This is a genomic window from Azovibrio restrictus DSM 23866 (assembly GCF_000429665.1).
Lineage (GTDB): Bacteria > Pseudomonadota > Gammaproteobacteria > Burkholderiales > Rhodocyclaceae > Azovibrio > Azovibrio restrictus.
On record NZ_AUCH01000013.1, the window covers coordinates 1 to 114,283 of the forward strand.

97 protein-coding genes and 8 tRNA genes (1 of these 105 cut by a window edge) are annotated in these 114,283 nt (G+C 66.4%); 47 read left to right on the forward strand and 58 right to left on the reverse strand.

Features of this window, described 5'->3' with window-relative positions:
• From G474_RS23930 to G474_RS22805, 6 genes are all read left to right on the forward strand, one after another.
• The coding region (locus G474_RS23930; protein WP_211228108.1) for a hypothetical protein at positions 1-278 on the forward strand (278 nt) is incomplete at its 5' end.
• Positions 279-1,214: 936 nt separating this feature from the next.
• The gene (locus G474_RS22800) at positions 1,215-1,589 is read left to right on the forward strand and encodes a hypothetical protein (protein WP_084513720.1); all 375 of its coding nucleotides are present in this window, start codon (positions 1,215-1,217) and stop codon (positions 1,587-1,589) included.
• A gap of 594 nt (positions 1,590-2,183) precedes the next feature.
• The gene (locus G474_RS23415) at positions 2,184-2,546 is read left to right on the forward strand and encodes a hypothetical protein (RefSeq protein WP_156919245.1); all 363 of its coding nucleotides are present in this window, start codon (positions 2,184-2,186) and stop codon (positions 2,544-2,546) included.
• Between the two features lie 179 nt (positions 2,547-2,725).
• Positions 2,726-3,151 carry a hypothetical protein gene (locus G474_RS23420; RefSeq protein WP_156919246.1) on the forward strand — a complete coding sequence of 142 codons (426 nt, stop codon included), beginning with the start codon at positions 2,726-2,728 and terminating at the stop codon, positions 3,149-3,151.
• Positions 3,144-3,497 (forward strand): hypothetical protein, encoded by a 354-nt coding sequence (locus G474_RS0111230; RefSeq protein ID WP_026687060.1) that lies wholly within the window; start codon positions 3,144-3,146, stop codon positions 3,495-3,497. The genes G474_RS23420 and G474_RS0111230 overlap by 8 nt, the downstream gene beginning before the upstream one ends.
• A 673-nt stretch (positions 3,498-4,170) precedes the next feature.
• Positions 4,171-4,554: an Imm10 family immunity protein gene (locus G474_RS22805; protein WP_084513721.1), complete on the forward strand. Its 384-nt coding sequence runs from the start codon at positions 4,171-4,173 to the stop codon at positions 4,552-4,554.
• A 10-nt stretch (positions 4,555-4,564) separates the two neighbouring features.
• Here G474_RS22805 and G474_RS0111245 read toward each other — a convergent pair whose 3' ends face one another.
• The 5 genes from G474_RS0111245 to G474_RS0111265 all read right to left on the reverse strand — a co-directional run bounded on the left by G474_RS0111245 (position 4,565) and on the right by G474_RS0111265 (position 21,913).
• Positions 4,565-6,148 carry an ATP-binding cassette domain-containing protein gene (locus G474_RS0111245; RefSeq protein ID WP_026687063.1) on the reverse strand — a complete coding sequence of 528 codons (1,584 nt, stop codon included), beginning with the start codon at positions 6,146-6,148 and terminating at the stop codon, positions 4,565-4,567.
• Positions 6,145-7,794, reverse strand: coding sequence for an ATP-binding cassette domain-containing protein (locus tag G474_RS0111250; RefSeq protein ID WP_026687064.1), 1,650 nt, complete (start codon positions 7,792-7,794; stop codon positions 6,145-6,147). The genes G474_RS0111245 and G474_RS0111250 overlap by 4 nt, the downstream gene beginning before the upstream one ends.
• Before the next feature lie 10 nt (positions 7,795-7,804).
• Entirely contained in the window at positions 7,805-8,773 is a 969-nt protein-coding gene (locus tag G474_RS0111255) for a TauD/TfdA family dioxygenase (protein ID WP_026687065.1), read from the reverse strand.
• Positions 8,767-21,324, reverse strand: a complete 12,558-nt coding sequence (locus G474_RS0111260; protein ID WP_043464154.1) for a non-ribosomal peptide synthetase — start codon at positions 21,322-21,324, stop codon at positions 8,767-8,769. Before G474_RS0111260 ends, G474_RS0111255 begins: the two co-directional genes overlap by 7 nt.
• 512 nt (positions 21,325-21,836) lie before the next feature.
• Positions 21,837-21,913, reverse strand: a tRNA-Val gene (locus G474_RS0111265).
• A 101-nt stretch (positions 21,914-22,014) separates the two neighbouring features.
• On the opposite strand from G474_RS0111265, the gene gltX reads away from it, so the two are divergent.
• From gltX to G474_RS20530, 8 genes are all read left to right on the forward strand, one after another.
• A complete protein-coding gene (gltX, locus tag G474_RS0111270) occupies positions 22,015-23,406 on the forward strand; it encodes a glutamate--tRNA ligase (protein ID WP_026687067.1) in 1,392 nt (463 codons plus the stop codon).
• Positions 23,407-23,500: 94 nt separating this feature from the next.
• Positions 23,501-23,576, forward strand: a tRNA-Ala gene (locus tag G474_RS0111275).
• A 46-nt stretch (positions 23,577-23,622) separates the two neighbouring features.
• Positions 23,623-23,698, forward strand: a tRNA-Glu gene (locus tag G474_RS0111280).
• A 38-nt stretch (positions 23,699-23,736) separates the two neighbouring features.
• A tRNA-Asp gene (locus G474_RS0111285) sits at positions 23,737-23,813 on the forward strand.
• Positions 23,814-23,871: 58 nt separating this feature from the next.
• A tRNA-Ala gene (locus G474_RS0111290) sits at positions 23,872-23,947 on the forward strand.
• Between the two features lie 27 nt (positions 23,948-23,974).
• Positions 23,975-24,050 (forward strand) — tRNA-Glu (locus G474_RS0111295).
• Positions 24,051-24,089: 39 nt separating this feature from the next.
• Positions 24,090-24,166, forward strand: a tRNA-Asp gene (locus G474_RS0111300).
• A 167-nt stretch (positions 24,167-24,333) separates the two neighbouring features.
• A complete protein-coding gene (locus G474_RS20530; RefSeq protein WP_051282231.1) occupies positions 24,334-25,971 on the forward strand; it encodes a LysM peptidoglycan-binding domain-containing protein in 1,638 nt (545 codons plus the stop codon).
• Here the strand turns inward: G474_RS20530 and G474_RS0111315 are convergent.
• Genes G474_RS0111315 through G474_RS0111325 form a run of 3 tightly spaced genes read right to left on the reverse strand, consistent with a single transcriptional unit; the run spans position 25,942 to position 30,327 of the window.
• Positions 25,942-27,972: an ABC transporter ATP-binding protein gene (locus G474_RS0111315; RefSeq protein ID WP_051282232.1), complete on the reverse strand. Its 2,031-nt coding sequence runs from the start codon at positions 27,970-27,972 to the stop codon at positions 25,942-25,944. The two genes, G474_RS20530 and G474_RS0111315, sit on opposite strands and share 30 nt — an antisense overlap.
• Complete coding sequence (locus G474_RS0111320) at positions 27,947-29,350, reverse strand: ABC transporter permease (protein ID WP_026687069.1); 1,404 nt, start codon at positions 29,348-29,350, stop codon at positions 27,947-27,949. Before G474_RS0111320 ends, G474_RS0111315 begins: the two co-directional genes overlap by 26 nt.
• Complete coding sequence (locus tag G474_RS0111325; protein WP_026687070.1) at positions 29,350-30,327, reverse strand: ABC transporter permease; 978 nt, start codon at positions 30,325-30,327, stop codon at positions 29,350-29,352. Before G474_RS0111325 ends, G474_RS0111320 begins: the two co-directional genes overlap by 1 nt.
• Positions 30,328-30,425: 98 nt before the next feature.
• Here G474_RS0111325 and serB point away from each other — a divergent pair, with 98 nt between their 5' ends.
• Positions 30,426-31,271: a phosphoserine phosphatase SerB gene (serB, locus tag G474_RS0111330; protein ID WP_043464156.1), complete on the forward strand. Its 846-nt coding sequence runs from the start codon at positions 30,426-30,428 to the stop codon at positions 31,269-31,271.
• 83 nt (positions 31,272-31,354) lie between these two features.
• The gene (locus tag G474_RS0111335; protein ID WP_026687072.1) at positions 31,355-31,948 is read left to right on the forward strand and encodes a phasin family protein; all 594 of its coding nucleotides are present in this window, start codon (positions 31,355-31,357) and stop codon (positions 31,946-31,948) included.
• A 254-nt stretch (positions 31,949-32,202) separates the two neighbouring features.
• Here the strand turns inward: G474_RS0111335 and iscX are convergent, their stop codons facing one another.
• From iscX to G474_RS0111390, 11 genes are all read right to left on the reverse strand, one after another.
• Positions 32,203-32,397, reverse strand: coding sequence for a Fe-S cluster assembly protein IscX (gene iscX / locus G474_RS0111340; RefSeq protein WP_026687073.1), 195 nt, complete (start codon positions 32,395-32,397; stop codon positions 32,203-32,205).
• 11 nt (positions 32,398-32,408) lie between these two features.
• The gene (fdx, locus tag G474_RS0111345) at positions 32,409-32,750 is read right to left on the reverse strand and encodes an ISC system 2Fe-2S type ferredoxin (RefSeq protein WP_026687074.1); all 342 of its coding nucleotides are present in this window, start codon (positions 32,748-32,750) and stop codon (positions 32,409-32,411) included.
• Positions 32,747-34,636 (reverse strand): Fe-S protein assembly chaperone HscA, encoded by a 1,890-nt coding sequence (hscA, locus tag G474_RS0111350; RefSeq protein WP_026687075.1) that lies wholly within the window; start codon positions 34,634-34,636, stop codon positions 32,747-32,749. Before hscA ends, fdx begins: the two co-directional genes overlap by 4 nt.
• A gap of 1 nt (position 34,637) precedes the next feature.
• Positions 34,638-35,180, reverse strand: coding sequence for a Fe-S protein assembly co-chaperone HscB (gene hscB, locus G474_RS0111355; protein WP_026687076.1), 543 nt, complete (start codon positions 35,178-35,180; stop codon positions 34,638-34,640).
• A gap of 131 nt (positions 35,181-35,311) precedes the next feature.
• Positions 35,312-35,635 carry an iron-sulfur cluster assembly protein IscA gene (gene iscA, locus G474_RS0111360; protein WP_026687077.1) on the reverse strand — a complete coding sequence of 108 codons (324 nt, stop codon included), beginning with the start codon at positions 35,633-35,635 and terminating at the stop codon, positions 35,312-35,314.
• Between the two features lie 8 nt (positions 35,636-35,643).
• Complete coding sequence (gene iscU, locus G474_RS0111365; protein ID WP_026687078.1) at positions 35,644-36,027, reverse strand: Fe-S cluster assembly scaffold IscU; 384 nt, start codon at positions 36,025-36,027, stop codon at positions 35,644-35,646.
• A 22-nt stretch (positions 36,028-36,049) separates the two neighbouring features.
• The gene (locus G474_RS0111370; protein ID WP_026687079.1) at positions 36,050-37,261 is read right to left on the reverse strand and encodes an IscS subfamily cysteine desulfurase; all 1,212 of its coding nucleotides are present in this window, start codon (positions 37,259-37,261) and stop codon (positions 36,050-36,052) included.
• Between the two features lie 28 nt (positions 37,262-37,289).
• Positions 37,290-38,450, reverse strand: a complete 1,161-nt coding sequence (locus G474_RS0111375) for a cysteine desulfurase family protein (protein WP_026687080.1) — start codon at positions 38,448-38,450, stop codon at positions 37,290-37,292.
• A 28-nt stretch (positions 38,451-38,478) separates the two neighbouring features.
• Positions 38,479-38,979, reverse strand: a complete 501-nt coding sequence (iscR, locus tag G474_RS0111380) for a Fe-S cluster assembly transcriptional regulator IscR (protein ID WP_026687081.1) — start codon at positions 38,977-38,979, stop codon at positions 38,479-38,481.
• 56 nt (positions 38,980-39,035) lie between these two features.
• Positions 39,036-39,785, reverse strand: coding sequence for a serine O-acetyltransferase (gene cysE / locus G474_RS0111385; RefSeq protein WP_026687082.1), 750 nt, complete (start codon positions 39,783-39,785; stop codon positions 39,036-39,038).
• A gap of 84 nt (positions 39,786-39,869) precedes the next feature.
• Entirely contained in the window at positions 39,870-40,619 is a 750-nt protein-coding gene (locus G474_RS0111390) for an RNA methyltransferase (RefSeq protein WP_026687083.1), read from the reverse strand.
• Between the two features lie 77 nt (positions 40,620-40,696).
• Here G474_RS0111390 and G474_RS0111395 point away from each other — a divergent pair, with 77 nt between their 5' ends.
• Positions 40,697-41,506, forward strand: a complete 810-nt coding sequence (locus tag G474_RS0111395) for an inositol monophosphatase family protein (protein ID WP_026687084.1) — start codon at positions 40,697-40,699, stop codon at positions 41,504-41,506.
• A 3-nt stretch (positions 41,507-41,509) separates the two neighbouring features.
• Here G474_RS0111395 and G474_RS0111400 read toward each other — a convergent pair whose 3' ends face one another.
• Complete coding sequence (locus tag G474_RS0111400; protein ID WP_026687085.1) at positions 41,510-41,713, reverse strand: hypothetical protein; 204 nt, start codon at positions 41,711-41,713, stop codon at positions 41,510-41,512.
• 83 nt (positions 41,714-41,796) lie between these two features.
• Between G474_RS0111400 and G474_RS20535 the strand changes: the two genes are divergently transcribed.
• Complete coding sequence (locus G474_RS20535) at positions 41,797-43,191, forward strand: exonuclease domain-containing protein (protein ID WP_043464159.1); 1,395 nt, start codon at positions 41,797-41,799, stop codon at positions 43,189-43,191.
• Here G474_RS20535 and G474_RS0111410 read toward each other — a convergent pair.
• The 6 genes from G474_RS0111410 to G474_RS0111435 form a co-directional block, all read right to left on the reverse strand.
• A complete protein-coding gene (locus tag G474_RS0111410) occupies positions 43,148-43,528 on the reverse strand; it encodes a SirB2 family protein (RefSeq protein WP_026687086.1) in 381 nt (126 codons plus the stop codon). The two genes, G474_RS20535 and G474_RS0111410, sit on opposite strands and share 44 nt — an antisense overlap.
• 10 nt (positions 43,529-43,538) lie before the next feature.
• Positions 43,539-44,723, reverse strand: a complete 1,185-nt coding sequence (locus G474_RS0111415) for an NnrS family protein (RefSeq protein WP_026687087.1) — start codon at positions 44,721-44,723, stop codon at positions 43,539-43,541.
• 108 nt (positions 44,724-44,831) lie between these two features.
• Entirely contained in the window at positions 44,832-45,572 is a 741-nt protein-coding gene (locus G474_RS0111420) for an oxygen-binding di-iron domain-containing protein (RefSeq protein ID WP_026687088.1), read from the reverse strand.
• Positions 45,573-45,578: 6 nt separating this feature from the next.
• Positions 45,579-46,211: a chemotaxis protein gene (locus G474_RS0111425; protein WP_245589352.1), complete on the reverse strand. Its 633-nt coding sequence runs from the start codon at positions 46,209-46,211 to the stop codon at positions 45,579-45,581.
• Positions 46,208-47,389 (reverse strand): NAD(P)H-dependent flavin oxidoreductase, encoded by a 1,182-nt coding sequence (locus tag G474_RS20540; protein WP_043464162.1) that lies wholly within the window; start codon positions 47,387-47,389, stop codon positions 46,208-46,210. Before G474_RS20540 ends, G474_RS0111425 begins: the two co-directional genes overlap by 4 nt.
• 186 nt (positions 47,390-47,575) lie before the next feature.
• On the reverse strand, positions 47,576-49,267 hold the full coding sequence (locus tag G474_RS0111435; RefSeq protein WP_043464201.1) for a PHA/PHB synthase family protein: 1,692 nt from the start codon (positions 49,265-49,267) through the stop codon (positions 47,576-47,578).
• A gap of 194 nt (positions 49,268-49,461) precedes the next feature.
• On the opposite strand from G474_RS0111435, the gene G474_RS0111440 reads away from it, so the two are divergent.
• Positions 49,462-49,905 carry a universal stress protein gene (locus G474_RS0111440; protein ID WP_026687091.1) on the forward strand — a complete coding sequence of 148 codons (444 nt, stop codon included), beginning with the start codon at positions 49,462-49,464 and terminating at the stop codon, positions 49,903-49,905.
• 35 nt (positions 49,906-49,940) lie between these two features.
• Here the strand turns inward: G474_RS0111440 and G474_RS0111445 are convergent, their stop codons facing one another.
• From G474_RS0111445 to G474_RS0111485, 9 genes are all read right to left on the reverse strand, one after another.
• A complete protein-coding gene (locus G474_RS0111445; RefSeq protein WP_026687092.1) occupies positions 49,941-51,083 on the reverse strand; it encodes an ABC transporter permease in 1,143 nt (380 codons plus the stop codon).
• Between the two features lie 2 nt (positions 51,084-51,085).
• On the reverse strand, positions 51,086-53,836 hold the full coding sequence (gene rbbA, locus G474_RS0111450) for a ribosome-associated ATPase/putative transporter RbbA (protein ID WP_026687093.1): 2,751 nt from the start codon (positions 53,834-53,836) through the stop codon (positions 51,086-51,088).
• Positions 53,833-54,807: an HlyD family secretion protein gene (locus G474_RS0111455; RefSeq protein WP_026687094.1), complete on the reverse strand. Its 975-nt coding sequence runs from the start codon at positions 54,805-54,807 to the stop codon at positions 53,833-53,835. Before G474_RS0111455 ends, rbbA begins: the two co-directional genes overlap by 4 nt.
• Positions 54,808-54,842: 35 nt before the next feature.
• Positions 54,843-55,334 (reverse strand): hydrogenase maturation protease, encoded by a 492-nt coding sequence (locus G474_RS0111460; RefSeq protein ID WP_026687095.1) that lies wholly within the window; start codon positions 55,332-55,334, stop codon positions 54,843-54,845.
• A gap of 37 nt (positions 55,335-55,371) precedes the next feature.
• Positions 55,372-56,370: an OmpA family protein gene (locus G474_RS0111465; protein ID WP_156919247.1), complete on the reverse strand. Its 999-nt coding sequence runs from the start codon at positions 56,368-56,370 to the stop codon at positions 55,372-55,374.
• Positions 56,371-56,441: 71 nt separating this feature from the next.
• Positions 56,442-57,935 (reverse strand): Ni/Fe hydrogenase subunit alpha, encoded by a 1,494-nt coding sequence (locus G474_RS0111470; RefSeq protein ID WP_026687097.1) that lies wholly within the window; start codon positions 57,933-57,935, stop codon positions 56,442-56,444.
• A 10-nt stretch (positions 57,936-57,945) separates the two neighbouring features.
• Positions 57,946-58,497: an NADH-quinone oxidoreductase subunit B family protein gene (locus G474_RS0111475; protein WP_043464166.1), complete on the reverse strand. Its 552-nt coding sequence runs from the start codon at positions 58,495-58,497 to the stop codon at positions 57,946-57,948.
• A 2-nt stretch (positions 58,498-58,499) separates the two neighbouring features.
• On the reverse strand, positions 58,500-59,207 hold the full coding sequence (locus tag G474_RS0111480) for a 2Fe-2S iron-sulfur cluster-binding protein (protein WP_026687099.1): 708 nt from the start codon (positions 59,205-59,207) through the stop codon (positions 58,500-58,502).
• The gene (locus tag G474_RS0111485; RefSeq protein ID WP_026687100.1) at positions 59,204-61,075 is read right to left on the reverse strand and encodes an NAD(P)H-dependent oxidoreductase subunit E; all 1,872 of its coding nucleotides are present in this window, start codon (positions 61,073-61,075) and stop codon (positions 59,204-59,206) included. Before G474_RS0111485 ends, G474_RS0111480 begins: the two co-directional genes overlap by 4 nt.
• Positions 61,076-61,308: 233 nt before the next feature.
• Here G474_RS0111485 and fabI point away from each other — a divergent pair, with 233 nt between their 5' ends.
• The 4 genes from fabI (at position 61,309) to G474_RS0111505 (ending at position 65,397) form a co-directional block, all read left to right on the forward strand.
• Positions 61,309-62,073, forward strand: a complete 765-nt coding sequence (fabI, locus tag G474_RS0111490; protein ID WP_026687101.1) for an enoyl-ACP reductase FabI — start codon at positions 61,309-61,311, stop codon at positions 62,071-62,073.
• Positions 62,074-62,097: 24 nt separating this feature from the next.
• The gene (locus G474_RS0111495; RefSeq protein WP_026687102.1) at positions 62,098-63,513 is read left to right on the forward strand and encodes a bifunctional enoyl-CoA hydratase/phosphate acetyltransferase; all 1,416 of its coding nucleotides are present in this window, start codon (positions 62,098-62,100) and stop codon (positions 63,511-63,513) included.
• 3 nt (positions 63,514-63,516) lie between these two features.
• Positions 63,517-64,701 carry an acetate/propionate family kinase gene (locus G474_RS0111500; protein ID WP_026687103.1) on the forward strand — a complete coding sequence of 395 codons (1,185 nt, stop codon included), beginning with the start codon at positions 63,517-63,519 and terminating at the stop codon, positions 64,699-64,701.
• Positions 64,702-64,803: 102 nt separating this feature from the next.
• Positions 64,804-65,397, forward strand: coding sequence for a mechanosensitive ion channel family protein (locus G474_RS0111505; protein ID WP_026687104.1), 594 nt, complete (start codon positions 64,804-64,806; stop codon positions 65,395-65,397).
• On the opposite strand, the gene G474_RS0111510 is transcribed toward G474_RS0111505, so the two are convergent.
• The 8 genes from G474_RS0111510 to G474_RS0111545 form a co-directional block, all read right to left on the reverse strand.
• On the reverse strand, positions 65,385-66,704 hold the full coding sequence (locus G474_RS0111510) for a hypothetical protein (RefSeq protein ID WP_026687105.1): 1,320 nt from the start codon (positions 66,702-66,704) through the stop codon (positions 65,385-65,387). The two genes, G474_RS0111505 and G474_RS0111510, sit on opposite strands and share 13 nt — an antisense overlap.
• A gap of 3 nt (positions 66,705-66,707) precedes the next feature.
• The gene (locus tag G474_RS0111515) at positions 66,708-68,051 is read right to left on the reverse strand and encodes a diguanylate cyclase (protein WP_026687106.1); all 1,344 of its coding nucleotides are present in this window, start codon (positions 68,049-68,051) and stop codon (positions 66,708-66,710) included.
• A gap of 288 nt (positions 68,052-68,339) precedes the next feature.
• The gene (locus tag G474_RS0111520) at positions 68,340-69,977 is read right to left on the reverse strand and encodes an electron transfer flavoprotein-ubiquinone oxidoreductase (protein ID WP_026687107.1); all 1,638 of its coding nucleotides are present in this window, start codon (positions 69,975-69,977) and stop codon (positions 68,340-68,342) included.
• Positions 69,978-69,986: 9 nt separating this feature from the next.
• Complete coding sequence (locus tag G474_RS0111525) at positions 69,987-71,792, reverse strand: acyl-CoA dehydrogenase (protein ID WP_026687108.1); 1,806 nt, start codon at positions 71,790-71,792, stop codon at positions 69,987-69,989.
• Between the two features lie 75 nt (positions 71,793-71,867).
• Positions 71,868-72,797, reverse strand: a complete 930-nt coding sequence (locus G474_RS0111530) for an electron transfer flavoprotein subunit alpha/FixB family protein (protein WP_026687109.1) — start codon at positions 72,795-72,797, stop codon at positions 71,868-71,870.
• Complete coding sequence (locus tag G474_RS0111535; protein WP_026687110.1) at positions 72,797-73,549, reverse strand: electron transfer flavoprotein subunit beta/FixA family protein; 753 nt, start codon at positions 73,547-73,549, stop codon at positions 72,797-72,799. Before G474_RS0111535 ends, G474_RS0111530 begins: the two co-directional genes overlap by 1 nt.
• 25 nt (positions 73,550-73,574) lie before the next feature.
• Positions 73,575-75,218, reverse strand: a complete 1,644-nt coding sequence (locus tag G474_RS0111540; protein WP_026687111.1) for an acyl-CoA synthetase — start codon at positions 75,216-75,218, stop codon at positions 73,575-73,577.
• Positions 75,219-75,685: 467 nt separating this feature from the next.
• Entirely contained in the window at positions 75,686-76,318 is a 633-nt protein-coding gene (locus G474_RS0111545) for a DUF2971 domain-containing protein (RefSeq protein WP_026687112.1), read from the reverse strand.
• Positions 76,319-76,606: 288 nt separating this feature from the next.
• Between G474_RS0111545 and G474_RS20545 the strand changes: the two genes are divergently transcribed.
• From G474_RS20545 to G474_RS0111560, 3 genes are read left to right on the forward strand one after another with little or no spacing between them, the layout of a single operon-like run.
• Positions 76,607-78,232: a hybrid sensor histidine kinase/response regulator gene (locus G474_RS20545; protein WP_084513726.1), complete on the forward strand. Its 1,626-nt coding sequence runs from the start codon at positions 76,607-76,609 to the stop codon at positions 78,230-78,232.
• A gap of 1 nt (position 78,233) precedes the next feature.
• Positions 78,234-78,989: a response regulator transcription factor gene (locus G474_RS20550; protein ID WP_051282234.1), complete on the forward strand. Its 756-nt coding sequence runs from the start codon at positions 78,234-78,236 to the stop codon at positions 78,987-78,989.
• On the forward strand, positions 78,986-79,399 hold the full coding sequence (locus G474_RS0111560) for a secondary thiamine-phosphate synthase enzyme YjbQ (RefSeq protein WP_026687113.1): 414 nt from the start codon (positions 78,986-78,988) through the stop codon (positions 79,397-79,399). The genes G474_RS20550 and G474_RS0111560 overlap by 4 nt, the downstream gene beginning before the upstream one ends.
• An 88-nt stretch (positions 79,400-79,487) precedes the next feature.
• Here the strand turns inward: G474_RS0111560 and G474_RS0111565 are convergent, their stop codons facing one another.
• On the reverse strand, positions 79,488-80,867 hold the full coding sequence (locus G474_RS0111565) for a sigma-54 interaction domain-containing protein (protein ID WP_051282235.1): 1,380 nt from the start codon (positions 80,865-80,867) through the stop codon (positions 79,488-79,490).
• A gap of 381 nt (positions 80,868-81,248) precedes the next feature.
• On the opposite strand from G474_RS0111565, the gene G474_RS20555 reads away from it, so the two are divergent.
• The 8 genes from G474_RS20555 to G474_RS0111605 all read left to right on the forward strand — a co-directional run bounded on the left by G474_RS20555 (position 81,249) and on the right by G474_RS0111605 (position 87,911).
• Complete coding sequence (locus G474_RS20555; RefSeq protein WP_051282236.1) at positions 81,249-82,871, forward strand: cytochrome ubiquinol oxidase subunit I; 1,623 nt, start codon at positions 81,249-81,251, stop codon at positions 82,869-82,871.
• Between the two features lie 20 nt (positions 82,872-82,891).
• Entirely contained in the window at positions 82,892-84,028 is a 1,137-nt protein-coding gene (gene cydB / locus G474_RS0111575) for a cytochrome d ubiquinol oxidase subunit II (protein ID WP_026687115.1), read from the forward strand.
• Between the two features lie 20 nt (positions 84,029-84,048).
• A complete protein-coding gene (gene petA, locus G474_RS0111580) occupies positions 84,049-84,654 on the forward strand; it encodes a ubiquinol-cytochrome c reductase iron-sulfur subunit (protein WP_425386877.1) in 606 nt (201 codons plus the stop codon).
• A 29-nt stretch (positions 84,655-84,683) separates the two neighbouring features.
• Positions 84,684-85,145 carry a NifB/NifX family molybdenum-iron cluster-binding protein gene (locus G474_RS20560; RefSeq protein WP_051282237.1) on the forward strand — a complete coding sequence of 154 codons (462 nt, stop codon included), beginning with the start codon at positions 84,684-84,686 and terminating at the stop codon, positions 85,143-85,145.
• A 25-nt stretch (positions 85,146-85,170) separates the two neighbouring features.
• Positions 85,171-85,269 carry a cytochrome bd-I oxidase subunit CydX gene (gene cydX / locus G474_RS22810; RefSeq protein ID WP_084513728.1) on the forward strand — a complete coding sequence of 33 codons (99 nt, stop codon included), beginning with the start codon at positions 85,171-85,173 and terminating at the stop codon, positions 85,267-85,269.
• 1 nt (position 85,270) lies between these two features.
• Positions 85,271-85,573: a cyd operon YbgE family protein gene (locus G474_RS0111595; protein ID WP_043464177.1), complete on the forward strand. Its 303-nt coding sequence runs from the start codon at positions 85,271-85,273 to the stop codon at positions 85,571-85,573.
• A 65-nt stretch (positions 85,574-85,638) separates the two neighbouring features.
• Positions 85,639-87,315, forward strand: a complete 1,677-nt coding sequence (locus G474_RS20565) for a tetrathionate reductase family octaheme c-type cytochrome (protein WP_051282238.1) — start codon at positions 85,639-85,641, stop codon at positions 87,313-87,315.
• The gene (locus tag G474_RS0111605) at positions 87,312-87,911 is read left to right on the forward strand and encodes a cytochrome b/b6 domain-containing protein (protein WP_026687118.1); all 600 of its coding nucleotides are present in this window, start codon (positions 87,312-87,314) and stop codon (positions 87,909-87,911) included. The genes G474_RS20565 and G474_RS0111605 overlap by 4 nt, the downstream gene beginning before the upstream one ends.
• Positions 87,912-87,969: 58 nt before the next feature.
• Here the strand turns inward: G474_RS0111605 and G474_RS0111610 are convergent, their stop codons facing one another.
• Positions 87,970-88,155 carry a hypothetical protein gene (locus G474_RS0111610; RefSeq protein ID WP_026687119.1) on the reverse strand — a complete coding sequence of 62 codons (186 nt, stop codon included), beginning with the start codon at positions 88,153-88,155 and terminating at the stop codon, positions 87,970-87,972.
• A gap of 201 nt (positions 88,156-88,356) precedes the next feature.
• Between G474_RS0111610 and G474_RS0111615 the strand changes: the two genes are divergently transcribed.
• The 11 genes from G474_RS0111615 to G474_RS0111665 all read left to right on the forward strand — a co-directional run bounded on the left by G474_RS0111615 (position 88,357) and on the right by G474_RS0111665 (position 97,590).
• Positions 88,357-89,397 (forward strand): quinone-dependent dihydroorotate dehydrogenase, encoded by a 1,041-nt coding sequence (locus G474_RS0111615; protein WP_026687120.1) that lies wholly within the window; start codon positions 88,357-88,359, stop codon positions 89,395-89,397.
• A gap of 100 nt (positions 89,398-89,497) precedes the next feature.
• On the forward strand, positions 89,498-90,079 hold the full coding sequence (gene rsxA / locus G474_RS0111620; RefSeq protein ID WP_026687121.1) for an electron transport complex subunit RsxA: 582 nt from the start codon (positions 89,498-89,500) through the stop codon (positions 90,077-90,079).
• Complete coding sequence (gene rsxB, locus G474_RS0111625; protein ID WP_043464180.1) at positions 90,079-90,651, forward strand: electron transport complex subunit RsxB; 573 nt, start codon at positions 90,079-90,081, stop codon at positions 90,649-90,651. Before rsxA ends, rsxB begins: the two co-directional genes overlap by 1 nt.
• Before the next feature lie 5 nt (positions 90,652-90,656).
• Entirely contained in the window at positions 90,657-92,375 is a 1,719-nt protein-coding gene (rsxC, locus tag G474_RS0111630) for an electron transport complex subunit RsxC (protein WP_026687123.1), read from the forward strand.
• A gap of 9 nt (positions 92,376-92,384) precedes the next feature.
• Entirely contained in the window at positions 92,385-93,401 is a 1,017-nt protein-coding gene (locus G474_RS0111635) for an RnfABCDGE type electron transport complex subunit D (RefSeq protein ID WP_026687124.1), read from the forward strand.
• On the forward strand, positions 93,398-94,060 hold the full coding sequence (gene rsxG / locus G474_RS0111640) for an electron transport complex subunit RsxG (protein WP_026687125.1): 663 nt from the start codon (positions 93,398-93,400) through the stop codon (positions 94,058-94,060). Before G474_RS0111635 ends, rsxG begins: the two co-directional genes overlap by 4 nt.
• Complete coding sequence (locus G474_RS0111645; protein ID WP_026687126.1) at positions 94,060-94,773, forward strand: electron transport complex subunit E; 714 nt, start codon at positions 94,060-94,062, stop codon at positions 94,771-94,773. Before rsxG ends, G474_RS0111645 begins: the two co-directional genes overlap by 1 nt.
• Before the next feature lie 13 nt (positions 94,774-94,786).
• On the forward strand, positions 94,787-95,419 hold the full coding sequence (gene nth, locus G474_RS0111650; RefSeq protein WP_026687127.1) for an endonuclease III: 633 nt from the start codon (positions 94,787-94,789) through the stop codon (positions 95,417-95,419).
• Positions 95,398-96,435: an FIST C-terminal domain-containing protein gene (locus G474_RS0111655; RefSeq protein ID WP_026687128.1), complete on the forward strand. Its 1,038-nt coding sequence runs from the start codon at positions 95,398-95,400 to the stop codon at positions 96,433-96,435. Before nth ends, G474_RS0111655 begins: the two co-directional genes overlap by 22 nt.
• A 14-nt stretch (positions 96,436-96,449) precedes the next feature.
• The gene (locus G474_RS0111660; protein WP_026687129.1) at positions 96,450-96,875 is read left to right on the forward strand and encodes a DUF1841 family protein; all 426 of its coding nucleotides are present in this window, start codon (positions 96,450-96,452) and stop codon (positions 96,873-96,875) included.
• Between the two features lie 19 nt (positions 96,876-96,894).
• Positions 96,895-97,590, forward strand: coding sequence for a FecR family protein (locus G474_RS0111665; RefSeq protein WP_156919248.1), 696 nt, complete (start codon positions 96,895-96,897; stop codon positions 97,588-97,590).
• A 65-nt stretch (positions 97,591-97,655) separates the two neighbouring features.
• Here G474_RS0111665 and G474_RS0111670 read toward each other — a convergent pair whose 3' ends face one another.
• From G474_RS0111670 to G474_RS0111680, 3 genes are all read right to left on the reverse strand, one after another.
• Positions 97,656-98,438: an oxygen-binding di-iron domain-containing protein gene (locus G474_RS0111670; RefSeq protein ID WP_026687131.1), complete on the reverse strand. Its 783-nt coding sequence runs from the start codon at positions 98,436-98,438 to the stop codon at positions 97,656-97,658.
• A gap of 62 nt (positions 98,439-98,500) precedes the next feature.
• Positions 98,501-100,288 (reverse strand): type IV pilus assembly ATPase TfpB, encoded by a 1,788-nt coding sequence (gene tfpB / locus G474_RS0111675; RefSeq protein ID WP_026687132.1) that lies wholly within the window; start codon positions 100,286-100,288, stop codon positions 98,501-98,503.
• Positions 100,289-100,448: 160 nt separating this feature from the next.
• Positions 100,449-100,961, reverse strand: coding sequence for a DNA-deoxyinosine glycosylase (locus G474_RS0111680; protein WP_084513729.1), 513 nt, complete (start codon positions 100,959-100,961; stop codon positions 100,449-100,451).
• Positions 100,962-101,306: 345 nt separating this feature from the next.
• Between G474_RS0111680 and G474_RS0111685 the strand changes: the two genes are divergently transcribed.
• Together G474_RS0111685 and G474_RS20570 are read left to right on the forward strand one after the other, a co-directional pair.
• The gene (locus tag G474_RS0111685; protein ID WP_026687134.1) at positions 101,307-101,927 is read left to right on the forward strand and encodes a hypothetical protein; all 621 of its coding nucleotides are present in this window, start codon (positions 101,307-101,309) and stop codon (positions 101,925-101,927) included.
• A gap of 51 nt (positions 101,928-101,978) precedes the next feature.
• Complete coding sequence (locus G474_RS20570) at positions 101,979-102,449, forward strand: Fur family transcriptional regulator (RefSeq protein ID WP_051282239.1); 471 nt, start codon at positions 101,979-101,981, stop codon at positions 102,447-102,449.
• A 53-nt stretch (positions 102,450-102,502) separates the two neighbouring features.
• Here G474_RS20570 and G474_RS0111695 read toward each other — a convergent pair whose 3' ends face one another.
• From G474_RS0111695 to G474_RS0111740, 10 genes are all read right to left on the reverse strand, one after another.
• Positions 102,503-103,048, reverse strand: coding sequence for a hypothetical protein (locus G474_RS0111695; protein ID WP_026687135.1), 546 nt, complete (start codon positions 103,046-103,048; stop codon positions 102,503-102,505).
• A gap of 247 nt (positions 103,049-103,295) precedes the next feature.
• Positions 103,296-103,372 (reverse strand) — tRNA-Pro (locus tag G474_RS0111700).
• Positions 103,373-103,449: 77 nt separating this feature from the next.
• Positions 103,450-103,713, reverse strand: coding sequence for a DUF4212 domain-containing protein (locus tag G474_RS0111705; protein WP_026687136.1), 264 nt, complete (start codon positions 103,711-103,713; stop codon positions 103,450-103,452).
• A 5-nt stretch (positions 103,714-103,718) separates the two neighbouring features.
• Complete coding sequence (locus G474_RS0111710; protein ID WP_026687137.1) at positions 103,719-105,749, reverse strand: VC_2705 family sodium/solute symporter; 2,031 nt, start codon at positions 105,747-105,749, stop codon at positions 103,719-103,721.
• Positions 105,750-106,358, reverse strand: a complete 609-nt coding sequence (locus G474_RS0111715) for a PolC-type DNA polymerase III domain-containing protein (protein ID WP_026687138.1) — start codon at positions 106,356-106,358, stop codon at positions 105,750-105,752.
• Positions 106,359-106,361: 3 nt separating this feature from the next.
• On the reverse strand, positions 106,362-108,245 hold the full coding sequence (locus tag G474_RS0111720) for a DUF294 nucleotidyltransferase-like domain-containing protein (RefSeq protein WP_026687139.1): 1,884 nt from the start codon (positions 108,243-108,245) through the stop codon (positions 106,362-106,364).
• Positions 108,246-108,314: 69 nt separating this feature from the next.
• On the reverse strand, positions 108,315-109,370 hold the full coding sequence (locus G474_RS20575) for a DUF294 nucleotidyltransferase-like domain-containing protein (RefSeq protein WP_051282240.1): 1,056 nt from the start codon (positions 109,368-109,370) through the stop codon (positions 108,315-108,317).
• Between the two features lie 3 nt (positions 109,371-109,373).
• Positions 109,374-111,545: a 3'-5' exonuclease gene (locus G474_RS0111730; protein WP_026687140.1), complete on the reverse strand. Its 2,172-nt coding sequence runs from the start codon at positions 111,543-111,545 to the stop codon at positions 109,374-109,376.
• 3 nt (positions 111,546-111,548) lie between these two features.
• Complete coding sequence (locus G474_RS0111735; protein WP_026687141.1) at positions 111,549-111,920, reverse strand: response regulator transcription factor; 372 nt, start codon at positions 111,918-111,920, stop codon at positions 111,549-111,551.
• A 25-nt stretch (positions 111,921-111,945) separates the two neighbouring features.
• Positions 111,946-114,283 carry the 3' portion of a sensor histidine kinase gene (locus G474_RS0111740; RefSeq protein WP_026687142.1) on the reverse strand. 356 nt of this gene lie beyond the right edge of the window, so only the last 2,338 of its 2,694 coding nucleotides appear in the window; its start codon lies off the right edge, out of view; its stop codon occupies positions 111,946-111,948.

A 114,283-nucleotide genomic window follows, 5' to 3' on the forward strand; every position in this document is an offset into this window, starting at 1 on the left:
ACGATCCAACTAGGGCTCAAGCCAAGTTCCTTGTCTTTGCAGTTTCACTGATTGAGGCAGAGGGTGCCGATGATGTCTTCCCTGACAGTTACCGGTACTCGCGCAGAGTAACTTGTGTGCGTTTGGCCGACGATTTGAGCTTTACGTCCGAATCTGAACGAATCTGCTTCACCTTGAACGAGCCAATGAGTGTCGCCCAACCCAAAGAGTGTCACATCGAAATTCTTGGATCTGCTCGCCTTCCCATCTTCTGGGAAGGCGGTTCCCAATATGAGTAGTGAATCCGTGTGGCCTAATCGGGTAGCCAGGGTTTTCTCTCCCCCGGCCCCCACACCAGCCCTCACGAGCTTGCCCTTGCCTTCAGCTAGTGGTTATTCTTATCGCATGCAACAAAATCGGTACTCCCACAGGGGACTTACACCCCATTACATCGCGCCCATGCTGGGCGCACGCCCGGCATGCAACGGACTCGCTGCGCTCGCCGCTGATGCCAAACGCTAGGCATCTCCCCTGTGCCGAATTGCGATTTCTACGCGACACTCGAAGATCATAAGCAGCTATTGCACTGGCTGTTTGATGAAGGCACGTGCAGGGTCTTTGAACTCTCGTCTGACTTCGAACAGCCACTAAAGGAATTTCGCATCGTGAGCGATGTGCTTTCCCAATTTGACCGCTCCTATAGCACCGGCGAGAAGTGGCATTCCGTGCATCTGCAACTATACGTTTTGGGAGCTAGTCCGCCATTTGTTCCTCGGCGCGTCCAATTGGACCCAAAGGCATGCGATGGTGCTACGTTCAGATACGTAGCGGAGGGCTGGGGGCTAGTACAACTCTATCTTGGAGCTTCAACGAGTCGAGGCCTCAACGACTCGCATACTAATCACAACAGCCAAAAGCGAGCGGAGGCGTGGGCTCCCACAATATCCAACGCACAAGACGTTGGACTTTGGGACTTCAAGAAAATCACTAGCTTCTCTTCGCGCCTCGGTCGGCAAATCAAAAAGATGAGTGTCGCAAAGATCGGTAGCCGCCCGATACTGCCCGGCGCACTGGAACTATGGCAAGAGGGGGTGTCGCTGCTTCCTTTTCAGCACGGCAATGCTTCTGTTCAATTGCGCTCAGATGCCTAATCCTACGGTCGAGGCGCGGCTTCGCCGCTGGGACGCCGTGCCGGGGCCGGCCCGTCGCCCCTCACCTTCACGTTGAGCTGCAAGATGAATTACGGCGACAAGTTACTGAACGATATTGGCGGTTTTATTCGGCTATTTTCGCCATATTGCCGCGACAGTGAAACGCTCGATCAACTGCATCGAATGCTTGGAAATCGTGGAAAATGGGCAAAAGCGCATGATTTGTTCGACCATATTCGCAACAAAACGTTAAAGGCGGAAAGAGCAAAAAATCATGTTCTAATTTGCCAGTATTTGTTTGAAGAGATTTGCGCTAAAACTCTTTACAACCTATCCGGGAAGTCAGCACCATTCGATGCTGACTCGCCGTATTGGATTATTCCAAATGCAATCTCTTTTGCTCGCGCAGTAGGAGTAACTGATGCCGAAATCGTCAACATTGTTGCGGCCAACGATTAAGGTTGACTTGCTCCGTGTCATTGGCACCGCGTGCAGGTCGCCGGCGCCATTCTCTTGGCTCGCGCACAATGAAGCCGATGCCACCCCATTCCACCGGACCTTGCGCATAAAACCGCGCAAGGTCCGGTGAATTCAAGAGTTGGGCATCAGAATGAAGCGTGCTCTACACCTCCTGAGCTTCACGAGCTGGGGACTTTTCGTCACCTGGTTGTCTTTGTTCGTGATTGCACGAATTGACTGGAGCCGATTTGTTGTGCCACGGCCTGCTGGTCGTTGCTGGGAAATTGATCACTGTGATGTACCGTGGTTCATCGAGTTATGGTTTTTCGTTGCCCTTTTCCTACCGACTGCTGTGCACACATTTGCGGGGTGGCGCCTCGGAAAAAATAGTATCGCGCCGCGCAAAATTATTGCATCTCTGGTCGCGCTATCAGCAGCAACGCTAGCCTTCTATGTCTCAGCGAGAATTGTCATTGGCTCTTAAAGCAATCTATCGCTTTGTCGCCTACTACTCGTGCCTCCATGTCGGGGCCACAACTGACGCCCAACGATTAAGCACTGAACATACAAGGTTTAGAATTCAAGGAAAAACATATGCGTGGCACATTGTTCGTACTGTTTATTGCTGTATCTGCCGTAATTGCATTTTCAATAGCGCGAGGTATTAGCAAAGGCTCAAACATTGATGAACGCCAAAAGTATTGGGCACAGCAAATTTCTGGGGCTTTGAACTCAGGAGCAACGGTAGAAGAACTTAAAACCTTCACAAAAAGCCGCGGGCTGAGCCTGAATTGCTATCAAAATCACAACAAAGAGGATCTATTTGATTTTGATGACAATCAAAGCTTTGGAGGGACATCCAACATGCCTATGAGACTGGCTGTTATTTTTTCAATAAAAGACAACAAAATTGCGACACATCAATTCACAACTTCACCCGCAAATCAACCGAGGTAGCGGCTTGATATGCCGAACCCGGCTTCCCCATTTTCCGCAAGCGGCGTTCCCTCATTCGTTAGGCATCGCACAAGATGTTTCGGGGTGACGGATCAGTCGTGGAGTATGGGTGGCTAGTTTCAGATGGGCGCATTTTTGACCATCTGCCACTTATCGTTCGCCACTTTGAGTCAAAGTTCGTGTTGATCGCTTGCTTCGACTCTGGACGTATTGTGCCGACTGAAGAAGAAACACTATTGGGTTGGCGAGAAATTGAGGGGGGCTTACTAAGCCCGCCGGTGAAGGGCGACCTGGATCTGCCCGCAGACAATTTTGATGAATGGTGGATATTTGAAGACCGCACTGCGGCTGAACGTCTTCCTCGGTACGACTACTTTGTTAACCAAACGATATGGACTTTACGCAGCCCGGCAGAGATGGAAAGCCACTTCGATCCAGCTTGGGAGCCTGGCAGTTTTGAATCACTCATTCCCCTCCAGGAAAGGTTCTTGGGAATGGTGAGCAAATATCGTCCTCTAGCGGTCATTTCAGATGGTGATCGCCTTGTGATCGCCTCACGTGATTTCGTTTTCCTGAACACCATGGCGGAACACAGCGATGCGTAACCATCGCTTCAAGGGGACCACCTGCGCCACATCACTCCGAAATATGGACAAGAAAACAAGCAACCGCAGAAAGCAGCGGCTCCAAGAGAAACGGTTGGCCTCTGTCCTTCTCTTCATGGCCGTCGCAGTTCTCTTCTACTGGTTGTCTTTCCGAATCTTCACTGGCACAGATTGCGAATTCTTTGGCTCAAAGATCGCGCTGGTGATTGTTCCTGCATGTGCGGCCTTTGGAAATCAAGGAGCCGCTACGTTCCCGTTTCTCATTGCCTCTACGTCACTTTTCATGGGCATTGTGTCGCTGAGGGCATACAGTAATATAACCCATCGCACCAAGGAACGCCCCTGAGCTAGCAGGTCAAGGCTGTAGAAAAACCTATTTTGTTGAAAAATGACCGCGGTCCATAAAAATCCAACTTTCACAATCGCTCCAGAATCGACGATCGTCGCCCTCGGATACATAAATCCCATCCAAAAATCACCCCTCAATTTTCTGAGAGGGTTTTTTCTACAGCGTCGTTAGGCCGCCTATGTTTCGTATTCCTCCTCCGAAGAAGCCAGAGATGACGAACATACGCAGCATTAATGACTACGAGGGCTACATGGACGAGCTTGCCGCCTACGAGAAGCAGCTGCGCGCCTACAAGAAAGCCGTGGAGCAAAAGCCCAAGCTACTCTGGTGGGCGTTTATATCGACATGCATTATTATTGTATTGATATATATAGTGGCTACCGCGCTACGTGGCTAGTTCAAACTTTATTAGTGGGTTTTCATTATTCGATCTAGTTTTTATAGGCGGCCTGATTTGTTATAAAAGCTACGCCTTAAAGATTTGTATGGAATTCCCCTGAACAATCCTCGTCGCGCCCTGTGGCTGCCGCACTTTTCTTCCTCGCCATGCTTTGGCTACGGCATTGACCTCAAAGCAGAATTTAATTAATGAGCAAAATCCAGCGTTGATTGAAAACTCAGACCCGATGGACTTCAAAATTGCCTCCATCAATTTCTACACAAATTACTCATGATTTTTTCATTTTCAGCCGCAAAAGTTTCGTTTGTACCCATTGATGAAATATTGACAGTGGGTTTTTCGGAAACACCTTCAGGCGATGGTCGTTACCTGCTCTTCCAAAGGGAGGAATACGAGTCTGAACAAGACATAGAGCTGGGCCTGGTCGGGGAATACCTGGAGATCAACGACCAGACTCACGGAGCATACCGAGGAGTGGAATCGGTAAAACTTCACCGCACCAGGATTGAAGTCCTCGTCGCTGACGCAGCAAGAACTCAAATCCAGGAGGCAGAGATTCACATTGCCTTCAGCCTCTCCGACGCAGATTTCCAATCACTTCGCACTGCCCTTCAGCAGATTCTCGGCATCTCCCGGGTGCATCTTGCACCCTAGCCCGCAGCACTCAGGCCAGCAGCCGGCCGGCCTCCAGGTGCAGCACCTGGTCGGCCTGGGGCTGGGCGGTTTCGTCCCGGCTGGCGTAGATGATGATCTTGCCCCTGGCCTTCAGCTCGGGCAGCAGGGTGGTCAGGAAGTACTGCTGGAAGGCGGGGTCCTGGCTGGCGGCCCAGTCGTCGAACAGCATGACCGGCCGGTCCTCGATCCAGGCCAGCAGCAGGGCCAACCGTCCCCGTTCGCTGTCGGACAGGCCCCGGGTTCCCAGCCTGTCCCCGTCCGGGAACACCCGGCCGGATAGTTCGAAGCGAGCCAGCAGGGCCTGCAGTTCCGGGCCGGGCGGCAGGCTCAGCCCGTACAGCCGGTCAAACAGCCGGGGCTGGGCGGAAAGGAGCGCCACCCGGTCCCGGTAGTCCTGCTGCCGGGCGGCTTCCAGCACCTTGCCATCCACCAGTAGGGCTCCCGATTCCAGCCCTTGCAGGGTCGCGAGCAGGGCCATCAGGGTGCTCTTTCCTGCCCCTTCGGGCCCGCTGATGCAGGTGATGCTGCCAGCCTGGCAGCGCAGTTCCAGGGGGCCCAGGGTGAAGCCGCCCCGCCGCCCCACGGCTGCTTCCAGGGCGATGCTGCGCGGAGCCTCCGGCAGCGCCGCGCCCTCTCCGGCGGCGGCGGCCCGCAGCCGGGCTTCCATGGCTTCGATGTTGCTGAGGGCCAGGTCCGCATGGGTGAACATGGGGGTCACGAAGGACACCGTCCCCACGGGGCCGGCGATGAACAGGGCGGCGGTCATGGCCGGCACCACCACCTGGTGGTAGCCGGTGACGAACAGGGGCACCACGAACACCATCAGGCCGATCAGGCAGTAGAACATGGCCTCCACCACCGCATAGTTGCGGCCCCACTGGGATTTCAGGCTGGCGTTGCTGCGCCGGGCCCGGGCGGAGGCCTCGGCCAGGGTTTCCAGCACGCCCTCGGCCCGGGGAGTGCTCATGCGCACTTCCTTGAAGCCGTGCAGCAGATCCGTGAGGCCGCCGAACACCTCCTCCTCGGCGGCCTGGGCTTCCTGCATCAGGAGGCGCAGGGCCTTGACCCGGCGGAAGCGGACGGTGACCACCGCCCCGGCCATGGCGAACACCAGGACGCAGGCCAGGGGCGACAGCCAGGCCAGGTAGAGGGCCAGGAACAGCAGCATCAGGGCCTGCTGGAAGCCTATGGCCAGGAGCGGCAGGGTCTGGGCCAGGGTCTGGGCGTCCTGGATCAGCACCCGCTGCAGGCTGCCGTGGCCGATGCGCTCCACGGTGATCAGGTCAGCCTGGCGCACCAGGTCGAACATGCGGATGCGGAACTTGTGGATGAGCCGCTCCGCATCCCTGGAGACGGTGCCCAGGGTGTAGAAATGGCTGATGCCGAAGGCGGTCACGGTGACCAGGAACAGCAGCAGGGAACGGCTGCTGAACTGGCCCTTGGCCGCGTCCTCGGTGGCGCTGGAGACCAGCCAGATCAGGGCCGTGGTGGCCAGGGCCGAGAGGGCGTTCATCCAGAACAGGGGGCGCAGGTTCTCGGGAATCTCCCGCAGGATGGCGGCAAAGACCCTCATGGGGCGCTCCCTGCGGCCTGGGGCCACTCGGTCAAGCGGCCCTCCTCCAGGTGCCAGCGCCGGTCGGCCGCGTCGAAGTAGCGGTCGTCATGGGTGACGGCAATGATGGTCAGGCCGCGCCGCTTCAGCTCGGGCACGATCTCCCGGTAGAACTTGGCGCGGAAATGGGGGTCCTGGTCGGCGGCCCACTCGTCCAGGATCAGCACCGGTTTCGCTTCCAGGATCGCCGCCACCAGGGCCAGGCGCTTGCGCTGGCCGGTGGACAGGCGGATCTTGGCGAACCGGTCGGCCTCGACGCGGGTGACCTTTTCCATCTCCATCCACAGCATCAGGCTGTCGGCCATTTCCTGCTCGAAACCGCTGATGCCGTAAAGCCGGGCAAACAGGTGGAAATCGTAGAAGATGGGCGCCATCAGGGCCCGGTAGCTCATCAGCTGGGCCGTGGACACCACCATGCGATCCACCAGCAGCTGGCCCCGGTCGGGGCGGTACAGGCCGGTGAGAAGCTTGATGAAGGTGGATTTGCCGGCCCCGTTGCCGCCCGTGACGAAGATCACCTCGCCCCGCCGGATGCTCACGTCGAAGGGCCCCACGGCAAAGCCCCGCTCCCCTTCCGGGGCGGGAAAGGTGTATTCCACCCCGGCCATGCGGATTTCCTTGAAGGGGCTGGGCAGGGGCAGGCCTGGAGTACGGCTGCCCGGCTCGGCCAGGGCTTCCAGCTCTCCTTCCAGGTCCATCATCCGGCCCGCCGCCCCCTCGGCCATGCGCATGATGGCCAGGGACTGCATCAGCCCGAAGATGGGGGCGGACATGAACAGCACCGCCCCGGAAATCTTCAGCAACTCCCCGGACACGTCGGGGGCGTAGCGGGGCACCACGAAGACCACGATCCCGAGCATCAGGTTGAAGGCCATCTCGCCGAACACGAACTGCTTCCAGCTCAGGCCATGGACCTCGCTGCGCAGGTCGGCGGTGGTCCGGGAGAGGCCGATGAACCCGGTATTCAGGTCGGCGCTACGCTGGCGGTTGAGGCGCTGCTCCTTGAAGCCGTCCAGAAGGTCGGAAATGCTCTCGAACAGCCGGGTTTCCTGCTGCATCAGCGCCTGCTGGCGCTCATCCAGGACCCGGTTCTGGCGGTAGTAGATCAGGGCGGCGATGCCCAGGAAGCCCCCCAGCAGGGTGAAGGCCATGAGCGAGATGGTGGCGATGTAGATCATGATCGCCGCGGTCAACACCACGGAACAGGCGGCCTGGGCCAGGTACTGGGAATTGGAGGAAATGGCCTGGCAGTTCTGCACGATGGTCTCGTACAGCCGGCTCTGGCCGAAACACTCGAGCCGCCACAGGTCCGCGTGGCGGATATGGCCGATCAGGCGCATGCGCAGCCGGTCTATGGCCTCCTCCATGTCCGCCGAGAGGCGCCCCACCATCCAGCTTTCCGACCACATGTAGAACAGGATGCTGGCCACGAAGGCGAGCAGCAGAGGGCCGTCTACGAAATCGGCCTGCTCCCGGGCGATTTCCTCGGCGGCCTGGTTGACCACCCCCAGGACGATGGTGGTGCCCAGGGACGAAGCCGCTGCCCCCAGGAACAGGCTGCGCATGGAGCCGGAGCCCCCCTGCCGCAACAGACGCAGAAGATTCACCGGGACGACCTCAGGCGCATGGGAGCTCGGCCACCCGGATGCGCAACAGATGCCGGCGGTGGTCCTGGAAATCGCTGCGGCCGTGCAGGGCCTCGTGGTTGTTCACGATGAAGAAATCGTCCGCCTCCAGCCGGGTTTCCAGGCGCAGGTCGGGGGCATCGATTTCCGCCTGGAAGACCCCCAGGGCCCGGCGCAGTTCCGGCCCGTCCTGCTCGGGAAAGACATTCAGGCCCGCTTCCAGGGTGTCGCGCCGGTAGCGCAGGCGGGGCCGCTCGCCAAAGATGGGGGCGCAGGTCACCTCCTGGCAGTCAGCCCGGCCGGTGCTGGTGAAAGTGGCGGGAATGCGAAACGGCAAGGCCCGGTCCTGGAGGTAGGCCACCGCCTCCCGGCCCGCCTCGCTCCTGGACAGCTGCTCCAGGATGCAGTCCAGGTCCCGGAAGGTGGAACGGCCGCCGCCGCAGGCGGCCGGCTGGATGCAGTACAGGGACAGGTAACGCTCGGGGTCGGGGAAATACTGGGTGTCCGTGTGAAAGTCGGCCTCGTAGGGGTGTTCGGAAAAGGTGCTGACGCTGCCCTCCCGGAGCTTGTCGGCCCGCACCTTGATGTCCCAGACGATGCGCCGGTCCAGCTTGTCCGTGGGGGTCGGGCGGCCGATGCACTGGGCCAGGGCGAAGAGCACGAAACTGCGGCTGGCCGGGTCCAGGTGGCTGAGCCCGAGACGGCGGATCAGCACCCCCGTGTGGGAGGAATCCAGCCGCTGCCGCAGGGCCTGGCCCAGCTCCGCCAGACTGGGCGCCGCTGCCTGGAGGGCCGCCCGCAGGGGCGCCTCATCGGCCAGGGGCACCAGGGCCGCCACCTGCCGGCCGGGTCCGTAGAATTCATCCAGAACGGCCAGCACCCGGGCGACTTCCGGTTCCGGCAGGGGAGCGGCGGCAAACAGGCCGGCGCGAAAACCAAGATCCTGCAGATGTTTCAACATGGCATTCTGGTTCTTTCTTGAGGAAAACCGGCCAGCCCGGCAGCACGGCAGGCCGCCTCCAGGAGGGCCTGCCGGCCCGCCGAGGGAAGCGCCGGCCAGGACACGCCCAGGCGTTCCAGCAGCGCCTGGGTACGGTCGCAGGCAATGACGGCGGATTCTAAACGAGCCCCCTGGTCGTGCCTAGCAAGGAGGCCGAAGTTCTCCAGGGTTTCGCCCAGCAGCCCGGCCTGGGCCGGGTCGCCCGCCGCCAGCAATTCCTCCAGCAGGCCGTGCAGGGGCCCCAGCCGCAGGCGGCCGGCCAGGGGCGCCACCAGATCGGCCAGGGTCTCGGGGCGCGAGGTCTCCACATGGTGGTTGCAGTGCTCCAGGGCGGCAGCCCCCGCCAGGGCGACGATGGCGCCGGCCACCCGGTCCACGTGGCAGAGGGCCGCCCGCACGTCATCGGGCACCGCCCCCAGCTGCAGGAAAGTCACCAACTGACGGAAGAAGGCATTGTTCTCTATGCCCCGCTGCAGGCGCCCGCCCCGGCTGGCAAAGGCGATGTTGCCGACCCGGTGGATGCAGGCATTGGGCAGCCACTGGCGCGCCTCGATCACCAGAGCCTCGGCCTCCTGCTTGCTGCGCACGTAGTAGTTCGCCTCGCCGCTGCCGGGCGGATCGTCCTCGCTGAAGTGGCGCGGCGGCCCTGGCCGGGCCCGGCCCGCCACCGAGAGGGTGGACACGCAGTGGAATTCCGCCTGGGCGCGCCGGGCCAGCTGCAGCAGATGCGCGGTGGCCAGCACGTTGGCCGCGTGGAAATCCTCGTAATGGCCCACGTGGCTCACCAGGGCGGCGCAGTGGAAGATGCCGTCCAGGGTCCGCGCCAGGGCATCCCCCTGCCCGGCTCCCAGCCCCAGGTCGGGCTGGCTCAGGTCTCCGGCCAGGACCCGGAGGCCCGCCTCGGGCCCCGGCAGGGGCGCGGCGAAATAGTGCCGCCACAGGGCGTCCAGACGTGCCCGGGCGGCCGCCTCGTCCGGGGCCCGCACCAGGGCGCTGACCTGGAGACCGGGCTGGCCCAAGAGCTCCCGCAGCAGGTAGATGCCCAGGTAGCCGCTGGCGCCGCTCAGGAGCACGTGGCCCCAGGCCCGCCGGGGCCCCAGGTCCAGGGCTGCCCAGGCCTGGTTGCGTTCGGCGTAGGCGGCCCGCCGGGGCGCCAGGGCCTGTTCCCGTGCGGCGGCCAGCCGCGCGGGATCATCCCCCTGCAGCCGGGTGGACAGGAGGCTGTGCAGCTGCCCGGCCCGGGGCCGGCAGCGGCGGGCGAAATCCGCCAGCAGCGGCTGCTCGTAGAGGTCATTGACCTGGCAGACGTAGTCCTGGCGCAGCTGGTTGATGACGGCGATGGCCCGCAGGCTGTCGCCCCCCAGGGCGAAGAAATCGTCCTCCCGGGCCACGGCCCGGCCCTCGAACAGGGCCGACCAGAGAGCCGCCACCCGGGTTTCCACCGGTCCCTGAGGCGGCGTGCGGCCCCCGGCCTCCAGCCCCGGGGCCAGGGGGCGCCGCTCCTGGGCCAGCAGGGCTTTCCGGTCTATCTTGCCGGCCGGGGTCAGGGGCATCCGTTCCACCCGGAACACCGCCGCCGGCAGCATCCAGGCCGGCAGGCCGGCGCCCAGATGGGCGGCCCAGCGGGATGGCTCCGGTTCCGGGCTGCCCGCTTCCAGGGTCACGAAGGCCCACAGGGTGGCGCTGCCGTCCGGCTGACGCTCCGCCACCGCCACGGCCTGGGATACCCCGGGCCAGGCCCCCAGGCGATGCTCGATCTCGCCCAGCTCCACCCGCTGACCACGCAGCTTGACCTGGGTGTCGGCCCGGCCCAGAACCAGCAGTTCCCCGTCGGGCGTCCAGCGGCCCAGGTCCCCGGTCCGGTATTGCCGCCCGGCGGGGGTGTCGATGAAGCTGGCGGCATTGAGCTCCGGCCGCTTCAGGTAACCCCGGGCCAGCCCGGCCCCGGCCAGCCGGATTTCTCCGGTGCAGCCCGGGGGCAGCCATGCCCCGTCGGAATCGGTGACCAGCACCTGGGTATTGGCCAGGGGCCGGCCGGTGCTGAATTCCTCCGTCCCCGGCGCCAGAAAGCCCAGGGTCACCCCCACGGTGTTCTCGGTGGGCCCGTAGCCATTCACGTAGCGCAGACGGGCCCCGTAGTGGCGCACGTCCTCGGCCCAGGGGGCCTCGCCCGCCGTCATCAGCAGACGCACTCCGGGCAGTTCGGCCTGCCCCAGGAGGCGCAGGTAGGAAGGCGGCATGGCGGCGACGCTGACCCCCAGGCGGGTGAATTTATCCAGCAGTCCGGGAATGTCGTCCATTTCCTCGCGCCGGAAGGGCACCAGCGCCGCGCCCGCCGCCCAGGCGAAGGCCAGATCGCCGATCCAGCCGTCGAAGGAGGGGGAAAACAGCTGGGTGGCCCGGTCCGCCGCCACCAGGCCCAGGGTTTCAGCCCCAGCCAGGCCCAGGTTGAGGAGGCCGGCGTGGAGCAGCTCCACCCCCTTGGGCTCCCCGGTGGAGCCGGAGGTGTAGATGATGTAGGCCGGGTCTTCCGGGCGGCTCTGCTCCACCCGGGCCTGGGCCGGCAGGTCCAGGAGTTCCGGCCGCAGCACGGTAGCCAGGGCCGCCAGCTCGGCGGGCGGGGACAGGCCATCCAGGGCCAACAGCAGGCGGATGCCCGCGTCCCGGGCCATGAAGGCCAGCCGCCCGGCGGGCAGCTCAGCCGCCAGGGGCAGATAGCAGCCGCCGGCCTTCCAGATGGCCAGCACCACTTCCGGCAGCAGCGGCGAACGCCGGGTGAACACGCCCACCGGTTCGCCCCGGGCTAAACCCTGGTCCAGGAGCACCTGGGCCAGGGCGCTGGCCGCCCTATCCACCTGGGCGTAGCTGCGCTCCCCGGCATCGCCGACGATGGCCGGCGCTTCGGGCTGCTGCCGGGCCAGGCCCGCAAAACGGGCCGCCAGGGTGGCTTCCGGCCAGCTGCGCCGGGGCCCCTGCTGGCAGGCGGCGAGCCAGCGCCGCTCTTCTGGCAGCAGCGCCGGGGGCGGTTCATCCAGGGGCACCCCGGGCGTCGCCAGGAAGGCCGCCCAGGCCCGCAGCCCGTCGAACCAGGCACGGGCGTGGTTGCGGCTCAGGAGGGCGGCGCTGACATGCCAGGAGAGGCGCAGCCCCCCGTCGGGCCTGGCCTCGTGGATCAGCAGCATGTCCTGGGCCGGCCCCCCGTGCCGCAGGCTGTAGTCGGACTGCTCCAGGGGAGCGCCGGATTGGGCAACCTCCGGCGCCTGGAGGGGCTGGAAGCCGAAGCGGCCGGCCTGAGCCGGGGCCACGGGGGGATTTTCCGTGACCCCCATGTCGAACAGGGGGTAGCGGCTCCCCTGGGCCCCGGCCCCGGCGCCCCGGGCCCGGCGGAAATCCGCATAGATCCGGGCAAAGGGATAGCGGCCATGGCCCAGGCCCCGGGCCAGGGATTCCTGCATGGCGGCCAGGACCTGGGCCAGAGTGGCGGCAGGCGCCGGCATCCGGGCCAGGGGCAGCATGTTCACGAAATAGCCGATGCTGCCGGCCTGAGCCGCCCCATGGCGGCTGGAGGCGGCCGTGCCGAGCAGGAAGCCCTGCCGCCCGGTGCGCCGCCGGACCTCGATCCCGAGCAGGGCCAGCATCAGGGCGTGCAGGCTGATCCCTTGCTGCCGGGCCAGGGCGCCCAGGGCGGCGGCCGTGGCAGCATCCAGGTCGACCTGCCAGCAATGGCTGCCCGCCTCGGCGAGAGCCTGGCGCGAAGCTGGCCGGGGCCGGTCCAGGGGCCACTCGTCCAGGGCCTGGGGCGCCTGTTCCAGCAGCTGGTTCAGGCTTTCCGCCCAGTAGGCGGCATCCGCCTGGGCGGCGGGGCTCGCCAGATAGGCCTGCTCCCGGGCCGCGGCCCGTCCCGGGGTCTCCCCAGGCGGGGGCAGCGCCCGCTCCTGGAGCAGCTCGGCCAGCTCCCCGGTCAGGATGGCCAGGGACAGACCGTCACCCACCGCGTGGTGCAGCACCAGCCAGAACAGGGGGGCGCTACCGTCGGCCGGGCGCGCCAGGCCGGCGCGCCAGAGACAGGGGGAAGCCATGGAAAGGGGCGCCTCCTGGGCGGCGCGGATCAGCGCCAGGGCCCCGGAACGGTGTTCCGGGCGGCCCATCTCCAGGGCCGGGACCGTCCCGGTCAGCCGCCGCACCAGGCGGCCCCGGGCATCTTCCCCGAAGCCGGTGCGCAGGGCTTCATGACGGGCCACCAGGGCGGCCCAGGCCCGCTGCCAGGTCTCATCCCCGGGGCAGTCGCCGGGCACGGCCAGGGTCAGCTTGAGATGGAAGCTGCCGGTGGGAAAGCCCGCCTGCTCGGCGGTCCAGAACTCGCCCTGGCCCTCGGTGGCCAGCTCCGACTCGGCCAGCAACGGAGCTTCCGGCTCCAGCTCCTCCAGGCGGGCGGCGAAATCCGCCAGGACCGGCGCGGCAAACAGCTCCCGGGCCGCCACCGGCTGGCCCAGCTGCCGTTCCAGGCGATGGGCCACGGCGATGGCCAGCAGGCTGTGGCCGCCCAGGGAAAAGAAGTTGTCCTCCCGGAACACGGACTCCCGCCCGAGCAGTTCCGCCCAGATGGCGGCCAGCGCCTGTTCCAGACCATCCCGGGGCGGAGTCCGGCGCGACGGCCCGGAAGCAGGTCGCCCGGCGGCCAGGCGCTGCCCCAGGGCAGCCCGGTCCACCTTGCCGGACAGGGTCAGGGGCAGGGCCGGCAGGGCCAGGAGCCCGGCGGGCATCATCCAGGGCGGCAGGCGCGAGGCCAGGAAGGCGCGCCATTCGGCCTCCTCCGGCAGGACCCCGGGCGCGGCCGGGCAGACCCAGGCCCACAGGGCTTCGGCGCCCCCCGGCTGGGTATCGAGCAGCACCACGGCCTGGCGGATGGCCGGGTGGGCTTCCAGGGCCGCCTCGATCTCCCCCGGCTCGATGCGGATGCCGTTCAGCTTCACCTGCCCATCCAGGCGCCCGGCGATCTCGATCTCCCCGTTGCCGCGCCAGCGCCCCAGGTCGCCGCTCCGGTAATGGCGCCCCGCCGGGCTGGAGACGAAAGCCTGGGCCTCCTCCCGGGGCCGCCGCAGGTAGCCCCGGGCCAGGCCGACGCCGCCCAGCCACAATTCCCCCAGGGCTCCGGGGGGCAGCAGCCGGCCATCGGCAGCCCGGACCTGCACCGTGGTGTTGGGCAGGGGCCGCCCCGCCGTCAGGCTGCCGCTTTCTGCGTCGCTGCCGACTCCACTGCCATGGAGGCGGCCCATGGTGCTGGTGATGCAGTTCTCGGTGGGACCGTAGGCGTTGTAGTAGGCCAGCCGCGGCCCCAGGCGGGCCACGTCGGCGGGCAGCGGCGGCTCGCCGCCGGTGACGATGATGCGCAGGGTCAGGGGGAGCTGCTCGGCGGCAAACAGGCGCAGGTAGGTGGGAGTGATGTCCGCCAGGGTGATGCGCAGCCGTGCCAGGAAATCCAGGAAGCGCCCCGGGGCAGCGATGATCTCCTCGGAGGCGGGACAGAGGGCCGCGCCGCAGGCGAGGGGCACCCCCAGGTCCGAAAGGGACACATCGAAGGAGGGGGAGGCGAACATCAGGCAGCGGTCCTCCACCCCCAGGCCCAGCTGCTCCACCACCCCGAGCACAGTATTCACGTAGCTGGCGTGGGTCACCAGGGTGCCCTTGGGCTGGCCCGTGGAACCCGAGGTATACAGGATGTAGGCCAGCTCCGCCCCGGCCGTGGCCAGACCCGGAGCGCCCCCATGGCGCTGCAGGAACCCGGCCGGCAGGGCCTCGGGGCGCAGCACCGCCCCTTCCTCCAGGCACTGGGCCAGGGCACCGGGCAGGGGCAGGCCATCGAGCAGCAGCAGCCGGGTCAGGGCCGCATCCCGGGCCATGAAGGCCTGACGCTCCGGAGGCAGGTCCGCCGCCAGAGGCAGGTACACCCCGCCCGCCTTCCAGATGCCGAGCACGGCGGCCGGCAGCCGGGGCGAACGGCCGCTCAGCACCCCCACCACCTGGCCCCGCTCCAGCCCCCCCTGCAGCAGGGCATGGGCGATGGCGTTGGCCGCTGCCTCCAGTTCCTGGTAGGACTGGCTCCCGGCCAGGGTCAGTACGGCCGGCCGCTCCCCCTGGCCCGGACGCGCCAGCAGGGCCTCGAACAACTGGTGGAAGCCCAGGTCCGGCCGGGGCCGCAGGGCCCCCCGGGACCAGGCCGCCAGCCGTTCGGCCTCCTCGGGCCAGAGCTCGGGCAGGGGCTGGGCCGCCCGCGCCGGAACGGCCCCCAGCCAGCGCAGACTCGCCAGCAGGGAGGTGAACCAGAAGGCAGCCGTGTCCCGGGCGTACAGGGCGGCATTCACATGCCAAGCTAGGAGCAAGCTGCCATCGGGCAGCAGTTCGTGAATCAGCACCATGTCCTGCCCCGGGGAATGGTCGTTGCGCTCGTAGGCGAGCTCCCCCTCCCCCAGGGGCGGCAGGGTGAAGCGGCAGTCGGCCCGACCCGGGCGGGCCGGATTCTCGGTGACGGCCAGGTCGAACAGGGGATAGCGCAGGGGGTCCCGCAGCTCCGGCCGCTGGGCCCAGAACTCCCGGTAGATGCGGGCAAAGGGATAGGCCCCGTGGGCCAGGGCGGCCGCCAGCACCGCCTGGGTGTGGCGCAGGCGGCTGCCGAAATCCTCACCGTCCAGGACCAGCCCCAGGGGCAGCATGTTCACCCCGTAGCCGGGAATGCGCCCTTCCTCCGCCGTCTCGCTCAGGGCCGCGGTGGTGCCCAGCAGCAGTTCGCCGCGCCCGCTGCGCCGGCCCGCCTCCAGCCCCAGGGCAGTGAGCAGCAGGGCATGCAGGCTGGCCTCGTGCTCCCGGGCCAGGGTCAGCAGGCCGGCGCTGAGGCGGCCATCCAGGCGGACCTGGAAGCGGTGGCTGCCGGGCCGGGCCTGGGCGCTGCGGGGAAAATCCAGGGCCCACTCGGCGCCGCAAGCGGGGCTCAGCCGGGCCAGCTGCCCGCGCCAGTAAGTCTCGTCCCGGGCCCGCTGGGGGCTGGCCAGGTAACGCTGCTCGCGCCGGGACAGGGCGGCGTAATCCCCGGCCCCGGCCGGGAGCGGCTGGCCCGCCAGCAGGGTTTCCAGTTCCCCCAGCAGGACGCCCAGAGAGCGGCCGTCGCCGATGGCGTGGTGCATGGCCAGCCAGAAATGGGCCCGCCCCCCCTCCTCTTCCACCACCCCGGCCCGCCACAGGGGCGCCTGCCCCATGTCCAGGGCCTCGCCCTGGCGGGCCAGGACATGGGCCCGGGCCGCCCCGGCATCGGCCACCCGAGCCCATTCCAGGGGAGCCTCCAGCTGCACCAGGGTGCGGCGCCGCAGCTGCCCGGACTCATCCTCGGCAAAGCAGCTGCGCAGGGCCCCGTGCCGGGCCACCAGGGCCGCCCAGGCCGCCTGCCAGCGGACCGGCGCCAGCTGCTCCCCAAGCCAGAGCTGGTGTATCGGCATGATGAAGGCGCGGGTATCCAGCCCCGCCTGTTCCGCCACCCAGAATTCCCCCTCGCCTTCGGTGGCCAGGTCGGGCGCCAGAGCAATCCCGGGGCTGCTCTCCTCCTGCAGGGCCAGGACCCGGGCCGCGAAGGCCCCCAGGGTCGGGGCCGCAAACAGGGTCCGGGCCGGCACCGGCTGCCCCAGGACCGCCGCCAGCCGGTGGGCCAGGAGGACGGCGCGCAGGCTGTCGCCCCCCAGGGCAAAGAAGTTGTCCTGCCGCCCCACGGGCTGTCCGAGAATCTCCTGCCAGACCCCGGCGACCCGGGCCTCGAAGGGGTCCAGGGGTGTCTGGAGGGGGCGCAGGCGGACGCGCTCCGCCGCCGCCAGGCGCAGCAGGGCGGCTCCATCGGCCTTGCCGTTGGGCCCCAGGGGGATGGCGGCCACGGGGGTAACGGAAGCGGGCAGCATGTGGGCCGGCAGCTGTTCCGCCAGCCAGGCGAGACAGGCCTCCGGCGTCCAGGGGGCGTCCTGTGCGGGCACCACGAAAGCCCGCAGGGCCTGCCCGGCCCCCTCCCCCGGCCCGCCCGGATCGGGCAGCACCAGGGCCGTGACCACGCCCGGAAAGTCGGCCAGCAACCGTTCCACCTCGCCCGGCTCGACCCGCTGCCCGTTGATCTTGATCTGCTGGTCCACCCGGCCGTGGATTTCCAGCGCTCCCCCGGGAGTCCAGCAGCCATAGTCGCCGGAACGGTAGAAGCGCCCTTCCCCGGTGTCCACGAAACTCTCCCGGCTCTGTTCCGGGCGGTTCAGATAGCCCCGGGCGAGTCCCTCCCCGGCCAGCCACAGCTCGCCGACACAGCCGGGAGGCACCGGCCGGCCATCGGCATGGCGCAGGGAGATGCGGGTATTGGGCAGGGGCCGGCCTATGCTCAGGGGCCGCTCGTGAGGCGCGTCGCCGCACACCTGCCCCATGGCCACCAGGATCGTCGCCTCCGTGGGGCCATAGCAGTTCCACAGGTCCAGCTGGCCCTGCAGCTGACGGGCGTCCGCGTGGCTGGGGGCCTCGCCCCCGGTGAGCAGCACGCGCAGGCCGGTGAAGGGCTGCTGCTGGCTGATGCGCAGGTAGGAGGGGGTGTGGAAGGCCAGGGTGACGCCCTGACGCCGGTAGTAATCCTTGAGGGCCCAGGGGTCCTCGCGCAGCTCCTGGCTCACGGGCACCAGGGGCATGCCCCCCAGGAGCCCCAGCCCCAGCTCCCAGAGGGAGGCATCGAAGGTGGGGACGGCCGCCAGGGAGATCCGGTCCCCGGGGGCCTGGCCGATCCGCTCCAGGGTGCCGGCCAGGGCATTGATGTAACTGCGGTGGCTCACCGGCACCCCCTTGGGCTGACCGGTGGTGCCCGAGGTGTAGATGATGTAGGCGTCGTCCATGGCGGCAGCCGGGCCGAGGGGCAGCGGCGGCATGGCGCCGCTGGCCGGGCAGTCGGCCGCCTGGAGTTGCAGGGGGCAGACCTGGGCCAGGGCTTCGGGCACCGGCCCCGGGCCGGTGATAAGCAGATGCCGGGCCCCGGCATCCCGGGCCATCAGCGCCAGGCGGGCCGGCGGCAGGGTTTGCGCCAGGGGCAGGTAGCAGGCCCCGGCTTTCCAGATGCCGAGCACGGCCGCCGGCAGCCCGGCCGGGTCATCGGCCAGCACCGCCACCACCGTGCCCCGCCCGGCCCCTTGCTCCAGCAGGGCCCGGGCGATGCCGTTGGCCCGGGCATCCAGCCCGGCCCGGTCCACCTCGCCGCCCGCCAGGAGCGCCAGGGCCCGGGGCTCCGCTGCCACCCGTGCGGCCCACAGGCGGTCCAGGGTGGGCCCCGGCCGGGGCCGGGTCTCGCCCCATTCCCAGGCGGCCAGGCAACGGGCTTCAGCCGGCAGCAGGGCCGGGGCCGGCTGGTCGGCATAGGCGGGCTCTGCCGCCAGCCAGCGGGCCCAGTCGGCCAGGGCGGCGAGCCAGGCAGCCGCGCTCCGGGAACTGCAGCTTTCCGGGTTCCAGCGCAGGCTGAGGCGCAAGCCTCCGTCCGGCAGCAGCTCATGGCTGAAGGAGAGATCCAGGCCGGCCGCCGGAGGCAGGGGCTCCCCAGGAAAGGCCAGGGGCTCCAGGCTCAGGCCGGCGGTTTCGCCGCCGCTGGCCTGCACCGCGGTCAGGGCGAGCTGGAACAGGGACTGGCGGGAAGGCGCCAGGGCCAGGGGATGGCGCTGGCGGAACTCCCGCAGGATCTGGCTGGCCGGGTAGCCGGCATGGGTGACGGTGCCGGTCAGGGCCCGCTGGGTGTGCTGCAGCAGGGCCCCCAGCTCGGCCTCCGGGTCCCACTCCAGGCACACCGGCAGGACGTGGACGAAATGCCCGATGCAGTCTTCCGCCCCCGCCGGCCGCATGGAAATGCCGCTGCCCAGCAGCAGCTCCCGGTGGCCGCTGCGGCGCCCCAGCTCCAGGCCCAGCAGGCCGAGCAGCAGGGCATGCAGGCCGATGCCCCGGGCCTGGGCCAGCTCCCGGAGGGCCGCCACCTCCCCGGGCTTGAGGCATTCCCCGCCGATCTCTTCTGCAGCAGACGTTTCCGGCCCTGGCCGCTCCAGTGCCTGTCCGGCAAAGGCGGCACCGCCCTCCTGCACCAGGCTGTCCAGACGCTGGCCCCAGAAGGCCCGGTCCAGCTCGGCCTGGGCCGACTCCCGGTAGGTCCGGGCCGCCTGGCTGGCCAGCTGGATGCCGTGGGCGGCCGGCGGCAGGGACTGCCCGGCCAGCAGGGCAAGCAGCTCGCTTTCCAGGCGCCGGGCCGAAACCCCATCCACCACGCTGTGGTGCAGGACATACCAGAACAGGCAGCGGCCCTCCTCTTCCCCGGCCTCGGGCTGTAATTCCAGGAGCCCGGCCCGGACCAGGGGCGGCGCCTGCAGATCGAAGGCAGTGCCGGCCTGACGGGCCAGATAATCCCTGGCGGCTGCCGCCGGGAGATGCTCACGCTGCAGACGGGCACTGGCCGGCAAAGCCCCGGCCTCCAGGGTGTACCACTGCAACTCCCCTCCCGGGGCGCGCCGGAACCCCGTGCGCAGGGCGCCGTGCCGCGCCAGCAGGGCCTGCCAGGCAAAATCCAGGGGCTCGCCCCTGGAGGCCAGGGGAACCCCCAGAGTGAACACCTGGACGATATGGGCGGCCCCAGGAGGCAGCCCCAGTTGGGCCGCCACCCAGAAATCCTCCTGCTCCGGGGTGGCCGGTCCGGCGCTGACCTCGGCACTGGCAGCGGCAGGCAGCAGGGGCTGCATCCGGGCCGCCAGGGCTTCCACGGTCAGAGCCGCCAGGACATCCTGCACCGCCACCCCGTAACCCGCCGCCTGGAGCTGCTGGCTCACGGCAATGGCGAGCAGGCTGGTGCCGCCTACGGCAAAGAAATTGTCCCCGGCCATGATGGGCGCAAAACCCAACAGCGCCTCCCAGGTCCGGGCCACCAGTTGTTCCCGCTCACCCCGGGGAGGACGCCCCTGGGGTGCGGCCGCCCCAGGCAGCTGCAACTGCATCAGGGCCTGGCGGTCGATCTTGCCGGCCGAGTTGATGGGCATGCGCTCCAGCACCAGGACCCGGGCCGGCAGCATGTAGGGGGGCAGGCTCAGGGCCAGGTAAGCACGCCAGTCCTCGGCCTCGGCCGCTGCCCGCCGGGGGCTTTCCACATAGGCCAGGAGCCGCCCGTCCTCAGCCCGGGCGGCCGCCCGGCTGACCAGGGGATGGCGCATCAGGGCGGCCTCGATCTCCCCCAGGGAAACGGACTGGCCGGATACCTTGACCATGTCGTCGGCCCGTCCCAGGGTCTCGAGGCAGCCTTCGGCATTCCAGCGGCCCAGGTCATGGGTGCGGTAGGCCCGGCCGTAGGGGGTGTCGGTGAAATACCTGGCCGTCAGCTCCGGCTGGCCCAGATAACCGGGGGAAACCCCGGTGCCCACGACGCAGATTTCCCCCGTGGCCCCCGGCGCCACCTCCTGCCCGTCCTCGTCCAGCAGGTACACGGCGGTGTTGGTGAACGGCCGGCCGCTGGGCAGGGGCCCGCTTCCTGCCGGATCCACCTGGAGCATGCAGATGGTGCCGCAGACCTCGGTGGCCCCATGCATGTTCCAGTACGCCAGATGCCGGGCGTAATGGCGGGCATCGTCCGCATTGGGCCGCTCCCCGGCCGTCAGGATGCAGCGCAGCCCGGTGGGCACGGCGCCGCCCAGAAGGCGCAGGTAGGAAGGGGTGAATAGGGCGATGGAAACCCGCTCCCGGGACATCAGCTCCAGGAGCCGGGCCGGCGCATCCAGGAGCTCCCGGCTGACCGGCACGAAGGCGGCCCCGGCCAGGAGGGGCATGCACAACTCCCGAAAACCCAGGATGAACCCTGGGGAAGTGGCCAGCAACACCCGGTCCGCCGGGGTGATGGCATGGGCCTCCACATGGCCGAGGGCCATGTTCACGACGGCCTGATGGCGGATCATCACCCCCTTGGGCTGGCCCGTGGAGCCGGAAGTAAACAGGATGGCGGCCAGATCCTCCGGGCCCACGGCACAGGGCTGGAAGTCCGCTGCATCCGGATCGGCAGCCAGGGCCCCGGGCCGTATCAGCGCCTCGTTGCCCAGCAGCTGCCCCAGGGCCTCGGGTGCTTCCAGGTCATCCAGGAGCAGGAGCTGCCGGATGCCCGCCTGCTGCACCATGCTCGACAGCCGCTGCTCGGGCAGATCAGCCACCAGCGGCACATACACGCCGCCCGCCTTGAGAATGGCCAGAAACGCCAGGGGCAGCTGGCCGGAGCGCTGCACCAGCACCCCCACCGCCTCTCCCCGCACCAGCCCCCGCGCCTGCAGCTGCCAGGCCAGGCGGCTGGAACGCCACTCCAGCTCGGCATAGCTGCAGGCCCAGGACCCGGCAGCCAGGATCGCCGGCGCATCGGGCTGACTGGCGGCCAGGGCGGCAAAGCCCTGGTGCAGGCTGACGAGGGACCAGTTCCGGACCGGTCCCAGGGAGGGAGGTGACCCATTCATCAAGCTGATCTTCGCATGTTCGTTATGCACTTCCATGAAAGCCGGACAGCGGGCCCCGCTCACACGACAGGCCCAGGCCAGCCATGATAGGGGCATCGCGCCGGCCAGACCAGCCCGGCGTGCAAGCATGGAGGCGGCGCCAGACCAAGGATCAGGGATTGCCGGTGCAAGAGAGGGGCTCACGGCAGCGCCGCAACCCGAAGCAAGGCCGGCAGAAAGAGCATGCCTTCAGGGAAGGGAGAGGGCCCGCCAGGAAGGCCGCGGGGACGAGGCCGCGCTGCCAGCCACCCGGATCATGGTTTTGCCGACCACACCCCGGCGCGCCCCGGCCACTTGCGCCCCTAACCAGGCAGGATATGGCGGAAAAACGGAAAAATCAGTGATTTAGCGCCGAAACGTCAAGAAACCAGCCACCGGTAAAACTCGGGCAAAGCCCGGGGAAAACCCGCTGGAAATGCCGCAGGCACAAAGGAAAAACCCCGCGCAGCCAGTCGCTGCGCGGGGTTTTGAATTGGTGGGTGGTACTGGACTCGAACCAGTGACCCCTGCCGTGTGAAGGCAGTGCTCATACCAACTGAGCTAACCACCCGATGTCTCGGAAGGCCCGCATTAAACCACAGCCAAACCTGCCCGTCAAACTTTTTTGCTCATATACAATAGGGACTTTTCGCCCCCCAGAATTTACAAATCATGGTCCGTACCCGTTTTGCCCCCAGCCCCACCGGTTATCTGCATATTGGCGGCGCCCGCACCGCCCTCTTCTCCTGGGCCTATGCCCGCCGCCATGGCGGCCAGTTCATCCTGCGCATCGAGGACACCGATGTGGCCCGCTCCACCCCCGAAGCGGTGCAGGCCATCCTGGACGGCATGGCCTGGCTGGACCTGCAGCATGACGAGGGTCCCTATTACCAGATGCAGCGCATGGACCGTTACAAGGAAGTGATCCAGCAGATGCTGGCCGCCGGTACCGCCTATTACTGCTACACCTCCCGGGAAGAGCTGGATGCCCTGCGCGCTGAACAGGAAGCCCGCAAGGAGAAGCCCCGTTACGACGGCCGCTGGCGGCCCGCGCCCGGCAAGGTGCTGCCGGCCCCGCCGGCCGGCGTGGAACCCGTGGTGCGTTTTTGCAACCCCACCGACGGGGTGGTGGGCTGGGACGACCTGGTGAAGGGTCGCATCGAGATTGCCAACGCCGAACTGGACGACTTCATCATTGCCCGGGCCGACGGCACCCCCACCTACAACTTCTGCGTGGTGGTGGACGACTGGGACATGGGCATCACCCAGGTGATCCGGGGCGACGACCATGTGAACAACACCCCGCGCCAGATCAACGTGCTCAAGGCCCTGGGCGCCCAGGTGCCCCAGTACGCCCACCTCTCCATGATCCTCGGTGATGACGGCACCAAGCTTTCCAAGCGCCACGGCGCCGTCTCGGTGATGCAGTACGACGAAGACGGTTTCCTGCCCGAAGCGGTGATCAACTACCTGGCTCGCCTGGGCTGGTCTCACGGGGATGACGAGATCTTCTCCCGGGAGCAGTTCGTCCAGTGGTTCGATCTGGACCACATCACCCCGTCCGCCGCCCAGTTCAATACCGAAAAGCTGCTCTGGCTGAACCAGCACTACATGAAGCAGGCGGGAGCCGCCGCCCTGGTGCCGCAGATCGCGGCCCGGCTCCAGCGCCGGGGCGTGGACACCGGCAAGGGGCCCGACCTGGCCCAGGCCATCGGCCTCTACCTGGACCGCTGCAACACCCTGAACCTCCTGGCCGACGCCCTGGAAGTTTTCTACGTGGACATCCACCCCGCCCCCGAGCTGCTCGCCCAGCACCTGAGCGAGGAAGCACGCCCGGCCCTGGCCGACTTCGCTGCCGGCCTGGAACAGGTGGCCTGGGAAGTACCGGCCATCGCCGCCCTGATCAAGGAGACCGTGACCCGGCACGGCCTGAAGATGCCCAAACTGGCCATGCCTCTGCGGGTCATCCTCACCGGCCAGGCCCAGACCCCGTCGGTGGATGCGGTGGTGGCCCTGGTGGGTCGGGACACGGCGCTGGCCCGTCTGGCCCCCCACCGGAGCTGAGCGCGGCAGGAAATTTGCAGAAAAGGGAGAAAAAACTCAAAAAAGGGTTTACAACCCCAAAAGTGCTCCCTATAATGCGGCCTTCTTTCGCGGCGGGGGTATAGCTCAGCTGGGAGAGCGCTTGCATGGCATGCAAGAGGTCAGCGGTTCGATCCCGCTTACCTCCACCAAAAGTGCGAAAGAAAAGTCAGGAACTTGCCAGCCTGAACAGTCCGGGTCCCCATCGTCTAGAGGCCTAGGACACTACCCTTTCACGGTAGGTACCGGGGTTCGAATCCCCGTGGGGACGCCAAGTTTTACGGTGCGCTGATTCGTCAGTGTTCCATGCGCGGAGTGGTAGTTCAGTCGGTTAGAATACCGGCCTGTCACGCCGGGGGTCGCGGGTTCGAGTCCCGTCCACTCCGCCAAAAATATTCGGTTTTCAGCCACGGCTGGAAGCGAAGGTAGTAACTGGTCTTTCGCGGCGGGGGTATAGCTCAGCTGGGAGAGCGCTTGCATGGCATGCAAGAGGTCAGCGGTTCGATCCCGCTTACCTCCACCATACCGAGAGACCAAACGGAGATTCTGGGTCCCCATCGTCTAGAGGCCTAGGACACTACCCTTTCACGGTAGGTACCGGGGTTCGAATCCCCGTGGGGACGCCAAGGTTTTACGGTGCGCTGATTCGTCAGTGTTCCATGCGCGGAGTGGTAGTTCAGTCGGTTAGAATACCGGCCTGTCACGCCGGGGGTCGCGGGTTCGAGTCCCGTCCACTCCGCCAAAAATATTCAGGAAAAGCCGACCCCAGGGTCGGCTTTTTCATTTTTGCGTCCGCCCCATGAAACAAATATGAATCTGCGGATTCTGGGGCGACAGCCGGCAGTCTATAATCCCTCCATTCAGCAGGGTGTCCCCGGGGCACCCTGGCACCAACCGAAAGGACTCCTGATGAAGACGCCGCCGCGTAGCCGCCTTCCTTCCCTGCGCCCCGCCTGCCTTCCAGCCCTTCTCCTCTGTCTAGCCTCCCTGCTCACCAGCCCCACCGCATCCGCCGACGAACCCTTCCAGCCCCTGGAACGGGAAGAAATCCAGCAGCAGCCCCAGACCTTCCAGCCCCTGGACCTGACGGCCCCCACCCAGGATCTCTGGGTGCGCCTGCGCAATGGCTTCACCATGCCCAACCTCAACGACGATCTGGTCCTGCGGCATCAGCAGTATTACCAATCCCGGCCCGAGTACCTGCGCCGCATGGTGGAACGCAGCCGGCCCTATCTGCACCACATCGTCGATGAACTGGAAAAGCGCGGCATGCCCACGGAGCTGGCCCTGCTGCCCATGGTGGAGAGCGCCTACAACCCCATGGCCTATTCCCCCGCCCATGCCTCGGGACTATGGCAGTTCATCCCCTCCACGGGCCGGAATTTCCGGCTGGAGCAGAACTGGTGGCAGGACCAGCGCCGGGACATCGTTGCTTCCACCAGCGCCGCCCTGGATTATCTGCAGTACATCTATGAGATGCACGGGGACTGGCACCTGGCCCTGGCTTCCTACAATTGGGGTGAAGGCGCCGTGGGCCGGGCCATCGCCAAGAACGAGGCCCGGGGCCTGCCCACCGACTATGCCAATCTCACCATGCCCAACGAGACCCGGCACTATGTCCCCAAGCTGCAGGCCCTGAAGAACATCTTCAGCAACCCCCGCCTGGTGGCTGAACTGCAACTGCCCCAGGTCCCCAACCAGCCCTATTTCCGTACCGTGGTCACGGAAGCCCCCATCGACATCACCCTGGCCGCACAGTTTGCCGGCCTCAGCACCGAGGCGTTCGTAGCCCTCAATCCGGCCCACAACCGGCCCGTGATCCAGGCGGACAGCACCCTGGTGATTCCCGCCGACCGGGTGGAAAGCTTCAAGGCCGGCCTGGCCGCCCACGATGAGCCCCTGAGCAACTGGAAGACCTATGCCCTGCAGCCCGGGGAAAAGCTGGAACAGGTGGCCCCCCGCTTCGGCATCACCCTGGCGGACCTGAAACGGGTGAACGGCCTCCACGGCCGCATCAAGGCCACCCCGGGCCAGACCCTGCTGGTGCCCAGCCAGGCGACGGAAGGGGAACTGGATACCCAGGCCTTCCTGGCTCCCGAGCCGCCCCAGGCCAAGGTGCAGGTACAGGTCCGCACCCAGCCCCGTTACCACACGGTCCGGCGGGGTGACACCCTGCAGGCCATCGCCCGCAAATACGACGTGGACCTGGCCGACCTGAGGCAGTACAACAAGCTCAAGGGTAACGCCCTCCGGGTCGGCAGCCGCCTTACCGTCAGCCCGGGCAGCACCACGGTGGCCCGCCAGGAACAGACCGCCCCGTCCCGCCAGCAGGCAGAACACCAAGACCGGCACAAAGTGGCCAGCGCTGCTGGTGGCAAATCCAAGAGCAGTCCCAAGGTTACCCGCCACAAGGTCAAAAAGGGCGACACCCTGTTCTCCATCGCCAAGCGCTACAACGTGGAGCTCGATGATCTGCGGCGCTGGAACCGGCTGGCCGGAAACAACCTCAAGGTGGGCTCAACCCTCACCATCCAGCTGGACAGCTGAAGCAGCGGGCAGGTGGCAGGCCACCTGCCGCCCATCCGCCAGGGGCAGCAAGTCGGGGTAGCGCTCCCGGCACAGAGCCACGGCCCGGGGACAGCGGGGATGAAAATGACAGCCGGCCGGCGGCGCCGCCGGGGAAGGCGTCTCCCCGGCCAGGGCGATGGGCCGGCCCCGCCCGTCCAGGCGCGGCACCGCTGAGAGCAGCACCTCCGTGTAAGGATGGGCCGGCGCCGCCAGGACTCGGGCAGTACTGCCCCGCTCCACCACCCGCCCCAGATACATGACGGCCACCTCGTGAGCCAGGTATTCCACCACGGCAAAATTGTGGGTGATGAACAGGTAGGCCATCTGCAGGCGCTCCTGGAGATCCTTCAAGAGGTTGAGGATCTGGGCCTGGACTGACACATCCAGAGCCGAAGTGGGCTCATCGCAGATCAACACCTGGGGCGACACGGCCAGGGCCCGGGCGATGGCGATGCGCTGGCGCTGCCCCCCCGAGAATTCATGGGGATACCGGTCCAGGCTGTCGCCCTGAAGTCCCACCTGTTCCAGGAGGGCCGCACTGGCAGCTCGGCCTGCCGCCGCATCCGTCACCACCCCCAGGGCCTGCATCCCTTCCAGCAGGATGTCCCCCACGGTCATGCGCGGATTGAGGGAGGCAAAGGGATCCTGGAACACCATCTGCATGCGTCGCCGCCAGCTCCGGTCCTTGCCCCCCTGCCCAGCCAGGGCCTGCCCCTGCCAGCGCACACTGCCTGCCGTGAGCGGCAGCAACTGCATCAGGGCCTTGCCCACGGTGGTCTTGCCGCAACCCGACTCCCCGACCAGGGCCAGGGTACGGCCCGGGGCCAGTTCCAGGCTGACGCCATCCACCGCCCGCACCTGCCCCCTGACCCGCTGCAGGATGCCTTTGCGAATGGGGAAATGCACCTGCAGTCCGCTGACTTCCAGCAGGGCCGGCCCGAAAGTCGGACTGCCCGCCCCGGGACCGGCCGCGGCGGCGAGAAAGCTGCCGCTCCCGGGGAAATGGCAGCGCACCTGATTTTCGGGATTCCCGGCCAGCGGGGTCAGGAGGGGCGCCTGCTCCCGGCACAGGGACTGGACCCGGTCGCAGCGCTCGGCAAAGCGGCAGGCCTTGGGCATGGCCGCGAAAGCCGGCACCTGGCCCGCCAGGGCCTGGAGCCGGGCGCCCCGGGGCACCGCCTCGGGGAGAGCAGCAAACAGGGCCCGGCTGTAGGGATGCCGGGCTTCCTGGAAGAAGGCATCCCGGCTCGCCAGCTCTACCAGCTGACCGGCATACATGACCCCGACCCGATGGGCCATGCGGGCCACCACGCCCAGATCGTGGGTGATCAGCAGCAGGGCCATGCCGCGCCGGGCCTGGAGCTCCTGCAGCAGGTCGAGGATCTGGGACTGCACGGTCACATCCAGGGCCGTGCTGGGTTCATCGGCGATCAGCAGGCTGGGCTCCCCGGCCAGGGCCATGGCGATCATCACCCGCTGCTTCATGCCGCCGGAGAGCTGGAACGGATACTCGTCCAGGCGCCGGGCCGGATCAGCAATCCCCACCTGCTGCAGCAGCGCTTCGGCCCGTTCCCGCACCGCCCGGCCCTGGAGCCCCAGGTGCCGCACCAGCACTTCGCCGATCTGCTGCCCCACGGTGAGCACGGGGTTGAGGCTGGTGGCCGGCTCCTGAAAGATCATCCCCATGCCCCGGCCCCGCAGCTCGCGCATGGCGGCTTCCGGCAGGTTCAGCAGCTCGCGCCCCTGGAAGCGGACCTGGCCGGCAGTGACGCGGATGGCTGGGGGCAACAGCCGCATCAGGGCCTGGGCCGTGAGGGACTTGCCGCAGCCGGATTCGCCCACCAGGGCCAGGGTCTCCCCGGCCCTCAGGGAAAAGTCCAGGCCGGCAACCGCCGGCGTGTGCGCCCGGCCCCGGCGAATGGCCAGGGACAGGCCCTGCACCGTCAGCAAGGCATCATTCGTATCGGGGATCGAAGGCATCGCGCACCGCGTCGGCAAAGAGGTTGGCCGCCAGGACCAGGGCGAACATGAAGATGAAGGCAGCCGCCAGGGACCACCACACCACCGGCTCCCGCCCCAGTTCCATGCGGGCATTGTTGATCATGGTGCCGAAACTGGTCATGGTGGGGTCCACGCCGATGCCCACGTAGGAGAGCACCGCCTCGGTCAGGACCAGGCTGGAGAAATCCATCACCAGGGCGATCACCACGATGTGCATCAGGTTGGGCAGGATGTGGCGGGCGATGATGCGGGGTGGGGCAATACCGAAGGCCCGGGCCGCCTGGATGTATTCCAGCTCCCTGAGCTTCAGGGTTTCCCCCCGCAGCAGCCGGGCCAGACCGGTCCAGCTGGTCATGCCGAGGATGGCGCACAGGGCCAGGAGCCGCAGGTCGGCCCGTTCCGCCGCCGTGGCGAACCACTGGGGATGGGTGTCGATGAGCATCTGCATCATCAGCACTGCCGCCGCGATCAGGAGCACGCCGGGAATGGAATTGAGCACCGTGTAGACATACTGGATCAGGTCATCCACCCAGCCCCGGAAATAGCCGGCCACAATGCCCAGCACCACCGCCAGGGGCAGCATCACCAGGGTGGTGACGAGCCCGATCACCAGGGCCGTGCGGATGCTCTTCAACACCTGGTAGAGCACGTCCTGACCCACCTTGTCGGTGCCGAACACGTGGTAATCCCCGGCCAGAAAGAAGATGGGCAGCGCCACCAGCAACAGCCCCCCCAGGGCAGGCAGCACACCACGCCAGGCCAGGGCCGTCTCGCCCTGCCAGATGGCCCGCCAGGCCTCACGGTGGGAGCAGCCCTGACGCCAGGCCAGGTGCGCCACCAAGCCACCGGCCAGGGCCAGCCAGATGAGGAAGGCCAGAACCAGGCCGGCAAAGCCCCGCTGCAGCACATCCCGATCACGCCCGGCCTCGTCTTCGCCCAGGTGCGCCCCCCCATGTTTGAGGCGGGGATATTCCCGCACCACCCCGGCCGGGGTATCCCGGCTCTCCTTGGCATACAGGCGGGTGGCCAGGGGGGCGGAATAGGTCTTCTCGTTGCGCTCCCGGAGCCCGCTCAAGAGACCGTCCAGCAGCGACAACACTTCCACCCCGTACATGGCCTGGGTCTGGCCCGGCGCCGGGGGCAGGCGCAGACGGTAATGCAGGGAATCCAGGAGCCCCACCAGCAGAAAGGCCGACAGCAGGGTGGCCGCCCCCATGGCAACGGCGCCACGCCCCAGCCGCCTCCAGGCCTGACGGAGATGGGCCGCCCGGGCCGACAGGAAGCCCAGCCCCAGGGCGCCGGCCAGCAGCAGCCAGAGAAGCAGGTCGGACCAGAGGAGTACGGGCTGGATGGGCATCATTCGAAGCGGATGCGGGGATCCACCAGGGTGTAGGAAATGTCGGTGAGGATCAGCCCGGCGATGTAGAGCACCGAACCGATGAACACCATGGAGCGGACCACGGCGAAATCCTGGGCGTTGATGGCGTCTATGGTGTAGCTGCCGAGGCCGGGAATGCCGAAGAAGGACTCGGTGAGCAACGAGCCCATGAACAGCAGGGGAATGACCACCACCACCCCGGTGAGGATGGGGATCATGGCGTTCTTGAGGATGTGCCGGAAGAACACCAGGGTTTCCGGCAAGCCCTTGGCCCGGGCCGTGCGCACATAATCCTTGCCCACCTCCTCCAGGAAGATGGTGCGGTACCAGCGGGTGGAGGAACCGATGCCGCCGACTACCCCGATCAACACCGGCAGCACCAGGAAGCGCCAGGCGTCGAGCCCCTCGCCAAAACCGGAAATGGGCACCAGCTGCCAGACCTTGGCCACCAGGTACTGACCGCCGATGATGTAGAACAGGCTGGAGATGGACATCAGCCCGACACAGGCCACCACCCCCCAGAAATCCAGGGCCGTGGCCCGGAAAAAAGCCAGGATAAGCGCCAGGCTGATGGTGACGAACAGGCCCAGCACGAAGGTGGGCAGGGCAATGGCCAGGGAAGGCCCCATGCGGGAGGTAATCTCCCGGGCGATGTCGCGGCCATCCTCGGCCTGGCCAAAATCCCCCACGAACATGCGCGCCGACTTGTCGAAGAAGATGGTATCGCTGAGCTGCTGCAGCCCCCCGGCGGCCGGATTCCAGAACAGGGGACGGTCGTAACCCCGCTCCGCCTTCCACTTCTGGATGGCCTCCGGCGTCACATGCTTGACCCCCAGCTGCAGACGCGCCATGTCGTCGGGAGTATTGACCACGAAGAACAGGGCGAAGGTGAGCAGATTCACCCCGATCAGGATGGGCAGGGCATAGAGAAGGCGGCGCAGGATATAGGCAAGCATCGGTGGCGTTTATAAACCATCCGGAAGCCGAGGGACAGACCCCGAGGCGTTAAAATGTCGCCTGGAGAAAAACACGCCCATCGGAAGGGCCCCACGCCATGACCACCCAACTCATCCTCCAGGGCAACGCCCTGCCCACCTTCCTGCTGGAAAAACTGCTGGCCGCCACCGGGGCCGCCGCTGTCGAGCCCCGCCCCCCCCAGGTCACCTGCCTGCCCGGGGCCCGGCGCACCCCGGCTTTCGATGCCCTGATCCCCCTGATCGAAGCGGAACGCCTGGACTGGGCCTTCATGCCCACGGGCCGGCGCCTGCAGGACTACGGCCTGATCGCCTTCGACATGGACTCCACCCTGATCACCATCGAGTGTATCGATGAGCTGGCCGACTTCGCCGGCAAGAAGCAGGAGGTCTCCCAGGTCACCGAGGCCGCCATGCGCGGCGAGATCGACTACCGGGAAAGCCTGCGCCGCCGCCTGGCCCTGCTGGCCGGCCTGGACGCCCGGGTGCTGGCGCGGGTGTATGCCGAACGGCTGCTGCTCTCCCCCGGCGCCCGGGAACTGCTGGCGGCCGCCCAGGAGGCCGGGCTCAGGACGGCCATCCTCTCCGGCGGCTTCACCTATTTCACCGAACGGCTGCGCATCGAACTGGGCTTTGACTTCGCCACCTCCAACGAACTGGAAATCTCCGGCGGCAAGCTGACCGGCCGGGTAGTAGGCGACATCGTCGATGCCGCCGCCAAGGCCCGGCACCTGGCCCGGCTCAGAAACGAACTGGGCCTGGAACAGGAACAGGTGATCGCAGTGGGAGACGGCGCCAACGACCTGCTGATGATGGCCGAAGCCGGACTCTCCGTGGCCTACCGGGCCAAACCGGCCACCCGGGCCAGGGCCAGCGTCGCCCTCAATTTTGCGGGCCTGGACGGGCTGTTGAATTTGCTGCAATAGACAACTGTGGTTGACACGTATTCTTCATGCAGATTTGTTATCATTGAATCGCAGACACGCCCAACATCGAGAGAGGAGTCTTCATGAACACGACCAAATCCGAACAGATCGCAGCAGCCCAGAAAGCCAACGCCGAGGCCATGCTGGCCCTGATGCGCAGCACCTTGGATAACATCGAGAAGCTGGCCAACCTCAATCTCAGCGCCATGCGTGAGAGCCTGCAGGCAGGCGCCGAAAATGCCGCCACCCTGCTGGAAGCCAAGGATCCCAAGCAGGCCCTGGCCGTCCAGTCCGGCATGGCCGAGCCTGGCCTGGAACGCACCCGCGCTTACTATCACAACCTGTATGAGCTGGTGCTGACCATGCAGAAGGACATCACCAACGTGATGGAATCCCATTACAAGTCCCTCTCCGAGAACGCCGAGTCCGCCATCGAAGAGACCAAGAGCAAGATGCCGGCCGGCGGCGATGTCTTCGCCACCGCCATGAAGTCCATGCTCCAGGCCAGCTCCCAGGCCTTTGACCGGATGAACTTCATGGCCCAGCAGATGGCCCAGATCACCGACAGCAACATCAAGGCCTTCTCCAATATCGGCGCCACCAGCGCTGCCGCCCCCAAGGCCAGCAGCGGCAGTGCCACCCGCAAGGCAGCTGCCAAGGCCCAGCCCCAAGGCTGAGCCGGTTTCCTGCCCGCAAAAAAGGCGACCTTCCGGGTCGCCTTTTTCATGCCCTGAATTTACCTGCCTGGGGCCCTATCGGGCCAGGGCCTGGTGCTTCAACCCCAAACCCTCACCACAGAGGCACCGAGACACGGAGGAAGGCGGGAGTTCAAGACTTTATCCATATTCCTTGCCCCCTGGAAACTGTTGCAACTGGGCCACAAGAGCGCTCTTCCTCAGTGTTCTCTGTGGTTCAGATGCGGTTTTAAGGTTCAATCCATTTCCTCGATCCAGGCCTGCTGGATGGCTTCGAGGATCTTTTCACCACAATGCTTGGGGTCATCGCTGAATTCGGGCAGGGCCAGGACCCAGTTGCGCAGATCCACGAAATTGATCCGCCGGGGATCCTGTTCCGGATGGACTTCGGACAATTCGATGGCGATGTCGTGAATATCGGTCCATTTCATGATCGTGCTCCTCAGTGTTTGCCTTCCCGGGCCATGTTGATGCTGTAGCGGGGAATCTCCACCACCAGCGGCGTGTCCCTGACGATGGCCTGGCAGGACAGGCGGGAGCGGGGCTCCAGGCCCCAGGCCTTGTCGAGCAGGTCCTCTTCCTCTTCTTCGGCCGGGGCCAGGGAGTTGAACCCTTCACGTACCACCACATGGCAGGTGGTGCAGGCACAGGACATTTCACAAGAATGCTCGATGTCAATGCCATTGGCAAGCAAGGCCTCGCAGATGGACTGGCCCTGCTCGGCTTCGATCACGGCCCCGTCGGGGCAGACTTCCACATGGGGCAACACGATGATCTGGGTCATGACTGGCTCCCCTCCTCCGCTGTATTCAAATCATCCACCTTGCGCCCGGCCAGGGCCCGCTTGACGCTCTGGTCCATGCGCCGATGGGCGAACTCCTGGGTTTCATAGCCCAAGTCATCCATCGCCAAGTTGATGTGCCGCCGGTTATCTCCCAGCATCAGGGTCTGGAGCTTGGCAATGCTGGCCTCGATGCGGGCAATTTCCTCGGCGCTCAACAGGTGGGCATCCTCCTTCAGGGCCGCCTGGGTGGCTTCAATCAGGCGCTGGGCCTCCACCTGGGCCTCCTTCAGGGCCCGGCGCTGGGCGTCGTCCTTGGCGTGGGACATGGAGTCCTTGAGCATGGCGGCAATTTCGTCATCCGAGAGGCCGTAGGAGGGCTTCACCGTGATGCTGGATTCCACCCCCGTGGTCTGCTCCCGGGCCGAGACGGCCAGGAGGCCGTCCGCGTCCACCTGGAAGGTGACCCGGATGCGCGCCGCCCCGGCCACCATGGGGGGAATGCCGCGCAGTTCGAAGCGGGCCAGGCTGCGGCAGTCGGACACCAGTTCCCGCTCCCCCTGGACCACGTGGATGGCCATGGCGGTCTGGCCGTCCTTGAAGGTGGTGAAATCCTGGGCCCGGGCCGCGGGAATGGTGGAGTTGCGCGGGATCACCTTCTCCACCAGGCCGCCCATGGTTTCCAGCCCCAGGGAGAGGGGAATCACGTCGAGCAGCAGCCAGTCGTCACCGCCGGTCTTGTTGCCCACCAGCAGGTTGGCCTGGGTGGCGGCGCCCAGGGCAACCACCTTGTCCGGGTCCAGGTTGTTCAGGGGCTCCTGGCCGAAGAACTCCGCCACGGCCCGTTGCACCTGGGGCACCCGGGTGGAGCCGCCCACCATCACCACGCCCTTCACCTCCTCGGGCCGCAGGCCAGCGTCGCGCAGGGCCTTGCGCACGGCCTGCAGGGTCTTGGTCACCAGGTTCCGGGTGATTTCGGCGAAGGTGGCCACATCCAGGGTGAGATCAATGGTGGGGCCACTGGAGAGCTTCACGGTGATCGGGGCTTCCGCGTGGCTGGTGAGGAATTCCTTGGCCTCCCGGGCCCGGGTCATGATCAGCCGGGCATCCTCGTGGGACAGGGGCGGCAGCTTGGCCTGCTCCAGGACCCAGCAGAAGATGCGCTGGTCGAAGTCATCGCCGCCCAGGGCCGAGTCGCCGCCGGTGGCCAGCACCTCGAACACGCCCTTGGAGAGCTTGAGGATGGAGATGTCGAAGGTGCCGCCGCCCAGGTCATAGACGGCATAGATGCCCTCGGCGGCATTGTCCAGCCCGTAGGCGATGGCCGCGGCCGTGGGTTCGTTCAGGAGCCGCAGCACGTTGATCCCGGCCAGCCGGGCGGCATCCTTGGTGGCCTGGCGCTGGGCGTCGTCAAAGTAGGCGGGCACGGTGATCACCGCGCCCACCAGCTCACCGCCCAGGTGGGCTTCGGCCCTGGCCTTGGCGACCTTGAGGATTTCGGCGGATACCTCCACCGGGCTCTTCACCCCGGCACAGGTCTTCACCCGCACCATGCCCGGCTCGTCTACGAAGTCGTAGGGCAGGGATTCCACGTGGGCGATATCCTTTCTGCCCCGGCCCATGAAACGTTTCACGGACACCACGGTGTTCTTCGGGTCCCGGGCCTGCCAGGACTGGGCCCCATAGCCCACTTCCACCTGCCCGTCAGGCAGGTAGCGCACGATGGAAGGCAAGAGGGGGCGACCCTGTTCGTCGTTCAACACCACGGCCATGCCGCTCCTGACGGTGGCCACCAGGGAATTGGTGGTGCCCAGGTCTATGCCTACCGCCAGCTTGTGCTGGTGGGGGGCGGCGGATTCGCCGGGTTCGGCGATATGAAAGAGAGCCATGTCAGTTATCCATCTCCCCGTCTTCCAGGGAAGCCAGGGCGTCATCAATTTCCAGCAACAGTTTTTCCAGGAACATCAGCCGGCGCACCTGCTCGGTGGCAGCCTCCGGGTCCCGCTTATCATCCAGCAGGGCGGCCAATTCTTCGTAGCGCCCCTGCAGGTCCTGGCGCAGACGGTGGTGCAGATGCTCCAGCTCGTGGTGATCACCGCCACTCCGGGCTTCCATCACCGCCTCCCGCCACTCCATCTGCTCCATGAGGAACTCGGGCGCCATGGCGGTGTTGCTCTCGGCCTGCAGGTCGTGCCCCGCCAGATGCAGCAGGTACTTGGCCCGCTCCAGGGGCTTTTTCAGGGTCAGATAGCCCTCATTGGCCCGGGTGGCCCACTGCATGGAAAGCCGGCGCACCCCCTCCCCCGCATGGGCATAGCGGTCCGGATGCACCTGGGCCTGGATTTCCCGGTAGCGGGCATCCAGTTCCCCCAGATCGATCCGGAACGCCCGGGGCAGCTGGAACAGGGAAAAGAAATCGGTGGTCAGGTCCACGGGGTCACCTCTGATCAGACGGGTGCCCCTGGAGCAGGAACATCCGCCAAGGCGCAGCCGGAACTAGGCGGGAGCGCGCAGACAGTGCTGTAGCACGGCAAGCGCGAGCAACGACGTTCCGGCAAGCGGGTTTAGACGTTAAAGCTTTCGCCGCAGCCGCATTGATCTTTTATGTTGGGATTGTTGAACTTGAACCCCTCGTTCAACCCTTCCCGGGTGTAGTCCAGCTCGGTGCCGTCGATGTAGGGCAGGCTGCGGGCATCCACGAACACCTTGATGCCGTGGCTCTCGTATACCTCGTCCTCGCCATCCACCTCATCGACAAACTCCAGCTTGTAGGCCATGCCGGAACAGCCGCTGGTACGCACGCCCAGGCGCAAGCCGACACCCTTGCCGCGCTTCTGCAGGAAGTTGGAAACGTGCTGGGCTGCCTTTTCGGTCAAGGTCACTGCCATGATTCACCTCACTCGGAATGCTTTTTCTTGTAGTCGGCCACGGCTGCCTTGATGGCGTCCTCGGCCAGGATGGAACAGTGGATTTTAACCGGCGGCAGGGCCAGTTCTTCGGCGATCTGGGTATTCTTGATTTCCAGGGCCTGTTCCACGGTCTTGCCCTTGACCCACTCGGTCACCAGGCTGGAGGAGGCGATGGCGGAACCGCAGCCGTAGGTCTTGAACTTGGCGTCTTCGATCACCCCGTCCTGGCCCACCTTGATCTGCAGTTTCATCACGTCGCCGCAGGCCGGTGCCCCCACCATGCCGGTGCCGACGCCCTCTTCGTCCTTGTCGAAGCCCCCCACGTTGCGGGGGTTTTCGTAGTGGTCGATCACTTTCACGCTGTAGCTCATCTCGTTCTCCTTGAATTCTGGTTTAGTGGGCGGCCCACTGGACGGTGCTCAGGTCTATCCCTTCCTGGACCATTTCCCACAGGGGGGACATCTCCCGCAGCTTGCCTATCTTCTGGTGCAGCAGCTTCACGGCATAGTCGATCTCTGCCTCGGTATTGAAGCGGCCGATGGTGAAGCGGATGGAGCTGTGGGCCAGCTCGTCATCCCGCCCCAGGGCGCGCAGCACGTAGGAAGGCTCCAGGCTGGCGGAGGTGCAGGCAGAACCGGAGGACACGGCTAGGTCCTTGATGGCCATGAGCAGGGACTCACCTTCCACATAGGCAAAGCTGATGTTGAGATTGTGGGGCACCCGCTGCTCCAGGTCGCCGTTCACATAGACGCAGTCGATATCCGACAGCCCCTTCAGGAGCCGGTCGCGCAGCTTGCCGATGCGGGCGTTCTCCTCGGCCATTTCTTCCCGGGCGATGCGGAAGGCTTCGCCCATGCCGACGATCTGGTGGGTGGCCAGGGTGCCGGAGCGGAAGCCCCGCTCATGGCCGCCGCCGTGCATCTGGGCTTCCAGGCGTACCCGGGGCTTGCGGCGCACGTAAAGGGCGCCGATGCCCTTGGGGCCGTAGGTCTTGTGGGCAGAAAAGCTCATCAGGTCCACCTTGAGCTTGTCCAGATCGATGGCGACCTTGCCGGTGGCCTGGGCTGCATCCACGTGGAAGAGAACGCCTTTCTCACGACAGATCTCGCCGATCTCGGCGATGGGCTGGACAACACCGATCTCGTTATTCACGAACATCACCGAAACCAGGCAGGTGTCGGGACGCAGGGCCGCCTTGAATACCTCCAGATCGATCAGGCCGTTTTCCTGCACGTCCAGATAGGTGACCTGAAAACCCTGGCGCTCCATTTCCCGCATGGTGTCGAGGACCGCCTTGTGCTCGGTCTTCACCGTGATCAGGTGCTTGCCCTTGGTGGCGCCATAGAAATTGGCAGCCCCCTTGATGGCCAGGTTGTTGGATTCGGTGGCGCCGGAAGTCCAGACGATTTCCTTGGCATCGGCGTTCACCAGGGCCGCCACCTGTTCCCGGGCCTCTTCCACGGCGGCTTCCGCCTCCCAGCCGAAGCTGTGGGAACGGGAAGCGGGGTTACCGAATTTCTCGGTCAGGTAGGGGATCATCTTCTCCGCCACGCGGGGATCCACCGGGGTGGTGGCCGAATAATCCAGGTAGATGGGCAATTTCATGCTGTCGCTCCGTTAGTGCAGACGGTCTTTATCGACTCAGTGCCGTCAGGTTCTTGAGGCTGGACACCGTGGTTTCCAAAGCCCCGAGGAATTGATCAATATTCTCTTCCGAAGTTTCCGCCCCCAGGCTGACGCGCACGGCGCCCCGGGACAACTGCTCCGGCACCCCCATGGCTTGCAGCACATGGGAAGGCTCCGGGTTGGCGCTGGAACAGGCCGCACCGCTAGCCACGGCAAAACCGGCCCGGTCCAGCTTGCCCACCAGGGTTTCCCCATCCAGGTCGGCAAAGGCGAAATAACTGGTGTTGGGCAGGCGCATGCCATCGGCGGCAAAAATCCGCGCCCCCAGGCGCTGCAAGCCCGCCTCCAGACGGGTGCGCAGGGCAAAGAGCCGGACCGACAGCCCTTCCAGCCGGGCCAGCGCCAGTTCGCAGGCCACCCCGAAACCGACGATGGCCGCCACATTCTCGGTACCGGAGCGCAAACCCCGCTCCTGGCCACCACCGGCAATCAGGGGCGTCAGCTCTACCCGCTTGTCCAGGATCAGGGCCCCGGCCCCCTTGGGGCCATGAATCTTGTGGGCCGAAACTGTCAGGGCATGAACCCCGGCCTGGTTCAGCAGGCGGAAATCCACGGCCATCTTGCCCAGGGCCTGGACCGCATCGGTATGAAACCAGCCCCGTCCGGCCCGGACCTGCTCGGCCATGGCCGCCACATTCTGGATCAGGCCGGTTTCATTATTGGCCAGCATCACGGACCAGAGCCTGGCCCCGGCCGACAGGGCCTTGACCAGGCCGGCAGGCTCCAGCCTGCCGTTGCCATCCACCGGCAGTTCCAGGAGCTGCCAGCCCTGGCGCTCCAGTTGCCGTGCCGTATTGCGCACACAGGGATGCTCGATGGCGCTCACGGCCAGGACCCCGGGGTGCCGGAAACCAGCAGCAGCCCCCTTGAGGAACAGGTTATTGGCTTCGCTGCCGCCGCTGGTGAAGATCACTTCAGTGGGATGGCAGCCCACGGCCGCCGCTACCTGCTGCCGGGCCATATCCACCGCCCGCCGCGCCGCCCGGCCATACTCATGGCGGCTGGAAGGATTGCCGTACTGCCCCTGCAGGAAAGGCAGCATGGCCTCCAGTACCGGAGCCGCCATGGGCGTGGTGGCGTTGTGATCCAGGTAGACCGGGGCAAACATGGTATTCGTGCCTGTCGCTGTCTGTGGCTCAGGCTGTCAGGGACAGCCGCTCCTTGGCGACCGCCCGGGCGGAACGGCGCGGCGGCTCCCGGTGATCCTCGAGAACCACCAGCCCCCCCTGCTTGGCGAGCTGCTGTTCCACCAGATCCCCCAGGGAAACGGAAGCCAGGTACTCGTACATCTTGCGGTTCAGGGTGGTCCACAGCTCGTGGGTCATGCAGCGGTGCTCCTCGTGGCAGTTCTCGCTGCCGCCGCACTGGGTTGCGTCGAGCCGCTCATCCACGGCACGGATGATGTCGGCCACGGTCACCTGGTCCATGGGCCGGGCCAGGCGATAACCGCCCCCCGGACCCCGCACGCTCTCCACCAGCTTGTGGCGCCGCAGCTTGCCGAACAACTGCTCCAGATAGGAAAGGGAAATGGCCTGGCGCTCGCTGATACCGGCCAGGGCAACCGGCGATTCCTTTTCCCGCAGCGCCAGATCCATCATGGCGGTGACAGCGAAACGTCCTTTTGTGGTCAAGCGCATGGGGCTCTCCTTGAATACCTAAGTGTTACGGTCAACTATATCGGCACCACCCGACATTAGTCAACTATTTTACTCAGGTATTGCGGATCGAAATGGTCCCGCTTTTCGCCCACGTCCTCCACCTGCACCCCGGCCGCCTGGAGATGCTCCAGCAACAGGGCCAGACGCCGGTCGGTTTCCGCCGCATGATCCAGCAATCCATGGATGGCCCGGGCCAGGGGATCATCCTGATCCTGGCCCACCGCATAGGCGGAAAAGCCCAGCCGGGCCGCCTGAGCTTCCCGTTCCCGCTGCTCCGCATCAAGGATGCGGGCCGGAATGCCCACGGCCGTGGCCCCGGCAGGCACATCCCGGGTCACAACCGCATTGGAACCCACCTTGGCCCCCTCACCCACCGTGATCGGCCCCAGCACCTTGGCGCCAGCCCCCACCACCACCCGATCTCCCAGGGTGGGGTGGCGCTTGCCCTTGTTCCAGGAAGTCCCCCCCAGGGTGACGCCATGGTAGAGGGTCACGTCGTCACCGATCACCGCCGTCTCGCCGATCACCACCCCCATCCCGTGGTCGATGAAGAAACGCCGGCCTATGGTAGCCCCCGGATGAATCTCTATCCCGGTGAACCAGCGGGAAAAATGGGCCGTGAACCGGGCCAGCCAGCGCAGCTGGCGGCCCCACAGCCAGTGGGCCAGACGGTGCAGGATCAGGGCATGAATGCCCGGATAGCAGGTCAGCACCTCCCAGAACGAGCGCGCCGCGGGATCCCGGTCAAATACCGAACGTATGTCTTCGCGCAGGTGCTGCAGCATGAACGTGGTCACTCCTGGTTTCTGGGGGCTGGAATTGTAAAATACCCGACTAATTCAATCAAGAATAATGCCGCCAGTACGCACTTACCGACGCCAGTCTTCCACGGCACTGAGGATGCCCCTCAGGATGCTGACCTCGTCCTTTTCCAGGCGCGCCCGGCCAAAGAGGCGGCGCAACTTGGGCAGCAGCCGCCGGGGTTGGGCTGGATCGAGAAAACCCGAAGCCACCATGACCCGCTCCAGGTGTTCGTAGAAACCCTCCTGCTCCCCGTGGGTGGCGGGCTGGGAAGAAAATGGCGTGGTCCGCCCGGGAGCAGGCGGCAAGCCCTGGAAGGCCGCCGTGCGCAACTCGTAGGCCAGCACCTGCACGGCAGCCGCCAGATTGAGGGAGCTGTAATCGGGATTGGCCGCGATCATCACCGCCCCACGGCAACGCTGCACCTCATCATTGGACAGCCCCGAAGTTTCGTTGCCGAACACCAGGGCCACCTCACCGGCGGACTGCAGCGCCTGGGCGTAGAGATCCTGGGCCCCGGCCCGGGCCAGCATGGGCGGCGGCCCCAGGTCCCGGGCCCGGGCCGACACGGCAAGACTGTAGGAACAACCGGCCAGGGCCTCGTCCAGGGTATCCACCACCCGGGCCTGCTCAAGAATATCCGTCGCCCCGGAAGCCAGGGTCACCGCTTCGGGATCGGGAAAAAACCGGGGCGCCACCAGCACCAGCCGCGTCAGCCCCATGGTTTTCATGGCCCGGGCGGCCGAGCCGATATTGCCCGGATGACTGGTACGGGAAAGTACGATGCTGATACGGGCAAGCGCGTCGGTCGGGTTCATATTAAAATGGCGGTTTCGTTGAAAACAACATGGGCAGCGAGCCATCCAAGGCGCCGCTGCCCCAAGGTTCTTTAAGCATGCATCCAGCCCTGAATATCGCCATCAAGGCGGCGCGTCGCGCCAGCCAGATCATCAACCGCGCCTCCCTGGACCTGGGATTGATCAAGGTCCACAGCAAGCAGCCCAATGATTTCGTCACGGAAGTGGACAGGGCTGCCGAGGCCGCCATCATCGAGGTTCTCAAGGATGCCTACCCCAGCTACGGGATTCTAGCAGAGGAGTCGGGCCAGACCCCCGCCCAGGGCCGGGAAAGCGAGTACCAGTGGATCATCGATCCCCTGGACGGCACCACCAACTTCATCCACGGTTTTCCCCAGTACGCCATCTCCATCGCCCTGGCCAAGGGCGACCAGGTGGAACAGGCCGTGGTCTACGACCCCAACCGCAATGAACTGTTCACCGCCAGCAAGGGCGGCGGGGCCTTCCTCAACGAGCGGCGCATCCGGGTCTCCAAGCGCCTCAAGCTGCAGGAAGCCCTGATCGGCACGGGCTTCCCCTACCGGGTGTTCGACCACGTGGATGCCTATCTGGCCATCTTCAAGGAACTCACCCAAAAAACCGCCGGCCTGCGCCGCCCCGGAGCCGCCTCCCTGGACCTGGCCTATGTGGCCGCTGGCCGCCTGGATGGCTTCTGGGAGTTCGGCCTCTCCCCCTGGGACCTGGCCGCCGGCAGCCTGCTGATCACCGAAGCGGGCGGCTTGGTGAGCGACCTGTCCGGGGAAACCGACTACCTCAACACCGGCAACGTGGTGGCCGGGACGCCCAAGGTCTTCATTCCCCTGCTGCAGACCGTCCAGGCCCACCGCAGCACCACCCTCAAGGCCTGAGCCTCAGTGCCGGACAACCGCCTGGACATGGAGTTCAGGCGGAATCGCCTCCACCAGGCCGGAGATTTCGGCAAAGCAGCCATCCAGGGGGCACTGCCGCCCCGGCGGACACTCATGCTCGTGGGCGCATTCACACTGGGTCTGGTCCGTAATCACCATCTCACCCACCGCCGCGCAGGGCGCGAAATGTACGTCAAAGCCGCTCATGATCTGCTCCTTTCACTCCAGCAAGTACCTGATTTCACTATAGCCCGGCCCCTGCCTTTCCGCCCCGACTTTTACCCATCGTCATGCAGATACCCTCCCGACTGGCCTTCGTAGACCTGGAAACCACCGGCGCCAACCCGGTCACCGACCGGATCACCGAAATCGGGCTGGTCCTGCAGGACGAGGATGGCCAGGTCCAGGAGTGGAGCAGCCTGGTCAACCCGGGCGTGGCCATCTCCCCCTTCATCGAGGAACTGACCGGCATCAGCAATGCCATGGTGGCCTCAGCCCCCGCCTTTGCCCAGGTCATGCAGGAGGTGCTGCGGCGGCTGGAAGGACGGCTGTTCATCGCCCACAACGCCCGTTTCGATTATGGTTTTCTGAAGGCGGAATTCGACCGGGCCGGACTGCGCTTCCGGGCCCCCACCCTGTGCACCGTGAAGCTGTCCCGCAAGCTGTTTCCCGAACATCACAAGCACAACCTGGATGCCCTCATGGCCCGGCACGGCCTGGAAGCGGAGTCCCGGCACCGGGCCCTGAGCGATGCCCGGCTGATCCACCAGTTCTGGCAGCACATCCAGCGCCAGCCGGGGCCCGAGGCGGTCCTGGCCGCCGTGGGCAACCAGCTCAGCCAGCCCCGCCTGCCGCCGCAGCTGGACCCCCACGCCACCGAGGACCTGCCCGACACCCCGGGGGTATACAGCTTTTTCGACACCACCGGGCAAGCCCTCCTGGTCGGCCGGGCCAAAGATCTGAGAAAACGCATCCTGAGCCATTTCGCCAGCCCCAAGGATGTGCGGCTGAACCAGGAAATCCAGCGGCTGGAATGGCAGGAATGCGATGGCGAGCTGGGGGCCCAGCTCCTCGAAGCGGCCCTGATCAAGCGCCTGCAGCCTACCCACAACCGGCATCTGAAACCCCAGCCGGAGCTATGCACCTGGCAGCTGGACGACCGCGGCGAAGGCTGGCTGCAACCCCGGCTGGAACTGGCCCAGGACCTGGATTTCAGCCTCCAGGCCCCCTGCTACGGACTGTACCGGAACCGCCGCGAAGCCCTGGAAGCCCTGCGCGCCCTGGCCACCGAACTACGCCTGTGCGACACCCTGCTCGGACTGGGGAGCATCCCCCTGGGTCAGGCCTGCGCCGGCCTGGCCGGCAAACGCTGCAAGGGCGCCTGCGTCGGCAAGGAAGCACCGGCCCAGCACAGCATGCGCCTGATGACCGGGCTCACCCGCCTGAAACTGCAGCCCTGGCCTTTCGCCGGCCCCGCCCTGTTGCAGGAAGGCCGCAGCGCCCATGTGGTGGATGCCTGGCGCTACCTGGGCAGCATCCGCAACGAATCGGAGATTCCCCCGCTGCTGGAAACCCGCCGCCCCCTCTTCGACAAGGACATCTACCGCATCCTGGTCCGCCACACGGGGCGCTTCCAGCCCCTCAGGCAAGCCAGGGCATGGGCTGCCGGGTCAGGGCCACGCTGACGATATAGGCCAGGGTCAGCAGGGCCAGAAAGAAACACAGCAGTTGCCCCCCCAGGGTCGTGGCCCGCTTCAGGGCCAGACTGCCCAGAACGATGTAGGCCAGGAGTGCGAGCACCTTGGCCGTGAGCCAGGGCAACACGAACGGATACTGGCCGCTGATCCAGGCCAGGGCCAGGGCGGACCCGAGCAGCAGGGTATCCACCAGATGCGGCGCCCGCCGCACCCAGGGGCGGGCCAGGGCCTCCGGCCGCCGGAATTTCCAGTAGCCGCGCAGGACAAAACCCAGTCCGCTCAGCACCACGCAGCTCACATGCAGATGTTTCAGCAACAGGTACAAGGCGGCCTCCTCAACCGGGCTGACCGTCGGGCCTGGCCCGGTAGTACATGGGACCATGAATGGCCGCCCAGAGCAGGAAGGCCGTAGAAGCCACCAGCACGGCCAGGAAGTTCACCAGCCCCCCCAGGGGCAGGAATTCCCCCAGCAGGCGCAACACCACGGCCCCCTGCAGCACCAGGAAGCAGCGCCAGCCCCAGGCATCCTCGGCAATGGGGCGGCCGGAATGCCCGCGGGTGACCCGGGTTCCCATCCCCATCAGGACGGACAGGAAGAATCCCAGTCCCAGGGCATGCAGGGGCGCCAAACCGCCCCAGGACATGCCGCCCAACTGCAGCAGGGACTGCATGGCCTGCAGGCCCAGGGCGAGACAGGCCCAGGCCCAGCCCCAGTGCAACATGGCCAGCATGGGCACCCCCAGGCTGCGACGGAAACCCCAGCGCACCAGGCAGACGCAGGCCACCAGGAAGGCCGGCAGATCGGCGGCAGCCGTATTCCAGCCCGCCAATTGCAGCAGGCCGTGCCCCAGCAGACAGGCCAGCATCAGGTACAGCAGGGCCAGGGGACGCCAGGCCTGGGTCCCTGGCAGGGTGGAGGCCACAAAGAAAGGCAGCATCCGGTGCAGGACGATGAAGAACAGGGGCAGCAGGAAGCACCACACCCCCAGCACCACCGCCGCCGCCTGCAGGCGGACATCCAGTCCCTGCACGGCCAGACCGTGCAGCACCAGACCGATGGCCCCGGCCACCAGAGTCACGAGCACCAGGAGCGCGTGTTCCCGCCCTCCCTCGCCCCTCAGGGTCACCCGCAGCAGGACGCCGGCCGCCAGCAGTAGCCCCAGGGCCGACAGGAGGGTTCCCGGCAGGATCAGGCGCGGCCACAGTAAACCCAGATCCCAGACCAGGGCTCCCAGGGCCAACAGCAGGAAGGGCGGCAGGTATTCCGCCTGTACCAGGGGACCGTGATTCATCCACTTGGGCAGGGCCGTGGTCAGGAAGCCCAAAATGAACCAGGTGAAGAGGCCGTACAGCATCATGCCCCCATGCAGCCAGGTGGCAGGCAGGGACCAGGGCAGGCTGGCGCCGCCCAGACGCACTGCCAGCTCCAGGCACCAGAACCCCAGGGCCAGCAGCACCTGGATCAGGCCGCCAGCGAAAAATACCCGATGGGGAGCGGAAAAGAAGACGTGGGACCACATGACAACAACTCCGAGGACACGGGCAGGCATTGTCCTCAAGCCCGGAAGCCGGGGTCATTGATAGCCATCAAAAAACGGGCCCGGCCCCCGGGGCCAGGCCGGCCATCCTCAGCCAGCGGCAATCCCCACCCGGAGGCCGTCGAACCAGTTGATGAAGCGCTCCACGTCCGCCCCCTGATAGATGGCCCCGTGCTGGGGGCAGAGCATGTCGATGGAGAGGCGGGAGACCCGCTCGCACCAGGCCCGCTTGGCTTCGTTGGAACCCATCCAGCGGCGATGGAAGGCCTCCGCGTGCCGGATATGGGCATCGAAGTTTTCCACGAACAGCGGGTCCGACTTGGGCGGCAGCAGGGCCGCGCCCACGTCGCCGGAGAAGAAGACCCGGGCCTTGGCATCGTAAAGATGGAAGTTGCCGGAGGAGTGCAGATAATGGGCCGGCACCGCCTGCAGGGTCAGCCCGTTGAGATTGATCTCCATGCCCTCGTCGGGGATGGCCACGAAGGTTTCGGCACTGCCGCCGAAATGGGGAATGAAGGAAGCCCACAGCCAGCTCACGTAGCAGGGCAGGCGGGGGTTGAATTCCAGCCACAGGGCCAGGGAAGAGATGATGTCCGGGTCCTGGTGGGAGGCGAACAGCCCGGCCAGGGCGCCCGGATCGAACTCCGCCGACAGGGCGGAAAAAACGGCCGGAAACACCTCGGCACCGCCCGGATCCATAAGCAGGCCCGCCCCGTTATGCACCACCAGGTACTCGTTGGTATCGATCAGGCACTCGGGCCTGGCCGGGTCCCGCACGATGGCGACCCATTTGTGCTCGCCATCCTGGTAGAAACAGTGGGTTGCCTTCATCGATGCCTACCTCCGGGCAAAAAACTCGGACTTGTTCAGATTACCCAGGGACCGGCGGATTTCCTCCACCACCCCGTCAAATTCGCCGGACACCTGGCCCAGGGAAGCGGAAAACCCCTGGCCATAGGCAGCCTCGATCTTGGCCGACTTGGCCAGGACGCCCCCCAGCTCCACCAGCTGCGCCACGTTGTCCAGCACCTGGCGCAACTGGCGGCGCTGGGTCGCCAGGCTGAGCTGGTGCCGCTCCATCTTCTCCAGGCGCAGGCGCAAAGCCTCCCGGACCCGGGCATGGCCGCCGCTCTGGGCTTCGGCCTGCTGCAGGAGACGCAGGGTGCGCTGGTCCTGGAGCAGCACCGAAACCTCGGTCACCGCCTTGTGGATCACGCCGCTCAGCCCCCCCATGGCCGTCTTCAGGTCCTGGGAAAAAACCCGCAGTTCGTTGGAGAGCACCCCGAACCCCAGGGCCGTGGTCCCCGCCCGCTTGGCCAGAAAAATGGCATTCAAGGCCATGATGTTGATCTTGAATGCCACGGCAACGATGGACTTGATTTCCTCGTTGATGCTGACGATGCGGGCCAGGTCCCGTCCCGCCGAGGGAACGGGCATGGCCGGGTCCGCGGAGCGCTGGAGTGCTGTCATGCGAGCAAGGGTTTTTCCCCGGTCAGGAGGTAGTGGATCAGCTCATGGACCGGACGGATGGCCGAGCCGAAGGGCAGGCTGCTCTTGCCCCGGAAGAACAGCCCCTTCTGCACGTCGCCACGCACGGCAGCCGCCAGCTGGTGATCGATGCAGAACTGGCCATGCTTGGGATTGGCGTCCCGGAGACCGCAGGACACCAGGCAGTCCCAGGCCAGGGTGCACTGGTGGTCCTTGGTTTCCGCCGCCTTCATCAGGTGCTCTTCCCGGGCCAAGTATTTCTCCAGCCAGGGGGTGCGCACGGCCCGGGCCGGCAGACCGGCACAGCTCATGAATTCCACCACGTCCTCGCGCTTGGCACCGGCGAGGATCTTCTTGAATTCGATGTGGGCATCCCCCTCCTCCGCCACCGCGAAGGCCGTGCCCAGTTGCACGGCGGAGGCCCCGAGCTTGAACATCTCCACCACCTTCTCGTGGCTGTTGATGCCGCCGGCGGGAATCAGGGGAATGTTCTCGGATTCGATGCCCAGCTCCTTGAAGGCCTCCAGGACACCGGGCAGCACCACTTCGAAGTCGAAGCGCTCATGCTGCAGCTCTTCCTTCTTGGCCGCTCCCAGGTGGCCGCCGGCATAGGCCGGATGTTCGATCACGATGGCGTCGGGGAGCTTGCCCTTGCGCATCCATTTCTTCAGGGTCAGGACCACACCGCGCACATCGGAAAGGATGGGGAACAGGGCCACATGGGGAAAGTCGGCGGTCAGTTCGGGCAGGTCCAGGGGCAGACCGGCCCCCATCACGATGGCGTCGGCCCCGGATTCGCAGGACTGGCGCACATACTCCTGATACTGGGACACGGCGCGCATCACGTTGACCGCGATCAGGCCCCGGCCCTGGGCGATTTCCTGGGCTCCCCGGATTTCCCGGTCCAGGGCGATGCAGTTGGCCTTCCAGATGGCTTCCTTGTTGGCATCCCGGTCCTTGATCCGGGAGGTCATTTCCATCAGGTCCGGATGGTGCCGGCGCAGGTCCACGCTGGCCACGGTGCCCACGGCATTCTCGGCCGCCACCGCCCCCACCAGCTTGCGGGCCGAAATGCCGACCCCCATACCCCCCTGCACGATGGGCAGCAGAGCCTTGTTCTTGACTTTAAGAAGGGGGAAGGGGGAAGGCGAAGCTGACATCGAATTAAAACCAGATTAAAAAGGCGAGCAAGGGTAGCAGAAAATCCGGTGCATCGTTTGACCTAAGTCGACTTTGCCCGGAAAGCCGGAAAAAAGCGTTGGAAACAGGCCGAAAGCCCCTGGCCGGAGGCCTGGAAAACGGCTTGGGGCGGTGCCCCAGGCCGGCACCGCCCGAGCTGGAAAGCACTACTTTTCCAGTACGTAGGTGCCCGGGGCGTCCGCCAGGGCCGGATACTTGCGGGTTGAGACCGGCAAGGCGTCGATAAGTTCGTCCCCCCGGGATCTGAGCCAGCGGGTCCAGTCCTCCCACCAGGTGCCGGGCTGCTGCCGGCTGCGCCGTTGCCAGTCCTCGTAGTGCTCGTTGGGCAGCGGCTCTCCGGCCCAGTAGGCCCGCTTGGGCGGATGGACCGGAGGATTGACGATCCCCAGGATGTGCCCGGAAGTAGACAGCACGAAGCGCACGGGAGCTTCCACGTTCAGGTACTTGCGGATCCGGTAACACTGGTTCCAGGGGGCGATGTGGTCATCTTCCGCCGTCACCGCGTACAGAGGCTGGGTGATGCGGCGCAGGTCTATGGGCTCACCGGCCACAGTGAGCTTGTCCCGCTTGATCAGGTTATTGTTCAGGTACATCTCGCGCAGGTAGTAGCTGTGCATCGCATAGGGCATGCGCGTGGTATCCATGTTCCAGAACAGCACGTCGAAGGGCGGCAGGGACTCCCCGTAGAGGTAGCTGTGCACCCAGTAGTGCCAGACCAGGCTGTTGGAGCGCAGCATGCGGAAGGCCGAGGCCATCTCGCTGCCATCCAGGTAGCCCTTCTTGGCCATGGATTCTTCCAGGGCGCGGATGCTGGCCTCGTCGATGAAGACGTCGATATCCCCGGGGTGGGAGAAATCCGTGAGGGTGGTAAACAGGGTCCAGTCGGCCACCGGCACCTTGTCGGCACCGAAATGGCGGTTGGCCCAGGCCATGTAGGTAGACACCATGGTACCGCCGATGCAGTAACCGGCCAGATGTATCCGGGGTACCTGACAGAAGTCCCGCACCGCTTCCACCGCCTCATGGACCCCTTCGCGCAGATAATCGTCGAAGGTGATGCTGGACATGTCCGCCGTGGGATTTTTCCAGCTGGTGATGAACACTGAAAAACCCTGATCCACCAGGTACTTGACCATGCTCTTCTTGGGGTTCAGGTCGAGGATGTAGAACTTGTTGATCCAGGGCGTGACGATCAGCAGCGGGGTCCCGTGCACCTTTTCCGTCGTCGGCGTGTAATGGATGATTTCCAGCAGACGGTTGCGGAAGATCACCTTCCCCGGCGTGGTGGCCAGGTCCTGGCCCACCTGGAAGGCCTGCTCCTCCACCATCAGGATGTTGCGCGCCTGGGCGTCCCGGAGAAAATTGCGAAAACCGTTGGCCAGGCTCTCCCCGTGGCTTTCCACATACTTTTTCAGGGCGACCGGATTGGCCCAGAAGAAATTGGTGGGGGCCACCGCGTTCAGCCACTTGCGCAGCCAGAAGGCAGCCCGGCGCCGCTCCTTGTCGGACAGGCCGGGGGTCTCGAAATACATGTCCTGGAGCCGGTGGGTGAAGGCCAGGTACCACTCCTTGATGATGTCCCAGGTGGGAGAGTGCTCCCAGACCGGATCGGCAAAACGGGCATCGTCGGCGTGGGGCTCGATCACATCCGTGGAGGGCAGGCCGAAGGCCCGGCGCATCACGTGGGCCTGCAGGGCCACCAGGTCGCCGGACAGGGAGGACATGGCCCGCACCATTTCCTGGGGATGCATGAGCCAGGCCATCTGGGCATTGAGCATGGAAGTGGTGACCCCGAACGGGTCCAGATGCTTGCTCAGGTTATCGCTCAACATTTCCATGGGGCTGGCCGCTGCCAGGTCGAAACCCTTGTGATCTTTGGAAGAAGGGGCGTTGGCTGTCATCTGAAAAACTCCTGAGTTGAAGCGGTTTTATACCACAGGCGCCGAGACCGCATCCGGCTTGATTTCCTGCCCGTCTGGGGTAGGATGAACCCGTCGAATTTCACTACAACAGGATCATAGGAGTAGCAGTCATGTTCAAGCACATTCTGGTCCCCACGGATGGTTCCCAGCTCTCCCAGGACACCGTCAGCCGCGCCGTAATCTTCGCCAAGGAAGCCGGCGCCCGGATCACCGCCTTCTTCGCCAAGCCCGAATACCCGGTCACCTATTTCGGCGAGGGCGCCCTGATCGACCCCACCACCCCCGAAAAATTCGCCGACATGGCCGACCAGCAAGCCAAGGAAGTCCTGGCCTTCGTCCAGGAAGCCTGCGCCGCCGCTGGCGTCGAATGCCAGACCGTGAGCGCCACCAGCGACATTCCTTACGAAGCCATCATCGAAGCTGCCGAAAAGGCCGGCTGCGACCTGATCTTCATGGCCTCCCACGGTCGCAAGGGCATCAGCGGCCTGCTCCTGGGCAGCGAGACCAACAAGGTCCTGACCCACTCCAAGATTCCCGTCCTGGTCTATCGCTGACCTGCCCCGCCGGGCAGCCCCGCTGCCCGGTCGCACTACCCCTGGGTCTGGGCCACCGCGCGGCGGAAACGGTACAGGGCCAGGGCAAAGAACACCGCCCCCACCCCTCCCATGGCAAGAAAATCCCCCCACACCTGGAGCGCCCCGGCGCCCCGGTAAAGGATTGCCTGGGCCAGGCGCACGAAATAGGTGGTGGGCGTCAGCAGCATCAGCTGCTGCACCAGCTCCGGCATGCTCTCCCGGGGCGTCACCCCGCCGGAAAGCATCTGCAGGGGGATGATGGTGAGGATGATCAGCAGCCCCAGCTGAGGCATGGAGCGGGCCACCGTCCCCAGGAAAATGCCGATGGAGGCCGCCGCGAACAGGTAAACCGCCGCCGCCCCCAGAAACAAGGGCACGGAGCCGGCGATGGGCACCTTGAGCAGGTACTGGATCACCACCGTCAGAGCGAAGCCCGCCCCCAGCAGCACCGCCACCCCGTTGGCCCAGATCTTGGCCAACATGATCTCCAGGGGTTTCAGGGGCATCACCAGCAGATGCTCCAGGGTGCCGTGCTCCCGCTCCCGGATGAAGGCCGCCCCCACCAGGATGATGGTGAGCATGGTCAGGTTGTTGATCACCTCCATCACCCCGCCAAACCAGAACCCCTTGAGATTGGGATTGAAGCGCACCCGGGTCACCAGCTGCACCGGGCTCTCGGCCGTTCCCTCCCGGTGCCCGGTGAGGAAGGCGTTGATTTCCCCCTGGACGATCTGGCTGATGTAGCTGCTGCCGATGAAGGCCTGGCTCATGACTGTGGCGTCCACATTGAGCTGCAGTTCCGGCTGCCGTCCCGAGGCCAGGTCCCGCTGGAACCCGGCGGGAATGATCAGCACGAAGGAGTAGCGCCCCTTGTCCATGCCCGGGTCCACCTGGGCCAGGCTGATGAACTCGGGCTGCTGGAAGTAAGGCGGATAGAGGGCCTGGGCAAAGCTTCGGGAAAGGGGGGAATCGTCCTCGTCCACAATCGCCACCGCCGCATTGTTGAGCTCCTGGGAAACCCCGGTAGCCGCCTCGTAGATGGCGCCGGAGAAGGCCCAGAGCATCAGGGCCAGGAGCACCTTGTCCGCCGCCAGGGAGCGCAGCTCCTTCAGACCCAGCCGGTAGATGTTGATGAGGGAACCGCGCCAGCCATCCATGTTCAGTCCTCCTGCTTCTTCAGGAGCGCCGCGCACAGGCCCCAGAGCACCGGGGTGAACAGGGCCAGGGCCAGCAGCTGGCCGGCCAGGTCCCGGAACTCCAGGGCCTTGGTGAATACGCCCCGGCTGATGACCAGGAAATAGCTGGCCGGATAGAACTGCCCGACCCAGTAACCGAAGCCCTCCAGGGCACTCACCGGCGTGGTCAGGCCGGAAAATTGCACGGTGGGCAGCATGGTCAGGATGGCGGTGCCGAACAGGGCGGCGATCTGGGTGCGGGTGAAGGTGGACATCAAAAGGCCCAGGCCGGTGGTGGCCAGCACGTACAGGAGGGCCCCCAGGGCCAGGGTGGGGAAACTGCCCTTCAGGGGTACGCCGAACACCCACACCACCTGCAGCACCAGCAGGAAGAAGCTGGCCAGGGACAGGAGCACATAGGGCAGCTGCTTGCCCAGCAGGAATTCCAGGCGGGTCACCGGGGTCACGTAGAGATTGGTGATGGAGCCCAGCTCCTTCTCCCGCACCACGCCCAGGGCGGTGAGGATGGCGGGGATGAACACCAGCAGCAGGGGAATCACCGCCGGCACCATGGCGTAGATGCTCTTGAAATCCTGGTTGTAGCGGTAACGGGATTCCAGGGTGGCCGCTCCGGCCGGAAGCTCGCCGGTCCGCATCAGGCTCAGGTCCTCCAGATACTGCTGGTGCATACCCTGGACGTAGCCCCGGATGGTCTCACCCCGATAAGGCATGGCGCCATCGACCCAGACGCCCACCTCGGGCCGGCGCCCGGAGCGCAGGTCCCGGCCAAAGCCCGGGGGAATCTCCAGGGCCAGGGACAGCTCCCCCTTCTTCATGCGCCGGTCCATCTCCGCCGTGCTCGCCAGGGGCGGCCGTTCGATGAAGTAGCGGGAGCCGGAAATGTTCTGCACATAGGCCCGGCTTTCGGGGCTGTCGTCCCGGTCCAGCACCGCAAAACGCAGGCCCTCCACGTCCATGGAAATGCCGTAGCCCAGCACGAACATCAGCACCACCGAGCCCAGCAGGGCGAAGGCCAAACGGATCGGGTCCCGGTACAGCTCCAGCCCCTCCCGGTAGGCGTAGCCCAGCAGCCGCCCCAGAGAAAACCCCCGGGTGCCAGGACCGGGGGTTGCCCTGGAAGCTGGCTGCTGCTGGGCGGACGGAGCCGCCTCCCCCGCCGGGACCGGGCTGCCGCTCTGGGCCAGGGCTTCTTCCAGGTAGGCAATGAAGGCGGTTTCCAGGTCGCCGCCGCCCCGGGCCTCGGCCAGGGCCCGGGGCTTGTCGCTGGCCAGCACCCGCCCGGCGTGCATCAGGGAAATCCGGTCGCAGCGCAGGGCTTCGTTCATGAAGTGGGTGGAAATGAAGATGGTCACCCCCTGCTCCCGGGAAAGCTGTACCAGCAGGGCCCAGAACTGGTCCCGGGCCACCGGGTCCACCCCGGAAGTGGGTTCATCCAGGATCAGCAGCCGGGGCTCATGCACCACGGCCACGGCCAGGGAAAGGCGCTGGCGGATGCCCAGGGGCAGGCGTTCCGCTGCCACATTCTGGTATTCCTCCAGGCCGAACTGCTGCATCAGCCGGGCAATGCGGGCCTGGCGCCGAGCCTCGGGCAGGTGGAACAGGCGGGCGTGCAGGTCCAGGTTCTGCAGCACGCTCAACTCCCCGTACAGGGAAAAGGACTGGGACATGTAGCCCACCTGGCGCCGGGTTTCCAGGTCCCGGGCATCCACGACCCGGCCGAACAGGCGGGCCTGCCCGGCGCTGGGGGGCAGCAGGCCCGTGAGCATCTTCATGGTGGTGGTCTTGCCGCAGCCGTTGGAGCCCAGGAAACCGAAGATTTCCCCCCGGCCGATGCGGAAGCTGACCTGATCCACGGCGGTGAAATCCCCGAAGCGCTGGGTCAGGCCCTCGGCCACGATGGCCCAGTCCCCGTCGCCATCGGGAGCCAGGGGCGGGATCACCAGGGGCGCGTGGCCGTCCCGGCGGGCATCCGGCAACAGGCGGATGAAAGCCTCCTCCAGGCTGGCCGCCCCGGTGCGGGCCCGCAGGTCTGCAGGAGTACCGGTGCCCAGCACCTTGCCGGCATCCATGGCCACCAGCCAGTCGAAGGCATCCGCCTCCTCCATGTAGGCGGTGGCGACCAGAACGCTCATGCCCGGCCGGCGCTGGCGCAGGTCATTGACCAGGGCCCAGAACTGGCGCCGGGAAAGGGGATCGACCCCGGTGGTGGGCTCATCCAGGATGAGCAGGTCGGGATCGTGGATCAGGGCACAGCAGAGGCCCAGCTTCTGCTTCATGCCGCCGGAGAGCTTGGCGGCGGGACGGTCCCGGAAGGGGGACAGGCCGGTGCCCAGGAGCAGTTCATCGATGCGCTGCAGCCGTTCCCGCCGCCCCAGACCAAACAGGCGGCCGAAGAAATCCACGTTCTCGAACACCGACAGGGTGGGATAGAGATTGCGCCCCAGACCCTGGGGCATGTAGGCGATGCGGGGCTGCAGCCCGGCCCGCTGGCCGGGATCGGCCATGTCGCCCCCCAGTACTTCCACCCTGCCCTGCTGCAGCCGCCGGGCGCCGGACACCAGGGCCAGGAGAGAGGATTTCCCCACGCCGTCCGGCCCCACCAGGCCCACCATGCAGCCGCCGGGCAGGTCCAGGCTCACCCCGTCCAGGGCGGCCACCGGGCCGTAGCACTGACGGACCTCCTGCAGACGGGCCACCGGCAGGGCGGTGTTCATGGGCTCTGGTGCAGCTGCAGGAACTCAGGCCAGGGCTGTTGCGGCTCCAGGCTCACATAGGCCATCCCGGGCACACCACTGTTGAGGCGGGCCTGGTTAGCCGCCAGCCAGTCCCCATCGACCCGCAGCTTGACCCGGAACATCAGTTTCTCCCGCTCGCTGCGGGTCTCCACCTCCCGGGGGGTGAACTGGGCCCGGGGCGCCACGAAACTGACCTGGGCCGGGATCACCTCGTCCGGCCAGGCATCCAGCAGGATGCGCGCCGGCGCCCCGGGGGCGATGCGCCCCGCCTCGGCCGTGGGCAGGAAAACGGTCATGTAGAAATCGCTGGTATCGAGCAGGGTCAGGGCCTTGCCCCCCGCCCCCAGGACCTCCCCGGGCTCCGCCAGCCGGTAGAGCACCCGGCCGTCAATGGGGGACTTGAGGGTGCTGTCCAGCAAGGTGGCGCGCAGGCTTTCCACCTGGGCCTCGGCGGCGGCAACGCTGGCTTCCGCCTCGGCCACCCGGGTGCGGGCCGCGGCCAGGCCGGCCTCGGCGCTTTGCACACTGGCCCGGTCCTGGTCCAGACGCTGACTGGAGATGAAGCCCTTGTCCACCAGTTGCCGGGTCCGGGCCAGAACCTTGGCGGCCAGACCCGCATCGGCAGCCGCCTGCCGGACCCCGGCCTGGGCCTCCCGGGCCCCTTCCCGGGCCTGGCGCACCTGGGCTTCCAGGGCCTTGAGGCGGGCTGCCAGGTCTTCTGCATCCAGGATGGCCACCACCTGCCCCGCCGTCACCCGGTCCCCTTCCCTCGGAGTCAGGGTCAGAAGGCGCCCGGTGCTCTTGCTGGAGACATCAACCTCCGTGGCTTCCAGGCGGCCATTGCCATAGGTGATCCAGGCCGGCAGGGGCTGGGGCCGCAGGGTCCACCAGGCCGCCACCGCTGCCAGGGCTGCCACCAGGGCCCCGCCCAGGATGATTCGCTTTTGCATGACAGGCTCCAGGAAACTACTGACCCAAAAGTCAGTTAGATGCCTGAATTATACGCCCAGGCCTCCGGACAAGCGTCCCGGCACAAGGACTGGAGCCGTTCCCAAGCCTGCTCCAGGTGTTCCAGAGCGGCCGGGCTCAAGGGTTCGCCCAGCTCGAAGGCCTCACCCCGGACGCAGAGCACGAAGGCCGGCGGCGGAGCTGCTCCCTGCAGCTTGCCCTGGACGTGCAGCACCGTGGCGGGCTCCAGGGCATGGGAGGTGTGGGTGAAATCCCCGGCCGCCCGGACCGGGGTGAAACTGTAGGGGGCCGGAGTACCGCTGCCGGCATCGATGAACAGGGCCAGGGATTTGCCTTCCAGGTCCAGGGCATGTTCCACCTGCAGCTGGAAGTCCTCCACCAGCTCGAAACGGGCCCCCTCGGGCTGCAGGGGCAGCCAGTCCCGCAGGCGCTCCATGAGCAGCGGCCCCAGGGCGTCATCACCCCGGCTGGGGTTGCCAATGGCGAAAATCACCACGTCAGGACTCATCTTCCTCCCTCAGGCTCGTGCAAAGCGGTGCAGGCATTTACTGGGGTACCAGTTCCACCCGGCGGTTCTTGGCCCGCCCCTCCTCGGCGCCATTGCTGGCCACGGGGGCCAGATAGCCCACCCCATTGGCCGTCAGACGGCTGGCGGCGATTCCGAAGCTGCCCACCAGGGCCGCCTGCACCGCCTCGGCCCGCCGCCGGGAAAGCCCCATGTTGGATTCCAGCCCACCCACGTTGTCCGTATGGCCCACGATGTGGAGGCGCAGCCCGGGTTCCCCCTTCAGCAGCTTGGCGATTTCTTCCAGGGCCGGCCGGGATTCGGGCTTGATCTCGGCCTTGTTGGTATCGAAGTAGATGCCGTACAAGGCCACCTTGCCATGGGTGGCCATGGCCTTGGACATTTCGTCCGCCTTCACCAGCACCATGTTCTGGGTCATGGCCTTGGGTTCGATGATCTCCACCGCGATGTAGGCCCCCCGCTTGGCCTTGAAGGTGCTGTCGTCCTTGTTCCACTCCACCGCCGTCAGGGCCACGTAAATGCTGCCCTCGGGCTTGTCCAGCCTGGCCGTGGACACCCTCACCCCGCGGCTGTCCGCGGCGTACATCACATAGCGGCTGCGGCTGGTCTTGTATTCCACCGCCCCGAAGGGGGTCAGGTAATTATTCCAGCGGGTGGCGGCAGGGTCCTTGGTGGAGTCGTAGAGAATCTTGAAGCCCCTGGCCTGCAACTCGTTCTGGTAGTTGCGCAGCAGTTCCGTGGCACTGGTGTCCCCGGGGGATTCATACCAGATGGTGGTGCGCGCCCCTTCCAGATGCAGGGGAGGACTGGCGTACTCCCGCTGCTTGGTCTCCAGGTTGTACTGCTGGAATGTGGAGGTCTGGAGATCGAAGGCATCGAAGCGCTTGTAGTCATAGGTCACGATCTCCGACCCGGCAAAACGCTTGATGGCCGGATGGTCCTTGGACCCCGCCAGATCAGCCCCCTGGGCCGCCAGCGAGAGCAGCAGCATGCCCAGGCACAAGCAACGACGCATCATTCATTTACTCCCTTGCAAGAAACTTCATCTGCCAGCCGGTATGGCCAACACCAACATGCTCACCGGCGGGCTCACCCCAGGCTGGCGCACAAGGCCCCGTCCCCCTGTTTGGCGAGCCGGTCCAGCAGCCCGCCCCCGGCATCGAGTAGCTCCACCTCCAGGGGCATCTTGCCCAGGGCGTGGGTGGCGCAGGAGAGGCAGGGATCGAAAGCCCTGATCGCCACTTCGATGTGGTTCAACAGCCCTTCGGTCACTTCCCGCCCGTGCAGGTAACGCCGGGCCACCTGGCGCACCGCCTCGTTCATGGCCTGGTTGTTGTTGGTGGTGGAAACGATCAGGTTGCACATGGTGATGAGATCGTTCTCGTCCACCTGGTAATGGTGGAACAGGGTGCCCCGGGGTGCCTCGATCACCCCCACCCCTTCCTGCTGGCGCTGTCCTTCGGCCATCAGCTCGGTGCCCATGATGTCGTCGTCGTGGAGCAGGTCCTTGATCACCTCGGCCGCATGCAGCACCTCGATCATGCGGGTCCAGTGGTAGGCCAGGGGCGCATGCATGGGCGTGCCGCCGGCATAGTCCACGAATTCCCGGCGCTCGGCCTCGGCCAGCGGGGTGGGAATCTGGTTACAGTTCTGCACCCGGGCCAGGGGGCCCACCTTGTACCAGCCCTGCTCCTTGCCCAGGGACTTGATGAAGGGGAACTTCATGTAGCTCCAGGACTTGACCTCCTCTTCCAGGATGCTGTCGTAGCCCTGGTAGTCGGCGCCGTCGAGAATCAGGCCACCGTTTTCGTCCTTGGCGCGCAGGGTGCCGTGGTAGAAGTCCAGGTCGCCGTTGTGGCCGACGATGGAGAGCATGTTGGAACGGAAGGTGCCGAAGCTGTTGTACAGGGCCGGATCGCTGGTGTGCAGGTCCCGGGCCAGGTGCACCGCGTCCCGGCTCCAGGCCACGATCTGATAGATGTCCTTCAGGAGCTCGTCCCGCTCCGCCCGGCTCAGGGACTTGTTCACCCCGCCGGGCACGGCCCCGGTGCCATGCACCCGCTTGCCGGCGGTGAGACGGATCACCTCCTGACCGAACTTCCGCAGCAGCACGCCCTTCCTGGCCGTGTCCGGATGCTTCTCGGCAACGCCGACGATGTTGCGCTTGGAGACCTCGGAATCGAAACCGAACAGCAGGTCAGGGGAGGACAGGTGGAAGAAATGCAGGGCATGGGACTGGAGCATCTGGCCGTAGTGCATCAGGCGGCGCATCTTCTCCGCCGTGGGGGTCAGCTGCCGCACGCCCAGGACCCGGTCCAGGGCCTTGGCCGCGGCCAGGTGGTGGGAGACCGGGCAGATGCCGCACAGGCGCTGCACCATCACCGGCACCTCCCAGTAGGGCCGCCCCTGGATGAAGCGTTCAAAGCCCCGGAACTCGACGATGTGCAGGCGCACTTGGTGCACCTTGTTCTGCTCGTCCAGGAGGATGGTCACCTTGCCGTGGCCCTCCACCCGGGACACGGGATCAATGGCCACCCGGCGCAGCTTTTCCGGATTCTCGGCGGTTTCTAGCGGAAAACTCATGCTCACCCTCTCAATCGTAGTGAATCAGGCCGTGGCCCAGGCTGGGATTACGGCCGGACAGCAGGTCGGTCAGCACCTTCCAGATGGCGTCGCCGGAAGGGGGGCAGCCGGGGATGAAGATATCCACCTTGACCACCTCGTGGATCGGATGCACCTGGTTCAGGGGCAGGGGCAGCTCCGGATCATTGGGAATCATGCCATTGCCCAGCCCCGGACTGGACAGGTACACCTCCGAGAGGATGTCCGTGAGCGGCAGGTGATTGCGCTGGGCCGGCAGGCCCCCATTCACGGCGCAGGCCCCCAGGGCAATCAGAATCTTGCACTGGCGGCGGAATTCCAGCAGCACATGGACATTCTCCGCGTTGCACAACCCCCCTTCGATGATGCCGATGTCGCACTCCCCGACTTCCTTGATGTCGGTCAGGGGGGAACGGTCGAATTCCACCAGCTGCACCAGATCGAAAAGGCGCTCATCGATGTCCAGGAAGGACATGTGGCAGCCGAAGCAGCCGGCCAGGGAAGTGGTGGCCACCTTCAGTTTCTTCTTTTCCAGGACTTCCATCTTCAGCACTCCTCGGCCAGGGGCAGGTGCCCGGAAATGGGCGCCTCGTCATAGGTCCGCTGGCCGATGGGCACGGCAAACCCCTTGCGCTTCCTCAGGATCACCCCCACCGGACAGACCTGCACGGCCTTGTCTTCCAGGGCCACGTTGGTATCGGCCAGCCGCCCCGAGGCAGCATTGACGATCAGGTGGGAGTCGATGCCCCGCTCGGCCAGGGCGAACACGCTCTTGCCATCCACATCGCGGCTGGCCCGGACGCAGAGGGAACAGAGGATGCAGCGGTTGAAATCCAGCAGCAGTTCCGGATGGGAGGCATCCACGGGCCGGTCCGGAAAGAAGTGATCGAAATGGGGCGACATCATGCCCAGCTCGTAGGCCGTGGCCTGGAGCTGGCAGTCGCCGCTCTTCTCGCAGGAAGGGCAGAAATGGTTGCCTTCCACGAACAGCATCTGCACCAGGGTGCGCCGCTCCCCGTTCAACTCCTCCGTATTGCTCTGCACCTCCAGGCCAGGGGCTGCCTTGTAGGTGCACGAGGCCGTATGCCGGCCATTGACCTTGACGGTGCACAGCTTGCAGGAGCCGTGGGGCTTGAACTCCGGGTGGTAGCACAGGTGGGGGATGAAGACGCCGGCCGCCAGGGCGGCCTGGATGATGGTCTGGCCCGGCTCGAAGGGAATCTCGCGACCGTCCAGGATGAAAGTCTGGGTCATTGCTTGTCTCCGTGTTCAGCGCCGAAATGGGCCAGTTCGTCATCCCGCCCGGTCATCTGCCGGGCCTGGGACAGGGCCTGGTCCAGATCGAAGGCCGGGGTGAATTGCTGATGCAGCAGCCGGCTGTCGTAGGCCGGCCGGAACTTCTCTATGGTGTCCAGCACCGGGTTGCAGGCCGAGTGGCCCAGACCGCAGTGGCTCATGGCCTGGAGGATGTGGTTCAGCTTCTCGATCTCCTCGAAATCGTAGGGCGAGCCCTGGCCGTTGTGGAGCTTGTCCATCAGGTTCCGGAGCAGCGAGGTGCCGACCCGGCAGGGGGTACAGAAACCACAGCTCTCATGGGCGAAGAAATGCACGAAGTTGCGCGCCACCTGGAACATGTCCCGGGTCTTGTCGAACACCATGAAGGCCCCGGCCGTGGGGATGTCCTCGAAACAGATCTTGCGGTCGAACTCGTGGGCGGCAATGGTGAAGCCCGAGGGCCCGCTCACCTGCACCGCCTGGGTATCCTTGGCGCCGCAGGCCTCCAGCACCTCGGCGACGCTGACCCCGAAGGGAAATTCGTAGAGGCCGGGCCGTTCGCAGTCGCCGGAAACGGAAAGGATCTTGCTGCCCGCCGAGTGGGAGGTGCCGATGTTCTTGTACCACTCGCCCCCGTTCAGGGCGATCAGGGCGGCCGCGGCAAAGGTCTCCACGTTGTTGACGATGGTGGGCTGGTCCAGGTAGCCATGGGTGACCGGGAAAGGCGGCCGGTTGCGGGGGGTGCCCCGCTTGCCTTCCAGGGATTCGATCAGGGCCGACTCCTCGCCGCAGACGTAGGCGCCGAAACCCACATGGATCTTGATGTCGAAATCAGCCCCGGGAATGCCGATGATGCTGTGCCCCAGGAGGTTGTCGCGCCGGCGCCGGGCCAGCACTCCTTCCAGATGCTCCAGCAGGTAGCGGTACTCGCCGCGCAGGTAGAGGAAACCCCGGCGGGCGCCCACGGCGTAGGCCGCCAGGGTCATGCCCTCGAACACCATGTCGGCATGGGAGGTGAGCAGCACCCGGTCCTTGAAGGTGCCGGGCTCCCCTTCGTCGGCATTGCAGACCACGATGCGGTCCTGGCCGTCGGCCAGGGGGGCGTTGCGGCAGGCTTCCCACTTCAGCCCCGTGGTGAACCCGGCGCCGCCCCGGCCGCGCAGGTTGGCGTGCTTGATCTCGTCGAGCATGGTGGCCGGTCCCACCAGCCCCCGGGGCAGGCCTTCCCGCCAGGAGCGGGTGTTGGAAGCCTGAATCCCGTCGGTTTCCACCCGGGCATGCAGGGCCCGCAGGCCGGAACCCGGCTCGAAATCGCTGCCCAGGAGGATGTCGCGCCTATGCACGTTGTCCTCCACCTGGAACCACTCCCCGGGCCATTCCGCCAGAGGCACCTGGGCCCGCACCCGCTCGGCGATGGCGTCGATGCGCGCCTCATCCACCCGGGTGATGGCCCGGCCATTGACCAGCAGGGCCGGACCCTGGTCGCACATGCCGGTGCAGGAAGTGGTGGTGACGCTCACCAGCCCATCTTCGGAGAGCTTGCCCGGCTCCACCCAGAGCAGGTTGCAGAGCCGTTCCATCAGGGCCTGGCTGCCGCCCATCCGGTCGATGATGTTGTCGGAGAACAGGATCCGGTAGCGCCCCACCGGCTGCAGGTGCAGGAAGGAATAGAAACTGGCCGCCCCCTCGATCTTGGCCCGGGGCACGGCCAGGGCCGTCTCCAGGGCGGCCACCGTGGCCGGGGTGATCCAGCCCTCCTCTTCCTGAACCTCGCGCAGAATCTGCAGCAGATTATGGGGACTGCCATCGTACTTGCACAGTATGCTCTCCAGCGAACCTGAACTCATCGTGTCTCCTTCCCTCAAGCCGGGTTGATGAGGCAAGCATAGCCATGTTCCATGCCATTTTCCTGACCTGGATCAAACCCTTCCGGGTCATAATTCATTCATATGCATACGCAAAAAGTCCTATAAGCTAGCAAGCAAGCGGGAGCAGCACCCGTAGCAGAGAACATTTTGCTGCAGCGCAAAAAAATCTATACTGTCACTCAATTCATTCAAAACAAGGGAGTCACTCCATCATGTTCAATCTGCACGGTAAAAAAGGCCTGGTCGTCGGCGTCGCCAACAATCACAGCATCGCCTACGGCTGCGCCAAGGCCTTCGACCTCTGTGGCGCCGATCTGGCCATCACCTACATGAACGCCAAGTCCGAAACCTACGTGCGTCCCCTGGCAGAAATCCTCGGTGCCGACATCATCGCCCCCCTGGATGTGGAACAGCCCGAGCAGCTCGAAGCCCTGTTCAAGCTGATCGAGGAAAAATGGGGCAAGCTGGACTTCCTGGTGCACTCCATTGCCTTCGCCCCCAAGGATGACCTGCACGGCCGGGTCACCGACTCCAGCCGCGAAGGCTTCATGCGCGCCATGGACATCTCCTGCCACTCCTTCGTGCGCATGGCTAAGCTGGCCGAACCCCTGATGAAGGACGGCGGCTGCCTGCTGACCATGAGCTACATGGGCGCCGACGAAGTGATCGAGAACTACGGCATAATGGGCCCGGTCAAGGCGGCGCTCCAGTCCGTATCCCGCTACCTGGCCGCGGAACTGGGCCCCAAGGGCATCCGGGTGCATGCCATTTCCCCGGGCCCCCTGCAGACCCGGGCCGCTTCCGGCATCAAGGAATTCGACAAGCTGATGGAAAACGCCATCGAGCGTGCTCCCCTGCACACCCTGGTCTCCATCGAGGACATCGGCGCCCTGTCCGCCTACCTGGTCAGTGACGTGGCCAAGAGCCTCACCGGCGGCACCATCCACATCGACGGTGGCTACCACATCGTCGGTTAATCCAGACTTTCAGGGAGAGTTTCCATGCATATAGCCCAACAAGAACGCATGATCGTCAATCGCACCTTTGACGAGATCCAGGTTGGCGACAGTTCCTCGCTGACCCGCACCCTCCAGGCCGAGGACATCAAGCTGTTCGCCATCATGAGCGGCGACGTGAACCCGGCCGTGGTGGACCCGGAATTCGCCCACAGCGGCATCTTCCGGGAAGTGGTGGCCCACGGCATGTGGAGCGGCTCCCTGATTTCCACGGTGCTGGGCACCCAGTTCCCCGGCCCCGGCACCATCCTGATCGACCAGTCCCTGCACTTCGCCCGCCCGGTGCGGGTGGGCGACACCATCACCATCACGGTGACAGCCAAGCAGAAGTTCGACCACAACAAGCACCTGATCCTGGACTGCACCTGCGTGAACCAGGACAACCTGCCGGTGGTGCATGGCACCGCCGAGGTGCTGGCCCCCACCGAAAAGGTGGAACGCCGGGCCATGCACATGCCCGACGTGACCCTGGACACCAAGGAAGAACGCTACAAGCGCCTGATCGGCCGGGCCAAGGGCCTGGAGCCGATTCCCGTGGCCGTGGCCCACCCCTGCGACAAGGAATCCCTGAAGGGCCCCGTGATGGCGGCCCAGGAAGGGCTGATCGAGCCCATCCTGGTGGGTCCCGAGTCCAAGATCCGCTCCGTGGCCGAGGAGTTCGGCATCGACTTGCACGGCATCCGCATCGTCGATACCAAGCACAGCCACGAATCCGCCGCCCTGGCCGTGACCCTGGTGCGCACCGGCGACGCGGAAGCCCTGATGAAGGGCAGCCTGCACACGGACGAACTGATGGGCGAAGTGGTGTCCCGCGCCAACGGCCTGCGCACAGCCCGGCGCATCAGCCACGTGTTCCTGATGGACGTGCCCACCTACCACCGGCCCCTGCTGATCACCGACGCGGCGATCAACATCGCGCCGACCCTGGAAGAGAAGGTGGACATCATCCAGAACGCCATCGACCTGGCCCACGTGATGGGTATTCCCGAACCCAAGGTGGCCATTCTCTCCGCCGTGGAAACCGTCAATCCCAAGATCGAATCCACCCTCCATGCCGCCGCCCTGTGCAAGATGGCGGACCGGGGTCAGATCAAGGGTGGCGTCCTGGACGGCCCCCTGGCCTTCGACAACGCCGTCTCCATCGAGGCCGCCATCACCAAGGGCATCCGCTCCTCGGTGGCCGGCCATGCGGAAATCCTGGTGGTGCCCGACCTGGAGTCCGGCAACATGGTGGCCAAGCAGCTCGAATACCTGGCCAACGCCCTGACCGCCGGGGTGGTGCTGGGTGCCAAGGTGCCCATCATCCTCACCTCCCGGGCCGATACTGCCGAAACCCGCACCGCCTCCTGCGCCGTGGCCGCCCTGATCGCCCACGCCAACCGCAAGAAAGGCGGGGCCTGAACCATGAACAACCAGGCCATCCTGACCATCAACGCGGGCTCGTCCTCGATCAAGTTCGCCATCTTCTCCCTCACTCACCCCCTCTCGGACACGGCCCTGGTGTCGGGCCAGATCGACGGCATCGGCACCGCCGAAGCCAAGCTGGTGGCCAAGGACCATGCCCAGATCAAGGTGGCCGATGACCGCCTGCCCCTGGATAACCCCAACCACCAGCAGGCCTTCGACTACCTGTTCAAGTGGTATGCGGACCACAGCGCCGGCCGGGAAATCATCGCCGTGGGCCACCGGGTGGTGCACGGCGGGCAACGCTACGCCAAGCCCATCCGCCTGGACCAGGGCACCCAGGAACAGCTGGCGGCCCTGACCCCCCTGGCCCCCCTGCACCAGCCCCACAACCTGGCCGGCGTGCACGCCATCCAGACCCTGATGCCGGAAGTGCCCCAGGTGGCCTGCTTCGACACCGCCTTCCACCGGCACCAGCCGGACGTGGCCCAGGTCTTCGGCCTACCCCGTCACATCACCGCCGAAGGGGTGCGCCGCTATGGCTTCCACGGCCTCTCCTACGAGTACATCGCCCGGGTCCTGCCCCAGCATTCACCCCGGGCCGAAGGCCGGGTGGTGATCTGCCACCTAGGCAACGGCTCGAGCATGGCCGCCATGGTGAACAGGAAGGGCGTCGCCTCCACCATGGGCTTCACCGCCGTGGATGGCCTGATGATGGGCACCCGTACCGGCAACCTGGACCCGGGCGTGATCCTCTACCTGATGGAAAACAAGGGCATGGGGGTGAAGGAGCTGACCAAGCTGCTCTACAAGGAATCGGGCCTGCTGGGCGTCTCCGGCATCAGCCAGGACATGCGCACCCTGCTCGCTTCCGACAAGCCCGAGGCCAACGAGGCGGTGGATCTCTACTGCTACCGCATCGCCCGGGAACTGGGTTCCCTGTCTGCCGCTGCTGGCGGGCTGGATGCCCTGGTGTTTACCGGCGGCATCGGCGAACACGCCGCCGAAGTACGGCGCCGGGTAGCCCTCCAGGCCGGCTGGCTGGGCGTCAAGCTGTCGCCGGAGGCCAATGCCCGCCACGACATCCGCATCAGCGCCCCGGACAGCACCGTGGACGTGCTGGTGATCCCCACCAACGAGGAATGGATGATCGCCCACCACACCCAGACCCTGCTCAACCTCTGAGCCCCGGGCTTCCGGCCCCCGGAAGCCCGCCCCGGTCCGCCCTGCCCCCAGTGGCAGACGGCTCCGGGGTGGCTCGGCCCCTCCTCGACGACCGGACACCCCATGCGCGAATTTCTGCCTGACTGGGCCCATCCCTGGCTGGACCTGATCACCCTGGGCCTGCAGACCGTCCTCATCCTGCTCGCGGCCACCCTGCTGCGCACCCTGGTGCATCGCTTCATCCGCAGCCTCTGCCAGCGCCACGGCCTGCCCCTGGAGCTCCTGGTGGGCGGCTGCCGCACCAGCACCTTCCTGATTTTCGGCGGCGCCCTGCTGCTGATCCTGGACCGGGCCGGGGTTTCGGGCACCGTGCTGTGGACCGCCTTCACCAGCTTCGCCACGGTGGCCGCGGTGGCCTTTTTCGCCGCCTGGAGCGTGCTCTCCAACATCTTCTGTTCGGTGCTGATCTACACCGTCCGGCCCTTCCGCCTCCATGACCGGGTGGAAATCCTGGAAAGCGGCGACAAGCCCGGCCTGGGCGGCCAGGTGGTGGACATCAACCTGATCTACACCACCTTGCAGGAAGACCACGGGGAAAAAGGCAGCAGCCAGCTGCAGGTGCCCAACAGCCTGTTCTTCCAGCGCAGCGTGCGGCGCTGGCAGGAAGCGCCGGCCGCCCCGGGCGGCAACGACGAGGCTGCGGCTCAGAAATCGTAGCGTAGGGACAGGGCGGCGAACTCGTTGTCGTAGCGGGATTTTCCCGAGTTCCGGGCCTCCAGCTGCAGCCGGGCGCTCAGCTCCGGCGTCAGACGGGCCCGCCAGAGCAGGCCATGGACGCGGATGGCCCCGCCCGGAAGCAGGGCCGCATCGGGATCGATGCGGGAGAAGCTCCACAGCAGGCTGTGCCCCTGCAGGCCGTAGGGCCCCAGGTCCAGCCCCAGGGTCAGGCGGGAAAGACGGCTGCGGGCGATGGGCGTGGCCTTGTCCTGCTCCGCGTACAGATAGGGCATGGACACGAATTCCGGGTAGCCGCCCCAGTTGCCGTAGGCCGTCACCGTGCGGCCGTCGCCGCCAAAGCGGTTGTGGGCCAGGCTGAGGCGCAGGCCCCAGGGCTGGTGCTCATAGCTCCCCTTGAGCCCCCAGAGCCCGTAATCGGCACTGAGCCCCAGGCGCGCCAGATAATCCCGGAAGCCCCCCACCGCCCGCACCTGGTAGGCCTGGGCCTCCAGCACCAGGGCAGCGCCCCCCTCCAGGCCGTGACGCAGACGGCCATCCCCATAGAGCGTATTCAAGGTATCGCGCCCAAAACTGTTCCAGAGCTGCAGCCGGTAATCCCCCCGCTCATGGACCAGGCCCGCCAGCCAGGCGCCCCGGTGCCCCACCACCCGGGACAGGTCCAGGGTTTCCCCGTGGCTGCCGTCCACCCGCCCGGCCCCATCCAGCATCAGGGAGGTGTAGGCCTGCTGGGACATGCTGCGGAACTCGGAAAAGCTCACCAGGCCGTCCAGGCCCGACATGCGCGTCAGGTAGGCCAGGGTCAGGCGGGTGTCGGCCCCGGCCGGCAGGCTCAGGGTGGCCGCCTCGAACAGGTTGGGGATGATGCGGTAGTCGTAGCTGTTGACCAGGGGGGAGAGGATCTCCTGGCGCCCCAGGACCAGCCGCGCCTCCCCCTGGCGATAGATCAGCTGGGCCTCGCCCCAGAGCTGGTAGGGCCGCTTGTCCAGGTCGAACATATAGGCATCGGTGCGGCGCGGATCGTGGCTGCGCAGCCCCAGGTCGGAGGTGGCATACCAGGCCCCCAGGAGGCTGAAGCCCTGGAACTCGCCGGTGGCGACCCCCAGCTTGCCGCCCACCCCCAGGGTGCTCTGGTTGGGACGCCCGCCCTTCTTGTCATCGGCCACGTACATGGCCTTGGCGTAGCCGAACACCCGGCTTTCCCCCAGGGCATCGCTCCAGTTTTCTGCGGCCCGGAGCCCCGGGGCAAGCCCGGCCAGCACCAGTCCCAGCAGCGCCCAGGGGGCCATGAGCTAACTCCCCTCGACCCGGTTGCGGCCCTGGTGCTTGGCCGTGTACAGGGCCGCGTCGGCCCGGGCCACCAGGTCCCGGGCCTGATCCCCGGCCCGGTAGGCGCTGACACCAAAACTCGCCGTCCTGGGGCCCACCACCGGGAAGGCGCATTCCTGCAGCAGCAGGCGCAGCTTTTCCGCCAGGCTCAGGGCCCCGTCCAGGGCCGTGTGGGGGCAGATCACCATGAATTCCTCACCGCCCCAACGCCCCACCACATCGGTTTCCCGGGTGTTGTCCTGGAGCAGGCGGGCCAGATGGATCAGCACCTGGTCCCCCAACTGGTGGCCATAGTCGTCATTGACCCCCTTGAAATGGTCCAGGTCCAGGATGATCAGGCTGAAGGGCTGGTCGAAACGCAGGGCCCGCTGCACCTCACCCTCCAGGGCCTCATCCAGCTTCAGGCGGTTGTAGAGGCCGGTGAGCCGGTCAGTGACGGACAGGCGCGCCAGTTCCCGGTTCAGGCGGCGCAGCTTGCGGTTCCAGTAATAGACCAGCGCCAGCACCAGCAGGGCGCCGCCCAGGACCTGCCATACCAGCCGGTAGTCGATGCCCCGCTGCACCTGGACCACCACGTGGCGGCTGGCGATCTCGTCCCGTTCTGCCTGGGTCAGGGTGGCCACGCCCTTGTCGAGGATGGAGCGCAGCAGGGGCTCTTCCTTCAGCACGCCGATGCGCAGCTGGTTGGTGTACTCGGGAATCTGGCCGGCGATCTTGAGGTTGAACAGCCCCTCCTTCCGGATGGCGTAGGCCGCCACGATCAGGGAGCGCACGGTCATGTCCGCCTCGCGCCGGGACACCAGGGCCACCGATTCCTCCTCACTGGCGGTGGGCAGCACCTGCAGCTCGGGGTAATCCCGGCGCACCCGCTCCGCCACCATGGTGCCCCGGGGCAGGGCCACCCGCTGGCCCCGGAGGCGGCTCAGGTCCGGGATGAAGTCGTGCTCCTCCCGGGTGATGATCACGTTGGGATCGGAAAAGATGGGTTGGGTAAAGTCGAGCCAGGCATCCCGCTCCGGGGTCTGGTTGAGGAAACTCATGATCTGGCAGCGCCCGGCCCGGGACGCCGCCAGGCTTTCCTCCCAGTTATGGACGGGATAGAGCTCCAGGCGCAGCCCCACCCGAGCCGCCACCAGCTGCACCAGATCGGCGGCGATCCCCTCGTGGCGCCCTTCCTGATTGATGCGCTCGAAGGGCACCCAGTCGGGATCGACGCACATCCTGACGCTGCCCAGCCGGGCCAGGTAGGCCTGTTCCTCCGGGCTCAGCACCACTGCCGGGGCAGCCAGGAGCGGGCGGCCCGGCAAGCAGCACAGAAACCCCAGAAGGAGAAAAAACGGCCAGAAGCCAGGAAAACTCCGCATCGACTCGATATTCAAGAAAAGATCAGCCACGCCACGCCGGCACAGCAGGAAGCAGCGGGCCAGCCCCGATGCACGAAGGGAGTGGCGCCCGGCAAAAACACCCGGCAGGTTATACATCATCCCGGCCCGCTTCAACCGCCCCCGCTCGGACGCGCAAAAAAAAGGGGCCCGAAGGCCCCTGAAGAAGGGTAGACCACTACAGCCACCCTTACCGCAGATGGTTGATGCAAATCACATGTTCGGATAGTTGGGCCCGCCGCCCCCTTCGGGCACCGTCCAGTGGATGTTCTGGGTCGGGTCCTTGATGTCGCAGGTCTTGCAGTGCAGGCAGTTCTGGGCGTTGATCTGGAGCCGGGGCTGGCCCTCCTCCTCGCCCAGGATTTCATAGACGCCGGCCGGACAGTAGCGGATCTCCGGTGCCCCGTAACGGGCCAGGTTCACCCGGATGGGCACAGCCTCATCCCGCAGCTGCAGGTGGCAGCGCTGGTTTTCCTCATGGTTGGTACTGGAGAGGAACACCGAGGACAGGCGGTCGAAGGTGAGTACCCCGTCGGGCTTGGGATAGGCAATGGGCGCGTGCCGGGATTTCTCTTCCAGGGCCGCGTGATCGGCGTGATGGCTGAGGGTCCAGGGGGCCTTGCCGCGGAACAGGTAGGTATCCACGGCCGCCAGGGCCAGGCCGGGCCAGAGGCCCCACTTGAAACCCGGGCGGATGTTGCGCACCGCGTGGAGCTCCTGCCAGAGCCAGGAGGCCTTGAGTTTTTCCGGATAGGCGCTGACCTCGGTCCCCGCCCCTTCCCGGCCCAGGTGCTCGAACACCGCCTCGGCCGCCAGCATGCCGGACTTCATGGCCGTGTGGCTGCCCTTGATCTTGGGCACGTTGAGGAAACCGGCGGTATCCCCCACCAGCAGGCCGCCCGGGAAGGTCAGCTTGGGCAGGGACTGGAAGCCCCCTTCCGACAGGGCCCGGGCCCCGTAGGCGATGCGCCGGCCACCGGCGAAGGTGTCGCGCACGGAGGGGTGGGTCTTGAAGCGCTGGAATTCCTCGAAGGGAGACAGCCAGGGATTCTTGTAGTCGAGGCCGATCACGAAGCCCACCACCACCTGGTTGTTTTCCAGGTGATAGAGGAAGGAGCCGCCATAGGTGTCGGTGCTCAGGGGCCAGCCTATGCTGTGCACGATCTTGCCGGGCTGATGCCGGGCCGGGTCCACTTCCCACAGCTCCTTGATGCCGATGCCGTAGGTCTGGGGCTGGGCGTCCTTTCTCAGCTCGAAACGCTCGAACAGGTCCTGGGTCAGGGAACCCCGGCAGCCTTCCGAGAAAATGGTCTGGCGGGCGTGCAGCTCCATGCCCGGCTGGTAGTTGCCGGTGGGCTGGCCATCCTTGCCCACCCCCATGTCGCCGGTGGCCACGCCCTTGACGCTGCCATCCTCGTGGTAGAGCACCTCAGCGGCGGCAAAGCCCGGGTAGATTTCCACCCCCAGTCCCTCGGCCTGCTCCGCCAGCCAGCGGCACAGGTTGCCCAGGCTGATGATGTAGTTGCCGTGGTTGTGCATCTGGGGCGGGGTCGGCAGCTGGTGGGCGCCGGTCTCGGTGAGGAACAGGAACTGGTCGTCCGTGGCCGGGGTGTGCAGGGGCGCCCCCAGGGCCTTCCAGTCGGGCAGCAGCTCGTCCAGGGCCCGGGGCTCGAAACAGGCGCCGGAGAGGATGTGGGCGCCCACCTCGGAACCCTTTTCCAGGACGCAGACGGATAGTTCCCGCCCCTGCTCCGCCGCCAGCTGCTTGAGACGGATGGCAGCGGCGAGGCCGGCCGGGCCGGCCCCCACCACCACCACGTCGTATTCCATGAACTCCCGTTCGGTACTCATCATGGCCCCTTAGAAGAGGGATTCGGGCAGTTCCAGCACCGAGCTGCTGCCGCCGGTGATGGCAGCAGCCAGGCCGCCGGCCTGGGGCAGTTGATGCTGGGCGAAGTAACGGGCCGTGCTCAGCTTGGCCTTGTAGAAGTCGTCGCTGCTGCCGGCCGCCAGGTGATCCCGGGCGATGCGGGCAGAGCGGGCCATCAGCCAGCCGCCGACCACGATGCCGGTCAGCTTCAGGTAGGCGACGGCGCCGGCGGCAGCGGCCTGGGGTTCGCTGTCGTAGTGCTGCAGCAGCCAGGTGGTGGCCTCCTGCAGGGCCTGGACGGCGGTTGCCAGGGCATGGCCCAGGTCGGCCAGCTGGCCGTCAGCCACCAATTCGGCAGCCAGGGCGGCCATCTCGGCGTGCAGGGCCCGGGCGGTAAAGCCCGTTTCGCCAGCTTCATTCTTTTCCCGGGCCAGCTTGCGGCCGATCAGGTCATTGGCCTGGATGGCGGTGGTGCCTTCGTAGATGGGCGTGATGCGGGCATCGCGGAAATACTGGGCGGCCCCGGTTTCCTCCACGAAGCCCACGCCGCCGTGAATCTGGATGCCGGTGGAGGTGATCTCCACGGCGCTCTCGGTGCACCAGCCCTTGACCACCGGGGTGAGCAGGTCCACGTAGGCCTGGCTGCGGGCCTGCTGGGCCGCATCGGGATGATGGCTGGCCAGGTCCATGTGGCCGGCCACCCAGTAGGACAGGGCGCGCATGGCTTCGGTGCGGGACTTCATGTCCATCAGCATGCGGCGCACGTCCGGGTGATGCAGGATGGGCTTCACCTGGCCGGAACGGTCGCCGATGGGGGCGCCCTGGACCCGCTCCCGGGCATAGGCCAGGGCGTGCTGGTAGGCGCGTTCGGAAACGCTCAGGCCTTCCATGCCGATGTTGAGCCGGGCGTGGTTCATCATGGTGAACATGTAAGCCAGACCCTTGTTGGCTTCGCCGATCAGCCAGCCGATGGCGCCGTCCTTTTCGCCAAAGGACATGACGGCGGTGGGGCTGGCGTGGATGCCCAGCTTGTGTTCGATGGAGGCGCACACCAAGTCGTTGCGCGCGCCCAGGCTGCCGTCGTCGTTCACCAGGAACTTGGGCACCAGGAACAAGGAGATGCCCTTCACTCCCGGAGGCGCATCGGGCAGGCGGGCCAGCACCAGGTGGATGATGTTTTCCGCCACATCGTGCTCACCCCAGGTGATGAAGATCTTGGTGCCGCTGATGCGGTAGCTGCCGTCGGCCTGGGGCACGGCCTTGCTGCGGATGGCGGCCAGATCGGAACCGGCCTGGGGCTCGGTCAGGTTCATGGTGCCGGTCCAGACGCCGGCCACCATGTTGGGCAGGTACTTGGCCTTGAGGGCGTCGGAACCGTGGTGGGCGATGGCTTCCACGGCGCCGTTGGTGAGCATGGGGCAGAGGCCGAAGGCGATGCTGGCGGACTTCCACATTTCCGACACGGCCATGGTCACCAGGTGCGGCAGGCCCTGGCCGCCGTACTCGGGACTGGCGGGCATGGCGTGCCAGCCGGTCTCGCAGAAGAGCTGGAAAGCTTCCTTGTAGCCGGGGGAGGTGGTGACCTCCCCGTCCTTGCACACGGCACCCTGGCGGTCGCCCTTGGCGTTGATGGGATCGATGACCTCGGCGGCGAACTTGCCGGCCTCGTCGAGGATGGCTTCCACCAGTTCCGTATCGGTCTCCTCGAAACCGGGCAGGCCGGTGATTTCTTCCAGGCCGGCCAGTTCATTGAGGACGAAGCGCATGTCGCGCACGGGAGCGATGTAGGTGCTCATGGTTTCTCCGTTATCGGTCGCCGCCGGCCCTCCTGGGGCCGGCGGTCATTATGGGAAGGACGGCTGCCGCGCGCCTCAGAGAGCGGCGATCAGCTGGGGCACGGCCTCGTTCAGGTCTGCCACCAGGCCGTAGTCGGCCACCTGGAAGATGGGGGCGTCCGGATCCTTGTTGATGGCCACGATGACCTTGGAATCCTTCATGCCGGCCAGATGCTGGATGGCACCGGAGATGCCGATGGCCAGATAGAGCTGGGGCGCGACGATCTTGCCGGTCTGGCCCACCTGGAAGTCGTTGGGCACGAAGCCCGCATCCACGGCGGCCCGGGAAGCCCCCAGGGCGGCACCCAGCTTGTCGGCCAGGGGCTCCAGCAGCTCCCGGTACTTGTCGCCGCTGCCCAGGCCACGGCCGCCGGAGACGATGACCTTGGCGGCCCCCAGCTCGGGACGGGCGGACACGGTCAGTTCCCGGCCCAGGAGCTTGCTCTGGCCGCTGTCGGCGGCGCCGGCCACGGCTTCCACCGGGGCGCTGCCGCCATCGGCCACCGGGTCGAAGGCGGTGCCGCGCACGGTGATGACCTTGACCGGGTCGGCACTCTGCACGGTGGCCAGGGCGTTACCGGCATAGATGGGACGCACGAAGGTATCGGCGGACTGCACCGCGACGATGTCGGAAATCTGGGCCACGTCCAGAAGGGCGGCCACCCGGGGCATGAAATTCTTGCCGAAGGTGGAGGCGGGCGCCAGGATGTGGGAATAGCCGGAGGCCAGAGAGAGCACCAGGGCGGCCACGTTCTCGGCCCCCTGCTCGGCGTACTGGGGCGCATCGGCCAGCAGCACCTTGGCGACGCCGGCGCAGGCAGCGCCCTGCTGGGCCGCGGCGGCGGCATTGCTGCCGGCCACCAGCAGGTGAATGTCGCCTCCCAGCCGGGCGGCGGCCGCCAGGGTGTTGCGGGTTGCCGCCTTGAGGCTGGCGTGGTCGTGTTCGGCAATGACGAGGATGGCCATCAGATCACCTTTGCTTCGTTCTTCAGTTTGTTCACCAGATCAGCCACGTCGGCCACCTTGGCCCCGCCCTGACGCCGGGGCGGCTCGCTCACCTTGAGGGTCTTCAGGCGAGGCGCCACGTCCACGCCCAGGGTGGCCGGGGTGGTGGTATCCAGGGGCTTTTTCTTGGCCTTCATGATGTTGGGCAGGCTGGCGTAGCGGGGCTCGTTCAGCCGCAGGTCGGTGGTCACCACGGCGGGCAGGCCGATTTCCAGGGTTTCCAGGCCCCCGTCGATTTCCCGGGTCACCTGGGCCTTGCCATCGGCCAGCACCAGCTTGGAGGCGAAGGTGGCCTGGGGCCAGCCCTGCAGGGCGGCCAGCATCTGGCCCACCTGGTTGGCGTCATCATCGATGGCCTGCTTGCCGCAGACCACCAGCTGGGGTGCCTCGGCGGCGCAGACGGCCTTGAGCAGCTTGGCCACGGCCAGGGGCTGCAGCTCGGTCTCGCCGCAATCCACCAGGATCGCCCGGTCGGCGCCGATGGCCAGGGCCGTGCGCAGGGTTTCCTGACAGGCGGCCGGGCCGCAGCTGACTACCACCACCTCGGTGGCGAGGCCGGCTTCCTTGAGGCGCACCGCCTCTTCCACGGCGATTTCGTCGAAGGGGTTCATGCTCATCTTGACGTTGGCCAGATCCACGCCGGTCTCGTCCGCCTTGACGCGGACCTTGACGTTGTAATCGACCACCCGTTTGACGGGAACCAGTACTTTCATGGGGCTACTCCGGTTTTCTCGTTGCTTATTCGATGGCCAGCACGGACTTGGCATGCTGGCGCAGGACGTATTTCTGGATCTTGCCCGTGGAGGTCTTGGGCAGGGCCCCGAACACCACGGACTTGGGCACCTTGAAGCGGGCCAGATGGCCGCGGCAGTGCTCGATGATATCCGCCTCGCTGGCCTCCACCCCGTCCTTCAGTTCCACGAAGGCGCAGGGCACCTCGCCCCACTTGGGATCGGGCTTGGCCACCACGGCGGCGGCCACCACGGCCGGATGCCGGTAGATCACGTCCTCCACTTCCAGGGAAGAGATGTTCTCGCCCCCGGAGATGATCACGTCCTTGGAACGGTCCTTGATCTTCACGTAGCCGTCCGTATGCACCACGGCCAGGTCGCCGGTGTGGAACCAGCCGCCCTGGAAGGCTTCCTCGGTGGCCTTCTCGTTCTTCAGGTAGCCCTTCATCACCAGGTTGCCCCGGAACATGATTTCGCCCATGGTTTCCCCGTCCCAGGGCACCGGCTCCAGGCTCACGGGGTCGCGCACGGAAATGGCTTCCTGCATGTGGTAAGGCACCCCCTGGCGGCCGTTGCGGCCGGCGCGCAGGTCGATGGGCAGCTTGTCCCATTCGGGATGCTTGGCGCAGACGGAAGCCGGACCGTAGGTTTCGGTCAGGCCATAGACGTGGGTGATGTTGATGCCGACCCGCTCGCAACCCTCGATGATGGCCACCGGAGGCGCAGCGCCGGCGATCAGGCCATTGAGTTCATGTTCGATGCCCTGGCGCAGTTCGTCCGGAGCATTGATGAGCATGCCATACACGATGGGCGCGCCGCACATGTGGGTGATCCGGTGCCGGCGCACCAGGTCGTAGATCACGGCCGGGTCCACCTTGCGCAGGCAGATGTTGGTGCCCGCATTGGCCGCCATGGTCCAGGGGAAGCACCAGCCGTTGCAGTGGAACATGGGCAGGGTCCACAGGTAGACCGAGTGGGGTGGCATGCCCCAGGAAATGATGTTGGAAGCGGCATTCAGATAGGCGCCCCGGTGATGGTAGACCACCCCCTTGGGATTGCCGGTGGTGCCGGAGGTGTAATTCAGGGTGATGGCATCCCACTCGTCGGCGGGCAGCGACCATTCGAATTCCGGGTCACCTTCGGCCAGGAAGGCCTCGTAATCCTTTTCCCCCAGGGCCTTGCCGCCGGTGAAGTCCGGATCGAGCACGTCGATCACCACGGGTTTGGGCCCAGTCATCAGCTTCAGGGCCTGTTCCACCACCGCCGAGTATTCCAGATCGGTGATCAGCACCTTGGCTTCCCCGTGCTGCAGCATGAAGGCAATGGCCTCGGCATCCAGACGGGTGTTGAGGGTATTGAGCACGGCCCCGAGCATGGGAATGCCGAAGTGGGCCTCGAACATGGCAGACACATTGGGCAGCATCACCGCCACGGTCTGCCCGGGCTGAACGCCGCGGCCCTTCAGGGCGGAAGCCAGCTGGCGGCAGCGGCTGTAGGTTTCCTGCCAGGTGTATTGCCGCTCACCCTGGATAGTGCTGATGCGGTTCGGGTAGATGAAGGCCGTCCGCCGGATGAAGCTGAGCGGAGAGAGGGGGACGTAATTGGCCTGATTGCGTTCCAGACCTGCGGCGTAAGGGTTGTTCGCTTCCACGGTGTCTCCTGCTTTATGGTGTATGACTGGCGCCGTACTACGGGACAGCAACGGCAACACCCGCCCCTGAAACCGGGACTTCCGGGTTGCCGCATGGATTCCGGCTGGCGCCGAAATGACAAACCGCGGACAAGCTTCGCAAAGCAGACTTGCAGCAGTTTTCGTCAAATGTACTGAATCGTGACAAGCTTGATCCATTCGTGACAGGCTGCAATCGGATGTCGTCGGCCCAGCGCCGACTGCCCGCCCCCGCTGCTGCAAAGGCCCCCCCAGGGTTTCAGACAAGTACGCAACTACGGCCGCCTCCACCGTGAGCAGCGAATCCGGCTGCGCCCGAGCCGCCACCAAACCTTCAACCGGGTTTCCAGGCGGACCACAAAAAGCTGTTTCCAGGAGGCGCAACCGGGGTTGTTCAACAACCGGTTCGGATTACGGCTTGCTTCGCGAGCAAGATCTGGCCTTAATCCTTATGCCGCTTCGCTGACAAGCTCTTTCCATTCATTGTTTCCAACCAACGTAGAACGGAATACGTACTTGTTCAGCCGCTCACACCCCTCGATAGAGCCGATGGTTTCCCTGAAGCTCTGAACCAATGGCTTTGGCATCCACGGATTCAAGCAAATCTTCTGTATGCACTCGATAGGAATGCGGACATCCTTTGATGCCATCTGGCGAGAGCTGTTCTTGTAGATGAGGCGAAATTCGCACTCATCCACATACCCTGCACGTTTGATAAAAGGGAGTTCCATGGTAGATGGGCGTTGAATACGAAGCTCCTCTAGAGTTCTGTAATTGACAGGGCCATAGTCAAAGCCATTTTGTTTTTCGAACTGCTCTAGAAGCATGTCTTTGTCAAAGATGATGCACACGCCACCAGAATCTCCTGCAAAGACGTGCCAATGATGGTAGGTCTCCGCCGTTTCGGTAAAGCAGAGGGCAAGCAGCGTTTTCAGATTTCTACGTTCCTTAAATACGCTCAAGCTGTAAGAATCGTTGCTGTCATCCCACTTCATGGGATCAAGCAAGGTGATTTCCTTTTTCCGCAAAATTCTTAGGAGCGCAGGAGTAGTGGTATATCGCCGCAGTTGAGGTTTAGCCACGAATGATCTCCAGAAACATAACTGGGATAGCAAGCAGCCTCTCAGCCCCTACCTCCCGAACCACCGTACAAACGGATCACGTATCCGCAGTTCGATGAATTGAATTCCTACCATGACACAAGGCCGGGTAGTCCCTAGTTGTTGAAGCCACGTAATGCTAGCGCAAAGGCTGATGCCTTTGTCTTGGGGAGCCACCATGGGCCTTGGGCTGTGTTACCACCCGCCCCCTGTCCCCCGGGTGGCCCGCCGGGTGAACCGGGCCGGGGGACTGCTAGAATCCCGGGCATCATGTCAGATCAGCCCACATCTTCCCGGGAAAAGGAGCTCCAGGCCCAGGTGGCGCGCCTGGAGCAGGCCCTGGGCCAGAGCCGCGCCGCCCTGGAAGAGGCTCTGGATACCAACCGCAGCATCACCGCCGCCCTGTTCCGCTGCGAGGAGCGCCTGCGCCTGATCACCGACACCATCCCGGCCCAGATCAGTTATTTCGACAAGAACCAGATCTACCGCTACGCCAACAAGGGCTATTCCAGCTGGTTCGGCCTGCCGGAGGCGGAGGTGGTCGGTGCGCCCATCGTCCGGGTGATCGGGGAAAAGGGATACAACTCGGTCAAGCACTACATCGCCCGGGCCCTGTCCGGGGAGACCATCACCCACGAATACACGATGCGCCAGAAGGGCAAGCTGGTGAATGCGCGCAGCACCATGGTCCCGGAAATGGGGCCGGACGGGGTGCCCGTGGGCTGCTTCGTGTTCTCCTTCGACATCACCGAAACCCGGCGCATGCAGGCGGCCCTGGCCCAGGCCCAGAAGATGGAAGCCATCGGCCAGCTCACCGGCGGGGTGGCCCATGACTTCAACAACCTGCTCACCATCATCAGCGGCAACCTTTCCACCCTGAAGGAGCGCCACCCGGAACACCGGGAGACCCGGGAGCTGCTGGAGCCGGCCCTGCAGGCCGCCCGGCGCGGCGCCCAGCTGATCAAGAGCCTGCTCTCCTTCTCCCGCCAGCAGCCCCTGAAGCCGGTGGCGGTGGACGTGGGCAAGCTGGTGGCGGACCTGGAGACCCTGATCCGCCGCTCCCTGCCCTCCTCCATCCAGTTCAGCACCCGCCTGCCGGGCAAGCCCCTGCATTCCCGGGTGGACCCGGGGCAGCTGGAAAGCGCCCTGCTCAACTTCGCCCTGAACGCCCGGGACGCCATGCCCGAAGGGGGCCGGCTGGTAATGCGGGTGCGGCCCGGGGTGCTGCGCGCGGAGCAGGCCGAGGCCCAGGAGCTGCCGGGCGGCCCCTACGTGTTCATCGAGGTTTCCGACACCGGCTGCGGCATGGACGAGGCCACCCGGGACAAGGTCTTCGAGCCCTTCTTCACCACCAAGGGCTTCGGCCGCGGCAGCGGCCTGGGGCTTTCCATGGTCTATGGTTTCGCGCGCCAGTCCGGCGGCTGCGTTACCGTGACCAGCAAGCCCGGCAAAGGCAGCACCTTCACCCTGATCCTGCCGCCGGCCCCGGCCGGCAGCCTGGAAGAGGTGCTGCCCGAAGAACAGGCCCCGGCCACGGCCGCCCCCGGCGCCCTGGTGCTGCTGGTGGAGGACGAGCCGGAAGTGCGCCGGGTGGTGCGCAACCAGCTCCTGGACCTGGGCTACCCGGTGCTGGAGGCCGAGAACGGCAACCAGGCGGCGGAGATCCTCGCCCAGGTCCAGGACATCACCGTGCTCCTCACCGACGTGATCATGCCCGGCGGCATGAACGGCCGGGAGCTGGCCCGCCAGGCCCTGGAGGCCCGCAGCGGGCTGCACGTGGTGCTGATGAGCGGCTACGAGGAACAAGCCACCTTGAGCCAGACCGAAACCCCGCACCTGCGGCTGCTGGGCAAACCCTTCTCGAAGCGGGAATTGGCCCGCGCCCTGCAATCCTGAAATGAAACAGATACCCCCCAACCCCCTGATCTTCATCGTCGAGGACGACCGGGACGTAGCCCGGACCATGGAACTGGCCCTGCAGGGCTTTTCCTTTTCCACCCAGTGCTGCCGCAGCGGAGCGGAGCTGATGCGCCGCCTGCGCACCCAGGTTCCCGACCTGTGCATCATCGACCTGGGCCTGCCCGACATGGACGGCATGAGCCTGATGCAGCACGTGCGCAGCGTCAGCGACTGCGGCGTCCTGATCGTCACCGGGCGCAGCCACGTGAGCGACCGGGTGATGGGCCTGGAACTGGGCGCCGACGACTACATGGTCAAGCCCTTCGAAGCCCGGGAGCTGGTGGCCCGCATCCGCAGCATCCTGCGCCGGCGCCAGGCCCCGGACCTGGCCAGCCGCCAGCCCAACCCGCCGGTGGCGGAGTTTTCCGGCTGGCACTTCAATCCGGCCAACAACACCCTGAAAGCCCCGGACGGCATGGAGCAGGTGCTGAGCACCGCCGAGGCGGACCTGCTGCGCATCTTCCTGGCCAATCCCAACCGCATCCTGCAGCGGGAGCAACTGCTGGGCAACCGGGAGCAGGCGCCCACCGACCGCAGCATCGACGCCCGGGTTTCCCGGCTGCGGCGCAAGCTGGACGGGGACGGCCAGTGCAAGGAAATCATCAAGACCGTCTACGGGGCCGGCTACCTGTTCCTCTCCCCGGTGCACTGGCTGAGCAGCAGCGACGAGCCCGGGGACGACCCGCTCCCATGAGCCACCAGACCCTGTTGCGCTGCCCCACCCGGGGCCGCAGCATGACCGAGATCACGGCCCAGGTGGCTGAGGTGGTGGCAGCCAGCGGCATCGCCACGGGCCTGGCCCACGTCTTCGTGCAGCACACCAGCTGCTCCCTGCTGATCACCGAAAACGCCGACCCGGACGTGCGCCGGGACCTGGAAACCCTGGCCCGGCGCTGGGCCCCGGACGCCGACCCGGCCTACCGCCACGACCAGGAAGGGGAGGACGACATGGCCGCCCACGCCCGCAGCGTGCTCACCGGCACCAGCCTCAGCATCCCCGTGGGCCAGGGCCGCCTGCTGCTGGGCACCTGGCAGGGCATCTACCTGTGGGAACAGCGCCACCAGGGCCACACCCGGCAGGTGGTGGTCACCGTACTGGGCTGAAGCCCGGACTGCGACGGGCCGGACGCAAGCAGCAGGCCCGCCCCCGAAAAATCCGGCCAGGACCTGGCCCGGCGCCGCCCGGAACAGCTCAACCCTGGCCTGCCTCCTGGGAGCCCGCCTCCTGCAGCTTCCGGTACAGGGTGCGGGGACTGACTCCCAGCACCGCCGCCGCCCGGGGCACTTCCCCGTTGCAGCGGGGCAGCAGCCAGGCCAGGTAACGCTGTTCCAGGGTGGCCAGGTCCACGGGGCCTTCCAGGCTGAAGGACTGGGGCTGGGGGCCGGGGGCCGGGAGGGGGATGCAGGATTCCTCGTCGTCCTGGAAATCCCCCTGATCAATCTCATCCCCGTCAGCCATCAGGGTGGCCCGCTCGATCAGGTTGCGCAGTTCCCGGATGTTGCCCGAGTAGCGCCGTGCCACCAGCCATTCCAGGGCCGCCTCGGTAAGCCGCCGGCCCGGGCGCCGGTCCACCCGCGCCAGGAGCGAGGCGGCCAGCAGGGGAATGTCTTCAGGCCGTTCGTGCAGGGCCGGGGTGTGGATGGGGAAGGTGTTGATGCGGAAATACAGGTCCCGACGGAAGGTTTCCGCCTCCACCATGGCGGCCAGATTGCGGTGGGTGGCGCCCACCAGGCGGAAGTCGGCGGCCAGGCTGTCCAGTCCCCCCACCCGCCGGTAGGTACCGGTTTCCAGGAGGCGCAGCAGCTTGACCTGGAGGGAGAGAGGCAGCTCGCCGATTTCGTCCAGGAACAGGGTCCCTCCCGCCGCCGCCTCCACCAGGCCCAGCTTGCGGTGGGTGGCGCCGGTAAAGGCGCCCTTCTCGTAGCCGAACAGCTCGCTCTCGAACAGGTTTTCGGTGAGGCCGGCGCAGTCCACGGCCACAAAGGGGCCGTCGCTGCGGTCGCTGGCCTCATGGATGGCCCGGGCCACCAGTTCCTTGCCGGTGCCGGTTTCCCCCAGGAGCAGCACCGCGGCGCTGGAATCCGCCACCCGCAGCATCCGCTCCAGCATGCGCACGAAGGCCGGGGAGCGTCCCACCAGGCCCCGGGCCGCCGCCCGGCTGCTGGCCTGGCGCACCACCCGCATGGTTTCCACGAAATAGCTGACCCGCCCGGATTCGTCCCGGATGGGGGTGAGTTCCACGTCCACATGCTCTTCGCCCCGGGGGGTGTGGTGCAGGTGCAGGACCCGCTGGGGGGCGTCGCTTTCCTGGCAGCGGCTCAGGGGACAGGACTCCCCGGCCTGGTCGCAGGGCACCTGGAAATGGTGGGAAACGTCGTAGCAGGTGCGCCCCAGGATGGCCTTGATGGCCCCGAACTCGCGCACATAGGCCTGGTTGGCGGCAACGATGCGGTAGCTGGCATCCATGACGATGCGGGGTTCGGGCAGGCCGTCCAGGAAGGAGACCAGTTCGGAGAGGGAATAGGGTTGCACGGGGGCCTCCTTGCCAGAAGTGACAGGCAATACTGCCATATTTGACAAAAACAAATATCAAAAAACGCTAATGCAATTTGGGTAAATCACATTAAACCCATGTAAATCATACAGATGGATACAAAGCCCGGGGCTGGCATGGCTTTTGTAATAGGTATCCCGGAAGCAGACCCCTGAACCGACCGAGATGAAACTCCTCCCACCTCCCCCCCATTCATCTCCGGCCCTCGAGCCGGCCAGGGTCATGGCCCCCCGGCCAGCCCCCCCTGACCGCCCCCCGGTTTGCCGCCCGTCCATCCCACGCCCCCGCGAGGATGGGGGCCATGGTCACCGGCCCGTTCGACAGGGTTTCTGCTTCCACCCCGCACCCCCAAGTGCCCCAACCCCTACAGCCCCAGAAAAAAGAAGGAGCCCCTGCCCATGCTCACTGAAGAACTGGTGGATCTGTCCCGGCTGCAGTTCGCCGTGACGGCCATGTATCACTTCCTGTTCGTTCCCCTCACCCTGGGAATGGCGTTCATCCTGGTCATCATGGAGAGCTGCTACGTGCTCACCGGGCGCCAGGTCTACAAGGACATGACCCAGTTCTGGGGCAAGCTGTTCGGCATCAACTTCGCCCTGGGCGTCACCACCGGCATCACCATGGAGTTCCAGTTCGGCACCAACTGGGCCTATTACTCCCATTACGTGGGCGACATCTTCGGCGCGCCGCTAGCTATCGAGGGCCTGATGGCCTTCTTCCTGGAATCCACCTTCATCGGCCTGTTCTTCTTCGGCTGGGACCGGCTCTCCAAGCAGAAGCACCTGCTGGTCACCTTCCTGATGGCCTTCGGCTCCAACCTCTCGGCCCTGTGGATCCTGATCGCCAACGGCTGGATGCAGGACCCGGTGGGCTCCGAATTCAGCTACGTGACCATGCGCATGGAACTCACCGACTTCTGGGCGGTGGTGTTCAACCCCACCGCCCAGGCCAAGTTCGTGCACACCGTGTCGGCCGGTTACGTGACCGCTTCCGTGTTCGTGCTGGCCATCTCTTCCTGGTACATCCTCAAGGGCCGGGACCTGGAGTTCGCCAAGCGCTCCTTCCGCATCGCCGCCGCCTTCGGCTTTGCCTCCGCCTGCTCGGTGATCGTGCTCGGGGACGAATCCGGCTACACCGTGACCGAATCCCAGCAGACCAAGCTGGCGGCCATGGAAGGCATGTGGGAAACCCATGCGGCCCCGGCTCCCTTCACCCTGTTCGCCCTGCCCGACGACCAGAACCAGAAGAACCGCTACGCGGTGGAAATTCCCTGGGCCATGGGCATCATCGGCACCCGCTCCCTGGACAAGGAAATCCCCGGCATCAAAGAGATCGAAGCGGAGAACCGGGAGCGCATCGCCTCCGGCGCCAAGGCCGTGCTAGCCCTGGAAACCCTGCGCAACCGCCAGGCCGGCGCCGCCGCCAAGGAAGCCGCCCTGCCCGTATTCGAGGCCCACAAGGCCGACCTGGGCTTTGGCCTGCTCCTGAAGCAGTACGTGGATGACCTGAACCAGGCCACTCCGGAGCTGATCGCCCGGGCCGCCGCCGACACGATTCCCAAGGTGGCCCCCATGTTCTGGGCCTTCCGCCTGATGGTGGCCCTGGGCTTCGCCTTCTTCGCCCTGTTCGCCCTGGCCCTCTACTACAGCCTCAAGGACAACTTCACCGAGAAGACCTGGCTGCTGCGCTGGGCCGTGTGGTTCATCCCCATGCCCTGGATCGCCTGCGAGCTGGGCTGGTTCGTGGCCGAGTACGGCCGCCAGCCCTGGACCATCTACGGGGTCCTGCCCACCCACCTGTCCGTCTCCAGCCTCACCCCCGCCAACATCTATGGCTCCCTGGCCGGCTTCGTGGGCTTCTACACCCTGCTGCTCGGCGTGGAGATGTACCTGATGGTGAAGTTCGCCCGCAAAGGTCCTTCCAGCCTCGGCACCGGCCGCTACGGGGATGTCCCCTTCGCCGCCCAGGCCGCCACCGTTTCCCCCGGCACCCCTGCCAAAAACCACCCGTCCGACTTCTGAGAATAAAAGGAGAACAGCGCATGATTGACTACCTGACCCTGAAGTTCATCTGGTGGCTCCTGGTGGGGGTGCTCCTGGTGGGATTCGCCATCATGGACGGCCACGACATGGGGGTCGGCACCCTGCTGCCCTTCGTGGGCAAGACCGACGCGGAACGCCGGGTCGCCATCAATACCGTGGGGCCCCACTGGGATGGCAACCAGGTCTGGTTCATCACCGGCGGCGGCGCCATCTTCGCCGCCTGGCCCCTCGTCTATGCCACCGCCTTCTCCGGTTTCTACTGGGCCATGCTGGCGGTGCTCTGGGCCCTCTTCTTCCGGCCCGTGGGCTTCGACTACCGCTCCAAGATCGCCAACCCCACCTGGCGCAGCACCTGGGACTGGGGCCTGTTCGTGGGCGGTTTCGTGCCGCCGCTGATCTTCGGCGTGGCTTTCGGCAACCTGCTCCAGGGGGTGCCCTTCCATTTCGATGACACCTTGCGCCCCTACTACACGGGCAGCTTCTGGGCCCTGCTCAACCCCTTCGCCCTGCTCTGCGGCGTGGTCAGCAGCGCCATGATCACGGCTCACGGCGGCCATTACCTGATGCTGCGCAGCGAAGGCGAGATCTTCGAGCGCACCCGCCTGGGTGCCCTGGCCTGCGGCATCGTCGCCCTGGTCTGCTTCGTGGGCGCCGGCTTCTGGGTCCAGGCCCTGCCCGGCCACGTGATCACCGGCGGCGCCGACGCGGCCGCCCTGCCCAACCCCCTGGACAAGACCGTGGCCCTGGTAGCCGGCGGCTGGCTGCACAACTTCAAGAACATGCCCCTGCTCTGGAGCGTGCCCGCCCTGGGCATCGCCGGCCTGTTCATGGGCGGCCTGATGGCCTGGGTGCGCCGTCCCGGCCTGGCCTTCATCGCCTCGTCGCTCGCCATGACCGGCATCATCGGCACCGCCGGGATCGCCATGTTCCCCTTCATCATGCCCTCCTCCAGCGATCCCGCCTCGGGCCTGACCGCCTGGGATGCGGTGTCCTCCCATTTCACCCTGGGCCTGATGTTCGGCGCCACGGTGATCTTCATGCCCCTGATCATCTTCTACACCAGCTGGGCCTACAAGGTCATGGCCGGCAAGGTGACCCTGGACTTCATCCGGGCCAACGACAAGAAGGCCTACTGACCGCAGCAAGGAGTATCGCCATGAGCCACGCCTGTACCTGCCATGACCCCATGAACCCGACCCGGCGCCAGTTGATCCTGGCCACCGCCGCCGCAGGCGGCGTGGCCGGGGCCATCACCCTGATTCCCTTCGCCGCCAGCCTGCTGCCCTCGGAACGGGCCAAGGCCGCCGGTGCCCCGGTGGAGGTGGATGTCTCCCGCCTGGCTCCCGGCGAAATGCTCACCGTCGAGTGGCGCGGCAAGCCCGTGTGGATCCTGCACCGGACCCCGGAAATGCTGGCCACCCTGAAACAGGTGGAGGCCGACTTGGCGGACCCGGGCTCGGAAAGGCAGCAGCAACCGGAATACGCCCGCAACGAGCACCGCTCCATCCGCCCGGAAATGCTGGTGACCATCGGTATCTGCACCCACCTGGGCTGCTCCCCGTCCAAAGCCTTCGAGGCCGGAGCCCCGGGCCTGGGGTCCGACTGGAAGGGCGGCTTTCTCTGCCCCTGCCACGGCTCCACCTTCGACCTGGCCGGCCGGGTGTTCAAGAACAAGCCCGCCCCCACCAACCTGGAAGTGCCGCCCCACCAGTACCTGGCCTCAGGCCGGCTGCTGATCGGTGAAGACGGCAGCACTGCCTGAGCCCCATGAGACCTGAGGAGGTAAACCCCATGCGCCTGATCGCCGTCACCTGCCAGAACGCCCGCACCGTCACCCCCCATGCCGGCCGCTGCCGCCGCTTCTTCCTGTTCGGGGACGGGGGCGGACCCATGGTGGGCACCGTGGAGCTGCTGCAGGAGGAAGTCCTGCATGCCGCGCCCCTGGGCCCGGAACACCCCCTGGCCCCGATCCAGGTGCTGATCAGCGGCGGCATGGGCCAGGACCTGTACCGGCGCCTCTCGGCCCGGGGCATCCAGGTGTACCTGACCCAGGAAAGCTCGCCGGAAATGGCGGTGCGCCTGTACCTGGCCGGGGCGCCCTCCCTGCCCTGCAACGACAACAGCGGCTGCGGCCACGACCATGAAGAAGAAGCAGAAGCCGCTCCCCTCCCGGAAACCGCCGGCCACTGCCAGTGCGCCCACGGCCACAGCGGCGGCGGCGGACATCAGCACTGCCGCCAGCACAAACACTGAACCCTGACAGAGAAAGGAAACCGCCATGTGGTACTTCGCCTGGATCCTCGGCCTGGGCCTCGCCCTGCTCCTCGCCGTGGTGAACACCATCTATTACGACGCCCGGGAAAATGGAAACGGCTGAGGTGGGTCCACGTCTTTCGGACCTGCTTCGGGAACGCGGCCCCCGGGCGCCCCGGGGGCAAAACATCTCCCTGTTCCTGGGCCTCGCCTCGACCCTGCTCCTGGCCCTGGACCCGGCCCTGGTGGACACCAGCCTGGCCGGGCTGCGCCACACGGAACTGCTGCTGCTCGTCATCGCCATCGCCCTGTGCCTGCTGCACGGGCTGGGCCCGGTCTTCCGCCCCGGCACCCCCGGGCGCTGGCTGGCCCACCCTTTCACCGCCTGGTCCCTGCTGACCCTGGCCTGGTGGAAGCTGCTCCACTGAATAATTTTTCAACACCAAAGGAGAAGAACCATGCCGCATACCCTGCACCATCCGGGAGAATCCCCATGAAATCCGGACTCCCTGCCCTCCTCATTTCCCTGGCGCTGGCCCTTTCCCTAACCGGAAACGCCGGCGCCTCCGCCGTTCACGGCAGCCCCCCAAAGAAGACCGGCAAGAGCAGCACCGCCGATCACAGCAAGTTCAAGGAGCTGCAGCAGGACTTCAAGTCGGGCCAGGAAGTCACCCGGGCCTGCCTGAGCTGCCACACGGAAGCCGCCCGGCAGATCATGCAGACCCGCCACTGGACCTGGGAATACACCAATCCCGACACGGGCCAGAAGCTGGGCAAGAAGACCATGCTGAACGGCTTTTGCATCGGCGACAAATCCAACGAGGCCTTCTGCAACAGCTGCCACATCGGCTACGGCTGGGAAAACGACAAGTTCGATTTCGCCAATGAGGAAAACGTGGACTGTCTGGCCTGCCACAACCAGGGCAAGTACACCAAGCCCGGCGGCCTGGCCGGCCACCCGGCCTACGTGCGCACCGAGTACCCGCCCGGCTCCGGCACCTTCCTGGAGCCCGTGGACCTGGCCCAGGTGGCCGCCCACGTGGGGGCCACCCGCAAGGACAACTGCGGCGCCTGCCACTACAACGGCGGCGGCGGTGACGGGGTGAAGCACGGGGACCTGGACTCCTCCCTGAACCAGCCCTCCCGCCAGCTGGATGTGCACATGAGCGCCGACGGGGGCAACTTCAGCTGTTCCACCTGCCACCAGACCGATGCCCACCAGGTCTCCGGCAGCCGCATCACGCCCACGGCGGCGGACCCCCACGGGCCCCTGCTGCGGGGCCAGGCCAGTGACCGGAACCCGGCCACCTGCCAGGCCTGCCACGGGGATGCGCCGCACCAGGCCCCGGCCGGCAGCATCAACGCCGCCCGGGAGAAGAATCCGGAACTGCTCAACACCCACGCCCGCACCCTGGCCTGCCAGACCTGCCATGTCCCGGCCTTCGCCCGGGGCGGGGTGCCCACCAAGATGACCTGGGACTGGTCCCAGGCCGGCAGGATGGGCCCCAATGGCAAGCCCCAGAAGATCAAGGACGAGCACGGCCACATCACCTACGACAGCCGCAAGGGCCAGTTCGGCCTGGGGGAAAACGTGGTGCCCGAGTACCTGTGGTTCAACGGCAAGGTCAGCTACACCCTGCAGACGGACAAGATCAACCCGGACGGACCCGTGGCCATCAACACCTTCCACGGCACCCCGGGGGCGGCGGATGCGCGCATCTGGCCGGTGAAGCGTTTCCGGGGCCGGCAGCCCTATGACACGGAAAACCTGAACCTGCTGGTGCCCCATTCGGCCATCCCGGACGACACGGCCTACTGGTACAACTTCGACTGGGACAAGGCCCTGAAGGTGGGCGCCGCAGCCACCGGCGCCCCCTTCTCGGGCAAGTACGGCTTCGTGGATACGGAAATGCTCTGGCCCATCACCCACATGGTGGCCCCCAAGGAAGACGCGGTGGATTGCATCGAATGCCACAAGCAGGGCGGACGCCTGGAAGGCATTCCCGGGGTTTACATCCCGGGCCGGGACCGGCACCCCTGGCTGGACAACGTCGGCTGGGCCCTGGTGGGCCTGACCACCCTGGGCAGCCTCGGACACGGCCTGGTCCGCATCCTCACCCGCCGCCGGCAGGACACGCACGACGACGATACGCACGGAGCCCAGTCATGAGCGAACGCATCTATCTTTACAAACGCTTCGAGCGTTTCTGGCACTGGTCCCAGGCCCTCTTGATCATCATCATGATGCTCACCGGCTTCGAGATCCACGGCAGCTATGCCCTGCTGGGCTTTGCCAAGGCCGTCCAGGTGCACACCCTGGCGGCCTGGACCCTGCTCACCCTGTGGGCCTTCACCATCGTCTGGCAGTTCACCACCGGAGAATGGCGCCAGTACCTGCCCACCTTGAAGAAGGTGGACGCCATGGTGAAGTACTACGTCCTGGGCATCTTCACCGATGCCCCCCACCCTTTCAAGAAGACCCCGGTGGCCAAGCATAACCCGCTGCAGCGCCTGGCCTACCTGGCCTTCCTGTCCCTGATGTCGCCCTTGATCTGGGGCAGCGGGCTGCTCTACCTGTTCTATCCCCAGTGGCCGGCCTGGGGCGTGAACCAGTGGCTGTCCCTGGAGTGGGTGGCCCTGGCCCACACGGTGGGAGGGTTCATGATCCTCACCTTCTTCGTGGCGCACGTGTACATGACCACCACCGGGCACACGCCCTTCGCCCACATCAAGGCCATGATCACCGGCTGGGAAGATGCCCACTAGGCCTCGCCGCATGCCCCGCCGGCCACGCCACGCCGCCCCCGGCGGGGTGGCGCCCGGCTCAGGCCCTGACCCGGTGGGCCATGCCCCCGGTCAGGCAGCCGTAGGCCACTGGCAGATCCCCGGGCAGGGACCAGCCGAACAGCAGCTCCTCCGCATCCCGCAGGGAGGCGCCGGTGCTCAGCACGTACTCGGACAAGGCGGCAAATGCCGCCAGACGCATCCAGAACAGGGTTTCTTCATTCATGATCGCGCTCCCGAAACAGGGTTGCGGGACCGGGCCCGAACGCCCCGGAACAGCCGGAGCCCGGCTGCCGGCCCGCAGGCAGCACTAGCAATTTTCGTCCCAGCGCCCTGGAACCGGGCCGCCCACCTGCCGCGCAGCTATAAGGATATTCCGCAGCGTCAGCCAGACTTTTCCGGCCTTGCGGTAAAATCCCGCCCCATCATGATCTATTCCCTGCTGCGCCGCGTTTTGTTTTCCATGGATGCCGAAAAGGCGCACGGCATCGCCCTGAGCGGCATTTCCTTCCTCCAGGCCAGCGGCCTCTCGGGCCTGATGGCCGACCGCTTCGTGGATGATCCGGTGGAGGTGATGGGCATCCGCTTTCCCAACAAGGTGGGCCTGGCGGCCGGCCTGGACAAGAACGGCGCCCACATCGACGGCCTGGCGGCCCTGGGCTTCGGCCACATCGAGATCGGCACCATCACCCCCCGGCCCCAGCCGGGCAATCCCAAGCCACGCATCTTCCGCCTGCCGGAGGCCCAGGCCATCATCAACCGCATGGGCTTCAACAATGCCGGGGTGGAGGCGCTGCTGGCCAACGTGCGCCGGGCCGAGTTCCCGAAACAGGGCGGCATCCTGGGGATCAACATCGGCAAGAACGCCGACACCCCCATGGAAAAGGCCGCCGAGGATTACCTGATCTGCCTGGAAAAGGTTTACGGGGAAGCCAGCTACGTCACCGTGAACATCTCCAGCCCCAACACCAAGAACCTGCGCGAACTGCAGAAGGACGAGGCCCTGGACGACCTGCTCGCCCGCCTCAAGGCCGCCCAGCAGCAGCTCGCCGACCGGCACGGCCGCTACGTGCCCCTGGCGCTGAAGATCGCCCCGGACCTGGACGACCTGCAGATCAGCACCATTGCCGACGCCCTGAAGCGGCACCGCATGGATGCCGTGATCGCCACCAACACCACCCTGTCCCGCGCCGGGGTGGAAAAGCTGCCCCACGGGGACGAAACCGGCGGCCTCTCGGGAGCGCCGGAGTTCCGCCTCGCCACCACGGTGCAGGGCAAGCTGGCCCACGCCCTGGCAGGCGAAGTGCCCATCATCGGCGTGGGCGGCATCCTCAAGGGTGAAGATGCCCGGGCCAAGCTCGCCGCTGGCGCCAGCCTGGTGCAGATCTACACCGGCTTCATCTACCGGGGCCCTGAACTGGTGCGGGAAGCGGCCGACAGCCTGCGCGGCCTGGGGAAGAGCGCTTGATCCCGGCAACGGCCGGAGGCCGCAAACCCCTCATGCCATCGCGGTTGTCCGGGCCCCTCCCCGGCCCCATAATTCCTGCCCCCCACCTTCCTTGCTGAATATGGCCCATTACCTGTTCCTGCTCATCGGCGCCGTCCTGGTGAACAACGTGGTCCTGGTGAAGATCCTGGGCCTCTGCCCCTTCATGGGAGTCTCCAAGAAACTGGAAACCGCCTACGGCATGGGCGCCGCCACCACCTTCGTGCTCACCCTGGCCACCGGTGCCAGCTTCATCATCGACCATTACCTGCTGATTCCCTTCGGCCTGGAATACCTGCGCACCCTGTCCTTCATCGTCACCATCGCCGCCATCGTGCAGCTCACGGAAATGGTGATCGCCAAGACTTCCCCGATGCTGCAGCAGGTGCTGGGCATCTACCTGCCCCTCATCACCACCAACTGCGCCGTGCTCGGGGTGCCGCTGATCAACATCTCGCACAGCTACGGCTTCATGGAATCCCTGCTGTTCGGGGCCGGCAGCGCCATCGGCTTCTCCCTGGTGCTGGTGCTGTTCGCCGGCATCCGGGAACGGGTGGATGGGGCCGAGGTGCCGCTGCCCTTCAAGGGCGCCGCCATCGCCATGGTCACTGCCGGGCTCATGAGCCTGGCCTTCATGGGCTTCGCCGGACTGGACCGCTACTGATGGAGCTCCTGATCGCCATTGCCGTGATGGCCCTGGGGGCCGTCGTCCTGGGCGCCGCCCTCGGTTACGCCTCCATCAAGTTCAAGGTGGAGGGCGACCCCATCGTCGAGAAGGTGGATGCCATCCTGCCCCAGACCCAGTGCGGCCAGTGTGGTTTTCCTGGCTGCAAGCCCTATGCCGAAGCCATCGTCAAGGGCGAGGCGGAAATCAACCAATGCCCCCCCGGCGGTGATGAGGGCGTACGCAAGCTGGCCGACCTGCTGGGCAAGGAATACAAGCCCCTGTCCGCTGAACACGGGGAGGAAAAGCCCAAGGCGGTGGCGGTGATCCGGGAGGAGACCTGCATCGGCTGCACCCTGTGCATCCAGGCCTGCCCGGTGGATGCCATCGTCGGCGCCGCCAAGCAGATGCACACGGTGGTGGAATCCCTGTGCACCGGCTGCGAGCTGTGCCTCAAGCCCTGCCCGGTGGAATGCATAGACATGGTGCCCGTCCCGGAAACCCTGGACACCTGGAAATGGAAATACCCCGTGATCGAGATCAAGCCGGCTGAAGGCCGGAAGGCAGCCTAGCCGCCATGTTGCAGAAACTGTTCAAATTCAAGGGGGGCGTCAAGCCCGCCTACAACAAGCACCAGTCGGTGGGCACCCCCATCGCCACGGCGCCGCTGCCCAGCCGCCTGGTGATTCCCCTGCACCAGAGCATAGGCGGCACCCCCCAGCCGGTGGTGGCCGTGGGCGACAAGGTGCTGAAGGGCCAGTTGATCGGCGCCGCCGACGGCTGGATTTCCGCCGCCGTGCATGCCTCCACCTCGGGCACCGTGACGGACATCGGCCCCTACCTGGTGCCCCACCCTTCCGGCCTCTCCATCGATTGCGTGGTGATCGAGCCGGACGGGGAAGAGCGCTGGATCGAACGCCAGCCCCTGGACTACCGGGCCATGGCCCCGGAAGCCGTGCGGACCTACCTGCAGCAATCCGGCGTCGTCGGCCTGGGGGGCGCCGTGTTCCCCAGCCACGCCAAGCTCACCCCCTCCCGGGACGTGCCCATGGAGGAGCTGGTGATCAACGGGGCCGAATGCGAGCCCTGGATCACCTGCGACGACCTGATCATGCGCGAACGGGCCGCCGAGATCGTCTCCGGCATCGGCCTGTTCCGGGACCTGCTGCAACCGAAGCGGGTGCTGATCGGCATCGAGGACAACAAGCCCGAAGCCGTGGCCGCCATGAAAGCTGCCGTCCAGACTGCGGGCGAGCCCTTCGAGGTGCTGGCCGTGCCCACCCTCTATCCGGCGGGCGGCGCCAAGCAGCTGATCCGGGTCCTGACCGGCAAGGAAATCCCCGCCGCCAAGCGTTCCACCGACCTGGGCGTGCAGTGCTTCAACGTGGCCACCGCCTGGACCGCCTGGCGCGCCGTGGCCCACGGGGAGCCGGTCATCAACCGCATCGTCACCCTCACCGGCAACGCCGGCAAACCGCGCAACTGGGAGGTGCTGATCGGCACCCCCATGGACCAGCTGCTGCCCCTGGCCGAACCCGCCCCGGATACGGACGGGGTGATCATGGGCGGCCCCATGATGGGCTTTTTGATCCCCGCCCCCGATGTGCCGGTGATCAAGGCCACCAACTGCCTGATCGCCCATTCCCCCACCCTGTTCCCGCCCAAGCCGCCGGAAATGCCCTGCATCCGCTGCGGCGAGTGCGCCCGGGCCTGTCCCCAGGAACTGCAGCCCTTCGAGCTCTACTGGTGGAGCCGGGCCCGGAACTTCGGCAAGACCCAGGAATACAGCCTGTTCGACTGCATCGAATGCGGCTGCTGCTCCTACGTCTGCCCGGCCCACATTCCCCTGGTCCAGTATTTCCGCTTCTCCAAGAGCGAGATCTGGGCCCGGGAAAAGGACAAGAAGATGGCCGAGGGGGCCAAGGACCGCTTCGAATTCAAGCAATACCGGGAAGAACGGGAAAAGGCCGAGAAGGCCGAAAAACTGGCTAAGGCAGCCGCAGCCCAGGCTGCCAAGAAGGCCGCCGAAGCGGCGGCAGCAGCAGGCAGCGAAGCCAGCCCGGCGCCACCCGCCGACGATCCGGAAGCCGCCAAGAAGGCGGCCATCGCCGCCGCCATGGCCCGGGCCAAGGCCCAGCGTGCCGCCGTGCAGCCCCGCAACACCGACAGCGTGTCGCCGGACCAGGCGGAGGAAATCGCCGCCATCGACGCCCGCCGCCAGCAGGCGGGCCTGGAGCCGCCGGCCCCGTCCCCGGAACCCGCACCTGCCGCCGCCCCGGACGGCAAGGAAGCCTGAGTCATGGAAATCGTCACCTCTCCCCACGTCCTCAAACCGGTGAGCATCACCCGGGTCATGGGCCAGGTCTGCCTGGCCCTGCTCCCCGGCATCGCCGTCTATAGCTGGCTGATCGGGCCGGCCCTGCTGCTGCAGCTGGGCATTGCCAGCCTCACCGCCCTGGCCGCCGAAGCCCTGCTCTTGAAGCTGCGCGGCAAGCCCGTGTCCCCCTTCCTCATGGATGGCTCGGCCTTGGTCACGGCCTGGCTGATCGCCCTCACCTTTCCGCCCCTGTCCCCCTGGTGGCTGACCGCCACCGGGGTGCTGTTCGCCATCGTCATCGCCAAGCAGCTCTACGGCGGCCTGGGCCAGAACCCCTTCAACCCGGCCATGGTGGCCTTTGCCGCCTGCATCGTCGCCTTTCCCGCCCTGATGTCCCAGTGGCCGGCCCAGGGCCTGTCCCTGTCCTTCGGCCAGCAGCTGGAAGTGGTGTTCGGCCTGGCGCCCCGGATCGACGCCCTGACCGCCGCCACCCCCCTGGACGCCATGAAGACGGCCCTGAAGATGGACGGGGTGCATGCCAGCGTCCAGGAGCTGCTGGCCAACCAGACCCTGTACGGCACCTTTGCCGGCCGGGGCTGGGAATGGGTGACCTCGGCCTACCTGCTGGGCGGCCTGTTCCTGCTCTGGCGCCGGGTCATCACCTGGCACGTGCCGGTGGCCTTCGTCCTCGGCCTGCTGCTGATTTCCGGCCTGTGCTGGAGCCTGGACCCGGCCCGCTATGCCGATCCCCTGTTCCACCTGTTTTCCGGCGGCGCCATGCTCGGAGCCTTCTTCATCGCCACCGACCCGGTGTCCGGCTGCACCACCCCCCGGGGCAAGCTGATCTTCGGCTTCGGCGCCGGAGCGCTGGCCTACCTGATCCGGGTCTTCGGCGCCTTCCCGGACGGCATCGCCTTCGCCGTGCTGATCATGAATCTGTGCGCCCCGCTCATCGACCTGTTCTGCCAACCGGCCGTGTTCGGCAAGAAGAAGGAGGCCCCATGAGCGAAGCCAAGGTTTATACGGCGCCCGCCATGGCGCTGCGCACCGCCCTGACCCTGCTCATCTTCGTGGTGCTGTTCACCGGCCTCCTGGCCGGCGCCTACCAGTGGACCCGGCCTGCCATCGAGGCCTCCCTGCTGGCGGAGAAGATGAAGTTCATCAACGAGGTGCTGCCCGCCGGCAGCTACGACAACGAGCTGCTGGCCGATACCCTGTCCCTGCCCCCCACCCCGGAACTGGGCCTGAAACAGCCCAGCACCGTGTACCGGGCCCGGCGGGGGGGCGAGCCCGCCGCCCTGGTACTGGAAGCGGTGGCTCCGGATGGCTATTCGGGAGATATCCGCCTGGTGCTGGGCATCACCGCCGACGGCGACATCACCGGGGTGCGGGTGGTGCAGCACAAGGAAACCCCGGGCCTGGGGGACTACATCGAACCCGGCAAGGACAAGAACAAGGAACAGCCCTGGATCAGCCAGTTTGCCGGCCTGAACTATCCCCAGGTGGCTGATGCCGAATGGAAGGTGAAGAAGGACAAGGGCCGCTTTGACTACCGCAGCGGCGCCACCGTCACCCCCCGGGCCGTGGTAGGCGCCGTGCACAAGGCGGTACGCTTTGCCGTGACGCACCGGCAGGAACTCTTTGCCCAGGAAGGAAAGCCATGATCAGCCGCGAGGAATTCCGTAGCATCGCCCACAACGGGCTGTGGAAACAGAACACGGGTCTGGTGCAGCTCCTGGGCCTCTGCCCCCTACTCGCCATCTCCACCAACATGGTCAACGCGGTAATGCTGTCGCTGGCCACCATCCTGGTGATGGCGCTCGCCAACGTGGCGGTGGCCAGCCTCAGGAACCTGATCCCCCACGAGATCCGCATCCCGGTGTTCATCCTCATCGTCGCCGCCCTGGTCACCGTGGTGGATCTGCTCTTCAATGCCTGGTTCCACCAGCTCTACGTGATCCTGGGCATCTTCATCCCGCTGATCGTCACCAACTGCATCGTGCTCGCCCGGGTGGAGGCTTTTGCCGCCAAGAATCCCGCCCTGCATTCCACCCTGGACGGCATCTTCATGGGCATCGGCCTGCTGTGGACCCTGGCCCTGCTGGGCGCCCTGCGCGAGCTGATCGGCAGCGGCACCCTGCTGGCCGGCATCGAGATGGTGATTCCCGGCGCCAGCGCCATCCAGGTGCTGCCCGCCGACTACCCGGGCTTCCTGCTCGCCATCCTGCCCCCCGGCGCCTTCATCCTGCTGGGCTGCCTGATTGCCTGGAAAAACTGGCTGGACCAGCGTGCCGCCGCCCGGGAACGGGCCCGCCCTGCGTCCCCCGCCACCCCCGCCGAACCGGCCGGGGAGGCCAGCCCGGCCCCGGCCGGCTGAGCCCTGCACGGCCATGAACAAGCAGAAACGCAGCGAAATCTACACGCGCCTCAAGGCCGCCAACCCCGCCCCCACCACGGAGCTGGAATACGCCAGTCCCTTCCAGCTCCTGATCGCCGTGCTGCTCTCGGCCCAGGCCACCGACGTGGGGGTGAACAAGGCCACCCGCAAGCTCTTTCCCGTGGCACCCACCCCGGAAGCCATGCTGGCCCTGGGGGAAGAAGGGCTGATGGAGTACATCAAGACCATAGGCCTCTACAAGACCAAGGCGAAAAACACCATCGCCACCTGCCGCATCCTGCTGGAAAAGCACGGCGGCCAGGTGCCGGAGGCCCGGGAGGCCCTGGAAGCCCTGCCCGGCGTCGGCCGCAAGACCGCCAACGTGGTGCTCAACACGGCCTTCGGCCAGCCCACCATCGCCGTGGACACCCACATCTTCCGGGTCGCCAACCGTACCGGCCTGGCTCCCGGCAAGGATGTGCGCGAGGTGGAAGACAAGCTCACCCGCCACACCCCGGCGGAATTCCGTCAGGACGCCCACCACTGGCTGATCCTGCACGGGCGCTACCGCTGCAAGGCGAGAAAGCCCGAGTGCGGCACCTGTCCCATCTACGACCTGTGCGAATGGAAGGCCAAGGCCCCGTGAGCGCCGGGGCCGCCAGCGGTCTGGCCTGGGGCGATGCGCCCCTGCCCCAGCTGGCGGAAGCCGCCGTGCGTCAGGCCCTGGCACGGCTGCCGGCAGCCCGGGCCGCCGCCGTGCTGCTCTACCTGACCCCCGACTTTGCCCGGGAAGCCGGCGCCGCCCTGAAGGCGGCGGCCCGGGCCGCCAGCTGTCTGAACATCTGCGGCGGCCTGGCGGCCCATCCCTTCACCGAACGGGAAGCGGTCCTGGACCGCCCCGCCGCCGCCGCCCTGGTGCTGACTGCGCTGCCCTCCGGCCCCGAAGGGCCCAGGCTCACCTACAGCCACCGCCACCCGGCCAGCCCTCCGCACTGGCATGAGGCTCCCCGCTTCGGCCTGGAATGCGCCCCCGGCCCCCTCTGGTCCCAGGGCCGGCTGCAGGACGGCCACCAGGTGGACATGGCCCTGGGGGGCCTGGCCCAGGCCCGGGACATTTCCCACGGCCTCCAGTATCTGACCCCGCCCCTGGACATCACCGCCTGCGACGGGCTGCGCCTGCTCCAGGTGGGACACAGCCCGGCCCTGGAAAGCCTGCGCCGGGCCCTGCCCCCGGAGCTGCGGGAACGCCAGCCCCTGCATACCCTGTTCGCCCTGCCGCCAGGCGGCCCTGGGGAAGCCGTGGCGATCCTGGAAAGTCACGCCGATGGCAGCCTCACCCTGGCCGCCCCCCTGCCCCAGGGGAGCACCCTGTGCTGGGCGGCCCGCCAGCCCCTGGCGGCGGAGGCGGAACTGAACCGGCAGCTGGCAGACCTGGCCCGCCGGCAGCCGCGCCCCTGGTTCGGCCTCATGCACGCCTGTATCGGCCGGGGCCCCTGGTTCCATGGCGGCGAGGATGCAAACCGGGCCGCCTGGCACCGGCATTTCGGCGACCTGCCCCTGCTGGGCGCCTACGGGGACGGCCAGATCATCCCCTGCCCCCCGGGGGGCGCCCGACTCGTGCACAACAGTGTGCTCACCACCCTGTGCGGCCCCGCCGCCTGACTCCGAGAAAGCCCATGTTCACACCCTCCCGCGACGAAGTCCGCCGTTTCTTCTGCAGCGCCTGGAAAAAACACCAGGATCGGCTGCCCCTGGCCGGTGCCGAGGTGGCGGCCGCCGATGTGGCCGCCCGCCACCCGGAATACCATGCCCTGCTCGCCGACCCGGAAGGGGCCCTGCAGGGGGAATGGACTCCGGAAGGCGGCGCCATGAACCCCTTCCTGCATCTTTCCCTGCATCTGGCCGTCGCCGAACAGCTCTCCATCGACCAGCCCCCGGGCATCCGCGCCGCCTTCGCCCGCCTGACCCAACGCCTGGAGCCCCACGCCGCCGAACATGTGCTGCTCGAATGCCTGGGAGAAGTCCTGTGGGAAGCCCAGCAGCGGGGCGGCATGCCCGACAGCGAGGGCTATCTGGATAAAATCCTCAGACACACCACCTGACCCTCCCCCGGAGCCGCCCATGTCCTCTCCCTCCCGCCCCGATTTCCGCCGCCGGCGCCTGCTGCGCTACGGAGCCCTGCCCCTGCTGGGCGGCGGCCTGAGCGGCATGATCCAGTCGGCCCTGGCCAATGGCACCCACCCGGTTCCCCCGGGCCTGCACCGGGTCCAGGGCCAGGTCCTGGTGAACGGCCAGCCGGCCCGGCCGGGCATGCTGATCCAGCCCCGGGACCGGATCGAAACCGGCCCGGGCAGCGAGGCCATCTACGTGGTGGGCCAGGATGCCTACCTGCAGCGCGCCAGCAGCAGCGTGGAAATCGGCGCCGGCAGCCAGGCTGGCGAGGTGGCCGCGAGCGGCCTGCGCCTCATCGCCGGCAAGCTGCTGTCGGTGTTCGGCCGGGGCCGGCAGCGCCTGGAAACCCCCACGGCCACCATCGGCATCCGCGGTACCGGCTGCTACATGGAAGCGGAACCGGAGCGGCTCTACATCTGCCTGTGCTACGGCGAGGCCGACTACATCCCCAGGGTGGCCCCGAGGCTGGCCCGCAGCCTGCGCACCACGCACCACGAAGAGCCGGTGTGGATTTCCGCCAGGGACAGGGAAAACCCCATCAGCCCGGCCCCGATGCTCAATCACACGGATGCGGAACTGGTGCTGTTGGAAAACCTGGTGGGGCGCTGGCCCCCCTTCTACGGCCAGGGCGGCCCGAGCTACTGAACCCCGGCATGCAAAACGGCGGGCCTAGGCCCGCCGTTTTGCTGTCCTGAACCGGGAAACCAGAATCAGATCAGGCGATTGGGAATCTGGTAGTTGGCCGGGGTCATCAGGTCCACCCCGCATTCCAGCTGTTCCACCCAGTCGATGAAGTCCTTGACCGCCTTCTTGCCCACGAAGCGGCAACCGTGCTGGGGCACGATCTGCTCGATCTCCAGCTGGCGCACCATCTGGGCCCAGTAACGGCAGACCTTGCCACTGACGATGTAACGCTTGTGGAAGCCCATCATGTAGGGCACGTGGGAGGCGAAATCGGTGATCGGGGTGGAGGCCTTGTCGTGGGACACCAGGGAGGTGCCCAGGTCACCGGAGAAGAGGATCTTGGCAACGGGGTCGTAGAACTGGAAATTGCCTTCGGCGTGCATGAAGTGGCCCGGCAGGGCGAGGATCTTGCACTGGCCCAGGGGAATCATGGCCCCCTCGTCGGGAATGCCGATGATGCGCTGGGAGACATCCCGGCCGGTGGTGAAGTGCGGCACGAAACGGGTCCACAGGGCGGAGATCATGACCTTGCAGTTGGAGGCCACGAACCACTTGTTCACGGAAGCGATGATGTCCGGGTCCGGATGGGAGGCCAGGATGTAGTCCAGGTCCTTGGACGAGAAATACTTCTGCATGTCCATCAGCAGACCCGTGTAGGTCATGTTGCCACCCGGGTCCACCAGGGCTCCGTGACCGCTGTCGGCGATCAGGAACTGATTGCACTGCACGGCCAGATCGGTCTTTTCATCCACCAGATCGTAAAAGGCGTGCACCACATGGTTACCATCGTTGTAAAGCTCGACTGCCATGATCTTCCCCAAATTTGGACGGCGTATTATCCATCAGGAATCGCTGCTTAGGTTGACGGGTATCAACTTCCATCGTCCGCGGGCGGCGCCACCCGGACGATTTCCTCCAGGGAGGTGATGCCGGAAGCCACCTTGAGGGCCCCGGAAATGCGCAGGGGGCGCATGCCCTCGCGACAGGCCTGATCCCGCACCCGGGCGGCGTCGGTCTCCTTGCCCACCAGCTTGCGCACCTCGGGGCTCATGAGCAGCAGCTCGTACACCCCCACCCGGCCGATGAAGCCCGTCATGCGGCATTCCAGGCAGCCCACCGGATGGTAGATCTGGGCCGGCTCGTTGGCCTTCCAGGGCAGCACCAGGTTGCGCCAGACCTGCCGGTCCACCTCGGTCATGGGGGCCGGCTTCTTGCAGTGGGGACAGAGGGTGCGCACCAGGCGCTGGGCCATCACCCCCAGCAGGGTGGCGTTGATCAGGTAGCCGGGCAGCCCCAGGTCCTGGAGCCGGGTGATGGCGGAGGCGGCATCGTTGGTGTGCAGGGTGGACAGCACCAGGTGCCCGGTCAGGGCGGCCTGGATGGCCATTTCCGCCGTTTCCAGGTCGCGGATTTCGCCCACCATGATGATGTCCGGGTCCTGGCGCATCAGGGCCCGCACCCCCTCGGCAAAATTCATCTCCACCGCATGCTGGACCTGCACCTGGTTGAAGGAGGATTCCACCATTTCGATGGGGTCCTCGATGGTGCACACATTGACCTCGGGGGTGGCCAGCTGCTTCAGGGTCGAATAGAGGGTGGTGGTCTTGCCCGAGCCGGTGGGGCCGGTGACCAGGATGATGCCGTTGGGCCGGCCGGTCATCTGCCCCCAGCGGGACAGGTCATCCTCGGAAAACCCCAGCTGCTTGAAATCGCGCACCAGCACTTCCGGGTCGAAGATCCGCATCACCAGCTTCTCGCCGAAGGCCGTGGGCAGGGTGGACAGGCGCAGTTCCACCTCGTCCCCGTCGGGCATGCGGGTCTTGATCCGCCCGTCCTGGGGCCGGCGCTTCTCGATCACGTCCATGCGCGCCAGGAGCTTGATGCGGCTGGTCATGGCGGTCATCACCGCCATGGGGATCTGGTACACCTGATGCAGCACTCCGTCGATGCGGAAGCGCACGATGCCCACCTCGCGCCGGGGCTCGATGTGGATGTCCGAGGCGCGCTGGTCGAAGGCGTACTGCCAGAGCCAGTCCACGATGTGCACGATGTGCTGGTCATTGGCATCCAGCTGACGGTTGGTGCGGCCCAGCTCCACCAACTGCTCGAAGCTGGACAGGCCGCTGCTCTGCCCTCCCTTCTGGGCCGCCTTCTTGACCGACTTGGCCAGGTTGAAGAACTCCACCAGATAGCGGCTCACGTCGGCCGGATTGGCGAGCACCCGGCGCACCTTCTTCTTGAGGATGTGCTCCAGCTCCTTTTCCCATTCCCGCAGGAAGGGCTCCGAGGTGGCGATCACCACCTCGCGCAGGTCGATGCCGATGGGCAGGATGGCAAAGCGCCCCGCGTAGGCGCTGGAAACCACATCGGCCACCCCGGTGAAATCGATCTTGAGGGGGTCGATATGCTGGTAGGGCAGGCCCACCCTGCCTGCCAGCCATTCGGTCAGGTTTTCCAGGTTCAGGGGTTTGTGGGGCGCCGCCAGGGCACGCCATTTCTGCTCGGCCACCAGGATCAGGGGATGGGTGTTGCCCCCCTTCAACTGCCGCTCCGCCCGCAGGGCCTCCGCATCGGGCTGGCTGACCATGCCGTCGGCCACCAGCCAGGTGAGGACTTCAGGAAGATTGAGTCGGTGTTCGTGGACGGGCAGCTCGGTCATGGCAAAGGGCAACAACGGATCAGAAAAGTTAAGGACTATAGCATCAAGCCCGGCAGCAACCTCGCCCCGACAGCGGCTCCGGACTCGCCTTGCGGGTAAAACCAGGTAAAGCCGGGAGCGGGGCGGGCAGCGGCAATCCGGGCCACGGGGGAGCCGCGGCTCAGCCCAGCAGACCCTGGCGCCAGCCCTCCAGCTTGGCCGCAAAAGCCAAGGTGTAGGCCGGACTGGAAGAAGGCAGCACCCGGGTCTCCAGCCCCAGGGCCGCCAGCCGGGGCGCGAACTTCGCCGCCGTGCGGCCATTGAAGCAGACCCGGCGCAGGGCCGGGGCCTGCCCCACCAGGGCCGCGAAGTCATTGGCTTCCCCGGCCCGGATGTCGGCATCCAGGGCCCCCGGGCGGACGCAGGCCTGGTACACGTCCCAGATGCCGATGCCGTGGGCCAGCACCCGGGCCGTGCGCTCCGGGTAAGGCAGCGCCTGGAGGTCCTCCCCCCACAGGGCCCCCAGCAGGCGCCAGAAATGATTCTGCCGATGCCCGTAGTACTGCTGGGCGGCCAGGGAGGCCGGCGAGGGAAAGCTGCCCAGGATCAGGAGCCGGATGTGCCCCGCGAAGATTGGCGCCAGACCACTCAGGCGCTGCGGCTCGGCGGAGGATGGATCGGGGATGGGACTCATGGGAAAAAATCCTGCCAGAGGGCCGCAGCCCTGTCCACCGACACGCCCAATGCCGGGGGGCCAGACAAGCACTGCAGCAGGCCAGGACGTCCGCTTCCCCCAGGCTTTCTACTACCAGCCCTGACTCCGGCGCACCCTTGCCCCTGCCTCTGCCGCCGCCCCATTCGTAAGAATTTGTAAATAACGAGCCCTTTTCCCGTTCTCAAACGACATGTCTATTGAGAGCCCCGTGAGGGAGGCCGCTGCTCCCGGCCCCGGCCGGAGTTTGCCTTGCCCATCGGGTTGCCCCCTGTTTGCCTCCCGGACCTGCCGTCCTGCTGCTGTTCCACCTGAAAAGGAATCCCCATGCGCCGCACTGCCTTCCTGCCTGCCCTGCTCGCCTGCACCCTGCTCTGGAGTACGCCAGGCCGGGCCGATTACCTGTGGATAGACCCCGCCACCAGCCCGCCCCGGGTCCTGGCCGGGGAACTGGAGCAGCCCCGCGGCAGCCTGGAGGGGCTCACCGCCCCCCGGGCCTATGACCTGAAGAACCGCGCCCTGGAAAGCAGCCCCCAGGGCAAGCACTTCGACCTGCCCGGCGACCACCAGGGGGACCTGCGTTTTTCCGCCCGCCAGGAACTGGAAGCCGGCGTGCTGCAGTATTTCCATGCCCGCAGCGGCCGCAACGAAACAGCAGCGGTGGCCGATCTGGAACTGGTGCCCGCCAGCCCCGGAGCCAGCACCTTCCGGCTGTTCTGGAAGGGCAAGCCGGTCAGCGCCGCCCAGGTCCAGGTGTGGACATCCCGGGGCTGGCGCCGGGTGCTGCGTCCCGCCCCGGACGGCAGCATCAGCCTGGACACGCCGTTTCCCGGCCTCTACCTGCTCGAAGTCTCCGCCAAGGTGAATGGGGCGGTGGAGATCGATGGCAAACGCTATGCAGAAGTCCGCCACACCGCCACCCTGAGTTTCACGGTGGGGGAACCCTGAGATGAGCGCCCCCGCCTCCGCCCCCTTACCCCTGTTCCACCGCCCCGGACCATGCCGCACCTGACCGACACCCTGCACATCCGTCTGCAGCGTCTGCACCAGGCCGGGCTGCGCCCCACCCTGCAACGCCTGAGCGTCCTGGGCACCCTCGACACCCTGGGGCAGGACAGTTTTTCCGTGGAGCAGCTGTTCCAGACCCTGCGGCAGCACCAGCAGCCGATCAGCCTGACCACCGTGTACCGGGTTCTGCATGACTTCGAGACGGCGGGCTTCCTGACCCGCCAGTGGATGGACGGCCACCGGGCTTCCTACCTCTACCATCCCCGGAACGTGCCCGGGCTGGTGCTGCGCCTGGTCTGCCGCTGCTGCGGCCACCAGGAGCGGGTGGACGACCCGGAGCTGCTGGAGCACCTGCGCCAGCAAGCCGCCCGCCGTGGCATGGAAGCCACCGGGGCCACCCTGCATGGGCTATGCCGGCACTGCAACAGCGCCACCGGGGAGCCAGGCCTCAAGCGGGCCTGAGCCCGGGCAGGCGGGATGCGTTAAAGCCCGGAAGCCGCCTCAGCGCCTTGAACTCAGTGCCTTGAAAACTGCCCGCTGCGCACCGTGATTTCCTGCCACAGACGGCGGAGATGGCGGCGCATCGCCCGCCGCTCCCCGGCCGTGAACAAGGGGTTGTAGCGCTGTCCTGCGGGAGTCAGCGCGGGCAGGTTGTTACCGTAGAACAACTTGTCGTAGGCAAGGCCCAGGGTTGCTTTCTCTTCCGGATCAGGAGCATCCATGGGAATCCCGATGGAGCGGGCCATGTCCTCCAGGGTGTTCCACCCGTTCAGCAAACATTCGCAGGTCCTGGTCGAGGAACTGCGCTCCGGTCGCAGGGCGGCCAGCATCCTGAACAAGCGGTCCAGGTCCAGGACTTCCGGCGTCGGCTCCGCCACCCGGCAGCCAAGCTTGACCGCCCCATCCAGCAGGGCCTCCAGGGTGGCCGCCCTCAGGAAGGATGAGGTCCCAGGCTGCAGCACATAGCGGTCCGGTGCGGCGCCGCCACTTTGCCAGAGCAGAAAATGCTCACGGCCACAGGCCCGCAGCAACACGACATAGCTCAAACTCTGCATGTTCATCAATCACTTAAGGCTCACCACACCCGGTGATGCTACTGCATCCGGGCTGCAGCGGGTCGCCCAGGGCCCAGGAATGAGCACTGCCCTTCCGCCGAAAAAGCCCGGTTTCGAGGCATTTCCCGATTTCCCCCGGAATTTCCTGATTTTTCATGGGCCTGCCGCGCCGGCCCGGCGTTTTTCCAGGCTTTTTCCGGACGACAAAAAGCACTTAGGCCAACCCGAAGGTTGGCCTAAGTGCTTGAATCAATGGTCGGGGCGGCGGGATTCGAACTCGCGACCCCTTGCACCCCATGCAAGTGCGCTACCAGGCTGCGCCACGCCCCGACAAGCTGCGCATTATATAGATCAAAATTCTGCCGCGCAACTGTTTTCTGCATTCCTCTGCTGATCTTTTATGGCGTTTAGCCTCCCTGGTCCTGAATCCCGTACTTTTTCTCCAATCGGCGCATGGCCAGGGCATACCACCCGACGATCAGCACGTAGATGATCAGGCTGCCCTGGGCCGCCATGTAGAAGCCCAGGGGAAAGCCCAGCACCACGATGCCGTTCAGGGCATCGGCGTAGTAGCTGGCCAGGTAGGTCACCAGGAACCAGAGCAGCAGCAAGCCTCCGGTCAGCTGGCGGTTGCGCAGCCAGTAAATCTGGCGCCGGGTCGCGGGGGTCATCTCGTTCATGGGGCCGGGTAGCGGACGCTTTCGACAAAGGCCTGGATTTCCCTGGAAGGGGGCGGCGTCACCAGGCTGACCAGGATGATGGTAAGCATGCCGGCCACCACCCCCCAGACGCCGGAGGCGATGGATTCGATACCGAACCAGGGCTCCATGCGCACATGCTGCAGCCCCAACCAGCCGATCTGGTCCACCTCCAGGCGCACCATGTAATAGAGGGACACCAGCACCCCCACCAGCATGCCGGCCACGGCGCCCTGCTTGTTGGCCCGCTTCCAGAAGATGCCCAGCACCAGGGCCGGGAAGAAGGCCGAGGCCGCCAGGGAGAAGGCCCAGGCCACCATGTACAGGATGGTGCCCGGCTTCTGGGCCGCCACGGTGGCCGCCAGCACCGCCACCACCAGCAGCAGGGACTTGGAGATCACCAGGCGCCACTGGGTGGTGGCATCGGGGCGGATGATCCGGTAATAGACGTCGTGGGACAGGGCACTGGTGATGGTGAGCAGGAGGCCGTCAGCGGTGGACAGGGCCGCCGCCAGGCCGCCGGCCGCCACCAGACCGGAGATCACGTAGGGCATGCCGGTGATCTCCGGCATGGCCAGCACGATCACGTCCGGGTTGAGGCTGAGTTCCGCCAGCTGCAGGCGGCCGTCACCGTTGATGTCCTCGATGGACACCAGCCCCACCCGGCTCCAGGCCGAGATCCAGGCCGGCAGCTTGTCCAGCTCCAGGTCGATCAGGTGGGTGTAGATCTCGAACTTGGCGAACACGGCATAGGCCGGGGCCGTCAGGTAGAGCACCATGATGAACAGCAGGGACCAGAACACCGACTCCCGGGCCTGCCCCACGGTGGGCGTGGTGTAGTAACGGATCAGCACATGGGGCAGGGCCGCGGTGCCGATGGTGAGGCAGAACACCAGGGCCAGGAAGTTGAGCCGGGACTGGTCCCGCTCCGCCTCGGTCTTGCCCGGATAGGCCTGGGCGTGGGGCGTGGGCGGACTGGCCTTGGCTTCGGCCAGCTGCATTTCCGCCTGCCAGCGCTCCCGGGCCAGCTCGGGAGTGGCGGGCAACTCCCGCCGCTGCCGTTCCAGGGCGACGATCTCCCGGGCCGAGGCATCCTGGTTCTTGAGGACATTGATGCGGTGGGTCAGGCTATCCCGCTCCTCCTGCAGGGATCCGGGCAGGCGCTCGATCCGGTCGCGGAAGGCGGCGGCCCTGGCGGCGTACTGCTCCCGGGCGTCGAGTTCGGCGGGCCGGGCAAACAGCTCCTGCTCCACTTCCCCCACCTGGGCCAGGACCTGGCCGTACATGACCTGGGGCACGGGCACCCCGGTGTTCTGGTAGGAGAGGATGGCCACCGGCACCACGTAGGCGACGATCAGGATCACGTACTGGGCCACCTGGGTCCAGGTCACGGCGCGCATACCCCCCAGGAAGGAGCAGACCAGGATGCCGGCCAGCCCCACGAACACGCCCACCTCGAACTGCAGGCCCACGAAGCGGCTGGTGATCAGGCCCACCCCGTAGATCTGGGCCACCACATACACGAAGGAACAGAGGATGGCGGCCGCCACCCCCACCAGCCTGGCCCCGTTGCCCCCGTAGCGGGCCCCCAGGAAGTCCGGGATCGTGTATTGGCCGAAACGGCGCAGGTAGGGGGCCAGCAGCAGGGCCACCAGCACGAAGCCGCCGGTCCAGCCCAGCACGTAGGCCAGGCCCTGGTAGCCGCTGAGGTAGAGGGTGCCCGCCAGGCCGATGAAGGAGGCGGCACTCATCCAGTCGGCGCCGGTGGCCATGCCGTTGAACAGGGCCGGCACCCGCCGCCCGGCCACGTAGTATTCCGACACGTCGGCGGTGCGGCTGAGGATGCCGATGGCGGCGTAGAGGAAGATGGTGAAGAACAGGAACACGTAGCCGATCCAGCGGGCCGGCATGCCCTGCTGCTCCAGCCAGGCCAGGAGCCCGAGCAGGGCCAGGAAACCGCCGGTATACCAGCCGTAGTAGCGGCGCAATTGCTGGGACAGGGCACTCACTCAGGCGTCTCCATGCAGCCAGCGCCGGGCCCGGGCCAGGTCCAGCAGGGCGCCCGGGTTATCCACACCCCGGGCCTTGGCGGCCGCCAAGAGGCGCTGCAGCAGGCGGGCCTGGGCCAGCACCCCAGCCATGGAATCACCGGGCTGCGGCAGCTCCAGCTCGAAATGCCGCAGCCAGGCGTCCTGGCGCACGCCCTGAATCCGGGCATCGCGGAACAGTTCGGGCAGCAGCTGGGCCAGGTCCAGCCAGACGGGCTTGAACTCCAGGCCCAGGGCCTGCTTCAGGAGCGGCTCCAGGAGCCCCCCCACCAGGGGCGCCTGATGGCAGACCAGGGGTGACTTGCCCATGAACTCCAGCCACTCCAGCCATTGCTCCGCGCCAGCCGTGGCCAGATCCAGCCAGAAGGCGTCCTGGCCGCTGATCCGGCCGCGGCTCACGCCCAGGGCGGCCAGGGTCTGCCGCTCCCCCTGCCCGCCCAGGTCCAGCACCAGGTAGCGGACCTGGTAATGGGCCAGTTGCAGGGCCGGCGGCTCCAGGGCCTGCCAGGCCTTGAGCCTGGCCTCCAGGGCGGGTGCCAGGGAAGACTTGTCGAAAAATCCGAAAGGCACCGTTCACCCCGCCTGATAGTCGAGACGCAGCTTCTGCTGCAGTTTGCGGGCGTGGCGGAAGGCTTCCTTGAGGATGCGCCGGTCCAGCTCGTTGAGCCGCTCCGGATACACCAGGTTATGGCCCTGCTCCCCCGCCACCCCGTCGAACTGCTGCTGACGCAGGCGCAGCAGCTGGATGAAGTTGAAGGCTTCGATGATGGCGTCGATCTCCTCGGCATTGAGGGACAGACGGGTGGCCGCCTGGCGCAGGCGCTGCAGGGTGTTGGTGTGATAGACCCCGGCCGCCAGGGCGTGGATGCGGGCGCCATCCACGAACAGCCGGGCGCCGTATTTCTTCAGGTCGATGGCGCCCGGATGCTCGGGTTCCAGATCGGTGACGAAATCCCTGATCTTGCCCAGGGGCGGCGCCACGGCCAGGGCATTGACGGCCATGGCGCGCAGGAAGATGGGATTTTCCGCCGTGTGGTTGAGCAGGGTGCGGCGCAGCCGGTCGGCCAGGTGGGTCTGGCCGTAGAGGGCGCGGAAGTCGAAGAAGATCGAGGCATTCAGCAGGGCCTCGGGCTGGGGCCGGCGTATCCATTCGCCGAACAGCTCCTGCCACTCCTCCAGGGTCAGGCACCACTGGGGATTGCTGGCCATGATGTTGCCCTTGCAGAGGGGGAAGCCGCAGCGGTCCAGGTCCTCGTTCACCGCCCGGGCAAAATCCAGCAGGCGCATCTTGAGCATTTCCCGGTCGCTGAAATCGTCGCAGACGAAGATGATGCCGTTATCCTGGTCGGTACTGAACGTCTGTTCGTCCCGTCCCTCGGAGCCGAAGGCCAGCCAGCACCACTCGATGCCGTACAGGTCGTGGTGAACCAGGTTCTGCTCCAGGATGCGCCGGGTCAGGGCGTCGTTGAGGGTGGAGATGAACTGGGTCAGCTGCTCCGCCCCCACCCCCTGGGCCAGCATGTTGAAGGCCAGCTGACGGATGTCCCGGGCCGCCTGCTGCAGGCCGGCCACGTCGGGAGCGTGTTCGATGGCCTGGCGGATCTGGGTCAGGCCGATGCGCTGCAGGGCGAACAGGTCCCGCTCCGAGACCACGCCGGAAAGCTTGCCCTCCTCGTCTACCACCAGCACGTGGCGGATGCCCCGGGACGCCATCAGCAGCATGGCATCGTAGGCGCAGCCATGTTCATGGAGGCAGCAGGGATCGGGGGTCATCACCCGGTCCACGGGCTGGCCCAGGTCGGCCCCGGCCAGCACCACCCGGTCGAGCAGGTCGGCCTGGGTGAGGATGCCCTGGGGCCGGCCCTGGCCGTCCACCACCGCCACCGAGCCCACCCGGGCCTGGGACATGGTTTCCAGGGCCTGGCGCAGGGGCGTGTCGCGCGGCACCGCCAGGGGGTTGCGGGAGCCCACCTGCACCAGGGGGGAATTGAGGGTCTGCTGGTCGCTGGCGCGCTGGGAAAAAAGCAGTTGCAGCTGCTGGCGGGACTGGTTCAGCAGGGTGGCGATGTAGCGGGTGCAGAAGGCGTTGAATTCCGGACTCATCTCCATGAGCCGCAGCACCCCTTCGGCCGCCAGCACCAGGCAGGACACGTCGCTGGCCGCCACGTAGCGGTTGGTGGAGGGACGCTGGGCAGTCACGGCGCCGATGGGGAAACACTCGCCCACCCCCAGGGACAGCACCGCATGGCCGGTCACCGCCACGTCCCCCACCTGCAGGGACTGGACCTGGCCCTGCTCGATGATGAAGAACTCCCGCGCCACCCCGTCCCCGGGTCCGACGATCTCCGCCCCCCGGGGAAAGAAGGCCAGCTCCGCCTGCCCGCAGAGGTAATCCAGGGCGCCGGGCTCCATGCGCTGGAACGGCGGATGCCGCTCCAGGAAGCGCCGGGTATTCATGCCCACCCCCTGTTGCCCCTGCCCCCGGGCCTCCGCCCGCCCCTGCTGTTCGCCACTCAAGATGGTCTCCTAATGGGTGAATCCGTAACTGTGTCCAAGTTTGTGCTGCAGGGCCCGGGCCTGGCGCAAGACCGCCTTGAGCATGGCCTGCTGCATTTCCGCCAGCTGCTCCGGGCGGATCCGGTTGTCGGGCGCCAGCCCCTGATCCAGGGCCCGGGCCTGGTGTTCCAGGCGCAGCCCCTGGAGGTGCAGGAAAGCCTGCACGGCGGCCTGCACGTCCCCGGGGGCCATGCCCGCCAGGGGGCCGGCGGCTTCCAGCCGGGCCACGGTCTGCACCTGGGCCACCCCATGGGCCAGGGCCAGGATGCGGGCGCCGTCCACGAACAGGCGGGTCCCGAACTTCTTCAGGTCCAGCCCCCCCTGCTCGTCAGGGTGCAATTCTCCCAGCATTCCCAGGGGTGGCGCCACTGCCAGGGCGTTGTCGCAGAACAAATGCAGAAAGGCCGGAGCCTGGGCCACCTGTTCGAGGATGGCTTCCTGGAGCTGGGCGCAGAGCCCCGCCTCCCCGTACACGGGCCGCAGGTCGAAGAAGATGGTGCCGTTCAGCAGGGCTTCCGGCTCCGGGCAGCGCAGCCAGTGGTGAAAGACCTGCTGCCACTGCTCCAGGGAACGGCAGCAGTCGGGATTGCCGGCCATGATGTTGCCGTCGCAGAGGCGATAGCCCGCGGCGGCCAGGTATTCGTTCACCTGCCGGGCAAAGGGCAGGAACCAGGGCTGCAGGCTGCTGGCCTCGGTCTCGTCCCGTGCCAGGAAGACGATGCCGTTATCCTGGTCCGTCACCAGGGTCTGTTCCTCCCGGCCTTCGGAGCCGAAGCAGAGCCAGCACCAGGGGACTTCCGGCAGGCGGTGGGCCCGCCCCGCCAGCACGATGGCCCGGCGGGTCACCTGGTCGCTCACGGCAGCCAGGCAGCGGCCCACCAGCCGGGGGCCGCCCCCCTCCCGCAGCAGGGCCTGGCACAGGGCCCGGCCCTCCCCGGCCAGGGCCGCCAGACTGCGGCTGTCGCCGGCCGCGGCCAAGCCGGACATGAGGGCCAGCCAGTCGGCACAGGGCAAGGGCTCGGCCATGGCTCAGTACTTGACCCGGGCAAAGTAGGTTTTCTGGGAGGCTTCCAGGGCCTGGCGCAGGGTGTGGATGCCCTTTTCCGCCAGCAGGGGCAGCATCTTCAGGAACACCTCCCCGGTGGCGTAGGCATCCCCCAGGGCGTTGTGGCGCCCGACGATCTGGATGCCCAGGCGCTCGGCGATCACGTCCAGCTTGTGGGATTCCTGGTTGGGATGGATCACCGCCGAGAGCAGCAGGGTATCCAGCACCGGCTGGACGAACTTCAGCCCGGTGCGCTCCTCCTTCAGTTGCAGGAAGCGCATGTCGAAGGCGGCGTTGTGGGCCACCAGCACGGTCTCGCTGCAGAAGGCATGGAAGGCGGGCAGCACCACGTCTATGGTGGGCTGGCCGCGCACCATTTCCTCGGTGATGCCGTGGATGGGAATGCCTTCCGGACGCAGGGGACGGCCGGGGTCCACCAGCTGGTCGAAGCGTTCCTGGCGCAGCAGGCGGCCGTTCACGATACGCACCGCGCCGATCTGGATGATCTCGTCGCCGCTGGCTGGTTCCAGGCCCGTGGTCTCGGTGTCGAAGACCGTGTAGGCCATTTCCATCAGGTTCCGGTCCAGGTCCACCGCGGTGTCCTGGAAGTTGAACAGATCGAAATCGTAGTACTCGGGCCGCCCCTGTTCGCTGCCGGACGGGGATTCCAGGCTTTCCTGCACGGCCTGGGCCACGGGCAGGACGAAGCGGAAATAGGCCCGGTGCGCAGCCTTCTCCCGCTGGTACCAGATTTCCCCCCCGTGCCGGTCCAGAACCTCGCGCAGGGACATGGGGGAACTCTCCTGCCCCACCTGCATGCTCTCCAGCTCCCAGGAATAGAAGGTTTCCGAGGACATGGCATGGCCGGCCCAGATCAGGTCCAGGTAGGCCAGCTGCCCTTCGGTGAGGATGCGAAAACGCAGTTCCCTGATTTCGTAGTGGTCGGCCAGGCGCCCGGCCAGGAAGCAGATGGCAAAGATCAGGGAAAAGCTGTCGGCCTTGATCCAGAGGTTTTCCTCGGCCGCCTCCACCTTGCTGGGCAGCTTGAACAGTTCCTCGATGCGGCGCCGGGCGGCGCTCACCAGGTCTTCGGCCGAGACATCCTCCAGGGGCCAGCGGGTCTTGATGGCATCGGCAAAACGCTGGGCACTGGCATCCAGGCGGCGGCTCATGCGCCCCACCTCCTCGGAGATCACCCGGATGAAACCCTCCCGCTCCCGGGCATCCATGTCCGGATAATCGGCCAGGGTCTCCACCGCAGCGCGCACATTGCCCAGGGCCGAGCGGTTGCCCTCGGTGAGTTCCATCAGGCCCAGGTTGCGGCTCTGCTCCTGCTCCAGGCTGCGGGTGATGTTCTCCACGGTAAGCACGTAGCCGGACATGCTGCGCTCGGTCCCCTGCCCTTCCCCGGCCGCCATCACCGGCACCATCTGGACGCGCAGGAACTGGCCGTTCCGGGTGGTGGTGACGAAGTTGGCCACGTTGGCGGCCAGTCCCCGGGCCAGGCGCTGGCGGATGGCCTCTTCCGCGTGGGCGATGCGGCTCTTGTCGAGAATCGAGAAGATCGAGCGCCCCAGGCCGATCAGGGCGCCGGACGCCACCGAGGTAGGACCCTGGGCCAGGGCATGAAACTCCAGCCGGGCCCGGTTGTTGTAGAGCAGGATGCGGCCATCCAGGTTGCACACCACCACGGCCTGGGCCAGTTCCGACATGAGGGCGGCGAGGCGGTTCTTCTCTTCCTCCACGGAAGCCTTGGCCCGGGCAATCTGGGTTTCCACGTCGTTCATCAGCTCGTCCCGCTGCTGGGCCAGATCGTTGATGGCCCGGGCCACCTGCTGCACTTCAGGGGGGCCGTCGGCGGCGGTGACGCGGAAATTGCGGTTCGCCCCCAGCATCAGGCGCAGGTGTTCCCCCATTTTCAGGAGGCCCTGGACATACTGGCGGAACAGGGTGCGCACCACGAACAGGCCGAGGCCGAAACCCACGGCCGTGAGCAGGGTCCCCAGGGGCAGGTGCGGCACGATCAGCTCCTTGAGCAGGAGCCGCTGGGGTTCCTTCATTTCCATCCACACCAGGGCGGAGGTGAGCAGGAAGGGCCCCGTCACCAGGGCGCCCAGGACCAGTACCGCGAGGATGAAGCGATAACGGGCCTGCATGGCTCAGCCCGCCGCGAGCAGGGACCTGACCTGGGCCACCAGGTCCTTGGTGGAAAAGGGCTTGGTGACATAGGCATCGGCCCCCAGGGCCAGGCCCTTGGCCACTTCCGTGTCCCGCCCCTTGGCGGTGAGCATGACGATCTTCATGGCACTCCGGGCCGGATCGGCGCGCAGGATTTCGCACACCTCGTAGCCGGACTTCTTCGGCATCATCACGTCCAGCAGCACCAGGTCCGGGGCAAAGGCCTGGACCTGCTCCAGGGCGGCGTCCCCGTCGGCGGCCACGGCCACCTGGAAACCCTCCCGCTTCATCAGGAACTCCAGGGACAGGACGATGTTGGGTTCGTCGTCTACGATCAGTATCTTTTGGGGCATCGGGTATCTCCTCCCTTTTTAGTATTCAGTTCCTTGCCTGCAGGGGCAGCTCGAAAATGAAGCTGGCCCCCTGCCCGGGTTCGCTTTCCACCCACAGACGGCCGCCGAAGTACTCGACGATCTGCAGGCTGATGGGCAGGCCCAGGCCCGTCCCCTTCGGTTTGTCCGTCAGGGTGTTGCCCCCCTGGCGAAAGCGCTCGAAGATGAATTCCTTTTCTTCCGGCCCTATGCCCGGGCCGTTGTCGGTGACCCGCACCTGCACCCGGTCGAGGCTGGACAGCAGTTGCACCGACACCCGGCCCTCCCGGGCGGGGACGAATTTCACCGCGTTGGAGAGCAGGTTGATCATCACCTGGGTCAGCCGGTCCCGGTCGGCCAGGACCGGCACCGGTTCCCCGGGGCATTCCAGGGCCAGGGCCACGCCCTTGTCCCGGAACAGCTGCTCCAGGGAGGCAGCCGCCTCCCGCACCAGCCCCGCCAGATCCACTTCGCTGGAGGTCCAGTCGGCCCGCCCGGCTTCCAGCTTGGCCAGATCCAGGATCTGGTTGATGAGCCGGGTCAGGCGTTCGGTTTCCGTCACGATGATACCGAGAAAACGCTGGCGCTCGGGAACCGCCATGTCCGGGTCCTCGGCCAGGAGTTCCGAAAAGGCCCGGATCGAGGTCAAGGGGGTGCGCAGCTCGTGGGTGACGGTGGACACGAAATCATCCTTGAGCCGGTCCAGCTCCCGCAGCCGGGCATTGGCAGCGCGCAGCTCCCCGGTGGCGGCCTCCAGCTCCCGGGACTTGCGCTCCAGTTCCCGGCTGTAGGCCCGCACCTGGGAAGCTTCGTCGAGGATGTGCAGCACCTCCTCCAGTCCCAGCTCCTCCTCTTCCACCACCGAGGCCAGCACCACCCGGGCGCTGGCGGAGCCCAGGGCGCCGGCCAGCTGGATCTCGGCAAAACGCACCAGCTCCGCGTTCACCTCCCGGGCCGCCAGGTCCGCGATGCCCCGCTTGCGGGCATAGGACTGCAGTTGCAGGCGGGCCCGCTCCGCCCCGAGAAAGCGTTCGAGCAGGCCGGCCAGGGCCTGGTAGGAAGCCTTGCCCCGCCAGAGCAGGGCCGAGGTATCGCCGCCCCGGCGCTGGAACACGTCCACGAAGGCATTGGCCTGGCGAGCCTCCACCGCATCGGGCCCCAGGGAGAGGGAAAACAGCAGGTAGCAGGCGGTGTTGAGGAACAGGCTCCAGAACAGGCAGTGGGAAATCTCGTCCAGCCCGGTCAGCCCGAACAGGGCATGGGCCCGGAGCCAGGAAAGACCGAACAGGCCCTGCTCCACGAAGTCCCCGGGAATCCAGCCGGACTTGGCAAAGGACGGCAGAAGCAGGGTGTAGGCCCAGACCAGGAAACCGGCGGCCAGCCCTGCCAGGGCTCCGGCCCGGTTCCCCTGGCGCCAGTACATGCCGCCAAACAGGGCCGGCGCGAACTGGGCCACGGCGGAAAAGGAGATCAGGCCTATCCCCACCAGGGCATAGGCCTCCCCGGCGGCCCGGAAGTAGGCGTAGCCCAGGAGCAGGATGGCCACGATGGCCCCCCGGCGGATGTTGAGCAGCAGGCGCGACAGGTCGGGGCGCTGCGCCAGGCCCAGGGCCCGGACCCGCAGCAGGGCAGGCATCACCAGGTCGTTGCAGACCATGGTGGACAGGGCGATGGTCTCGACGATGACCATGCCGGTGGCGGCGGACAGGCCGCCGATGAAGGCCAGCAGGGCCAGGCCTTCCTGCCCCTGGCTCAGGGGCAGGCCGAGGACGAAGATGTCGCCGTTGCCGGGCAGGTCCTGGAGCAGGCCGGCAATGGCGATGGGCAGCACGAAGATGTTGATCAGCAGCAGGTACAGGGGGAACAGCCAGACGGCCCGGCGCAGGTGGCTCTCGTCCACGTTCTCCACCACCAGGATCTGGAACTGGCGCGGCAGGAGCACGATGGCCAGGGCCGAGAGCAGCACCAGGGGGGCCCAGTTGCCCAGCCCCTGCTCCAGGTCCAGGAGCGCCGCCGTCCGGGGCAGCGCCGCCGCCTGCCGGAACAGGTCGGCAAAGCCCCCGTACATCCCGTAGGTGACGAACAGGCCCACGGCCAGGAAGGCCACCAGCTTGACGATGGATTCGAAGGCAATGGCCGCCACCATGCCCTCGTGGCGCTCCGTGGCATCCAGGTGCCGGGTACCGAACAGGATGGTGAAGGCGGCCAGGGCCAGGGCGATCACCGCCGTGGCATCCAGGCCCAGCAGCAACAGGCCGCCCTGTTCGGGAAACAGGGCCTGGAGGCTGGCGGCGATGGCCTTCAGCTGCAGGGCGATGTAGGGCACGATGCCGATCACGGCAATC

What these genes read in the sequence shown, in the direction of transcription:
- G474_RS22800 (WP_084513720.1), top strand. Translation starts at nt 1,215, where the DNA reads ATGAATTACGGCGACAAGTTACTGAACGATATTGGCGGTTTTATTCGG.
- G474_RS23415 (WP_156919245.1), top strand. Translation starts at nt 2,184, where the DNA reads ATGCGTGGCACATTGTTCGTACTGTTTATTGCTGTATCTGCCGTAATT.
- G474_RS0111230 (WP_026687060.1), top strand. Translation starts at nt 3,144, where the DNA reads ATGCGTAACCATCGCTTCAAGGGGACCACCTGCGCCACATCACTCCGA.
- G474_RS22805 (WP_084513721.1), top strand. Translation starts at nt 4,171, where the DNA reads ATGATTTTTTCATTTTCAGCCGCAAAAGTTTCGTTTGTACCCATTGAT.
- G474_RS0111245 (WP_026687063.1), bottom strand. Translation starts at nt 6,148, where the DNA reads ATGAGGGTCTTTGCCGCCATCCTGCGGGAGATTCCCGAGAACCTGCGC.
- G474_RS0111255 (WP_026687065.1), bottom strand. Translation starts at nt 8,773, where the DNA reads ATGTTGAAACATCTGCAGGATCTTGGTTTTCGCGCCGGCCTGTTTGCC.
- G474_RS0111260 (WP_043464154.1), bottom strand. Translation starts at nt 21,324, where the DNA reads ATGAATGGGTCACCTCCCTCCCTGGGACCGGTCCGGAACTGGTCCCTC.
- gltX (WP_026687067.1), top strand. Translation starts at nt 22,015, where the DNA reads ATGGTCCGTACCCGTTTTGCCCCCAGCCCCACCGGTTATCTGCATATT.
- G474_RS20530 (WP_051282231.1), top strand. Translation starts at nt 24,334, where the DNA reads ATGAAGACGCCGCCGCGTAGCCGCCTTCCTTCCCTGCGCCCCGCCTGC.
- G474_RS0111315 (WP_051282232.1), bottom strand. Translation starts at nt 27,972, where the DNA reads ATGCCTTCGATCCCCGATACGAATGATGCCTTGCTGACGGTGCAGGGC.
- G474_RS0111320 (WP_026687069.1), bottom strand. Translation starts at nt 29,350, where the DNA reads ATGCCCATCCAGCCCGTACTCCTCTGGTCCGACCTGCTTCTCTGGCTG.
- G474_RS0111325 (WP_026687070.1), bottom strand. Translation starts at nt 30,327, where the DNA reads ATGCTTGCCTATATCCTGCGCCGCCTTCTCTATGCCCTGCCCATCCTG.
- serB (WP_043464156.1), top strand. Translation starts at nt 30,426, where the DNA reads ATGACCACCCAACTCATCCTCCAGGGCAACGCCCTGCCCACCTTCCTG.
- G474_RS0111335 (WP_026687072.1), top strand. Translation starts at nt 31,355, where the DNA reads ATGAACACGACCAAATCCGAACAGATCGCAGCAGCCCAGAAAGCCAAC.
- iscX (WP_026687073.1), bottom strand. Translation starts at nt 32,397, where the DNA reads ATGAAATGGACCGATATTCACGACATCGCCATCGAATTGTCCGAAGTC.
- fdx (WP_026687074.1), bottom strand. Translation starts at nt 32,750, where the DNA reads ATGACCCAGATCATCGTGTTGCCCCATGTGGAAGTCTGCCCCGACGGG.
- hscA (WP_026687075.1), bottom strand. Translation starts at nt 34,636, where the DNA reads ATGGCTCTCTTTCATATCGCCGAACCCGGCGAATCCGCCGCCCCCCAC.
- iscA (WP_026687077.1), bottom strand. Translation starts at nt 35,635, where the DNA reads ATGGCAGTGACCTTGACCGAAAAGGCAGCCCAGCACGTTTCCAACTTC.
- iscU (WP_026687078.1), bottom strand. Translation starts at nt 36,027, where the DNA reads ATGAGCTACAGCGTGAAAGTGATCGACCACTACGAAAACCCCCGCAAC.
- G474_RS0111370 (WP_026687079.1), bottom strand. Translation starts at nt 37,261, where the DNA reads ATGAAATTGCCCATCTACCTGGATTATTCGGCCACCACCCCGGTGGAT.
- G474_RS0111375 (WP_026687080.1), bottom strand. Translation starts at nt 38,450, where the DNA reads ATGTTTGCCCCGGTCTACCTGGATCACAACGCCACCACGCCCATGGCG.
- iscR (WP_026687081.1), bottom strand. Translation starts at nt 38,979, where the DNA reads ATGCGCTTGACCACAAAAGGACGTTTCGCTGTCACCGCCATGATGGAT.
- cysE (WP_026687082.1), bottom strand. Translation starts at nt 39,785, where the DNA reads ATGCTGCAGCACCTGCGCGAAGACATACGTTCGGTATTTGACCGGGAT.
- G474_RS0111390 (WP_026687083.1), bottom strand. Translation starts at nt 40,619, where the DNA reads ATGAACCCGACCGACGCGCTTGCCCGTATCAGCATCGTACTTTCCCGT.
- G474_RS0111395 (WP_026687084.1), top strand. Translation starts at nt 40,697, where the DNA reads ATGCATCCAGCCCTGAATATCGCCATCAAGGCGGCGCGTCGCGCCAGC.
- G474_RS0111400 (WP_026687085.1), bottom strand. Translation starts at nt 41,713, where the DNA reads ATGAGCGGCTTTGACGTACATTTCGCGCCCTGCGCGGCGGTGGGTGAG.
- G474_RS20535 (WP_043464159.1), top strand. Translation starts at nt 41,797, where the DNA reads ATGCAGATACCCTCCCGACTGGCCTTCGTAGACCTGGAAACCACCGGC.
- G474_RS0111415 (WP_026687087.1), bottom strand. Translation starts at nt 44,723, where the DNA reads ATGTGGTCCCACGTCTTCTTTTCCGCTCCCCATCGGGTATTTTTCGCT.
- G474_RS0111420 (WP_026687088.1), bottom strand. Translation starts at nt 45,572, where the DNA reads ATGAAGGCAACCCACTGTTTCTACCAGGATGGCGAGCACAAATGGGTC.
- G474_RS0111425 (WP_245589352.1), bottom strand. Translation starts at nt 46,211, where the DNA reads ATGACAGCACTCCAGCGCTCCGCGGACCCGGCCATGCCCGTTCCCTCG.
- G474_RS20540 (WP_043464162.1), bottom strand. Translation starts at nt 47,389, where the DNA reads ATGTCAGCTTCGCCTTCCCCCTTCCCCCTTCTTAAAGTCAAGAACAAG.
- G474_RS0111435 (WP_043464201.1), bottom strand. Translation starts at nt 49,267, where the DNA reads ATGGAAATGTTGAGCGATAACCTGAGCAAGCATCTGGACCCGTTCGGG.
- G474_RS0111440 (WP_026687091.1), top strand. Translation starts at nt 49,462, where the DNA reads ATGTTCAAGCACATTCTGGTCCCCACGGATGGTTCCCAGCTCTCCCAG.
- G474_RS0111445 (WP_026687092.1), bottom strand. Translation starts at nt 51,083, where the DNA reads ATGGATGGCTGGCGCGGTTCCCTCATCAACATCTACCGGCTGGGTCTG.
- rbbA (WP_026687093.1), bottom strand. Translation starts at nt 53,836, where the DNA reads ATGAACACCGCCCTGCCGGTGGCCCGTCTGCAGGAGGTCCGTCAGTGC.
- G474_RS0111455 (WP_026687094.1), bottom strand. Translation starts at nt 54,807, where the DNA reads ATGCAAAAGCGAATCATCCTGGGCGGGGCCCTGGTGGCAGCCCTGGCA.
- G474_RS0111460 (WP_026687095.1), bottom strand. Translation starts at nt 55,334, where the DNA reads ATGAGTCCTGACGTGGTGATTTTCGCCATTGGCAACCCCAGCCGGGGT.
- G474_RS0111465 (WP_156919247.1), bottom strand. Translation starts at nt 56,370, where the DNA reads ATGATGCGTCGTTGCTTGTGCCTGGGCATGCTGCTGCTCTCGCTGGCG.
- G474_RS0111470 (WP_026687097.1), bottom strand. Translation starts at nt 57,935, where the DNA reads ATGAGTTTTCCGCTAGAAACCGCCGAGAATCCGGAAAAGCTGCGCCGG.
- G474_RS0111475 (WP_043464166.1), bottom strand. Translation starts at nt 58,497, where the DNA reads ATGGAAGTCCTGGAAAAGAAGAAACTGAAGGTGGCCACCACTTCCCTG.
- G474_RS0111480 (WP_026687099.1), bottom strand. Translation starts at nt 59,207, where the DNA reads ATGACCCAGACTTTCATCCTGGACGGTCGCGAGATTCCCTTCGAGCCG.
- G474_RS0111485 (WP_026687100.1), bottom strand. Translation starts at nt 61,075, where the DNA reads ATGAGTTCAGGTTCGCTGGAGAGCATACTGTGCAAGTACGATGGCAGT.
- fabI (WP_026687101.1), top strand. Translation starts at nt 61,309, where the DNA reads ATGTTCAATCTGCACGGTAAAAAAGGCCTGGTCGTCGGCGTCGCCAAC.
- G474_RS0111495 (WP_026687102.1), top strand. Translation starts at nt 62,098, where the DNA reads ATGCATATAGCCCAACAAGAACGCATGATCGTCAATCGCACCTTTGAC.
- G474_RS0111500 (WP_026687103.1), top strand. Translation starts at nt 63,517, where the DNA reads ATGAACAACCAGGCCATCCTGACCATCAACGCGGGCTCGTCCTCGATC.
- G474_RS0111505 (WP_026687104.1), top strand. Translation starts at nt 64,804, where the DNA reads ATGCGCGAATTTCTGCCTGACTGGGCCCATCCCTGGCTGGACCTGATC.
- G474_RS0111510 (WP_026687105.1), bottom strand. Translation starts at nt 66,704, where the DNA reads ATGGCCCCCTGGGCGCTGCTGGGACTGGTGCTGGCCGGGCTTGCCCCG.
- G474_RS0111520 (WP_026687107.1), bottom strand. Translation starts at nt 69,977, where the DNA reads ATGAGTACCGAACGGGAGTTCATGGAATACGACGTGGTGGTGGTGGGG.
- G474_RS0111525 (WP_026687108.1), bottom strand. Translation starts at nt 71,792, where the DNA reads ATGAGCACCTACATCGCTCCCGTGCGCGACATGCGCTTCGTCCTCAAT.
- G474_RS0111530 (WP_026687109.1), bottom strand. Translation starts at nt 72,797, where the DNA reads ATGGCCATCCTCGTCATTGCCGAACACGACCACGCCAGCCTCAAGGCG.
- G474_RS0111535 (WP_026687110.1), bottom strand. Translation starts at nt 73,549, where the DNA reads ATGAAAGTACTGGTTCCCGTCAAACGGGTGGTCGATTACAACGTCAAG.
- G474_RS20545 (WP_084513726.1), top strand. Translation starts at nt 76,607, where the DNA reads ATGTCAGATCAGCCCACATCTTCCCGGGAAAAGGAGCTCCAGGCCCAG.
- G474_RS20550 (WP_051282234.1), top strand. Translation starts at nt 78,234, where the DNA reads ATGAAACAGATACCCCCCAACCCCCTGATCTTCATCGTCGAGGACGAC.
- G474_RS0111560 (WP_026687113.1), top strand. Translation starts at nt 78,986, where the DNA reads ATGAGCCACCAGACCCTGTTGCGCTGCCCCACCCGGGGCCGCAGCATG.
- G474_RS0111565 (WP_051282235.1), bottom strand. Translation starts at nt 80,867, where the DNA reads ATGGCAGTATTGCCTGTCACTTCTGGCAAGGAGGCCCCCGTGCAACCC.
- G474_RS20555 (WP_051282236.1), top strand. Translation starts at nt 81,249, where the DNA reads ATGCTCACTGAAGAACTGGTGGATCTGTCCCGGCTGCAGTTCGCCGTG.
- cydB (WP_026687115.1), top strand. Translation starts at nt 82,892, where the DNA reads ATGATTGACTACCTGACCCTGAAGTTCATCTGGTGGCTCCTGGTGGGG.
- petA (WP_425386877.1), top strand. Translation starts at nt 84,049, where the DNA reads ATGAGCCACGCCTGTACCTGCCATGACCCCATGAACCCGACCCGGCGC.
- G474_RS20560 (WP_051282237.1), top strand. Translation starts at nt 84,684, where the DNA reads ATGCGCCTGATCGCCGTCACCTGCCAGAACGCCCGCACCGTCACCCCC.
- cydX (WP_084513728.1), top strand. Translation starts at nt 85,171, where the DNA reads ATGTGGTACTTCGCCTGGATCCTCGGCCTGGGCCTCGCCCTGCTCCTC.
- G474_RS20565 (WP_051282238.1), top strand. Translation starts at nt 85,639, where the DNA reads ATGAAATCCGGACTCCCTGCCCTCCTCATTTCCCTGGCGCTGGCCCTT.
- G474_RS0111605 (WP_026687118.1), top strand. Translation starts at nt 87,312, where the DNA reads ATGAGCGAACGCATCTATCTTTACAAACGCTTCGAGCGTTTCTGGCAC.
- G474_RS0111610 (WP_026687119.1), bottom strand. Translation starts at nt 88,155, where the DNA reads ATGAATGAAGAAACCCTGTTCTGGATGCGTCTGGCGGCATTTGCCGCC.
- G474_RS0111615 (WP_026687120.1), top strand. Translation starts at nt 88,357, where the DNA reads ATGATCTATTCCCTGCTGCGCCGCGTTTTGTTTTCCATGGATGCCGAA.
- rsxA (WP_026687121.1), top strand. Translation starts at nt 89,498, where the DNA reads ATGGCCCATTACCTGTTCCTGCTCATCGGCGCCGTCCTGGTGAACAAC.
- rsxB (WP_043464180.1), top strand. Translation starts at nt 90,079, where the DNA reads ATGGAGCTCCTGATCGCCATTGCCGTGATGGCCCTGGGGGCCGTCGTC.
- rsxC (WP_026687123.1), top strand. Translation starts at nt 90,657, where the DNA reads ATGTTGCAGAAACTGTTCAAATTCAAGGGGGGCGTCAAGCCCGCCTAC.
- rsxG (WP_026687125.1), top strand. Translation starts at nt 93,398, where the DNA reads ATGAGCGAAGCCAAGGTTTATACGGCGCCCGCCATGGCGCTGCGCACC.
- nth (WP_026687127.1), top strand. Translation starts at nt 94,787, where the DNA reads ATGAACAAGCAGAAACGCAGCGAAATCTACACGCGCCTCAAGGCCGCC.
- G474_RS0111655 (WP_026687128.1), top strand. Translation starts at nt 95,398, where the DNA reads ATGGAAGGCCAAGGCCCCGTGAGCGCCGGGGCCGCCAGCGGTCTGGCC.
- G474_RS0111660 (WP_026687129.1), top strand. Translation starts at nt 96,450, where the DNA reads ATGTTCACACCCTCCCGCGACGAAGTCCGCCGTTTCTTCTGCAGCGCC.
- G474_RS0111665 (WP_156919248.1), top strand. Translation starts at nt 96,895, where the DNA reads ATGTCCTCTCCCTCCCGCCCCGATTTCCGCCGCCGGCGCCTGCTGCGC.
- G474_RS0111670 (WP_026687131.1), bottom strand. Translation starts at nt 98,438, where the DNA reads ATGGCAGTCGAGCTTTACAACGATGGTAACCATGTGGTGCACGCCTTT.
- tfpB (WP_026687132.1), bottom strand. Translation starts at nt 100,288, where the DNA reads ATGACCGAGCTGCCCGTCCACGAACACCGACTCAATCTTCCTGAAGTC.
- G474_RS0111680 (WP_084513729.1), bottom strand. Translation starts at nt 100,961, where the DNA reads ATGAGTCCCATCCCCGATCCATCCTCCGCCGAGCCGCAGCGCCTGAGT.
- G474_RS0111685 (WP_026687134.1), top strand. Translation starts at nt 101,307, where the DNA reads ATGCGCCGCACTGCCTTCCTGCCTGCCCTGCTCGCCTGCACCCTGCTC.
- G474_RS20570 (WP_051282239.1), top strand. Translation starts at nt 101,979, where the DNA reads ATGCCGCACCTGACCGACACCCTGCACATCCGTCTGCAGCGTCTGCAC.
- G474_RS0111695 (WP_026687135.1), bottom strand. Translation starts at nt 103,048, where the DNA reads ATGAACATGCAGAGTTTGAGCTATGTCGTGTTGCTGCGGGCCTGTGGC.
- G474_RS0111705 (WP_026687136.1), bottom strand. Translation starts at nt 103,713, where the DNA reads ATGACCCCCGCGACCCGGCGCCAGATTTACTGGCTGCGCAACCGCCAG.
- G474_RS0111720 (WP_026687139.1), bottom strand. Translation starts at nt 108,245, where the DNA reads ATGAATACCCGGCGCTTCCTGGAGCGGCATCCGCCGTTCCAGCGCATG.
- G474_RS20575 (WP_051282240.1), bottom strand. Translation starts at nt 109,370, where the DNA reads ATGGCCGAGCCCTTGCCCTGTGCCGACTGGCTGGCCCTCATGTCCGGC.
- G474_RS0111730 (WP_026687140.1), bottom strand. Translation starts at nt 111,545, where the DNA reads ATGCAGGCCCGTTATCGCTTCATCCTCGCGGTACTGGTCCTGGGCGCC.
- G474_RS0111735 (WP_026687141.1), bottom strand. Translation starts at nt 111,920, where the DNA reads ATGCCCCAAAAGATACTGATCGTAGACGACGAACCCAACATCGTCCTG.